Raw genomic sequence first — 92,507 nt, 5'->3', positions numbered from 1 at the left:
AAATGGTGATTTTGTGATAACAGTTCAATCAGTTTCATAATTGACCTGTTATTTTTATGTTCTATTTTCCTCAGCTGATCAACCCCAGCCTCTCCATCTGACGGGCATGCGTTTTCCCTGTGGAAATCAGGTAGATTCTTGTTGTCTCAATACTGCTGTGCCCCAGAACATCTGCAAGTTTTACGATATCTCTGCTCAGACTGTAGAAAGTCCTGGCGAACAAATGCCGTAAATTATGAGGAAACACTTTGGAGGAATTGACTCCCGCTTTTTCGCACAGCTTCTTCATCTCTCCCCAAATCTGCCGTCTGCACAGACTCTTTCCTGTCCTGGTCACAAATATTTCTCCGAATTTAATTTTCTTTTTTTTCGCATAATCTCTCAGTTTTTTACAGAGCTTCCCCGGAAGAAGGATGGTCCTGATCTTCCCTTTCAGGGAGATATCCGCCCGCTTTTTCCTGACGGCCTCCACTGTGATGTATTTCACTTCGGACACACGGATTCCCGTGCCGCAGATGGTCTCCAGCAGAAGCGCAAGCCGGGGATTGTCCATCTTCCCGGCACTTTGCAGCAGGCGTCCGTATTCGGCTCTGGACAGTTCCCTGTCCTGGTCCCGAAAAGTCCGCCGCTGTATCTTCAGAAATTTCACTTTGCATTCTTCCCAGCCCAGAAAACCGAAAAAGCCGTTCAATGACGAAAGCATTGCATTGACGGTAACAGGAGCATAGCCCGCTTCCACCAGTTCGGCCTTCCATCCGGCTGCCGCTTCCTTATCTACCTCAACGTTTCCGGCGAACATAGTGTGTTCTCCACTTTCACACTCTGCTTTCCATGCGGCAAAGGACCGAATATCCCGAAGGTACTTCTGTATAGTGCCCTCCGTATACTCCTCCCGGCGCATGTATTCCCGGTAATCATCCATCATTTTACTGTCAATTCGATGTGCCATGTACATTTTCTCCTTTGTATTTGCGTTTTCTATGAGGCAAAAAGCTCTGACTCAGCCGAATCAGAGCTTGCTCAAATCATACAACCGCTTCAATCAGTATTTTTCCATCATATACTGCTCTCCTCCGTAATCTACAATCACGTCTGTCCGACGCAAGTCCCTGGTCTGGGCCTCAACATAATAGTTCCCCACCCCGTTGATAATGGGACGCAGATAAAGCAGGAAAAGGCGCCTGCCGGCAATTTCTATCCCTCTGGGAAACTTTATAAATATCCGTCTTCTGCATTTCTGCCGCCGAGCGCCTTCTTCTACCAGCTTCCTGATCTCTTCCAGGCGGCTGCTTATATCAACCATGTAATGTCTGTCCGGAACACAGAGTCCCGTAATATTAAATCGTCTCTTCATAGGCTGTTCCCCTGCCCTTCCATGATTGTAATCAGTTTACCATGATTTTCGAATCATAACAACTGTATATCTGTTCCACCTTCCGTATCTCATCCGGAATCCGGATTTTCGCAGGACACATGGCAAGGCAGGGCATATCGGCGCAGGTTCTGCAGTGTCCGGCGCTCTCCTCAATGCCCAGTCCCAGCTTGCGCAGCGCCCAGTATTCTTTCCCGAGAAAATAATACTGGTACTGTCTGAAAATGGTATGAATCTCCGTGCCGTAAGGACACACACATCTCTGACATCGGTTGCAGGGAATGGGAGTGTATACTTTCTCCAGAGCAGCCAGTACCCGCTCAAAGGGAAGGATCCCTCCCTCTGTCTGCCCACAGGAATTGCTTTCCGCCTGTTTCCTCCAGCCAAATGCCGCCTCAGCCTGGGCGATGGTGCCGATTCCAATCAGCGCGCTGGAAACCGGGTAGGAAAGCACCCCGCCCACCAGAATCTCAACCGGGAACAGCGCAGGCAGAAGCCCCGCCGCATATACCTTGTTCACCAGAAATCCCTTCTCCCGGAAAAGCGGTTCTTTCTGCATCCGCTCCAGCATTCCCCTCTCCAGGATATTGCCGCTTCCCTGCAGCACATCCACGCGGGTATCCCCCGCCCCTCTCAGCAGAATGTCATAATAATGAGACGCAATGCCTGTAAATCTTATTTTTCTCTCCTGCTTCAGTTCCGAAAGCGCATCCAGCGCGCCTCCTTTCCGAAATACTTCTTCCTCGTGGTCTCCGTCCACCTGATGGACAAAATAGATATCTGGACAGGTACCCAGTGTTTCGCAGGATGTCATAACCGCCCGATACATTTCGTTTCCGTCAAAAAACCGGGCCTTATCCGAAATCACAATCCGGTCTCTCCCCACAGATTCCGCAAATCTGCCCAGCTTTCTCTCCGCATCCCCGTACTCCGGCACAATGGCGGTATCGTACAGATTACAGCCCAGGCGGAAAGCATGCTGCAGCACTGCAAGCGCTTCCTCATCATCCAGATTGTAATATTCCGGCAGCACCGGCACGCTTCCCTGCAGAATCGGAATTGTCCCGAAGCTTACTTCCGATACATTAAGTCCCGTATGGCCCAGTTTACGATACTTCATCACTTTCCACCCGATTTCCTCATATTCTCTTCGGGGCTATTCCATCGCTGACACAAAATCCGGGGTCCGGGCCGTCCCCTGGCCCGGCCTTTCCGGGACTACCCGGATTCTTCACCCCTTCCGGAACTTCCCCGCAGAAAGCAAAGGCCTCTCTGCCCACCCGTGTGAGCCCCGCCGGAAGGTTTATCTTCCTTAATCTGTGACAGCGGTAAAAGGCCCTGTCCGGAATCTCCTCCATCTCATCGGACACCAGAATCTCCCGCAGAGAGGTACAGTTTTCGAAAGCGCCCGTTCCCATCCGGCAGAAACGTTCTGAGAAATCCACCTTCTCCAGGGCGCCACAGCCGGAGAAAGCTCTGTCGCCCACCTCACGCACCTTTCCTGCGCCCCGGACTTCCCGCAGCCATTTGCAGCCTGCAAAAGCCCGCTTTTCAATGGTCTCCACCGTATCGGGAAGTATGATTTCCGTCAGCAGATTCCCGTCCTGAAAAGCGCCTTCTCCGATAGCGGTAATTCCCTCCGCCACCCGCAACCGGGAAATGTTGCCGGTACATTCCACAAGCCGCCCTTTCTCATCTGTCTTAAAGCAGTTCATGCTGTCCATCACAGCCTGCCTGGCCAGAGCCGGAAGCTCCCTGTCACGGTCCCCGATCCCGTTGATCCGGACCCGCGTACCGTCAGCCAGGGTCAGCTCCTCCAGCCAGATACAGTTGCGGAAGGCATATTCCTCCACCCGGACCCTTTCGGAGAGAAACCGAATCCCACGTATCTCCATACCATTGGCGAAGGCCCAGCCGCAGACCATCCTGATGTCCTCCGGCACCACAACCTCCCCCACACATCCCGAGCCGTCCAGAAGCATATGGTTTACTGTCACCATGGGCGACTCCTGTCTGCGCTTCTCCATCCACGCCGTGCCGTGAAACGCTCTTGCCCCGATATAATCCACGCTGTCCGGAATCTCGATCTCTTCCAGCATCAGCACATCCCGGAACACTTCCGCCTCTATTCTCCGGATCCCCCCGGGAATCTTCACCTTCCGGCCTGCGCCCCTGTATCCGGTGAGATTTTCTTCTCTTTCCACTGTAAAGCAGCTTAAGGCACTCTGAAAAAGCAGACGGGCCATTTCCGGAATCTGTTCCGCCAGTAAATCATTATAATGAAGCAACTGCCACGCCTGCCCCCGGATAATCACCCGGCGCAACCCGGTACAACCGGATAAGGCATACTCCCGCAGCAGAATCCTGCCCTGCTCTCCCGAAAGGAATATCTCCTCCAGATTTCCGCAGTCTTCAAACCCGTGGGCGTTCACACAGGCCTCATCCCGGAACACCGCCCGCTTCAGACTTTCACAGCCGGAAAAAGCATACTCTCTCACCACATAAATGCGGCTGAAGTCAAAAATCCGCAGACTGCGGCAGCCTCTGAAAGCATTGGCCTTCACTGCCCTTACGCCTTCACAGATGCATTCTTCCAGCTCCCTGCACTCTTCGAAAAGTCGCTCCGCAATAAGGGAAACGCCCTCTACCTCTGCCCTCACAAGGGAAAAGCAGCAGGCAAATGCCGCGGCGCCCAGCTGTGTCACATGCACATCCACCTCCTGCAGTGCAGTACATTTCTCAAAAGCACGGGCATGCACCCGGCAGGCTCTCTGCGGAAACACTACCTCTGCCAGTCTGCCGCAGCCCCAGAAAGCCCCTTCTCCGATTCGCTCCAGACTCTCCGGCAGCACCACTTTCGTGATCTCACGATTTCTCTCAAAGGCAAACGGCGCAATTCCCGTAATCCCTTCCGGAAGCCGCACTTCCCCGCCGCAGCTTCCGCCGGAGACCACCAGGGTACCGATGACGACAGGCGCCTGTTCCCCGCAGGCTTCGAACGCCGTTTCCGCAAAGCTTCGTTCCCCCACCCACAGGCGCTTCTCCCGAAGCTTTACCTTCTCCGGCCTGAGACTCACACAGCCTGCAAAGGCCTCTTTTCCGATATCCGAAGTCTGCTCCAGACAGATATCGCTCAGGCTCCCGCAGTGATAGAAGGCCCGCTCTCCCACCTGATGCCACTCAGCCCCTTCCACTGCCTCCAGTTCCCTGCAGCCGGAGAAAACTTCCGCCTCCACCGCTTTCACCCCGACAGGCCAGCAGACACGATGCAATGTGGTACAACCCTTAAACGCAGCCGGCCCAATCCATTTTACAGTCTCCGGAAGATGGATTTCTCTCAGACGTTCATTCCCATAAAAGGCTCCTCCCGCCACGATTCTGACCCGCTCCGAAAGCCAGATCTCTCCATCCAGATTCCTTCCGTCCCATATAATTTCTTCCTCCGTCACCTGCCCCTTCTCCAGCCAGTGCTCCAGGAACAAGGTCCCATCCCACACATTTCTCCCGGCGGACTGCAGGGAATCCGGCAGAACCACCCGCCTCAGAGAATTACAGCCATATGCCAGTTTATCCGCCATATGGCAGACTCCCTCCTTCAGCACCAGCTCCCGCAGCCGGCTGCATCCGGAAAAAATACCTGTGCCGTAATCTTTCCCATTGCCGGCCATCCATACTCTTTTTACACCGCTCTGTGCAAAAGCCAGACTGCCCGCATAGGTTATCCCGGACAGAAGGCGTATCTCTTTCAGCGCCCGACAGCGGTAAAAGGCCATCTCCCCCACAAAAGTCAGGCTGTCCGGAAGGCGCACTTCCCCCAGAGAGACACAGCCGTTGAAAGCCTGCTCTCCGATTTTCCAGACTTTTTGATTCCATTCAATCTCCTTCAGCGCCCGGCAGTGTCGAAAAGTTCTCTCCTCCACAGTAAGAAGCCCTGGCGGAAAGCTGACTCGAAGGAGCTTTACACAGTTTTCAAAGGCACCGGCGCCAATCCGCTCCAGCTTATCCGGAAATGAAATCGACTGCAGCAGCAGACAGTCCCGGAAGGCACCGGCACCGATCTCCAGAAGGCTCTCCGGCAGAATCACCCGGTCAATGGCTTCATTTCCGGCAAACGCTTCCTGCGCAATGACGGTAATTCCCTTCGGCACCGCCACTCTCGACTCTGTGCCCAGGTACTTCAGCAAAATGGTTCCGCTGATTCTGAAATTCCCCAGCACCTGCCTGTAAATCGTCCGCACCAGTTCGGAAGCATTCTCTCCCTCCTGCATGTAAAGCCCCTCTATCTCATGCAGCGCACCGTCCCCTGTCCGTACTTTTTTCAGCGAACTGCAGTTTTTAAAAGCGTCTTCGTGGATGACAATGTCCTCCCGTGCAAAGTCGACCGCTTCCAGGTTAATGCAGTTGCGGAATGCACGGCTGTCAATCTCTTCCAGGGATGAGGGAAGCTTTACGGAGAGAATGCCTCTTTTATCATAAAAACAGCTCTTACCGATCTTCCGGATGCCCTCCGGAATCTCCACATGCTTCAGATTCGTCCGGAAGGTAACCAGGCATCTGCCGTCCAGCTCCATCATCCGCAGCACGTCCACTGCTACAGTCTTCACCAGCTCCGGCAGCGGCAGATCTCCGGCCACCGCTTCCACCACATTGGGGAATCTGTACCTGCTGCCTCCTGCAAATGAAACCTCCTCCAATGCCCCGCAGCCGGTGAACACGTCGCAGATACAGTCCTGTTCCAGCTCCTGTGATATCTCAAGTCGTTCCAGCAGCACATCATTTACGAACACCTGACTCCCCAGCCGCCGCACCCCCGGTATCCTGGCTTCCTTCAGACTGTCGCAATAGAGAAACACACAGTCACCCAGCTCTTCCACGGAAGTCGGCAGACTGATTCTCTTCAGGGCATGACACCGATGGAAAGCATATTCCCCAATATAACTCACACCGGTTGGAATCTCCGCCACTTCCAGCTTTCGGCAGCCCTTAAAGGCCTCCGCCTGAATCCTGCGCAGGCCGGACGGCAGCACTACCTTTTTCATGGAGACGCAGGCCTTGAACGCCCCTTCCCCAATGGTGTGAATTCCGTCCGGCACTGTCACCAGCTCTTCTCTCCCTGTATATAATTCCAGAATTCCGTCCCCAATCCAAAAGTCTTCCGTCATTGTTCCGCCCTTTCCCATGCTTTTATCCGGCTGTCCGGCCTTCTTTTTTCTGGTTCGCCCTGTGTCTTCGCCGGCTTTCTCTTTTGCTGGTTCGCCCCGTGGCTTCGCCGGCCTTTCTCTTTTGCTGGTTCGCCCTGTGGCTTCGCCGGCCTTCCTTTTTGCTGGTTCGCCCTGTGGCTTCGCCGGCCTTCCTTTTTGCTGGTTCGCCCTGTGGCTTCGCCGGCCTTCCCTTTTTGCTGGTTCGCCCTGTGGCTTCGCCGGCTTTCTCTTTTGCTGGTTCGCCAAGTGGCTTCACCGACCTTCTTTTTCGTCTCCCTTGACACAGGTTTCCGCCGGCGCCGTCTCTCCCCTCACCCGGGAAAAATCAATTCCACCACTTCCCTGAGCGCCTCCAGACTGCCGCTCCGATACAGCCGCTCCTTATATTTCTTCGTCCCCTTTCGCTTCTTCATGCCGTAAGATGCCAGCTTCCGAATATAGGCAAGGGTATAAGTCTCGTCATAGTACCTGCGGGTCAGCTCCATCTGTTCCAGAATCACCTGCCTGGCGTTCTTCCCGGAAGGCCTCCCCGTCAGCTCGGCAAATATAAAAGGATTCTCCAGCGCATAACGGGCAATCATAATCCCGTCTGCTCCCGTTCGTTCCATCATGCGCTCCCCATCCTCCGCGGAATAGATTCCGCCGTTGGCAATCACCGGAATGGAGACCGCCGCCTTCGCCCGGGCAATCTCTTCGTAAGAGGGTTCCCCGTCGTACATCATGCTTCGGGAACGGCCGTGAATGGTAATCATATCCGCCCCGGAGTCCTCACACATCCTGGCAAATTCCGCCGCAAACAGATCGTCCGCCCGGATACCGGTACGACATTTTACCGTCACAATCTTCCCGCTTTTCCTGCATCCCCGGATAATGGCGGAAGCCCTCTTCCAGTCCAGCATCAGCGCGCTGCCCTCTCCGCTTTTGAACACATTTGGCACCGGACAGCCCATGTTAATGTCGATAATGTCAAAGTCCCGCAACAGCTCGCTGCAGGCCATCCTCTCCATCACCGCGGGATTCCCGCCCAACAGCTGAACCGCCCTGATTTTCTCCTGCTTTGTGGTAAACAACAGCTTCCTTGTGGCCATATCCTGATATTTCAGCCCGTTGGCGCTGACCATTTCCGTAAAGCACAGACCAGCCCCCATCTCACAGGCCAGCATTCGGAACGGATAGCAGGTATAACCGGCCAGGGGCGCCATCAGCACATTGGAGGGCAGCAGCAATCCGCCCACACGTAATTTCCTGATCTCCATATCTGTTCCCGCACACCTCTTATTTCAGCCCAAAAATTCTCTCCGTATTCTTCCGCGCGTTTTCGGCCAGCTCTTCCTCGGATACTTTCATATATTTCGCCAGCTCTCTCACCACATACCTGACATTCTGCGGCACGTTGGTCCTGTCCAGGCCCAGCACATTCTTCGGTGTCAGATAAGGCGCATCCGTCTCCACCAGGATCCGATTCAGCGGAATCATCCGCACCGCCTCCCGCAGTTCCCTGCCCCGCCTGTCATCACAGATCCACCCGGTGATTCCAATGGAGAATCCCATGGAGAGATACTGTTCCAGTGTCTTCCCGTCACCCGTAAAGCAGTGTACCACAGACCTGCCGCAGATATCCTGATGCTTCTTAAATCTCCTGATAAAGTCTCCCGATGCGCTGCGCTCATGAAGAAAAAGAGGCCTGCCCAGCTTCTCCGCCAGCACAATATGCTTTTCCAGACATCTGATCTGGTTCTCTTTGGTGGAAAACATCCTGTCATAATCCAGCCCGCACTCACCCACCGCAACGATTTTCTCATTATGGGTCAGAATCTGCTCCATCAGCGCAAAATCCTCCTGCCTGGCACGGTCCGCATTATGGGGATGAATTCCGGCTGTCCCGAATACATTGTGATTTCTCACAAATCCGTCGATTTTCGCATTTTCACTTCCATCCGTTCCGGTAAGGATGCAGCACACGCCATTCTCCTCCGCTTCCCGAATCACTTTTTCCGGGTCCGGAAATTGCCTGCAGAATAAATTTAATCCAATGTCATAGTATTTGACTTCCATATTCCTGTTCCTTCCGTTGGTTTTCTTCCTGATTTTAATCCAAGGTCCATTATACACATTACTGACGCAATACTCAACCTTTGGCTGGAAGTCCTTTCAATCTGTGCCTCCAGCCCTCACTGTTGTCGTCCTAAGGGGCGTAAGTGTACACCTGACCTGGAAAATTTTATGAGAAATTCAGTTTTCAAAAGGCATTGCCTGATATATAATGAAAACAGTGAAAGAAGGAAGGAGGATATGAATCAATGAGCAATGCAATAGAAGTCATCCAAAAGAGAAGTTCCACAAGGGGATACACAGATGAGCCGCTGACGGATTCGGAGCTGAATACCCTGCTTCACGCGGGCCTTCAGGCGCCTACTGCCGCAAACAGGCAGGAAATCCATTTTACGGTACTGAAAGGTGACAATCCTGTTCTGACAGAACTGGAAGAGGAGAAAAATCGTCTCCGCAATCTTGTGAATCCGCCTCACAACTTTTATTACGAGGCTCCCACAGTAGTTATCTTAAGTGCAGACAGCACTTTTCACTGGAGCGAGCTGGACGCCGGGATTGCCGTGGAAAATATGGCGCTTGCGGCGGAAGAGCTGGGCCTGGGCAGCCTGATTATCGGCTGCATTCGGGACGCGATGCAGGGAGAAAAAAAGTCCTGCTTTTCAAATGCTCTGAAGTTTCCTGAAAATTATGAGTATAAAATCGCCATCGCTTTCGGACATAAAGCGGTTACGAAGGAGCCGCATACCTATGATGCGGATGCACAGGTTACTTATCTGTGAGGAAGGGATACATAAACTCCCCCCAGTACGGGTTACTCAATCAGCCGTACTGCGGGGAGTTTCTTCTTATTTAAATTGAAACTGAGCATATATCCTTTCTTCCGGCGGAAATAATCCAGGTACGCCGCAAGCTGGCTTTCTCCTCTCTCATTGTACTCGTTCCCACGCCAGATCTTCATCTCCACAACGAACTGCTCGCCACGGTAGTCTACCACCACATCCGTCCGGCCCGCATCCCGGGTCTGAGCCTCCAGGTAATAATTCCCTGTGCCGTTGATAATGGGATTCAATAAAACTGGTTCCTGTCACTCTGTCCCTGTTTGAATACATCACTTCGGATTGATTCCTCAGACATAAACAGATTCAATAGATACATCTCAAAGATACGGTTTGCAACGACTATCTGTCCGTCTTCTTCTTTCAGAAATCCAAACATAGTCCCCAAACTGACAGATTTAATCCCAAGACTAAACGATAACCTCTGCCCTTCATACAGGATTTGTTCCAGAACATCCTTCAGATCCGGGTACAGATCCAACTGACGTGTCATGCTGTCAAATAAAGGAATTCTTGTCTTCAAAATGATTGATACTGCTTCTCCAATTCCTTCTTTCGACCAAACGCTCCCCTGATCTGCATACTCCTCCTTTTCAGGCAGACGTTCATCCAATATCTTACAGATTGCAGACACCAGATAGGGGTAGCCCGATGTATATTGGTAAATCTCTTCGGCCACTGCGGCTGTATCCATTCCTGTCCGGTGATCCGACTCATATTCCTCAAGCATATCCCTGATCTGAGCGGAGGAAAGGTCCATTTCAACATTGAATTCCGCCGCGATGTTCCAGGGACTGTTGTATTGATGCTCATCATCCGGGCGTATTTTCAGCTTCAAATTTTTAATGTCATACACACCTGCCAGTATCACCGATTGAAAAGCAGGACTGAAATCCCTGTCAAGATAGTAACGCCGCAGCTGTGCCAGAAAGTCAATAAATACCTGGTTATTTGATGCGCTGTCCACTTCGTCTATTATCAGGACCATGGGCTTTTCCGCCGTCCGGCACATCCCGCTGAGACACCGGAACAGCTTGTCAATTCCAAGCCTTTTCTGATCTCTCAGCGCAATCAGATTCCGGTAAGCTTCCTCGCTCACCGCATCCCGCAGTTCCTCTCTTCCGGAGAAGATTTCTTCCAGATAATCGATAAAAGAAAGTACAAAGGCGGATCCGTCCACAAAGCAATCCGACCCAAGGGCCTGGAAGTCCATAGGCAGAACCGCATAGTCATTCTTCAGATATTCCGCCAGCGCTCTGAGCGTTGTGGTTTTCCCATACTGTCTTCCCCGATTGATGACAAAGTATTTCCCCCGGTCCACATACAATCGCTTTATCGCATCCAATCTGTCATCAAGCCGTACCATATAATGAATCCCCGGTCTGCAGCATCCTTCTGTGTTGAAATAACGCTCCATTCGCTTCTTCCTTCCTGTCCGCCATGCTCTCTGCCATTCATTTCATTTTAGCATGATGTACAGAATCTGTAAACACACGAATAATGGCTCTGTGAACGAAGATTCCCGTCATAAGGGTTATCAATAAGCCATCATGAGCACTGTGGGGGGAATTTATACTGAAAAAACTTATCCTTGACTCTCTTCATGCTTCTCCATATCCTTCAACTGCGTCGTGCTGATTCCTTCCGTATAAGGAAAAAATATCAGATCCGATCCATGCCTTCGCAGAAAGTCCCTTTTCGCCTGCCATTTCGGCTCATTCTCATAGTCGCTCCCCGAAAACTGCGCATCAAAGTGATATCTGCGGTATGCCTCATCTGTGTCTCCTTTTTCCACCGGTATCTCCACTGCCTCATCCACATACCGGCACGCACGCACAATGGCAATTCGCTCTGCAAAAGGAATCCGGGGCGTCGATTTCTTATGCCTTATCACCCCCTCATCTGTCACAACCCCGACAATCAGATAATTGCACTGTTCTTTGGCACGCCTCAGCAGATTAAGATGCCCTATATGAAAAAGGTCGAACACCCCCGCCACATATCCGATATTATATTTTTTACTTCCCGGCACCTGGACAGGTGAAGCTTGTTCCCGGTTCTGCCCATTATCGTTTCCCTGCTCCTGCACAGAACTACCTGAATCACGATAAAATGTATTAGGATCATACACGCTGAAATTTGAGATACCTTCTTTTTTCAGCTGTTTTACCACCGGCATATAATTTCTGATACAGATCATTACCTTGTACTCCGCAGGATTCATCTCTTTCAGAGCAACAGGGGCAAGCACCGGCAGACCGTCAATCTCCATTCCCCAGCGTCTTTCGTCATTGTCCAGATACCCGCTTACAGGATAGACCCCATCATATTTCTCTCTGAACCGCTTTGCATATCTCCCGGAACCGAACAGGTACAATCTGCGCCCTTTTGTGTGGTGGAAAATATCCTTAAAAATCATGGGATATTCTTCTTCGGAATAATTCATCCGCCGACGATTCTCCATCACAATGCCGGACTCTCGCCTGCCCTCCTTAAAATAATCCGATAGTCCATCGTCATCCCGCAGAATATTCAAAAATCTGCTGATAAATTTCTGAAATAATTCCATATGCTTTAGCAGTCCATATCGCTCAAAAAGCTCCTCTCTGGGCAAAATTGCGTCAAGCTGGTCATTAAACTTATAGATAAATTCAATGGTTCGAACCAGAATCGCCTTCATCGGAACATTTTCAAGGAATAACTCCTGATCATAAAATATAAACTCATTCTCATAATAAAAACAATTCAAAGACACCAGATCAAGGTATCCTCTCTTCAGAATTACACCCAGCTCCTCCCGTTCCTCCCGAGATCCAAAAGCAATCTTCTTCCACTTATCTCTGTTGGGATCATCCTTCCTGCGCTTCTCCCATCCCGGCTCAAACTGCTCCCAGTTTACCTCATGGGCAGCCACAGGTTCCGACGAATGTAGAAGGATATCCCGAAAATTGTCCATCTGCTTTAGAAATGCCGCTTTGTCATGTTTTAACAGTTCCCTGAAGTAATCATTGGCAGGAATCCCCGTTACATACGGCATAACAAAAGCCGCCTCGCGAAGCTCTGCGGGAATCATCCTGACGCCGCAGGAAGACAGATATTCATTATTGTCAGAAAGCTGCTGTAATTTCATTTTTCCGGGCTGATACAGCGCACGTTTCTCCACAAAGCCATCTCTGTGCAGGATAGTAGCCATGGCATTTTCTACTCCCCGTTCTCCGGAAAGCGTAACCTGATTCACAGGTGACAAAGAACCCTCAGGCACACACTCGATAAAGAATCCGTTTGCCATGCCGTGAAGCAGACCATTTGCAAGCAGGGACGGATACAGTTCCTCTTCAAAAAGGAATACAGTGTCCGGATTGTTGTATTCCGGGAAAATCCTGATATCGAGGGACTCATTCGGCATATAATCCTCTGCAAGAAGCAGCTGAGGATTGGATATCCTGGGAAAAACAGAAAAGACACGGCGCTGTCTGAATCCTGCTTCCTCCAGAAATTCCATCAGCTCTGCTTTCGCATAAGCCCTGCCTTTCATCTCCTCCCGCTCCTGGGGATATAAATGTACATAATTCTCCACGCTGTCATAAATTTTGCCGCTGAAGGCATCCTGATCTCCGCAAAAATACCGGATTCCCAGGCGATTATCTGCCGCCAGCAGGAATCTGCCATCCGGCTTCAGCAAATTGTGGATGTGTTTCAGGACCGTTGCCGGATTATGGGCATACTCAATGATGTCTACCGCAATGATGATGTCGTAACCATCTCGTATCCCCTTTTGCAAAGCAGTACCTGCGGCTTTCCCGTCCAGCAGCTTTGACATCACTGGCATATCCAGCCTCTCCAGCTTCAGCCGCTCCACGCACATTCCTTCTTCCAGCGCCTCCGCTGTCAGCCTGCTGCTCCCATGTTCACATACCACGCATGCCACTTTGCTTTCCCGTTTTATGTCATACCATTTTATTATGGCTCCGGGTAAATTTCTTCGCCTCTGCTCTGCTGTCATCCCGCTCATTCCTCACCTATATAAAAGATCAAATTTTGCCAACTCTAAAATCAAAGCCCTCTCATAAATAGATTCGTGCTTCCGAACGCATTCAGAGGAAGCCTGTATATGGATATATTTTCTTTCCTGATTCCTCTCTCTGTCAGCTGTTCCAGTATTTTCTCCGGACATGCCCTGTTTGCCACCAGATAATGCGCCTCGGGATAGCGCCTGACTGCTTCCTCCGGCGGCAAAATTTCATGTCCCAGATAACTGCCGCCCCATTTTTCCCTGGCATTATCACAGACGGCTACTATATTCTCCAGACCGTTCATCCTGAGAAGGCATAATGCAAATCTGGCTGCCTTTCCGGTACAGAACAGGACAAGCTGCTTTTTGCCGGCCATCTCCCGGACAAAAATATCATAAATATCGTAGTCGGCCTTCGCTTTAATGGCAATATAGGCCTCATAGGCCTCCGGCTGCTCTGTGAACAGACGCATCTCTATCCAATGCTGGGGAACCATTTCTTCCTGTTTCAGCAGCCCTCTTTCCCGATCCCCGATCATAATTTCCCGGAATTCATCAAGCACTGACAATATCGCTTCATCCGGCTGGCTGTGTTCCCGGAATGTGGTATAGGGAGAAAGCGCCATCATCACAGTCTCACGAGCCATAAAAGCCTGCCTGGCCCTGTCTGTTATACCATATTCCGCCATCCTTTCCCGCACATATCTGCACTCCGCCAGATTGAACCTGGCAAAATTGGAATTATATGTAGAAGAATTGGCGTTATCCCTTCTGTATCGGTAACATAGATTGTCTAAAAACATTCCCCGCCGAAGATTCATATCTGTCAGATAGCGAAAACCACAGTCCTGAAATGCTGCTCCCGGACTTTCATTCAGCCGGATTCGAAATTCCCGCAAAAAAGATACTTTATAGATGCCGTTCCATATATAGATATCCGGGGATAATCCTTTTTCCTCAAAATATTGAGATGAAATAATTCGTCCCGTATCGCCCAAGGGCTGTTCCAAAAGATGCCTTTCCCCTTCATAAGGCGTGACCAGCGTATAAAAACCTGCTTTCGCATAATCAAGGTGGTTCTCAACCGCAGCCTTATACAGCACCTCATACATGTCGGTGCTGATGCAGTCATCCGTCTCCACAATTCCCAGATACTCACCTCTGGCCAGGCTGATACCCAGATTGATCTGATAGCCATAGCTTTTTTTATCAGAATGAATCAATTGGATACGGCTGTCTCTGTCGGCATATTCCCTGATAATCTCACAGGTTCCGTCTGTGGATCCTGCATCAATGCATAAGATTTCCAGATCCGTCATTGTCTGTCCTATCACACTCTCAAGGCATTCCCTGATATAAGCTGCCACGTTGAGAGATGGCAGAATCACTGTTATTTTGGGCATGATGTACCTCCATTAGCCTTTTATACAATTCCCGCCGGCAGCTTCTCTATCACCCGGCTTTCTTCGATTCCAAGTGCTATAAGCTGGTTCCGCACCTGGTCCCTGCCTTCCTTCATGGATAATAGCACCACCTGGTTCCTGTCACCTGCCATCTGTGCCAGTTCCATGGGAGAGATAACAGGAATACCAAATTTTTTCTTTCCATGCAGCTCTTCCTTATTATCGCAAAAAGCATCCATGCGTATCTGATTTCGGTCACAGAAAAGCATAAGCCTCTCCCCTCGTATACCGCATCCAAATATCACCACCGGGCGATTTGCTATCATGCAAAGACAATCCTGCACAGCTTTTTTCATCGCGTTCTCTCTGTCCGCAAATCTCCTGGCATAAGCCTCCCGCGCTCCAAGCAGAAGTCTCAATCTCTCCCACGTTTCTCTCCCATACATGCTTTCCTTCAGAAGGCCCTCATCTACAGCATCAGAGATCTGCCTTTGAAACCATTCACAGGGTTCCTCCAGCCTGTCATCCTTCCATTCTCCATGAAAATTCGACAAAATCTGTTCATATTTTGTCAGAAAAGCAATACTCATCGTAAAGTAATAATAGTTACGATGCGCACCTTTTAAGCTGCCGATAAAGTTCTGCTGTTCATTCAGCCAGCGGAATTCTCCTTCATAATACCGAAGCCCTTCCGCACATCCCGAGGAAGCCTCTTCCCGTCCCTGCCTGTACCGGTAAAAGCTTTTGTCAATATATGCTGCCCTTTTTGCATAGGATTTCACCTGCTGCAGGAACCCCATGTCCTGGAATGCCGCTCCCGGCGACTCATGCAGCCGTATTCCATTTTGATTCAGGAATTCTCTGTTATAGATCCCTTTCCAAAGCACATAGTCTGTGGATCTGAGCACAGCAATCCTGTCCGGCCCCAACACCTGCCCATACCAGTCATGGACCGGAGTCGGAAATATGTCGCTCTCTTCCTGCCCCATATCCCTCCACGCTACATCTGAAAAAATATGCTGTCGCGTAAAATAATTACATCCATTCTGAAGTCTGATAAAGGTATCAAAATCCGTAGCCACATAATCAAGCCTGTCCTCTTCCGCTTTTGTATACAGGCATTGGTACATGTCTTTCTCTATCCAGTCATCCGTCTCCAGAATAGCCACATATTTTCCCCCTGCATGGTCCAGCCCCATGTTGACCTGCCGGCCATAGCTTTTTATCTTGCTGTGAAGCAGAATAATTCTGGAATCCCTGTCGGCGTACTCCTTCAGAATATCCGCCGTACCGTCTGTGGACCCTGCATCTATGCAGATAATCTCCAGTTCCTGCAGCGACTGGTTCATAACGCTGTCCAGGCATTCCCTTAAGTATGCTGCCACGTTCAATGATGGCAGGATAACTGATACTTTTGCAGCCATTTCCACAAGACCTCCCAAACTCACAGGGCATACATCACTGTCTCATACTTTGTGTCGGAATACTGCCGCACATAAATCCTGTACTCCGGATTCATTTCTTTCACCATCACCGGAATCCCGAATAAATCATCGGGTTTATGGTACAGACAGATGGCCAGTTTCGGTCTGTAATCCCTGATAATCTTACGGCACCCTTTCAGAGCTTCCTGTTCGGCGCCTTCTATATCCATCTTAATGAAGGTAGGCGCATAGTCATACACAACCTCATCCAATGCAACTACCGGCACCTGGCAGTTTCCTTCTCCCTCTGCCACATGGGAACCATCCGTCCCTTTCGCCTCAAACTGCAGGGTTGTATTTTTGCTCCATACACCGCACATATGCAATTCACAGGAATTTTTCCCGAGATTTTTCTCTATCGCTTCCTTCTTACACAGTTCAGGTTCAAATATAACGATTCTGTCATATTTTCCTCCACATCGCTCGATAAACTGCAAAGAAGTATCCCCGTCAAAACCTCCACAGTCAATAAAAACTTCCTTGTCTGTCAGTTCCACTTTTTCATCAAAATAGGATTCCTCATGAGGCCTGACTACATCTGCCATGCTGCGCATCAGGAACATCTTCCGCATCCTTGCCAGGTACACCCTCCTGGAAAAGTCATCCGCCAACAGCTGATAAGCCTTTTTGTATTCCTCTAAATGTGACTCCAGCCATTCCACGGTCAGCCTGTCATAATATTCCCGCATCACAAGAATCTGCTTTCCGGCAAATCCCTGTGCTCGTAACTGCCTGCAAATGGAGTCACGATCCTCATCTTCCACAACACTCACAAGTACTACTACATTTTCATCTGTATTATCCAGGAATTCCGGCTTCACGACTCTGACCCCTGTGACCATGTCCTTATCTGTCTGGCCGCGATTATCACAGAAACAAGACACCTCAATCCCGACTCGATGCAGCATATCATATACTTTATGTCCGCAGTCTCCTGCTCCAAAGATTATCAACTGCTTCCCCTGACTATCCACCATTTCTCTGAATGTCTCCAGATCAACCTGATTCCTGATCATCTCGACTGTCCTGTAAAATTCTTCCATCTGCTATTCTCCTTTTGCTTCTTACGCTTCAATATGCTGACAGCCACAGGTTATCCACACAGTTTCCCTTCACTTCCAGTCTAACTGTCTGATTCGGCCTCATGCCGCATCTTCTAAATATGACGTTATTTCTTCACTATTATTACCTGACCTGGATCATGGCTTCTCTGATCTCTCACTTTTCCAGACTTCTCTCAATAGCTTCTCCCAAAATGCTGCCTGGTTCATATGTACCTGCCGTTCATATATTGTACGATGCGCATTCTGTCCCATTTGCTTTAACATGTCACGGTTATGGTACAATCGGCATATTCTGTCAGCAAGGCTATCCACATCTCCTATATCTACAATGTATCCGTTATATCCATCTGTAACGTCATCTGCCGCCCCCGATACATCAGTGATTACCGGTACCGCCCCTGCTGCCATGGCCTCTGACTGAGAAATGCTGTGGCCCTCCCTTTCCGAGCAGCTGACCATGATATCCTGTCTTTTCCAGAAAGTCGGAATATCGCTTCTGTCAATATAACCTTCCAGCCTGATACACCCCTGCAAGCCTTCCGCTTTTATACTTTCCTGCAGAGTCTCACTATAATCTCCTGCCCCTGCAATATTCATCTGGAAACAGATGCCTCTTTCCCTCAGCTTTATTGCCAATACCGGTAACAGATCCGCTCGTTTCGATGTAACTGTCACTCTGCCTGCATATCCGAGCTGTAAGCATGTATTATCTACACTCCATTCTCGTTTTACCGTTTTTCCGAGTGTAACTTTCCATTCCAAATGTTCAATTTTACTCTTCTCCATTCCCAATGACAATAATTTCTCTTCTATCCGGGAGCTGATTACCAGGCATTTGTCAATGTACTCCTGCCACAGACTGTAAGTCTCATAATAGAGTTGATCATCGCTATGCTGTACAGCCACTATCCTGACCTGACCGGGAAACAGCTTTTTGGCAATACATGCAGCCCAGAAGATATTCTGCGGAAAATTACATATCATTGTACATGGAAGATTTTTTATAATTTCTCTCAGACACAGCTCTACTTTATCCTTTTCCCCAAAAAGCTCACTGTACTCCAATATCCTGACCGGAAAAGTTTCGTCTACAGCTCTGGGCCCTGCCTCATCTGCAGCCAGATAAAGTCCCTGATACTCTTTTCCTTTCAAATCCTTTGCCAGACTGTACACCCATGACTCCACACCGCCTAAAACCATACCGTTACGCAAGTCAAATAATATCTTCTTTTTTTCTGAAAGCTTCTTCGATACTACTATGTTTGAAGAAATGACTTGATAAGAAAATACATTATAGTCCATCGTATAACTACAGACTGCATAATATAAGCAATAATCTAATATTTTATGGCTGCCGGCTATGATCTTATCCTTCTCCACTCCAAGCGACAAAATCTGCCGATAGATTTCCTCTTCCCTGCCACAAGTAATAAAAATGTACTCAAAAGATAACATCTGCAGATTATCCGGATGATAAATTAGAATGCCTTCATAGAGACTTCCACTTAATGTTTTATCGTTATCCAGCATTCCCCTGGGCAGAATTCCAAAATCTCTGCAGCATTCCAGCCAATACCGTCCTATTTTTCCTGCACCAAAAAACAGAACTTCTATAGTTCTATATACTTTGTTATCCATAATATATCTTCTCTGCCTCAATCCCCATTTCCTGCAGCTTGTCCCATACCTCCTGCCTTACCGCATCCTGGTGTATGGCAATGATAATTCTGTCAAAAGTATGTGCTCTGATCTCTTCCGGGGATGTTACCTGGAGTCCTTCTGCCTGTAGTCTCTCATAATCCTGGTCAACCCAAAGCAGACTGCTGCACCTGGCATATCTCTGCCTGGCCTGCTCTACATAGGCCTGTCCTACTTTTCCGGCTCCGTAAATGACAATGCTGCCCTGTAAAAGCTCCCATGGGCAGAAATAGGCGATTCCGGGTTTCAAATGAGTGTGCAGATAGCGGTTCCAGCCTGTGAGCCACTTTCCTATCCCTTTCTTCCTGTATTTCTGACACTTTTCTTTGTAATGCATTGCCTTTTCTGATACTGCCAGGGCATAGTCCAGAGAATTCCCCTGATAGACCTCCCGCACATTGCTCCCATCGCCCCAGAAATAAATCTGGCGGAGCTGCTTTGGGGAAACAGGAGGGGCAAACTCGACAATACCTTTTTTTCTTCCACTGGACGAAAAAGGCATATGGCAGAAATATTCCGCAATCCTTCCGGGCGGATTACAGGTAATGACGTCCAGATATTCTTTGGCAATATCAATTCTTACATTATATTTCAATTGATTCTGAAGAATTGCCTGTTCCATATAGCGCACGTATTCCAGTACGGCATCCCGATATTGTAATAAATGATAAGCCTTAATCTGTTCCCCTTCCACCTGGTCCAGAACAGGCAGAATTCTGCCGTTCTCCTCCCTGTAACCTTCTGTCTGGCCATGAGGCGCCCTACATAAAAGCTCCAGCATATAACTTCGTTCCATGTTACTCGGATAAAAATTCAGGAAACTGCACTGTCCCTTTTCCTGGATACTGTCCAATTTAAAATAAAAATTTCTGATTTCACCTGTATAAAAGCTGCCAATCAAAAGGGCAAGACATTTCTGTGTCAAACCTGTACCCGCCAGTTCAACAAATGCAAAACTGCTGTCGGATGTATCTATTTCCTGCTGTAAATATCTAATAACCAGATCCCGCTTTTCTACTTGACTTTCAACCAGATATTCTCTGAACTCTCTATTGTACATGAGATGCTTACAAATATTGTCTCTTTGGAATCCTGATATCTGCAAGTTCTCTCCGCCTTTTTGAAATTTCTCCGGCAAAAAAGATCTTAACTCATCCATTTCTAATTGAAAAACCATTGCCAAATCTTCCAGACTAATAGTCTCATCTAAATTAGACCATTTGAGAATTCTGTTAAAATCTTCCACAGAGCCTTCATAAGCAGGTAATCTCCATACTTTTCTCGAGCCATATATGTAGAATGTCTGAATAGAATACTGCCTTTCCTGTATGATGATATCCGCAATCTGCTTCAGAATCCATCCATCACGAGCCACAAAGTAAAGCCTGTCAATCCCCAGTCTCCCGCTCTCTTGTAATACCCAACTGACATAAGGATATAATACAGGCCCTGCTAAAGAACACCCTGCTTCAAAAGCAGCATCTCCCTTCTCAAAGCTTCTAATATATTTTGATACACCAATTGACATCTGATGGAATACATTTTTACTGCTTTTTTCATATTCCTTGATACTCTCTGGCAAAATATGTATTGTTCTTATGCCCAGTTTGGAAGCTGCTTCAATATCTGCATGTATATTATCTCCATAGTGCTCCCAATGTGAAAACTCTACGTTTTCACATTTTTTCACTATCTGATATAAACCTGTGCTTTTTGTCCTTCCGTATTCTGATGATACATAAATGGGAATGTCCTGAAAGACAGTATCCACTTTACATAACATATGCCGTATAATATCTTTACTGAGGTACATATCTGAAATTAGAACAACTTGCTCACCTCTGGCTTTTAATTTCTTTAGCAGGTTGATATTTTCAAAGAGCCCAAACACGCTATTATATTCCGTTTCCACTTCCAGCTTTTTTAACTGGTTCTGTTGTATTTCCGGGATACATGCCGTAGTCGCCAAGGCATGATAAATATCGTCTAATCTAATCTCATATCTTCCAACTTCACTGGCATGCCTCCTTGCCAGTCCTTCCGCACCCACACGCAATTCATAAAAGTTCTCTGCAAGATAAGGAATATATTCACCCGTTTTCTGTATTCTCTCCTGCATCAGCACAAAAATACCTTTCGGCTCTGTAGTACAGCGTGTTATTAAAGTATCAAAGATGTCAAAAGAATACATGTATCAGCTCCTTTTTTAATCATCTCATCTATTTCTATGCTTTTACAAATTTTACTTTGCACACTTATAACATTTGTGCATGTAACAGATCTGTATCTACCCCCAAAGTATATTCTGTAATCTGTCCATCCTGCATTCCCAAAGCCTTTAACTGTTCCCGCATTTCTCCGGCATGAAACTTACTGGCAATGATATATTGTGCATTTGGATATTTTCTGACTGCCTGTCCTAATTCCAAGACCTCTATTCCCTGTATCCTCGTCTCCTGGTTACCTATATTACTGCTGCAATAAGCTAAAACCATTCCCGATACTCTGCTCTCCAGCAGTATATGACAGAACTTTCCCCATCTCCCACATCCAAAAATAACTACTTTCCGGGACTTTCCTTCTTCAAGCAATTTCCGCAATATATTATCTTTTGTGGTAAAAGATTCTATATACACATCATACAGTTTCTTTGGATCCTCTAAAAAACAAGTCAGTTCATCCCATTCTCCTACATCAAATACAGATTTTTTTAATATATCTTCTTTGACAGCCCCTTTTAACTTTTCTGCCAAAGCGTTAACATCCGGAATCACTTCTTTCCAAAACTCTCCTGAACGCGCCATCATATGAATACGCTCTCTTGTCTGTCGAAACATTTTATAATAACAGACCGAGTACCACTCCACATTCTTCTCCTGTAGCAATTGATCTACATATTCATATTCCTGAACTAAATATCGAAAAGCATTTTTGTTAAAGCAGGAGGATGTCGCATTATCGGTTCTATAACGATATACAAGCCGATCTATATATACTGCCCAGTCAGCCTTGAAATGTGCTTGTAGCATAAATCCAATGTCCTGATACGCCGCGCCAGCGGATTCATTCAAGCGAATATTCTTCATAAATTCTTTTCTGTATATTCCACTCCACAAATAAAAATCATTCAATACCAATTCGGGACTTTTTGAAGGAATCATTTCAACTGCTCCGTCGCAAGCGTCATATTTCTCCTGAGGAAATACTTTTATAAAATGACAAATATTCTCCCCTCTTTGCGTTTCTATAAATGCTTCCGCCACACCTTTCACATAATCCGCTTTTGTACTTTTGGCCGCCCCATATAATATCTCATACATATCCGGCAAAATTATGTCATCGGTCTCTACAATCCCTACATATTCCCCACGGGCAAGCGATATCCCCAGATTTACCTGATAACCGTAGCTTTTCCTGTCAGATTGCATCATGTTAATTCGTTTGTCTAATGCCGCATATTCCTGCAATATTTCCCAGGTCCCGTCTTCCGAACCCGCATCAATTACAAGAATTTCCATATCCTGCATTGTCTGTGCAAGAACACTTTCCATGCATGGCCTTATATATCCGGCAACATTCAGCGACGGCATAATGACAGTGATTTTGGGCATATCCAAGCTCCTTTATTATATAAGCAAAATATGAATCTTACCGATAAAGTTCTCATTCAAAGTCCTGTACATTTCTCTGACATACTTTCCTGCAATCAAAAACTCTGTACCCGAGTACTGTGCAATTGCATCATTTACCCAACAAACAGGTATTCCTTCGATATATTGTCCACTCTTTACAATATTAGAATCACAAAAGCATACTATATTTCTCTTTACCCCGTTCAAATCCATAAAATTCAAAATTCTGTGTCCATAAATTCCAGTACCAAAAATAATGAACCGCCTACTCGTATCCAGTAATTTTTTATCATACAAAATATTCCCTACATACTCCATATTTTCTCCCTGCTTTAAAATCTACTATTTCTTTTTAAGTACAATTGATATAATCAACGGATAGTCCTTGTCCATTTCCCTGAAGTCTTCTTCCCGCAAATCCTCAGCACACAATCCATAAAGCATTGCTATCACTGTTTTCACATTTCCATAAGTTTGTATTTCAATGTTCTCAGCCCCAAACACCGGTTCAAAAAGTGCCTGCATCGCATCTTCATGAAAATTGTAATAACTCCCCCATAAATCTGCGTCATACCTTGAAATCTGTGAAATTCCAGAGACGGTTACCAGCGCACATCCACCCTTTTTCAGCATCTTATAAATATTCTCAGCAGCACTTTTAATATCGTAAATAAACATTAAGGTCTGTGTAATTATCGCACAATCATATCTGCCTTCCTTTATTCCTTCTCCTGTTTCAAGATTACCTTTTACGGCATTATTACCCCAGCCTTCTACATGCAGTATATATGATCTTTCTATTCTGTCCTTTCCATATTGCATCGTGTATGTATTTTCAGCTATCTCAAGACAGTCACCATATATAAGATAACTATTTTCTTCCAAAAATTTTTCTATATAATATCGGTCAATTGCCTTCCCTCTCTCGGTTCCAAATTTTCTGCTGACTGGCTTTGTTTTCATCTGTGCAATAGTATTAATATAAGGATCGTTTCTTTTATACTTTTCCCTTAACAGTTTCCATGCCATCTCCTGAAGATGATCATGATTTTCAATGACCAACTTTTCTCCCGATCCGGCATAATAAATAATCTGATCCGCTTCAGTCCCTAAATACCCATTCCCGTCAAGCATCACTTCCTGGATTTCCGTATAGGGAGGAAACATAATTCCAAACAGTATCTTTCTTCCATCAACGCCAAGTTCATACAACTGTTTCCACATGGAAACATATTGATAGGACATTAAAATAATCCACACATCCTGCCTTAGATATTGCTTTATGTCTTTGGGAGAATAAATTGGTATACCCGTATCTCCGTATATCATTGCTTCCCCGGAAACCTTATTGTCTATAAATCCAACGATATAAAAATGCTCCCTTATATAGTTTGCTTTGTCTTGATATAATTTTCCAGTTCCAAATATAAAAACTTTCTTCATCCTGTTCCTGCCTGCTCATTCCAATAGTCCCTGATTTTTTGTTCAAACTCAACTGGTCCCCAATCTCTGACCACCTTTCGGGGAATTCTGTACAGATCTGTCGATGCACTCCATAAGGCATTTTCTGTAGATGCAGCTTTTCGAATACCATATTTACGACAAATTTTTTCGGTATCCTGATCAAAATCAGCTTCCGGATTACCAAACGGATAGGAAAATACTGTGATTTTCTGGTCCACAATCTGTGCTATGGTATCTATGGATGCTTTTATTTCAAATTCCTGACTTTCCCTGCTTAAACCCGCAAGTGAAGGATGAGATATTGTATGTGCACCTACCGTAATCATCCTGGACCTTGCCAATTCTTTGCAGTCTCTACTGGAAAGAGTCAGATAATGTTTCCTTACTGTTCTCTTCAATCCTCTCCACTTCCATAGTTGCATTAGCCAGTTCTCTCTTTTTTCAAAACTAATATAACTTTTCATCAAATGATGAATACCCATATAGCAGTTTTTCCTATATTCCAATGTGCTCGTATCCCACCGACAGCTAAACTGATCATCAAAAAGTTCAAAATATAAAGGAAACTCATTTCCTTCCAGTAAAAGGGCCTCCAGTTCATCCCACCATAATTCCATGTCCTGTCCCATAGTCCCAGTACTGACAAATATCGTTGCCGGCACTTCCAGTTCCTCCAGAACAGGCAATGCATATTCCAGATTGTCAAGATACCCGTCATCAAAAGTAATTGCCACAGCATTTGAATCTAACATAGACCAGTCATCCTCGAATCGCACAATCCGGTAGTTATGTTTCAAATATAACATCTGCTGACGAAATTTGGTCGGTGATACACACAACTGATTAAAGTCTGATTCTAAAATATTTACTCTGTGATAATATAATGTGAGTACTCTGTGATTTTTCATTTCCCACTGCCCTGGCCTTCCAACAATCCCATAACAAATTTTGCAGCACGTTCACTGGCATGTCCATCCTCGTGAACACCATATTTTTCCATAAAATAATTTAAATTTTCTATATACTTCTCTATATCAAAATCTCTGATTAACCTGTGCAACTGTTCATTCGATTCTGCAACAGGAAACGGCAATGTATCATAATCTATCAGAAGGTCTCGTTCTCTACTGATATACGTTTTTTTATCAGGTGCATACAAGAAAACCGGCTTTTTTCTGTATGCTTCTTCAAACATAATGCTGGAATAATCTGTAATCATTATATCTGAAGCTGCCACCAGTTCTTGGCTGTCCTGGTAGTCTCCCACATTGATTATATTGTTGCTCTCTGGTAGGATATTCTCTCCAAAAGCCAGACTGGGATGAAGACGCACAAGCAGATACCACTCCTCTTCCCATTTTTTCTTCAACACCTGTAGTAGTCTTTCCATGTCCAGCATAATTTCCATACTATTGGTCCGTTCTAGTTCACCTAAGCGATATGTAGGAACATACAGGCAAATTCCAGCATCTTCCCCGATACCTAAGCGTTTCTTTACCATATTTTGTATGTCTTTATCAAAAAGAATGTCTGACCGCGCAGACCCCAGGCGTATCGCCTTCCCTCGAAACATAAAGCCGCTTCTACAGGATTCCTCATCAAATTTACTGCCCGAAAAAAGATAATCCATCCTTGCCCCATCATATCTTATTGCTTCTTCTACTTCTGCTGTCAGAACAGGAGATTTATCATCGAGATAAAACTTTTTCAGCGTAATACTTGACCAATGCTTTACCTGAATATATATCTGTTCGTCCCTTTTTTTAATCTGGGGAGATATAATATCATCATAAATCCATATCTTCGCTGTCTCCATTTCATAGGCATATCTTTCCCAATTTCTGCCGTATACCAGTCTGACCCCCTCCGGCTTGTCCATGTGCATATTCTCTACAACCCAAACAATGTCTAAGTCCATCCTTTCCTTCAGCAGTGCTCTGGTAATCTGCCGTGCATGTCCCCCATATACGCCAATCATCATAACCAATTTTTTCTCTTCCAATGCCTGACTACAGCACCAGCTAATATAGCGACGGCGTATTTCGTCCAAATCTTCCATCGCTCTGCCCGGATCATAATTTCGCCTGTCTGCCTCCATCATCAACAGCACATAGACATGCCTGATTCCCATGTCCCGCACCTGCCTTTCGATGACCTGATAATAATTTGTGCTAGTTATAAGAACCACAATATCCGTCTCTGAAAATTTTTTTAAAACGCAAGGAGAATTTATTATCAAGTTCTCATATCCCGTCTGCCGCGCTGCTTCACAGCACACTTCCAATATTTCTCCCTGTATACCTGCGTTATTGTCAAGCACTCCTGAAATATGTACCTGACTTCCATAATTCCTCAGAAAATAGTTCATTCCCTCCCCGACGCCAAAGAGGAAAAGCTGTCTCCCCCTGACTCTTTCCACAAAAAGTTCCCATTTCTGCGTTCCGGCATCAATCCATTCACATATCTGAAGATTATTTTTCATGGCTTTTGATATGATATCCATTTTCTCTCCAATTCACTAATACTTCTCCATTACATCCTGCATATCCAAAAGGCTGTCCAACGAATATATGTTTGAAACTCTTGACCCCATTTGAACGTTTATCTCATCCAAATCGTATCCTGGGATTACAACCAAGGCCAGGTTTCCTGTTGCTTCAGGCAGTTCTTCCCCGCAGTCATAAACTGGATATTCCATGAAAGTATCCTTTATCTTATTTGTCACAATAAAATACTCAAGCTCTACTTTCCCGCACATATCATCTGCCAACAACTTCCCAAGCTTCCCTGTTCCATATATGGCAATACTTTTTATATCATGATCCAACAGGATATCTCCAATAGTCCTCCCGCTTTGCTTTAATTCCAGCCATTTTTCCAGACAATTCCTGTAATACTTATGTCTTTCTGCAGCCGAACTTCTCCCATAAACACTTTGATAAAATCTCCCGAATTCCTTTTCCGCCCATGGTTCAACCATGATATCCTCCGGCAGTTCCCCGCCGTTTCCTGTGGTCTGGCCAATTGGCACTACCCACAATGATTCACCTGATGTATGGGTTCCCGGATTTTCAAATCCTATATTATATACTTTGTTGTCCGTCGGTCTTACCGAAATCCCTCCCTTGAGCAGCACATAAATGCTCCACCACAAATCCCAAGTCCCCAGCATCCAATATTCTGTTAAAACTTTTTTAATCGGATATCCGCAGCTGCAAAACATCGGATTATTTTTCATAGCATCACCGATCTGCCTGATGAGAGAAAATTTATCCTGAAATTCCTCCCAGCGTTCCTTCCAGGTTCCCCATACCTGCCCCGCCGGTATCCCTGCTGCCACTATTGGCAAGGAATATCCTTCCGGTATCCTGATGGGTTCCAGATAGGCTCCCACTTCAATTACCTTTCTGTTATCCTCGTACTGGATGAGACACTTTTCCATAAATTGGATGCAGTCATCACTGATAATGCAGTCATCTTCAATCACGATGACTGCATCCTTTTGCTGCAATACCTTGTTGATACCATAAATAATCTGTCTGTCAAGGCTGTCGGCCTTTTGCTTATTTTGCTCGTATACAACATCACACCAGTCAATCTGCTTGACCAGAGTTTCATTTTGCTCCCATGCCCTTCTGTCTGTTTTTTCCCAAAGTCCATCCTGGAACACATAAAGCTGCTCAATATGGTTTCTCTTCAGCGCTTCTAATGCCCTGTTTGTACATTGCGGCCTGTCATATATGAACATTATAATTCCACAATCCATTGCATTTCACCTTTCATTATCCGTTCAGCATATATCCCTTCCCACATCTGCATAGCCCTGATGTCCATATCTCCTTCAGGCCATGATAAAGATATTCTTCAAAACCTCCATGCCTCTGCCATACAGATAATTGACGGCTTCCTCATGTCCTTGTACAAAGCCAAGAAATACGGCGGTATCCCTCCGAATATCCATTTCTTCTTTTCTGATAACAGGAATCCCCTCGACAATTCCTTCCCGATTATTATCCACAAAGGCAATAATCTGTATTTCCGCAAGGAAATATTGAATTAACTTCTTCGTTATCCTGCCCCATTTCCCTGCTCCCCATATATAACATTTCTTGGCGATAATACATTTTCTGATCTGCCGCAGATACAGCAGCCTGCTGAATATGTTCTCCTGTTCCTCCTGATCCAATCCAGCTTCTGTCACATTTTCTGCCATTTGAGTTACCTGTTCTTCCAATACATTCCAGTCGTCCAAGTCACCCTTTATCTCAAAGCTGTCCGCTGCATCGGCATATAAATCTTCCAGCTGAGCCTTCACTGATTCTCCGGAAAAGAATTTTTCATACGTCCGTTTTTCCTTGTCAAGTATATCCCACAATTTGGCGTTTTCATAATCATGATAAAACCTCCTGATGGCCTCCCCCAACGCGGATGCGGCAAAGTCCTCCGCAAGATAGGCATTTACTCCATCCTTCAGTATTTCCGGCACGCCCGCCACAGGTGTTGAAATAATGGGAATATTCAAGGACATGGCCTCCACAATAGAAGCCGGAAAAGATTCCCTCCTGCTGCCACAGACAAGGACATCTATCTTTCCCAGGAAACTTGTCATATCGTCCAAAAAGCCAAGCATATGAATCCTGTCCTGAAGTCCATGTTCCACAATATAATTTCTACACTCCTCCCCATATGGGGAATTATTTTCCCCTGCCACCATAAGCTGCAGGTCGGCGCCCTTGTCTATTTCGTGCTCAACTGCCTTTATTACTTCCAACTGATTTTTATACCGGCAGACAATTCCTGCAGTCCCTATCACTATAGATTTTCTTTCCCTTACAGGTTTCCTGCATACTTTCATATCACCAAATACTCTGACACATTTGCCTTTACAGCCCAGATACTTTTTCCACTTTTGCAGGAAAAAGTCCGAATCACAGGATATATATTGGGGAAAAATATTTTGACAGGGAACAAGCCAGTCCCATTCCTCCAATGAATAAATATTCATAACATGCGGTATTCCAAGTTTTCTGGAAACATATTCGACTGCAGGGTTAATCTGAACACTATGTAAAATATCAATTTTTTCTTCCAGAACAAAACACTCTACCTCTGACGCATTCCCGCCACACCCTACCAAGTTAATTGCATACAGATTATATGCTGTACAATAAGGCATTATCTTATAACGCATTTTATGGCTTTTACATTTCTGAATGAATTTACTGTTAGATTCCCCGTTAAGTCCACAGGGAAGAACCACTGTCACGTTGTGGAAAGAACGCATAAGTAATGCCTGCATAAACAGAGTCTGATCCGCTCCCCCCAAACAACTTTTTTTCTCGCTCAAAAAATAGGCTATATTTTTCTTCTTCATACTTTTATGATTGACATTGCAAATATATCAGAGTCTTCCTTGGGATTTCGCCTCCCATCACATCAAAAAAGCCCCTTACATATTCTCAGATTTCATATCAATCTCGCTCCTGATATTCTCACTATTTTCACCACTAAATAGCAATCCATTCCGGCGGACACCAATCGCCCGCCTCCCACCGATTTCTCCACCTCTTCGGTCCGATTACAATTTTATCCGGGTTCTGGTTCAGCCAGGCCCCCCACCAGCCAAATGTACTGTTCGGTATAATGTTGTGCCTGCATATGCTCATCAAATACATGTCATACCAGTCATGATATGTTGTGAACATATGTTTTTCTATATACAATGCGTTCTTTTCTTCTATATTATCCTTTACCCAATCCATATCATTAGAAAAGAAGCAAAAAAAGGCATTGGGACATTTTCCCTTTATATAAGCGATTGCTTTTAAATAGTATTCATCTGTACATAGCCCCCCTATTTCCCGCTGGTATTTGGCCGCCAAGAAATCGCCGCGTCTTATATGAACTGCCACGGTTTCTTTCAATTCCAACAGAGATTTTATTTTACATAGTTCACTATTATTTTTTATAGAAAATCTAAAATCATCTAAAAGCTCCCGTCGAATTAATCCTGCATATTTATAGGAACAATGGAAACCCTCTATATAACCTGTTTTCATTTCCAGCAAACCTCTATTGAAGGTCTCTTTTTCCTTTCCCCGCGGCGGTTCTTCTACATACACCCTTCCCTCTTTTAGATAATACTCCTTTTCATTTGGATTGCAGTACTCAAAGCTTATTTGAGGAAACACCTTTGGCAATTCAAACGGCATCATATCAGGTTTTATATATGCTGATAAGTCTGCTTTGACCTTTTTCCCCTGTTTTAAAAAGTTCCTGTATAACGCATATTGAAACATCTGATTTCCCAGTCCATTACTGAACGCGATAATTATCTCATCCTTTTTTACCTGATAATTATCTTCTGGGCATAATTCCTGCATCTTCTCTTCAATGCGAAAAACAATTACCCCTCGGATATTATAATCATGAAATAATTGCTTTTTTATTTCTGTTTCATATCTCTTGTTTGCGATTATTACTGTATATTCTCGATTTCTCAAAATTTCAGGCGGACGTACCGGAATCCCATTATGCTGCGTGCCCCATATGCTTTTGTCATTATCGATATAACATGCAATTTCGATATCCTCTCTATAGTAGTAATATGCGGCTTTCCCCCATTCTCCCGCTCCAAATATCACTGCCTTTCTCTTCATCAATATCCGGCCCTCTCAAATCTGAAAATATAATTATTTTTTACAATCAACCGCATATAACACGGTATCTCCATTTGCAGCTCCGTAATACCTCATATAAAAAGCATACTCCCTGTTATATTCCAACAGTAATTCTGGGATTCTCCATATGTCAGATTTTTTATGATACATGGAGACTGCCATTACCGGATGCTGATTTCTGATAATTTTCTCTGCCCCCTTTAAAACCTTTACTTCGTGTCCTTCCACATCTATCTTTATATATCCAACAGGACGATTTTGAAGAACATTATCCAGTATCTGGGTTCGTATCTTTTCATTTCCGCCTTCTCCCAGATAAGACATTTCTCCGCTGCCCATAACGCTGACATCCTGCTCCATATCCGATAACGCAACATTAAAAAGCTCTATATTAGGATACGCCTTTAACTTCTCACGGCATACTTTATAATTCGTCATATCCGGCTCAAACGCATATATTTTTGCCTTATCATTATCCATCCATCTCATATAGTCCAATGAATCTTTTCCATCATAACAGCCAATATCAACAAATGACTTCTCTTTTTCTATGACAGCGCGGATGCAGTCCGTGGGAAAATACATGCCTTTCGCGCTCTCAGCGTCAAAATCATTGAGCACATATATATCTTCCGGAAAAACACCCTTTTCCAGTAAATTGTCCTTGATATCCTGTGCACCTTGCATATTAGACACAATAATGGTCATTCCCTGTGTATATATGCTTAAAAACTGATTCAAATCTAATATTTTAATATTATTATAAAATTCCCCATTTCTATTAATATCAATAAATCCACCCCAATTATTATCTGGAAATAGTTCTGCCAGCCGTTTTCCCCTTATTCCTGCACCATATATATACTTCAAGCTGCCATCTTTACACAGTACCTCATTCAGCCTTTTCCCGCCGGGCGTATGTATCAATACGCTCCGCATATATGAATAATCTCCGGTCAAGCTGACCAATAAGCGTCCGGCAAATATTCTCTGTGATTTTTCATCCAGCATCCTTCCATATACCTGCGTTATACCATTAAGGAATTCCGGTATATTCTGTGCATCATCCTGATATGGAAAACAAATTCTTTCATCCACTGCCTTTCACTCCTTCACTTTAATTTCATATCAATTTCTTGTTTTAACGCTATACTATACTCCTCCATACATTGTCACACAGCCACTTTCCCATGGCGCTACCATATATATTCCTTTACATATTCACGCCAGTCCATCTTTGTTTCAGTAAGCACAAAGGATGCTGTATTCTCCATTCTTTCTCTTAAGAAAGAATTACTCCATTGAATTCCTAAAGCATCCTTGAGGCAATCATACACGGGAACCTATCTCTTTTAACAAGACATTAGTAGGATGTGCAACATCATAAAACAATTGTTGCCGATAATATTCTGTACTCTCTCCCTGTTCCCCACAACAAACATCTCATCATACTTTTTACTGCTCCTATTTTACTGATAGCTTTAATATTCTATGTCTTTCTGCTGCGAGGCCACCTCTACCTTTTCCGCATTTCCCGGAGTAAACCCTCTGCATTTTCTACAGAAATTAGTATATCCCTTTGTCGTATATCCCAAGCGAAATTCCACAAGCTCTTTCTTTTTTTCCGGTCCAAACTGAGTCAGCTCATACGCCTCTTCCAAATCCTGCTCCCCAGCAATCCCCGCCACTGTGGCATAAGCCGCATAATTACAGCTGTACAGCTTTCCATCACGCAATTCCTGCCAGGACTGATTGCATGAACTTCTATACGCCTCCATTTGCGCCTCCGTCATTCGGGAATTATCTGTTCTCTCCGGTGCCAAATCAATCCAATTATCCACTTTATTAACATAGTACTTAATGTGATATTCTTCCAATTTACAAATCAATTTATCAAAATTCTCTTTATAACAAGGAACTGCTTCGCGATAATCATCAACCACAATCTCAACATTACATTCGGATATTTTTTTCAACACTTCATCCCCAGGTATTATTGTCCCATTCGTTACCGTGCGCAAAGTATCTATCCTGTCCCCATACTTCTTATCAATATACTCTATCAAATCCGCTGTATGTTTATATAACATGGGTTCGCCGCCACTTACATGAAACAGCATAATATGATCTACACAGGAAAAAAACAAATCCAGATCCCTTACCAGCTCCCCCCATTCCCTCACATAAAACTTTTCTGCAAAAGGATTAAAATTAAGGCAGTGTCTGCACTTTAGATTACATACTGTACTCGGCAAAAATGATATGGCAGAAAAATACACCTTATCATACTTGTACACATGATATACGGATACAAATTCTTCAATATCAAAAAAATGTTCATTCCTTATATATCCTCTTTGTCTCAGCTGTTCAGTCGGCATTACTCTGGCATACTGGGACATTGTAATAATAATTCCCTCGTCATTATTCAGTGTGACTTCTTCCAGGGAATAACATCTCATCCCATTAATAATCTGTCCCTGCTTGGAAGAATCATTATCAATATAGCCTTTTATCTGAATTTCAGAAGAAAAAATCTCAATAAACTGCCTTCCATAATCACCTGCTCCAAACAAATAAAAGCTTTTCTTTTCTGCCATCCTTTCATATGCCTGGTCATATTCATGACCTCTATTTATCCATCTCATAACTCTCTCCATTTGCACTGTATCAGTCTATTGTTTTAATAAATTCTTATACCTTTGTATCCGCTCCGGATACTGCATATTAAGCGCTACATATTCTTGCTCATATTTCTCCATAAATGTTTGAAACTCTTCTATTGCACTTCTATGCCCCTGTGCAATCGCAATCTCTGCGGCATTGCTGCTATGATATGCCAAGAACCGTTTTACATAATTAATAATCCTTGGATTAATATGTTCTTCTTCAAATCTTTGGATTACCATTTCATATGCCTTTAAACTGTCTCGTAATTTCCGGACATCCTTTGTATGACATCCTGAGCTTTCCCTTTGAAGATAATGATAGAAAGCTCTATCTACATATTTTGCCTTTTTTGTATTCAAAGCGGCTTCTGCCAGATAAAGTACATCTCCCCCAAGTTGTAGTTTCTCGTTAAATAAAAACAAATTACCCTGCCTGTCACTTAGAACCTCCCTTGTATACAGCTTATCCCACATATAGGCAAATCCCCGATAGGAATCGCGCATATACAAGTATGTTAATAATTCTTCTTTCCCGAAAACCATTTCACTTACAGGCAGTTTATTTACAATTTCCTGGCTGAGAGATGCCGATTCCTTATACCAGCTGCCAGCTGCCAAATCAACATTTTCTTTTTCCAATGTTTCCGCAAGGACTTCATACATTTCCCGGTCAATCCAATCATCACAGTCACAAAAAGCAATATATTGGCCCTCGGCCATTTTTAATCCGGCATTTCTTGCACTGCTTTCACCCTCGTTTGCTTTATGCAACACTTTAATCCGCTTATCCCGATCAGCAAACGCATCTACAATCTCACCTGAACCGTCCGTAGAGCCATCATCTATACAAATAATTTCTATATTCGGATATGTCTGATTGATAATACTTACAAGACAACGCGGAAGCTCATTTTTAGTGTTATAAACTGGCACAATGACCGATATTTTCTTCACCGAAATACACCTCTTTAACCTTATAATAACTCTTTCGCCAAATATATCCCATTACTTCTACTGGATGCAAAATGGACATATCCCTTTTCTTCTAATACCGTACCTATTAAATCAGTTCCACATACGAAAGTCTCCACACAAATTATCTTTATCCTATATTTCTCCGTATCCAAGGCATGAATCAAACTCAAATCCATTCCTTCCGTATCTAAATCCAATATATCCACCCTGCCACCGCAATATGTTTCGATAATATGGTTTATGTTATCAACAGGAATATCTAAATGCTCTATAAAACCCAGCCTTTCAGCTTCCACTTCACTGAATGTATTATGTCCTACAAACGAGGGATTAGGTGATATATAATATTTTAGATACTGGCTTTCATCTGCACATACTCCCATGTTCAATAAAATATTTTCCGGTCTATAATTCTTGATAAGTTTACACATGTCCGGATTCGGCTCCACCAGAACACCCTTTTTGTATCCATGCTCGTAAAGCATATATGTATTATTTCTAATAACTGGATGACAAACTCCAATATCAAGATAAGTGGGATTTTTTAAACTCAGGCGATTGAGCATCTGCATAAACAGCAGATCTTCTCCACTTTCGGAATAGAAGTCTCTACCCCCCCAAGTAATGCTGCTACTACTATATCAAAATTTTTTACATGCTTTGATGCCTCTTGCTCTACAGCCTGCTCAATGTTTGGAAACACGATAAAACATATATATTTATCTCTTATTCTATCCAGAATGTCTACATTTGAGATTTTCATCCCACATATGGTTTTCCCTTCCAATCTCCTGTCGATATCAATCATATAATCCAGCGAGAACAAATATGGATTGTATTTCAAAAGATATTCATTTCTACCGACACCCCAGCCAACCAACACATCATACTTTTCCCGCAATTCCTCTATTGGAATACGTTTCGTGATTGTCATAGTCATATCCTCTCTTTCATTCTTTCGTTCCAACTATGTCATTACCGCTAATTCCAAATCATGCTTCTATTATGAATAATAAGTAATAATAACCTTCCGTTCCCTTGCCGGATCAAATTCAATCAAAAACACATCCTGCCACTGCCCCAGCTGCATCCTGCCGTCCTGACAGGGAATATTTGCATCACTGCTAAAAAAAAGCTGTCTCATATGGGAGAAACCATTTATCCTTTCATTGATCGGTACATTCCTGATTCCGATCATATCATGCCGATAGCCTCCGTCTTTAGGCCATGTTTTTGCCAGGTAGTCCTGCACATCACTTAAAAGCAGTATTTCTCCTTCCATCACTTTGATCGCACAGGTTGTATGAGCCACAAAGACATTTACTATGCCCATTCCCATTTCATCTTTTATCAATTCATTAATTTCCGATTTCAGGCTAATAAACTGTTTTTCTGTTTTTACGACAATTTCTTTTTTAAGCATTTAGCAAATCTCCCACATTCTGCAGATTAACGTTTATATGCTCACCCGACGCATATTTCCCCTCAACGGCATATAAAACAATCGTCGCAAAATCATCCGGTCTCAATAATGTCATTTTATCTTCATCGGGATACAGCCCCCTTCTCATTTTCGTATCAGTTCGGCCGGGTGATACACAGACCGCATAAACGCCATCTTCAGCCCAACATTTAGTTGCCATGACAACTGCAGCCTTTGACGCACAATATGAGCTCCATGTGCCGTGAATTTTAGTTGCTGCCGAGGAACCTATGTTAATGATTCTCGCTTCCTTATTCATTTTCAGAACAGCCGCCGTACAATTAAATAATCCAAATAAATTTATATCAAATGCCTTTTTCTCTTTTTCCATATCGCAATTCTTAATGGATTGTGGAAAGACATATCCGGCATTGTTGATTAAAATATCGGGCACAAAATTTTCTACATATTTCGTTACCACATCTATTTCGGTAACATCCATTACGTCCTTTCCGGGGGCTTTAACTTCATATCCACCATGGGCAAGCAACCTACTTGCAATAGCCTGCGCTATATCCCCCTGACCACCGGTAATTAATACTTTTTTCATGCCATTTACTCCTCTATATCAAAAATTTCCATTAAACTCTCAATAATAGGCAAATCTCTCTTATATGTTACTTTGAACAAATTTTCCGTTGTTTCTATCAGATGTGGCTTGATTCCATAGAATTCAAACATTACCCTTGTTTCATCCGTCATATTCTTGAACTTGCCAGAATAAAGCGCCCGACAAATCAACTGGTAATCGAAAGCCTGAGGTGTTAGTAATTCGTACATTTCTTCACGATTTATATAGATTCCTTCTCTTTTAATGATCGTATTGACCAGGGGCATTACAAACGAAACAGAAGGTGCATTATCATAAAGAATTTCTTCTATTTGTCGCTTCGTCACCAATGGCCTTGCCGCCTCGGCAATAATCACCCTCTCAGTGTTGGGAGACAATTGATGCAGCCCCTTAACGACTGATTCCGTCCTTGTTTCTCCTCCCGGTATATCAACCCCTACTACTACAATGTTATCGCTTTGGGTCACGGCATAAATTTTATCATAGACATGCCGCCATAATGTTTTCCCTTTTAGCTCGCAGAACTGTTTTTCCCCTTGAAATCGCTCACCTTTTCCACCTGCCAGCACAACGGCTCCTATATACTTTTCAAAATTCATCCGTATATTCATTCCTCACTTATTTATTCATATAGCTCTGCACCCTGTCAGCCACTCTTCTACTTGCATTTCCATCAAACACCAGTTTAACTGAACTTTCAAATTGCTTCATCATTGATATATATTTGCTTTCCTGAAAGTTCAAAATATTTTCTTCTAACTCATCATTATTCTGTGCAATCGAATACGGCAACACCACATCTATCTTCGGTGTCATTTCTTTATTATTCGTAACAGGCATTTTAGAATCTGTAGACATATTCCACAACATGCTGCCTCGCTCATTCATATACTTTTCAATATCATCTGCGTAAATAAAAACCGGGATATGTGCATAGCTGGCATCCATCGCCGCGCTTGAATAATCTGTAACAAAGGCATCCATTGCTGCCAATATCTCATACAGATCGTCTGCCCAACTTACGTCAATTACTTTTTCCTGCAGGAGTCTCTCTCTATGTTGTTTGATTTCTGGAGCTACTTGCGGGTGTAGTCGCAGGCAAAGATACCAGTCTCCCTCAAATCGAAGTTTTAAATTACGCAATAGCTGTTCGAAATCCAGTGTCCACTCCTCTGAAAACACAGTTCTTTTTCCGTTGGTTGCACTTTCCCGAAAGGTAGGAGCAAACATAACTACCTTAGCCTCTTTACTTATTCCAAATTGTTTTCTGAATGCTTCTTTATATTGGGAACGATTCCCATACAAAACATCGCATCTGGGTGCCCCTGTTCGTAAGCATTCGCCATTATATACCAATCCTTTCGGCCATACCTCTTCACACCATTCTGAATCTATTATTGCATCATCAATCATATCAGAATCATTTTTGCTAACAAGATATGCCATATTGGAAAAGGCTTCGCCTCTCCACAATCCCATACTTTTAAATCCAATCGTTCCATGCCATGTGTTAAGATAATATTGTCCTTTTCGCTTGCATGTTCCATAAGGCTTGCGATAATTATCTATCCATACTTTTGATGTGGAAAGCCAGTATGCCCTGCTCCATAATGTATTAGGGACTTTTTTAACATATGAAGGAAATTCCTTTTGCATATTATTTACAAACCATATAAATTCATAATCTTCACTTCTTCTATGTAATTCCTGCACTATATATTTAGGGTTACAACCAAATCCCCCTTTTCCCTCAAATGTACATATGCTGACTCTATTCCGTTTAATAGGAAATACTCTGCAAAATATAAAAAACAATTTATTTGCAAATGCTATTAATTTACGATGGCATATATACATTCTCTCATTCATTACTGTGACTGCCTGCCCAATTCTAATTTTTACTTATAATTCATTCAAAAAACTGTTTTTTCTTCACAGGTCCATCCCCTTCAAGATGAATACGGAGTATCTGCCCCATAGCTGTCGTCCCTGCCTTCAAAAAATGTTTTATCTGAAATTTTCCTCTTACTGCACTATGGCTTTGGAAATTCATTAAAAAATCTGATGTAAAAGTAACAATTCCATACTTTACATCAGATTCACTCATAATTCTCTATTCTATTTTTACACATTTCCTGCCAGTAATAACACTTTATTCAAAATGCACATCGGAAAAGGCCTCTATCACACCACCGCCTCCACGATTTCCTTCTCCCCAACCGCGATGCTCTTCACACCAATCTCCTTCTTCTTGTTAAAATTGAAGCTAAGCATATACCCCTTCTTCTGCCGGAAGTACTCCAGGTAGTCCACAAGCTGCTTTTCCCCTCTCTCATTGTACTCGTTCCCATGCCAGATCTTCATCTCCACCACGAACTGCTCGCCCCGGTAATCCACCACCACATCCGTCCGCCCCGCATCCCGGGTCTGGGCTTCCAGATAATAATTCCCTGTGCCGTTGATAATGGGCTTCAAGTACAGCAGAAAAAATTTCCGCCCGTACTTTTCGATAAATTTCTCATCATTGTCGCCATATACTTCATGAAAATATTCCACAAATTTCTCAAGCACACGCTCCATATCAAGCCTGCCATCCCGGATAAATTGATTTACGTCACTCAGTCCCTGTTTAAATGCATCACTTCCGACTGATTCCTCTGTTATAAACAGATTCATCAAACGCATTTCAAAGATACGATTAGAAACAGCCACATGTCCATCCTTTTCTTTCAGAAATCCAAATACGAGCCCCATATTAATTGGTTTTGTATCCGGACTGTATGATAGTTTCTGCCCTTCATACAGGATTTGTTTCAGCACATCCTTCAGATCCGGATACAAATCCAGCTGTCGTACCATGCTGTCAAATAAAGGAATTCTTGCCTTCAAAATCTCTGCTACCGCTTCCCTGATTCCTTCTCCCGACCAGATACTCCCCTGATCCACATACCCCTCATATTCAGGCAGACGTTCATCCAATATCTTACAGATAGCGGACACCAGATACGGATAGCCAGATGTATATTGATAAATCTCCTCCGCAACTGCAGCCGTATCCATTCCTGTCCGCTGATCCAACTCATATTCCTCAAGCATATTCCTGATCTGAGCGGAGGAAAGTTCCATTTCAACATTGAATTCCGCCGCGATATTCCATGGACTGTTATATTGATGCTCTTCCTCTGGGCGAATTTTTAATTTCAGATTCTTAATGTCATATACCCCCGCAAGGATAACCGAATGAAATGCAGGCTTCTTCCCTCGTTTCAGGTAATAGCCTCGAAGCTGAGCCAGAAAATCCAGGAACACCTGATAGTTTCCCCCATGATCTACCTCATCCGCCATCAGCACCACTGGCCTGGAGACTTCTCCGCAAAACCGGCTCAATAGACCAAACATCTCGCCCAGCGTCATCTGCCTGTCTTCCCCAGCACCAGTGACAGCCTGTTCCAGCCCGTCTATATCTACGCCCTTTCCCTGCAAAGCCTCTGTGAACAGTCTCAGAAATGCCCGCGTGAAGGTAAATTCATCCCGATATTCCGCCGTACTGATTTCCTGGAAATCCACGGAAACGACGATATAGCTGTCCTGCAGATACTCTTCCAATGCATACAATGTAGTCGTCTTCCCATACTGCCTGCCTCTGTTAATCACGAAGTATTTCCCAGGGTCTACAAAGCGCCGTTTTATCTCGCCCACTCTGTCATCCAGCCGCACCATATAGTGCATCATCGGATTACATTGTCCCTCTGTATTAAAATAGCGATTCATCCTTACCGTCCTCCGTTCCAAAACGATGCTGTACAGCTTTCATGGAGACATTGTACCATGACCTGTAACCTCTGTAAACAGGAGGCCTCCAAATCTCCAAATCTAATGTAAAGTATGAAATTGTCAAGGTGCCGTCATCATGTGATCATAAATAAAAATCCTGGTATAAGCCACAGATCACATCTTCCATGCTTATATCAGGATTTTATATCCAGATTATTTACTTATTACTATTACTGATTCTGTCACTACAGTCACAACAACTTGGACGCGACATATTTCCTTAAACGTCACCCCTACATCCTGCCATCAATAAATAAAGATATCCTCCAGCGTCATCGTAATCGGAAAAGCGCGGAGTGTTATCTCCTGTCCAAGATTATAATGCTCGCTTTCCTTGTCATCATCCACAACATAGGATTCCTGCAGCCGATATTTGCCATCCACCAGATAATAGATTTCCACGGCCCTCTCGACAGGGGAGAGAATCCAGTATTCCTCCACTCCGCAGGATTCATAGATATCTTTCTTGATTCCCCTGTCCCGCTTTACTGTGGATGGGCTTATGGCCTCCGCCACAAATTTGGGCGTACCATAATAGGAATTTCCCCTGATAGCGCTTCTGTCACAGCAGATGATGAGGTCCGGTTCGAGATAATCATCGTTGTCCCTGGAATACTTATAGTCAATATTCTCCATGAACACCAGGCACATGCTGCCTTTCAGTCCATTCTTGATCTTCGCGAAAATCTGTCCTATTACCTGGCTGTGTTGATACGCAGGCGCCGGAGACATATCATAGATAACACCGTTGATTTTTTCATCCCGGACTCTCTCTGGCTTTCTCTCTTGCGACATGACGATCCTCCCATCTTGTGGCTTTTTATCTGCCTTTCCTGCCAACATAGTCCCATATGCATAGCCCGCACATGGTATTATAGATGTTCATTCGGCCATTTTCTTCCTCGAATAAGGTTATTCTACCATGATTATAGTTCAATCATGGTATGGATGGCCATTCGGCCGTTTCATGCCGGGCATATGTGCATATTCTACCATGATTATAGTTCAATCATGGTATGGATGGCCATTCGGCCGTTTCATGCCGGGCATATGTGCATATTCTACCATGATTATAGTTCAATCATGGTATGGATGGCCATTCGGCCGTTTTCTACCAAGAATATGGTCACATTATACCATGTGCGCAGAAAATCAAGCGGCTCCGAAGGAGGCATTTGATTTTCCAGCCATGGATTACCAAGTATAATGCATCACAGCGTGATGACAAGTCAGCTTATGCTGACTTGGATTCTGCGAATGCAGAATCATTATACCATAGACACGGAAAATCCGCAAGCGGGAGCCAACTGGCGTTATGCATACACCGGCGGTTCGTTTCCTGATATAAGTATGAAATTGTCAAGGTACTGCAATTCAAATTCCCAGGTATCTTACAGTTCAGTGTCCTGTCCAAACTGTTTCGTACAGATACCCTGCAAGACAGGATGCGCTGCCTTGCAGGACACCCGTACAATGGCATCACTGACGAGTACCGTTCTGCTTAAGTCTCCTGTTCATCCATCCCTTCATAGCCGCCCTTCCGCCTTCAGGAATTCCTCCAACATCCCGGCCAGCGCAACTGATTCCCCTCGGGTCAGCTTAAACCCGTTGTCATCCTTTCCGTTGATCATAGACAGAAAGTCGCTGATTTCATAGCGCAGTCCGTCTCCCAAAAAACGCTCGGAATACTTTTCTACCTGTTCGGAATCCTCGTAATGCACCTCAAAGTAAGTAGTCTTCCACCATGGCGGCTCCGCCACGATATAGCCCTTTGTCCCGGCTATCAGGAGTCTGCCCTCCGACTTGACTCCCAGCCCGCAGGTGACTGTGGCGATTCCCCCGGGATACCGAAGAGATACCCTGGTAAAAATGTCAAGCCCGTTCTCCCCAGTTATCGTATCGAAATGAATCCTCTCGTAATCTTTCCCAAAAAGCTTTAAGACCGGCAGCATACAATAGCTGCCCAGCTCTGTGAAACTGCCGCCATACCTGCGGTCTGTCAGCTCTCTCGTTCCGGGAGCCTCCAGCTTCGTGAAGCAGGCCTCCACGTTACAGATATTTCCGATGATGCCGCTGCAGGCAATACCCAAAAGCTTTGTGAAGCCCGGGCAGTATGCGGTCTTAATCCCTTCAAACAAAATCAGCCCCTGCTCCTTCGCATACCCAAATAATTCCTCCGCCTGCGCCCGCTGCAGTACCATAGGCTTTTCACACAGGACGTGTTTTCCATGCTCCAAAGCTTCCTTGATATACCTATAATGCGTTTCATGGGGGGAAGCGATATACACCACATCCACTGCTTCAAAGAAATCCTCTCTGTCAGAATAGGCATCTACTCCCCACTTCTCAGCAAAGTTTACCGAACTCTCCGTATGAGGATTATAGACTCCCTGCACATTGACTCCGCTGACAAGCTTCGCTTCTACAAGAAATCGGCCTGCGATTCTGCCGGTCCCTATCATCCCTATCCTTTGGATCTGCTGCTTCTGCTCCCGCAGCATGGTACTGGAAATATTCTTTGTCCGCTCCAGGTAGACCACTTTACAATAATCCTTCAGGTAATCAAAATTACCTGTCCAGTCGGAGCCTACCGTAAAAATGTCGATATCATACTTTTTGACATCGTTAAACTTCTGCCCCTGTGTCTCCTCAATGATGATTTCATCCGCAAAGCCGGTCTTTCTCACATTCTCAATCCGTGTGGCCAGAGAATCCACCACATTCAGCTTTCCTCTGGTTCTGTCATACGTCTCTGTAGTGACACCCACAATCAAGTAATCTCCCAGGCACTTCGCTCTCTGAAGCAATCGGTAATGTCCCTGGTGAAAGAGGTCAAATGTTCCATAGGTAATTACTTTAACAGGCTTTTTTTGTTCTGTGGAATTGGGGGATTCCACGGAAGTTTTCTGTTCCATTGTTATCTCCCTTCCCGGAATTTTTCTTTCTTTTCACTTTCACAGTCCCTCATGCATAAAGCCTATAGAGCAGGCTTTATGCATGTTTCATAGTAAATATCATGATCAGCCTCTCACCGCCTGGATGACTTCACAAACCTATGTACCCGCTCCCCGCACCGCCCCTCAGTATCCGCATTGATTTTTGAAAACGCCCTCAGCTGTCTCTCTCTGTCAAACTGATTGCCGGTTATGGCACCATCCAGAAAATCTATCAGTGAATTAAACGCATTTTCATTCAGACAATACTGCAGCCACTCCGATTCCTCCATGAATCCCGGCTCATGTTCCTTCAAATCCTCATAGTCAAACTCAATCGGAACCTCCCGACATTCCCTGGTATCAAGATTAATATCATAAAGCCTTCGTTCCGGCGCATACCATATCCGGCACTCCGCCTTCCCAAATTGCGGAATTGTGATGACAAATCCACCCATGCCTCCCGCCACAAAATATCCGTTCTTTCCCCGGTTTTTAAAAGGGATTGGCGGTTTCCATTCCTCCATTTTCCCTGTCTCCCTGTCAAGGGTCAGATACATATTTCCCCAGGACGGTGATATCACAATATTTTCCTTCTCATTTCCTTCGGAAGATTTCTCCTTGAAAAGTGCTATCATTCCAAAAGGCCGCTCCTCACATTCCAGTTCATGCGGCCACTTTATGGATTTGAAATTCTGTGGCAGGTCTCCGTACTCCCGGACTTCCTCTGTCTTCGGATTCCAGCAGGTAATCGTCATGCCATTCAATGGCATAAGCCATAAGTTATCCCCCTCCGGCACCATTCCCTGAGTCCCCAGATTACATTCTGAATGGCTGCTGAGTATCCTTGAATTTAAAGTATCTATATCAAGGAACAGAAAGTTGTTATCCTCCGGAGAAGCAAACACCAGCTCATTTCCGTAGATTTGAATGCCTCCTGTCCGCCATTCTCCCTCCACATCTCTCACATTGAATTGCCTCACACCATCAACATACCGAATTTCTTCTGTTTCTATATTGAAACGAATCAACAGGGGATATTGGTTCGGAAGCAGGAAAATGTATTTCTCATTGTACCAGTAGTTCCAAAAGGCTCCTACCTGCGTAATCTGTATCTCAAAGTCAATTTTTCTGATCTTTTTGTCCTTTATAATCAGAAGATTCTGGGCATTGCCAGGCAGCACATAGATTGTATCCTTAATTTCCAACGCCCTTATGTAATACCCGCCTGCGGAATAACCGATTCCCAAATCCATATAAAAATGATAATGATAATCATTATTTTCCGAAACCCAGAGCTGGTTATTCCTGGTCACATGGTATCTGTCATTCCCCCACATATCAAACGTCAGATTTACGACTTCCCCACGCCAGTCATCCTCTCGGGGCAATGTGTGGATATTATTATTCAGGATGAAAATCGGTTTCCCAGCAACGCCAAACAGCGATGTGACGCTGGTTCCCGCATCCCCGATATAGGCATCAGAATGTGCTATGGCACATTCGATATCCGGGGTATCGTCATATATTCCCGTATCTTCACTTATAAATGCTTTTCGCAGAGCATTATACAACGGTTTATACATAGGTCGCAGGGAATCGAAGGTGGACTCCATCAATGGGTGGGGTCTCCACAGCAGACAGACATCCTCTCTTTCCTGAAAGCATTTGAACACATACTCCATCTTCTGCAGAAATCCTGCGGTATTTCCCAGCATTCCCTGAATGCTTGTATTATAAAAGTAAACCTTTTTGCCTGCCATTTTTTCTTTCCAGCCGACAGGCGGTTCCGGCGGATTGGCACACATGTGGATGACCTTGTCAAACTTTGGAGAACCCAGCGGAACCAGCTTTTTCCGGTCCACCATCGGGTCAAAAAATTTCCTGTATTTTTCTGCCTGTATGATGATATAATCCACATTTAAATAGGCCGAACACAGGGACTGGCCTTCCGCCATTCCTCCGGAGGTGGCATAGTAGGGAATATAGACCAGACATTCCGTATTCTTCTTCAATTCATCGGAGTAGAATCTCGGCTCCACACTTGTAACATAATTGGCATAATCATAGGGATTATGAATATAAACTACATCCGGTTTCCTGTCCTCAAAGGAATAAGCATCATAATGCACCACAGGCACATAATGCGGTAGGTCGTATCCTTCATAATGGTATGTTCCCAGAGAACCATCCGCCTTCTTATCATAATAAGGAATGGGAATCACATAAGCATCACAGTCCGGATCCGCATCTGCTGCCTTCCAGACACTCTCCAGAGAGTCCCACATAGATGCCTTATAAGGAAGAAACACCACTTCCAGCCGCGTCTTAATCTCATTCCTGATACTGCTTTTTATCTTCAGGATCCACTGACGGAGATTCTTATATACCTTATTCGCTCCCATGGGATTTCCCTGTGCAAGCTCCTCATGAATCCGGTACAGCTCTTCACAGTATCTCTCCAGTAGCGGAATAGTCGCTGCATCTTCTCCTTCCGTCTTCTCAATCAGCTCCCCCAGAGACATGGCCCCTTCCTGGCAGTCTGCCAGCAGGCGCAGCACAGTCGGAATATTTTTCTTTTCAATTTCTTTCCGGATTTCGTCGTGAGCCTGCCCCAGCAGTTCTACGAAATCTTCCGCCTGTTTTTTCTGTGCCTTTCTCATAGCCGTCCGCTTCCTGTCAGAATCATTCTTTCCTGTATCTTCTTTTGGGACAACGGAAGTTGTTCTCCCCTGTTCTCCCTTCTCATGCCCTATTCTATAGTCCAAAGTAATATTCACTGCAAATTAATGTTCACAGTAAAAATTGGCTGCTCGTTCTCAAAAAGCAATGGGTTTTCATCAGCCTTATATTTCACTTTAGCAGACCCAAAAGACTTTTTAATAAGGCACATTTGGACATTCTTACGAATGTTGCGGATATCAATTCTCCTGGCATACAGACATACTGTCAATATGCTGTCAGCACGTCATCAACTTCAGAACTTCTTCCACCCGCTTCGCTCCCGGTACATCTTTCACACAGCTTCCTATCTCCTCTGCCCGAAAGTTCCCATGGGTCCTGGCATACCCAATCCCCGGCTCTTCCGAGCCGGCTTCCAATGCCGTTGTTGTTTTCTATCAAAAGAAATTTCCCCCGTTCCTACTCCCTTACGGTTTTGGTCAAATGCAACCCTGCGGCACATTCATCCGTGAGTCCTTCCATTATGAACTATTTCTGCTTAGATTTTCTTTTCGCTTTTTTCACTTTTCCCACGCTTCAGCACATTCCTTGCGGTATTCTCCCGCTCCGGCAGCTCCAGCCCACACGCCTTACAGTGAAAAGTCCCTTCCACCTTCTCGCCTTCCGCCCCGCATCCGCTGCACTCGCTGCCAATGCCCTTTCCAAACACCTCTGTCAGCTCTATGGAGCGTTCTCTGCATTTCTGTGTCAGCCTGCTCTTCATATAACCCTTCTGCCACATACTGGCGGAGGCATTGTATCTCCTGTTCACTCCGGCCTTCGATGTCCCCGGCAGCTTCGGAAAGTAAAGCATTTTTGGCTTTTCCGTGTCCAGCATCCGGTTAATCTCTCCATTGATGTAAGTGTGTAATGCCGCTTCCAGTCTGGCTTTCCCGGCCGTATATTTTTTTCTGCCCGGATTGTTTGCGGCATTTCTGCGGTGCCTGGGCACCCTTTCCCGCACATAGTCTGTCAGCGCAGCCTGGTACTCCAGAAATTTCTCCCCGTAACGGTTCCCTGTACTGGTTACGAACATGCAGCGCATCCCCACTGCCAGCCCTACCTCGTTACAATATCCTTCCCGATGTTTCGCCTTTACTTCCAGCGGCACACCAATGGTGATATTTCCCTCCTCCGGATGCAGGCGGATGTAAATCTGTCTGGTATAGCGATTGTTATCCGTCAATGGAATGAACAGCCGCTGCCTTTTTTCCTTCATGGCAAGATAGATTCCATGGTCCGCATACCGATAGGCCTTTGCGGAAACAGAAAACCCTTCCGCCGCATCCGTGTGCGACTGTGTCAGATGCCTGCGTATCTGTCTGCGCAGATACTGGTTCAGACGGTGTTCGTCCATGCCGGCACGAATTTCGTCAAAGGTTCTCTTCCAATCCCCTGTCAGAGAAATCTCCGCTCCTGTCAGAATCGACTCAAAACACTGGCTCTGCTTCATGACAAACCGCAGATAATGTCTCTCCTCCTGGGTCAGATTCGGATTGCTGCGGATATTTTTCTCCACTCTCGCTTTCACATGGGCCCAGCGGCTTTTAATATCTCCCAGCGCATCGAAGATAGCCAGATAGAAATAGACTGACGGAAGTCCCAATTTCTCCCGCAGGCCGCTGCGGGTCATTTCGTTCTGCACGGTGTAACCCGGATAAATCTTTGCCAGTCCGTTGATTTTGCTGTATTTACAATAGACGTAATTTTTTACGCTGTTGTAATCCTTTGCTATCTCCAGAAGCTTTTCCATATCCAATTTCGATACAGGCTCTTTGTTGTACTGATATACAGTTTTGAATATGGTTTCCCGGGACATTTCCTGTTCCTTTACCTGCCGCCACCGACCTGAATGGCTTCTTCCTCCGCCTGCGTTAAAAGCCGTTTTCACAGCTTTCCCGGAGTTCTGTTATGTCATGGAAATTTTCGTAGAAAGTTAAATTCTACGAAAAATTTCTATTTAGAGACACTATGCCAATTATATAGACTGACCGGTTTTTTGTCAATGGTTTTTGATGATTTTGAAATGATGGTAAATAAAGTCAAACCGAAAAAGGTATTGTAACATAATATTGGTAATAAGATGTTCTTTCTGCTCTCTATATCGGCTGTTTTTTCCGAGTCCTTAACCGAACAAAGCAATTCAGAGACTGAAAGAAATCTATTTGCCGTCAAAATTTCAGTCAAAGCAAGGAGGTACAAAAGATGTCGAGAACAGGTGAGAACATTTACAAGAGACGGGACGGCCGATGGGAGGGCCGCTATATCAGAACGCGTATCGGCGGAAAAGCAAAATATGTTTCCGTTTATGGCAGGTCTTATCGGGAAGTTAAAAAGAAGCTGGAAGATGCGAAGACAAAACAGGAGAAATGTAACACAAAAGCGGAAAAAGCCGGAAAGATGGCAGATATCGGAAACAGCTGGCTCTCAGAAGCAGCATTATTCCTGAAAAAATCTTCCATCAATAAATATGAAGATATTCTGCGTTGCTACATCCTGCCGGAATTCGGGGAAAATGAGTTGTCGGAAATTACAAATCAGCGGCTGATCAGTTTTGCAAACGCTCTGCTTACCAACGGAGGTGCCAGGAAACAGGGCCTGACAGCGACAACCGTGGCAGAGATTATGTCAGCCATGAATGGCATTCGAATTTATGCATTGAGAAAAGAGTATGAGGTGGGCTTTTCACCGGAATGTGTCAATCTGAAGAAAGAGCAGGGAGATATCCGGGTATTCAGTCTGGAAGAAGAGGAAAAGCTTCTCGATTATCTGCAGAAAAATATGGATCTTCCGGCCCTGGGAATTCTTCTCTGCCTTTATACCGGAATCCGGGTGGGAGAACTGTGTGCGTTGAAATGGGATGATATTAACCTTTTGGAGAAGAAAATGTCCGTCAGCAAATCCATGCAGCGCCTTCGCATCAATGCAGTATCAGGCAGTAAAACAGAAGTAAAAATTCTGGAGCCGAAAAGCGCCTGTTCTGTCCGTACAATTCCCCTGCCGGATACAATTATAGAATTGCTGGAAGAATTCCATACACCTGGTGCATTTCTTCTGACAGGAAAAAGCAGCCGTTTTGTGGAGCCCAGGACCATGCAGAACCGGTTTAAGAAAGCCATTCTCTCCTGCGGTATTCAGGATGCAAATTTTCATGCCACCCGTCATACTTTTGCTACCCGTTGTATTGAGCTGGGATTTGATGTGAAAACCTTAAGCGAAATTCTGGGACATGCCAGTGTGACTATCACCATGAACCGATACGTACATCCCTCGATGGCCCATAAAAGAGAGCATATGAATCGCTTTTCCAATCTGTTCGCCGTCAGATAAATGGTCATGACAAATCGACTGCCGGATAAATAAAGGGACTATACGGAAATTTCGTAGAATTTAACTTTCTACGAAAATGACTCCCATAAAATTACAGCACATTAAATAACAGTTCAGATATTTTTCTGAACTGTTATTATATTTTTGCCAGGATAATTTTACTGAAATAAAGCATATTTTTGTCTAACAGGTTGACAAACCGGCAAAAGTATATTACACTTTTCTTATCAACCTAAATCTGTGAAAAGTGTATTCCGCACATTCAGGCAGTTTCTGCCGAAATTTTCACATTCGCCGGCAGAGACACAGATACCCTGATAAGCATTTTGGAAATTCTGAAAATACATGTTCTCTGCCTGACAGCTTCAGAAAGAGAGGATATGCTTATGATTCCCAAAATGCAGTTTGTTTCACCCAAAAGGCGTAATATGCGGCGTCTGCTGAGGTATTTCTTTGCTAATCGAGAGGTGAAGGACCGACTCTTCTGCTACATTTTTGAGCGTGACCCAAAGGCACTGCTTCAACTATATAACGCGCTGAACGGTACGGATTATTCTGATGAAAATGCTTTAAAGATTGTTACACTGGACAATGTGTTGTATCTGTCCATGAACAACGATGTGGCATTTATGCTGATGGGAACCCTGAACCTCTATGAACATCAGAGTACGATTTGTCCCAATCTGCCGTTGCGTTTTCTTCTCTATACGGCAGCAGAATATGAAGCCTATGTGGGAATAAATCCTGATCGAATTTACGGCAGCAGCCTGATCAGGCTTCCTGCGCCCAGATGTGTCGTGTTCTACAATGGGGATGAGAAAATGGAAGAAGAGCGTATCCTGCGCCTGACAGATGCATTTATGGAGAATCCGGACGAGGCGTCGAAATCCTGCCTGGAACTTACGGTTCGCATGCTCAATATTAACCATGGACATAATCGGAAGCTGATGATTGGATGCAGACGGTTGGAAGAATATTCCGTTTTTGTAGCAAAACTGAAAGAATTCCAGGAGTGGAGCGGTTCTGCGGAAGAAGCAGTGGACAATGCGGTATCATATTGTATGGAACATGGACTTATGACAGACATTCTAATCCCATTGAGAGCGGAGGTAAAGAAAATGTTGCTTACAGAGTACAATGAAAAAAGAGTAATGGCATTTCTGAAAAAAGAAGCGCAGGAATTAGGCCGAAAAGAAGGCAGGGAAAAGGGCAGATTAGAGGGCCTATCTGAGGGCAGGACAGAGGGCAGGTTAGAAGGACGATTAGAAGGACGATTAGAAGGCCGCTTAGAAGGACAGGCTGCTTTGATAAAGGCAATGAGAAAAAATGGGATTTCTGTAGAGCAAATCTCGAAAATGACAGATTTACCTGTCAGTGAGATCCTGGCAGCAGGAAAAAGCAGGCGCAGGCGAAGTAAATAAAACACTGTTCATTGATTATAGTCCGGCCGGAGACATCCCTCTCCTGCCGGACCATAATTATCCTGCCTGTCTGCTCCTGCCCATCTCATTATATCAGGCAGACCTTTTCTTCCTTATATTTCTCACTGTAAATCCATATCCGTCTCCAGCCACCAGCGCAGCACATCCTGAATTTTCGCATCCCAGTATTTCCACTGATGGTCTCCGGAGGATTCTTCACAGGTCAAATCATACCCCAGTTTTTTTACATAATCCCATGCCCTGAGATTACCCTGATACAGGAAGTCCTCCGTACCGCACCACGCGTACAGACGGGGCAATGCTTTCTGCTCTGCTTTCCGTCGCTCTGCCAGAGTCATCAGGTCATTCTCCGAACCCTCCAGCTGCTCCGCAGAACCGAAAATGCCCTGGAAAATCAGATTTCCTGCCGGATTTGCCTCTTCGTTTCTCTTATAATCTTCTACTATGTCCAATGCTCCGGACAGAGACGCCGCCGCACCGAAGGTATCTCCTGCCCCCAGCCCCAGCTTCCAGGCCCCATACCCGCCCATGGACAGCCCGGCTGCCAGCGTATCTTCCCGTTTCGTCGACATCTGGGGGAAAAATTCCCGGCAGATTTTCGGCAGCTCCTGAGAAATAAATGTCCAGTATTTCATCCCATAAGTAGTATCCGTATAAAATGCCAGGTGTGTGGTAGGCATTACCACGGCAATTCCCAGTTTGCTCACATAGCGCTCAATGGAAGTCCTTCTCTGCCAGATGGTCTGATCATCGCTCATGCCGTGGAGAAGATACATCGTTTTGTACTTTCCCTCCGCGCCTCTCCCCTCCATGCCGATTTGCCCCTTCGTCTGCTGAGGCAATATCACATCCATATTCACGCTCATTCCCAGTACATCTGAAAAAAAGTCCACATGCATTAAAGCCATTTTTGTTCCTCCTTCCGCTGTTCTTTTCTAATATACATTCCCACAGCCTTTTATAATGCCTCCACCTTACAGGAATGTTCCTTCGTTTTCCTGTCATAGCTGATTCCCACCGCCAGGATTCTCCCGGTGTACTTCGCCGGCTCTCCCATTTTTCCTCTGAAACGCAGCGCATAGTTCCTGTTCCTGATCTGGCGGATCGCCTCCTCCGGCGTACCGTTCACCTTCAGTTCCAGAAGCAATGCATCCGCCCCTTTCCGCTCCGGATAGAAAATGAAATCTACATATCCCTCTCCCGCCTTGTCTTCCCGTTCCACTCGATACTTATCCCGGGCAGCAAGGTATACCAGATTCACCACGGCAGACAGTTCGATCTCACTGTTATAGGAAAAAATGGGAGCCTCTGTGTCATGTGCCAGCTTCAAAATCTCCGCCATTGTCCTGGTATCGCCCGCAAGAGTGGCTTTCAACATCCTTCCGGACTCCTTTGCCAGGCGATAGACATACCCCAGACTCTCTTTTTCCAATAACAGTTCGTTAAATTTATCCATCAGCTCCCTGTTGGGAATCAGCACAGCCCCATCCGCATATGTCAACAGACCATATACTACCATGGCTGAATAGACCTGATTCTTCGTATGCAATTCTGTGGAAGTGGCCGCATATCCCTGCAGTTTCATTTCAATATGCTCCCCGGAAACCATCAACACCAAATCATCACGAATCTCCTCTATATGATTACGAATATAATAAAATATTTCATCATAAGGACCTGAACTGGTCCAGTAGCTGTTGATCTGATTATCTGTCAATGCCCCGATAACTGAACGGGGATTATACAATCTACGGCCTGAGGCTGTGTGGTATCCGTCATACCATTCTGCCAGATCCTCTCTCGTAATTTTCGCATTGGGAGTAGTGCGTTGATAAATGTCAAACAAGGCGTCTACCTCACCATCCAGAAATCCAAAATATTCACTGAATTTCTCAGTTGCCACCATATCATATTCTTTAAACATATTGATTTCCGATCCACTTGAATATTTTGCAATCGGCAAAACCCCTGTCATATATGCAAATTCCACATAAGCCTGTCCTTTCAGCAGGTCTCTGAGGAATTCAAGATAATTCTTCTTGTCCTTCTCCGTGACAAAATCCTTGTGAAAAACAGCATCCCATTCATCCATCACAAAGATAAATCTGACATGCTCCTGCTCGAATACAGTCTGCAGATTATCCCAGATACTTCTATCTGCCCTCAGTTTACTCTCAGGGTAGGCTTTCAGTAGATCACAGTTTATTCCATCCTGAATACGTTCCTTATACTGTTCATAGCTTTTACAGTCTCTTGGCAACCTGCTAAAATCAATATAAATTACTTCATGACTGTTCAAATATTCCGGATAATACCTGCATTCCGCAACCTTCAGATGGCCAAATATCTGTTCTCCGCATTCCGCCCTGCCAAAAAAGGCACCGAGCATATTGGCCATGATGCTTTTGCCGAACCGCCGCGGCCTGGTGATACAGAAATACCTTTGCCCATCCTCCACAACCGCCGTGAGAATTTCCCTGATAATATCGGTCTTATCCACGAAAAATCTGGTTTTCGCAAGTCGTTTATATTCCTCAAAAGGTGCGATACTGTTTAAAAACATTCCCATGTGCATCTTCTCCCACATCCAACGCCAAAAGCAGTACTGTTGAAACAAAGGCCGCCGGAATCCACATCCGACGGCCTGCAGTAAATACCTCGAAACGCCATGCCGATATCTGGTATTTTCAGCTATAACCTTTTGTACCTTATCTCTGCTTCCTATCTCTGCACCCGTCCGGAAGCATCGCCGCCGGCCAGCGTCTCCACTTCTTTCCTGGACACCAGGTTGAAGTCCCCGGGAATGGTGTGCTTCAGCGCGGAAGCAGCCACACCAAATTCCAGCGCAGCCTTAAAGTCCTTCCCATCCAGCATACCGCAGATCACGCCGCCGGCAAAGGAATCGCCGCCGCCTACACGGTCCACGATTGGATGAATGCTGTACTCTTTGGAGTGATAGAACTCTTTCGTATCTCTGGAATAAATGCAGGCAGACCAGCCGTTGTCGGAGGCCGAATGGCTTACTCTCAGGGAAGATACGCAATACTCAAAATTATAATCGGCTACCATCTGCTCGAAGATGGACTTGTATCCGGCCAGCTCCAGGTCACCGCTGGTGACATCTGTCTTCCCGGGCTTATAGCCCAGAACCAGCTCCGCATCCTCTTCATTGCCGATACATACATCCACATACTGCATCAGATTCTTCATCACCTTCTGTGCCTTCTCAGAAGACCACAGTTTCTTACGGAAGTTCAGGTCCACAGACACCTTTACGCCATGCTTTTTCGCTGCTTTCAGGGCTTCCTCCGTCAATACGGCGGCAGCGTCAGACACAGCGGGCGTAATGCCTGTAAAGTGGAACCAGTCTGCTCCTTCAAAAATGGCGTCAAAATCAAAATCCGCTGCCGTAGCTGTGGAAATAGAGGAATGGGCTCTGTCATAGACAACTTTGGAAGGTCTCATGGAAGAACCGCTCTCCAGAAAGTAAATGCCCAGTCTCTCCCCGCATTTTGCAATATGTTTTGTTCCCACATTGTACTTTCTCAACGCCGCTACAGCACACTCACCGATCTCATTGTTGGGAACCGCCGTAACAAACTCCGCATCATGCCCATAATTGGCCAGAGAGACAGCCACATTGGCTTCTCCGCCTCCATAGTTAATATCAAATTCATCCGCCTGAATAAATTTCTCAAAATCGGGTGTGGACAGCCTCAGCATAATCTCACCCATTGTAATCACTTTTGCCATTATCTTTGTCCCTTCTGATTTATAGTCCCGTATCAACTCTTCCAGGCACTTTTCCAACAGATGAACTCCCGGATAAATGCCTCCGGAATTTCATCTGTGTGCCTGTTCTGTGTTGATTCTGTTTATAGTTCCGTAATAAACCTCCTGTACCACTCCTCAAGAAGAATTCCCGGTCGCAGGTTATGCGACCGTTAATTCTTCTGGGTACTGTTCGGTTTATTACTGTTTATAGTCCCGTAATAAACCTCCTGCACCCCATCCTTTATTTCTGCAGCAGGTGAATCGCAAAGCCGCCGATTTCTTCCTTCATGTAGATGGCGTTGATCCTGTCATTCTTCATGATGGGCTCATAGAACTCCACACCCAGGACGGTGCTCATATAATTGATTGCCCGCTCGATATAATTTGTTCTGATGGCGATATGGCCGTTTGCACCTCTGCCCTTGCTGTTCAGCACTTCCACAATCGTACCGGCAAAGCTTCCGCTGTTGCCGAATTTGACAGGAAGGCCGAAAAGGAAAGCCAGGCGTTTCACCGCTTTGTCCGCCTCCTCTTTGCTATCCGAATTAATACCCACATGAGCAAGCTCAAAGCCCAACATGGTCTGGACTGCCTCTCTGGTCAGCTGTTCGATTTTGTCCCATGCACCTTCGTTAATCAGATCACCGGGAACCATCCAGGAGCCGCCGCAGGCGATAATCTTGTTAAAGTCCAGATATGTGGTCAGATTCTTTGCGTTGACACCGCCGGTAGGCATAAATTTCATGTTCACATAGGGTGCCGCCATGGCCTTGATCTTCGCCAGTCCGCCGGACTGTTCCGCCGGGAAGAACTTCACCACATCCAATCCCAGCTCGATAGCCTGTTCAATATCGGAAGGGCTGGAGGTGCCGGGGGTAATCGGCACGTTTTTCTCAATACAGTATTTCACGGTTCTGGGATTTAAGCCGGGGCTGACAATGAATTTCGCCCCTGCTGCCACCGCCGCATCCACCTGCTCTGCATTCAGAACGGTACCCGCTCCAACACACATATCCGGAAAATTTGCAGTCATAATCCGGATAGCTTCCGCCGCTGCATCCGTACGGAAAGTCACTTCCGCACAGGGAAGTCCGCCTGCACACAGTGCTTTCGCCAGGGGAAGGGCATCCTCCGCCCTGTCAATTTTTACCACAGGTACGATACCAATTTTGCTGATCTGTTCCAAAACTGCGTTCATTTTTCCTCTTTTCCGCATGTCTTCACATGCTCTTTATTTACATTTCCACCCACATTCCCACAGGATCTGTCAGTTCACACTTCCCCTTATACCGCTTCAACGGCGCATACAGCCAAAAAAGCTCTTCCCTTCACACTTTTACGCCAGAACTTCCTTCACTGCCGCCGCAATCTTATCGCACTTACAGTTGTCAGAGAAATATTCCGCAAATTTCGAACCTGCCAGAGCGCCTTTTACCAGATCTCTGTCCAGATTCTGCAGAATGGTCACCATATCCGTATGGGTCACTTCTTTTACTTTATCCAGAATTTTCTTATTCCGCTGCTCAGGCTCTACTCTCTCAGGCGGATATCCGCCTCCTCCGGGAGCACAGAAAAGCTTCTCGAAGATATACTGAAGATTCAGCTCTCCGCCCCAGCCGAAATTCTCCGCAAAGGGAAGCGCCACACAGTTGCCGTCATTTACCTGCGAGAACAGATAGGCGTCCAGCGGGGACTCAATATGCCCGCAGAGTACCTTCGGGAAAGAATTGCAGGCCAGCATGGCACCCTCGCCGGTACCACAGCCCGTAATCACATAATCTGCAGCACCGGAATTTAAAAGCACTGCAGCCAGGATTCCGTTCTGTACATAGGTCAGAGAATTGGGATCTTCGGCCCCGCACATTCCGTAGTTGAACACTTCATGTCCCATGGGCTCCACTACCTTTTTCAGGGTGGCACAGATTAAATCGTTTTTGGCGGCCTGGCTGTTTTCATTGATTACAGCTATTTTCATAAGATATTACCTCCGTTTCCCGCCGGCTGTCCGGCGGCGCGTTACTTTTTATTATTGTATTGCTGCTGTTTACTCCGGCTGCTTGCCGATATAGGCCAGAATACCGCCGTCCACATACAGAATGTGACCGTTCACCGCATTGGAAGCTTCGGAAGCCAGGAACACCGCGGGACCTGTCAGCTCTTCGGGCTTTAACCATCTGTTGGCAGGTGTCTTCGCACAGATAAACTGGTCAAAAGGATGTCTGCTGCCATCCGGCTGAATCTCACGCAGAGGCGCCGTCTGAGGAGTCTCGATATAGCCCGGCCCCAGGCCGTTGCACTGAATATTATACTGTCCGTATTCGGAGCAGATATTCCTGGTCAGCATCTTCAGTCCGCCCTTCGCCGAGGCATAAGCGGATACTGTCTCTCTGCCCAGCTCGGACATCATGGAACAGATGTTGATAATCTTGCCGTGGCCTTTCTTAATCATGGAAGGAATGACCGCTTTTGATACGATAAAAGGTCCGTTCAAATCAATATCGATCACCTGCCTGAACTGTGCCGCAGTCATCTCGGTCATGGGAATTCTCTTGATGATTCCGGCATTGTTCACCAGAATATCAATCACGCCCACTTCCTTCTCAATCTGTGCTACCAGTGCATTCACCGCGTCCTCATTGGTGACGTCACACACATAGCCATGGGCTTTGATTCCCTTTTCTTCATAGGCAGCCACCCCCTTGTCCACCAGCTCCTGATTAATATCATTGAAGCAGATGGTCGCACCGCATTCCGCATAGGCGGAAGCAATGGCAAAACCGATACCATAAGACGCCCCCGTTACAAGAGCTACTTTTCCCTCCAGTGAAAAGTTCGTGAATTCTGACATGTTCTCTTTCTCCTTTTTATTTTTTGCATTTTCGGTTCTTTTTACTTCATATTTTTTGCTTTTGATTCTTTTGCTTTCAAAAAGGGTTCCCCTTTTCCGCAAAATTTTACTGCATATTCGTCCTGTATCAAACTTTTACACCCGGATCAGCTTACATCAGATCCTTCATGGCCACGCCGTCCATATCATCGAAATCCTGGTTCTCTCCCACCATGCCCCAGATAAAAGTATATGCTCTGGAACCACATCCCGAGTGGATAGACCAGCTGGGAGATATCACCGCCTCCTCATTTCTCATGACAATATGGCGGGTTTCATCGGGTTCCCCCATGTAGTGCATGACAAAGGCATCCTCCGGCATCTCAAAATACAGATACACTTCCATACGTCTGTCATGGGTATGACAGGGCATGGTATTCCACACACTTCCGGGCTCCAGTCTGGTCATGCCCATCTCCAGCTGACAGCTCTCCACCTGCCCGGGAAGAATGTATTTACAGATGACACGATGATTGGCGTCCTCCAGCGACCCCAGCTCCACCTTATTCTCATCCTTTACAATCACCACGCCCTCTTCCGGCGTCCCTTCCGGCTTAATCAGTACAGTAGGACAGGTTCTGTGAGCCGGCGCAGAATTCAGATAGAACTTCGCAGGACAGGCAGCTTCGTCACTGGCAAAGACAATGTCTCTGGATCCCATCCCGATATACATAGCCTCCTTAAATCCAACCTTGTACACCCTTCCATCCACGGTAATGCTGCCCGCACCTCCGATGTTGATAACCCCCAGCTCTCTTCTCTGACAGAAAAATTCCGCCCGAAGTTCCTCCCCTGCAGTCAGGGGAATGGGTTCCACAGGCATCGCCGCACCTGTGATAATTCTGTCAATGTGGCTGTATACCAGTTTGATTTCACCAGGCACAAAAAGATTCTGAATCAGAAACTCTTCTCTCAGGCGCTGTGTGGTATAGTGCTTCACATCTCTTGGGGATACTGCTGTTCTCAGTTCCATCCTGGCACCTCTCCTTCTCCTTGAAATATATCTCATTCTATACTCTGCATAACTTTTTTCCGCCAAATCCTGCCGCAGACAGCCGGCAGTCTTTCTGTTATGTAAGCCCTTACATTGTATCACATTCCAAAAAGCTTTTCCACATTATTTTCCAGAAATTTTCTCATTTCTGCATCTCCCTGTCAACGCTTTCTTCACAGGAGCGCATGGCCAGAATGGTTTTCTCCAGAAGCTCGTCAAGCTCCCAGCCCAGCATTTCCGCTCCGGTGTTTATGACATCTCTGGAGCAGCCTGCAGCAAATCTTTTGTCCTTATATTTTTTCCTGAGGCTGGACAGCTCCATGTCCATCACGCTTTTGGACGGCCGCATCCTGGCCGCGGCCCCGATCAGTCCGGTGAGTTCGTCGCAGGCGAACAGTATTTTCTCCATCTGATGCTTTGGCTCCAGGTCGCTGCAGATTCCATATCCATGACTGCAGATAGAGTAAATCATCTCCTCCGACACTCCCGCTTCCCGCAGCAGCTCCGGCGCCTTCACACAGTGCTGCTCCGGATACAGTTCAAAGTCAATGTCATGAAGCAGTCCCACAATGCCCCAGTACGCTTCCTCTCCGTTCCCCGTCTCTCCGGCAAAATACCGCATCACACCCTCCACAGTCAGCGCATGCTGAATATGAAAAGGTTCCTTATTATACTTCCGCAGAAGCGCCAACGCTTCCTGCCTTGTTATATTACAATTCATCTGTTCTCCTTTTTTACATTTCCTTCAGATATATTTCCACTCTGTCCTTCGGCCACAGGACTGTCCGTTCCAGCAGCCTGCCTTCACTCCTTTTTGTGCCAATTCCGCCGGCCCCGGTCACTTCCTTCAGCGAATATGCTCCTGGGGATTGTCATCCTCAAATTCAAACACACATCTCTCGTAAGCATTGATAACATGTGTATCCATATATTTGTCATAGCGCTTATGCTGTCTTCCATAGCTCATATGCACATGCCCGTGCAGGAAATATTTCGGACGGTACTTTTCCATCAACGTTCTGAACACGCGAAACCCCTGGTGAGGCAAATCTCTGCCGTCATTCAGCTGATAGGCCGGCGCATGTGCCACCAGAATGTCAAATCCTCTCTTCCGGAAAAGCTGAAACTTCAGCTTCCGGACTCTTTTTTCCATCTGTTTTTCCGTATACTGATGTTCCCCCGGCTTATATCGCATGGAGCCGCCCAGTCCCAGAATCCGTACTCCCTCATGGACATAAATCTGATCCTCGATACAGGTACATCCCTCCGGCGGCACCTGTTCATATTTTTTATCATGATTTCCATGCACATACAGCACCGGCGCCGTCGAAAATGTCACCAGAAAAGAAAGGTATCGCGGATCCAGATCTCCACAGGAGATTATCAGGTCGATTCCTTCCAGTTTGCTCCTTTCGAAAAAGTCCCATAAGTACTTCGACTCTTCATCCGCAATTGCCAGTATCCTCATCTCAAAACCTTTCTATCGCTGCCGTATCCTGAATTTCCTCATCGGCTTAATTCTTTATTCCCTGCTGTTTGACCACCGGTTCCGCCTGTGCCTTCAGCTCTTCCTTCTTCGGTATGGAACCGATTACATTCTCCGCCAGCCAGTCCATGGTCATAATATCCTCGGGAAGCATACTGCAGGCAGGGTCTTCCTGTATCAGGCCCGTCTGGGAATAAAGAATCCCAGAAAACGGATTAAACGCTTCCGAACTGATAGTCGCTTTCAGCAATTCCACAAGTCTCCTTGTTCCAATAGGCAGACGGCGGGACCAGACCACGTCGATTACCCCCGCGGACATTCCCCACCAGTAATTAATCGCCTTTGTGGTGGCAGAATCGTCATCATACTTCCAGGTACCGTCCATAATGGTTCGAATCAGCTGCTCATAAAATTTCCCCCAATGGTACAGCGGCATGGCCAGATTCCTGGAATGCCCTCCTTCCATATGATAAATTCCGAAGAACCGGGATCCCTCCTCAGGAATCACCATATCCCTTCCCGAGATACAGGAGGCGCCGGTCTCCCTGATTTTCTCCTCCAGATCCACTTCTTTCATGGTGGACCATTCCAGATATACCTTAGCCCTGGGATTAATCATTTTCGCTCCCAGCGCAAAGGCATTGATATTGGCAATGGAGCCGAAAATGGGATAATCTGCAATGTAAGTCAGCTTATTGTTCTCCGCCATCGCCCCCGCAATGGCACCCATCAGGAATTTCGCTTCGTGCATACGTGAATAGTATGTACGAATATACCGATGAGATGTATTCAGCGAACAATTTAATATCCGCACATCCGGATTCGAAATAGCGGCTTTCACACTGGCCTGCACAAAGGGAGGCGTGGTTGTGAAAATGATATTACAGCCTGATTTTATCGCATCATTGATTAGTTCCTCCACATTCTCCTCTGTCCCGTTCTCATAGGCAACCGTACTCAGTTCCTCCGGGAATGTCTGCTCCAGGTAAAGTCTGCCCAGCTCATGGGCATAGGCCCATGCGGAGGTACCCGGCGTCTTCTCATAGATAAACGCCGCCTTCAGCTTCGGCGAGCTTAAGGGAAGCAGGATGCTGAACAGAGGTTTCTTCTCATTGCTGGGCTTCATCTTCAGCTCTATTTCCTCATCCTCCTGAAGCAGTTCAAATTCTTCCCAGCTCTTACTCATCAGCGCCCGCAGCTCATTGGTGGTTTTCTCATCCACCGCATCATACCCGTGCAGAGAGACAAATGCAAGAAAAGCGTCTCCCGGCGTAATCTCCAGCTTGTTGCCTCCTTTGGCCTCGTATTCGGCACAAAATCTGGTGTAAAGCGCGCTGAATTTCAGCAGCTCGTCCTCCGTCCATACTTCTCCCGGCTTCTTTCCCACGATTTCCTGCAGCTTTGCAAAGCTCCCCTCCTGCGTAAACCAGATATAATTGATAGGCGCCGCCTGATAAAATTCCATAAACTCATAGTATATTTTGTTCTCTTTCTCTTCGCTGCGCTTCGGCACAATCCGAATCACATTTCCCGGAATGGAGACAGCCCCGTAATATTTCATGACGCTGACCCGTTTATTCCCCTCCTCCACATAAAATTTATTCATATACTCATAAACCTTAATCGGGTCACGAATGCCTTCATCCCTCTGGCTGTTGCTGAGATTAATCCATTTCATGGCAAATTCTGTGTCTTCCCTGAGTATCGGCATAAAGTTACCGGCGAAAGAGCTGCTTCTTCCCACAGTCTTCGTACCTACAATCTGCGCTATCGGTACCTGTACCATCCCCAGAGGCGCTTCATGATAACAGCCCTTCTCCGGCATAAAGTCATCCAGAACCAATAGCGTTGGCTTCTCTCCCCGCAGCATTCTCGCCTGATAATCCCTTTTTCCTGACTTATAAGCTTTCAGATAATCTTCTTTTCCCATTCTGTCCTCCTGTTTTCATTTCGCCTGCCGTATCGCAAAAACCCAAATTCCCGGCAGCTATTGTTTCATTATCGCAGCAATCCGCTCTCCATACCCTGCTTTTCCATAATCTGTCCCATCCCGTCAGGACCGCCTCCCCGGAGTCATTGCTGCGCTGTAAAAACTCCTCATTCATTTCTTCATTATACGCCGCAACCTGCATTTCATCCGGTTTTCTCCGATACTTCACAGTATCCGCGGCCTTATCTAAAGTCTATTATATGTAAGGAGAGCTGGAAATGCAAGAAAAAAAGGAAAACAGCCCCTTCGGACCGTTTTCCCTTATCTGTATTTTCATTTATTTCAGACTACCTGATGCTTCCCGATATAGACGGGGAAGGTCCCTGTTCCCTTCATTTCCTTGCCTGCCGTAATGGTAACATTCTTATCCATGACAAGATATTCTATATCCGCGCCGGCTTCCACTACGGAATCCTGCATCAGAATACAGTTCTTGACCTTCGCGCCTCTGGCCACTTTCACTCCACGGAAGAGAATGCTGTCTTCCACCTCTCCTTCGATGATACAGCCGTCAGCCACCATCACATTCTGTACCTTCGCTCCCTCGATATACCTGGTAGGATTGTCATCTCGAATCTTCGTGTAGATAGAAGGTCCTGAGAAAAGCGCATCCAGATTGTAGTCATCCAGAAGCTTCATATTCTCGTCAAAATAGCTCTTCATATCACAAATCCGGGCGATATATCCCTCGTGCTTATAGGCATGTACGTTCAGCTTGCTCAGCTGGGGCAGCAGCACATCCCTCTCAAAATATTCCTGTCCCCGGACAAAAGCCGTGTTGATCAGATCGATAAGCTTTTCTCTCTCCACCACGAAAATGTTCATGGAGAAATTCTGAACTCCCTTATCCTTGGCATTTACATAGATTTTGGTAATTCTGCCATTGTCAATGCCAAAGGTATAATAGTAGCCCAAATCGTTTGACTGAGACTTCATGAAGCTCTCCGGGAGCTCCTGCTGATTATAGGCAATGGTCACATCCGCACCGCTCTCAATATGGGACCGGATCATGGCCTTAAAATCAAAATTAACCACGATATTCGTATCCGTAATCACCACATATTTTTCTTTTTCATCCCGCAGGAAATCCAGAATATTTGCCAGCGCACCCACGCGACCCGTATAAGGCTTCGCACTCTTCTCCATAAAAGGAGGGAATATATGTAATCCGCCGTTCTTGCGCACCAGGTCCCATTCACGGCCGGAATCCAGGTGATCCATCAGAGAGTGATAGTTATTATTAACCATGACGGAGATATTGTTGATATCACAGTGTGTCATGCTGGATAGTATAAAATCAATCAGGCGATATCGACTGGCAAAAGGGATGGAAGCCATCAGACGCACATTCACCAGCTCCGGAACCAACGCGTCATAACTGTTGGGAAAAATAATACCCAGTGCACTTGTCTTTGAGTTTACCATTCTTCTTCACCGCCTTCTACGTTTTTATTCACCATGGCTTTGGGGCCGACCTTCGCATTGTCACCGATGGTCACACCTGCACCCACGGTTGCCACACCGTTCTCACTGTCTGTGGGCATGGCACCTACCACCGCATTCTCGCCGATTGTCACATTTTCTGCCACAATACAGTGCTTCACTGTGGCTCCCGCCTTAATCACCGTGCCGCCCATCACCACGGCGTCTTCGATTACGGCTCCTTTTTCCACCTTCACGCCTGAGAACAGAATGGAATGCTTCACCGTACCCTTAATCCTGCAGCCGTCGGTAATCATGGAATTCTCCACCACACCGCCTGCACTGATTTTATGCCCTGTCATTCCGCTGTTGCGGCTGTAAATCTTCCAGTCCTCATCAAACAGGTTGATTCCGCTGTGCTCGGGATCCAGAATCTCCATATTGGCCTCCCACAGCGAGGCAATGGTCCCCACATCCTTCCAGTATCCGTCAAAATGATAGGCATACATTCTGCGATTGTCTCTCAGCAGATTCGGAATGATATTATTGCCGAAGTCATTGGCAGACTTTGGATCCGCTTCGTCCTCCTCCAGATATTTCTTCAGGATATCCCAGTTGAAGATATAGATACCCATGGACGCCAGATTAGACTTCGGATTCTTCGGCTTCTCCTGGAACTCTGTAATCCTGTCGTCCTTATCCGCCACCATCAGCCCGAAGCGGGAAGCCTCCTCCCAGGGAACTTCCATGACCGCCACGCTGAATTCTGCATTCTTCTCTTTGTGGAATTTCAGGAAATCGCTGTAATCCTGCTTACAGATCTGATCGCCGGACAGAATAATCACATATTGGGGATCATACCTCTCAATAAAGGAAATATTCTGATAAATAGCGTTCGCAGTTCCCTTGTACCAGTCCGATCCACTTGCCTTCTGATAAGGCGGCAGAACATGGACCCCGCCGTAAAGCCGATCCAAATCCCACGGCTGGCCGTTTCCGATATACTCATTCAATACCAGCGGCTGATACTGCGTCAGAATTCCCACCGTGTCTATTCCCGAATTGACACAGTTCGACAGCGGGAAATCAATGATACGATATTTCCCGCCAAACGGGACTGCCGGTTTCGCAAGCTTCTCAGTCAACGCATACAGACGGGACCCCTGTCCCCCGGCAAGAAGCATTGCTATCATTTCTTTTGCCATAAATTACACACCATACCTTTCTGTAATCTGCGGACTTTATGTGCCCTTTCACAATACGCAGATACAATATTTGCGGCCCGAACAAGTTTGGTTGTTCTTCTTATGTATTATACAACAAACTGGAAATAATTAACAGGCTTTTTGGTAACTTTGTAAAAAACGTTGCAATTTATGTAAAATTTATAGACATTTTGCCAGTTGACATATTTTCAGTGTCAGGCGCCGCCTCCGATTTCATATTTTACCACATCCATATTCACAGTTCCGTCCGCGATGAAAGAAATCCCATCCGCTTCCTGTTCTGTATACAGGACTGCGGACAATACCTGTTCTCCGTCATTTACGAAAGCTTCCACGCTGAACCGGTCCAGAATAATCCGCAGCTTCAGCGCCCCGCCCTTCCGGCAGACTTTACTGCGTCTCTGATGAATGATGGCCCTTCTGGAGCCGGAGAACTTTCTGTCTATCTTCAGCACAGATTCTCCCGGCCGGAAGCTGATAGAAGTGTGGTATTGCCCGTTCTGAGCAAGGCGGACCGCAAACTTTCTGTACAGATCACAGCCATCCTCCGGCCGGATGGTCAGCTCCATATCAATCCGACGCCCTCTGATTCCCTCCAGCCTCACCGTACCTGACACCGTGACATTCTCATAGGAGATCTTGTTCCTCCGCATGGCTTCCAGCTCTCTCACCGGCTTCTGTAACAGCTTTCCGTCCCTTATGGACAGTTCCCTGGGCAGGCTCATCTGGCCGAACCAGGGCTCTTCATGTACTCTTCTGTGATTGCATGTGTCCCAGTTCTGCATCCATCCGATCATCACCCGGCGTCCGTCCGGGGTGAGCACAGTCTGAGGTGCATAGAAGTCAATACCATAGTCAACAGACTGATTCCCCTCTTCCGTAAATTCCTCCGTCGTTTTCTCATAACTTCCAATCAGGCAGAGGGTTCCGTTTCCGTTGTGATATTCAAATCCGGAAGGAAGCATATCCTGAGGACTGGTCAGCAGCACCCACTTTCCGTCCAGCGGAAAGAAATCGGGGCACTCCCACATTTTTCCAAATCGGTTGTGGTTTGCAGCCAGCACTTTTTTGTAACGCCAGTCAAACCCATCCGGGCTTTCAAAAAGCAGAATCTGCCCGCTGCCGTCCCCAGACCGATTCCCTATGGCACAGCGATATGTGCCATCCTCTTCCTGCCACAGTTTCGGGTCCCGGAAATCAAATCTGCTGCTTCCCCAGGGAATATCCTGCTCATTCAAAACCGGATTCCCGTCATATTTTACATAATCTGCCCCGTCTCCCACAGCCAGACACTGGGTCTGTACTTCATTGCAGCTGCCGTCAGCCTGACGTTCCTTCACTACACCTGTATACATCAGAAGCTGTCTGCCGTCAGGCAGTGTAAGCGCGCTCCCTGAAAAGCATCCGTCTCTGTCATAGATTTCATCCGGCGCAAGCGCCGCAGGCAGATATTCCCAGTGCAGCAGATCATCGCTCACCGCATGTCCCCAGTGCATGGGACCCCAGTGCGAATCATAGGGATGATATTGATAAAATAAATGATATTTTCCCCCGTAACAGCTGAACCCGTTAGGATCGTTCATCCATCCGGTGCGGGGAGACAGGTGAAAGTCAGGTCTCTCTTCCTTTTGAATCTTCTTCCCGAAAGCTTCCTCATATTTACGGGCTTCCCACAATATCTGACTTGTCATGATAAATTCTCTGCTCCTTTTCCCTTACTCTCTATTAATTTATCATCTTGTCTCTGTTAACGCAACAGTGTATTACCGGCCCTGTTATTCGGCCGTCGTCTTTCCCGAGTATCGGTCATAAGCCTCCTGATATACCTTCAGAAGCTTATCCATACCGCATTTGTCTCTCAGATAGCTGATATAGCTCTCCCATTCTTCATCCGTGGGTCCGCCGTTTTTAATCCACAGACCTTCCTGCTCCGATACGGCGCTTTCAAAATCCGCTCTGTACCAGTCAATATCATCCAGCTCTCTGCCGGTGAACACACAGTCTACAGGATAGACGGAAGTGTCCTCCACAAAAGGCATCCAATATTCATATAAATCAGTCAGTCGTTCAATGGCACGGTCCTCCATTCTGAATGTGGTGAGATAATAATCGCTTAAAATGAGCTTCGGTCCAAATACTTCGCATTCCCCCTTCAGCTCTCCCGAGCTCTTGCCATATTTCTCCCGACTGGCTTCGTCCGAAATGCTCAGCCAGATACCGTCTTCGTCCTGCTCAGTAAAGTAGGTTCCTATTGGACCATACTGCAGCTGCATGACAATTTCCGGGTCATACCACTGATCAAAGAATTTCAGAAGATTTGCAGGACTTTTGCATTTCTTCGTGATATTCAGCTGTCCGCTGTTGATTCCTCCTCCGGTGCGGATGGTTACATTGTGGGTGCCGTCCGGTCCGTCCAAAACGGGCAGGAACACATAATCTTTTGCATAATCCCCCATCAGTTCTTCAATATACCACCATGCGGAAACCCCCACATAACCCTGTGAGCATTTTGCAATCAGCTGTGTGGAGTCCTGGCTGAACATCTCCACATCCATCAGCCCTTCCGCATACCAGTCATGAAAATAGCTGACTGCATCCCTGTATTGATCGGTGACGCACAGGAACTCCACGGTTCCGTCACCGCGCAGCACCAAATCATTGCACACATCATTGGGCCAGTTTGTGAAGCCGAAACCCGCATAAAAAATATTCTGTCCCCAGCACCACTCGTCAAACCCTGTGCTCATGGGAATAGTACTTCCCGGCGCATTTCCGTAGTATCGTGCACTCATATCATTGTCTTTAAAGGCTTTCAGAGCTGTATGAAGTTCTTCCAGCGTTGCGGGCACCTCCAGTCCCAGCTCATCCAGCCATGCCTTGTTGATCATTGAGAATTGCGGGACCGAATAAATGCTGTAATCCTCCGGCGCCCCCACACCTGCCGTTCCCATGCGTTCCCCGGCAGGCAGACCGTAAATATATCCGTCATCCATGGTGATGGCACTGCGGATATCCGGGTTCTCCTCCAGAATCTTCGTCAGATTCGGCATATACTCTTCCGTCAGATAAGGTGTCAGGTCAATAAAGGTGCCGTCATCCCCATAACGGGAGATATCATAATTGCTGAATCCCACTCCCATGAAAGCGTCCGGAAGCTCATCTCCTGCAATGCGGATATTTACCTGTTCTCCAAGCGACTCGCTCATGGTAGTCCATTCAATGCTGATCCCTGCATCCGCCTGCAGCTGATTCAATACTGTGTTATCAGTATATCCGGGACTCAGCGCACTCTGCCCCCCCATAATGGCGAATGCGGTCTGGGTGGTATCCGGATTCGCCACCCCCTTCTCATGATGGCCGTAATCTTTGTTCCCGCAAGCTGTCACCGACAGTACAAGCACGACCCCAAGCCCACAGAATACAGCCCTTTTTCCATTGCTCCATTTTATATCATTTTTACACATGATTTTATGCGACCTCCTGTTCCGGTTCTGCAGCCTGTTCCGGGCTGCGTTGTATCAATTCTCGCCATCGGCTTTCCGACGCCCTGTAATCCGGGGCTATTCCATGCAGAACTTCCACCCGCCAGGCCGTTCTGCCCTTCCAGAGCGCGCTTATCCCTTCACCGCACCGGCCATAAATCCTTTTTCAAAATACTTCTGAACAAAGGGATACACTGCCAGCATGGGCGCTGCCGCTATGATAATGGAAGAAAATTTGATCATCTCCGTCATTCTGTTCAGCTCGGCAAAACCACCGGATATGGTGCTGGCCTGACTTGCACTGGCCGAGCTCTTAATCAGAATATTGCGCAGCACCAGAGGCAGCGGCGCTCTGTCGGGAGAGGGCAGATAAATCATTGCCGTAAACCAGTCGTTCCAGTAAGCCACCATACTGAATACCACCATAACCGCCATAATGGAACGGCTCAGAGGCACTACTATTTTGATAAAAGTAATCCACTTGGAGGCACCGTCCATGTCTGCCGCTTCCACCATCTCCCCGGGAATATTATTCTCGAAGAAATTCCTTACGATAATCATATTGCCTACACTCACACCGCCGGGAAGAAACAGCGCCCAGATATTATTAATCAATCCGGTCTGTTTTACCACCAGATAGGTGGGAACCATCCCGCCGCCAAAGTACATGGTAATAATGAAAAAAATACTGATCCATTTTCTCCCCGGCAGATTTTTCACACTCAGCGGATATGCCGCAAGATATAGCACAACCACTGAGAATATTGTACCGATAATCGTATACTTCAAACTGTTGAGCAGACCTGTCAGAATACTGATGTCCGCGAATACCGCCTTATATCCCTCCAGTGTAAACTGGCTGGGTAACAGAAAAGTCTTGCCCGCATATACGTCGTATGGGTTTGACACAGAAGCAATCAATATATAGTACAGAGGATATGCCACCAAAAACAGGAAGATGGAGCAGAGAACCACCAGAACCATATCGCTGCTTCTTTCGGAAAGTCCTGTCAGCTTTCCGGATTTTGTATTTGCTTTCATACCGCACCTCCGTTTTTCTTCTTATATAAAGCTTGTGTCTTCAGATATCCTGCCGGCAACCTTATTCACCACAATCAACAGGATGATATTGATCACAGTGTTAAAGAGGCCAACCGCCGTAGAGTAGCTGTATTTTGCATTTTCGATCCCCTGCTGATACACATACACGGCAATCACATCGCTGGTGGCTTTATTCAGATTTGTCTGCAGCAGCCACACCTTTTCAAAACCGACATTCATCAGGCCCCCTGCACTCATAATCAGATTCAGCACCATAACTGATTTCAGTGCCGGCACGTCGATATTCAGAATTCTCTGGAACAGAGAAGCGCCGTCCACCTTTGCGGCTTCATAGAGAGACGTGTCCACATTGGACAGAGTGGCCATATAGACAATGATTCCCCAACCTGCATCCTGCCAGATACCGGAGGCAATATAAATGGTACGGAAAGCGGATGACTCTGTCAGAAAATCAATGGAGGTTCCTGCAATCAGATTCAGCAGACCCCCGGAAGGACTTAAAAATATCTTAATCATACCACAGACCACCATGATGGAAATGAAATGAGGCGCATAAAGCACAGTCTGGGTAATTCTCTTAAAGCGCTGGAATCTTACCTGATTCAGCATCAGCGCCAGAATAATGGGAATCGGAAAACTCCACAGCAGACTGAAGAGGCTCAGCAGTATGGTATTCTTCATCATACGGCCAAAGGCAGGTGCGCTGAAGAAACGCTGAAACCACTCAAATCCAACCCATTCGCTCCCTGTAAATCCACGGCTTGCCTTATAATCCCGGAAGGCAATCTGTATACCATACATAGGTATGTACTTGTAAACAACCGTCAATAAAATGGGAATTGCCAGCATTGCGTATAACTGCCAGTTATCCAGCAGGCGTTTCTTTAATGGTCTCTGCACTGCCATGGCCGGACGGGCGGCAGCTGACTTGTTCTTACTCATATTACTCTCCTTTCCTTCCAGACGGATTTTTTCAGATGCAAATTCCGCCTGACTTTCCGTCTCACATTGGGCGCCGTTGGTGAAACGTTATTTTATTGTTTTTATAAAAGTATCACTCTTTTTATTTTTAGTCAATGCTTTATTTATATTTTAGTATGATTCACCGGTATTTTCATTAATTTTTACCAGTTTTCGCTCTTTATTTTTGTTTATTTATTCTATATATTTGCGCCATCAGCTTATGTATAACGTTTCATATCATTTTATTCCTTTTCATCTTTACAAATCAAATTATCTATATTATAATAGAAAAACAGACGAAAGAGGGAAGAATATTCCTTTTATTTCCTCTGAAGTCTGTCATTTTTGTTATTATTTCATTTGTTTTCACGAAACGTTATTCCGGAGGTTTCATGAAGAAAGTAAATTCCAGTCCCACTATGAAAGATGTGGCCGCCGAGGCCGGCGTGGCGCTTGGCACAGTATCTAAAGTTGTAAACGGTCTGCCTGTGGGCGAGGACTATCGCATCCGGGTCGAAGACGCTATCCGAAAGCTGAACTATCAGGTCAACAGTTACGCCCAGGGCCTTAAACTGAATAAAACCCGCACGGTTGCTCTCCTGATTCCGAACACCGTAAATCCGTTTTACGGCGCTCTGGTTTATCATATCAATATTGCTCTGTTGAAGCGCAGCTACCGGATGTTCCTCTGTTCCACCGACTCCGACTCGGGTCTGGAGCAGGAATATATCAAGATGGCACAGCAAAACAAAGTAGACGGAATCATTGGTCTGACCTACAATCCCGATCTCATTATTGAGAAGGGAACTCCTTTCGTGGCAATCGACCGTTCCATGGGGCCTGAAATTCCATGTGTCGCCAGTGACAATTTCGCCGGAGGACAGCTGGCCGCCGAGAAGCTGGCCGATTTCGGCTGCAAAAATGTGGCTTTCCTGCGTTCAGGTTCCTCTCTCACCAACGAACCTAACAAACGAAAAGCAGGCTTTGAAAACGGTTGTCTCTCCCGTAATCTTTCCTATGAAATGAAAATACTGGAAGATGGGGATTCATACGAAGAATTTGATGAATTTCTCACAGAACATATGAGAAACGGAAAGCTGACCTTTGACGGCATCTTCTGCGTCACGGACGGTCTGGCCTATTATATTCTTAAGATACTGCAGAAAATGAATCAGAGAATACCCGAAGACGTACAGCTGATTGGATTTGACGGCACAAGGCATATGGGTGTTCAGGACTACATCTGCTCTACCATTGTGCAGCCAGTTGCTGAGATTGCCGAAATGTGTGTGGAGCTTCTCCTTCAGGAAAATATGTCGGTCAAGCCTCCGCTTGTCTGTCTGCCGGTGACCTACGCTTACGGAGGCACTACATCCGAGTATCCGAAAGAGGAGTAAAACAGGCAGTCATGCGAACTGATTTTGATCCCATCCTTCCTCCGCTTTAACCCTGCAGCCCTCTGGCCTGCCTGTCCATATCCTCCACCACGATATCATGGATTTCCCCCAGGGATGCGCAGTACTCCAGCACCTTCCATGGCTCGTTGGTGTGAAAATGGATTTTAATCAGTTCATCGTCGCCTACCGCCAGAAGGCAGTCGCCTTTGAAATTTTCCGTAAAATACTCGCTGATCACATCTTCATCCAGATTCTTTCCTTCAATTAATAATTGTGTGTCATATTTAAATTCCAACATATCTGTCCCTTTTCCTTTCTCTCCTTTTTATAAATAACAGACTCTCTGAATCTCTTGATCAACAAGGAATACACTCCCCTATCAGCACTTCCTTTCCCCGGAAAGCAAAACCATACTTCCGGATTCTCTCCACCGGGATTCCTCTCGCCTCCAGGGATGCCGCATATCGCATGCGTTCAATCTGCTCCAACGCAGCCGCCACAGTATCCGCAGGATTCTTCTCATCCGAATCCTGCACTTTAAATTCAATAATAATTGCATCCCTGTCCGCCAGTTCCACCATCCTTTGATAAAACCGGTTTTGTCTATATGAAAGATGTCTTTTGTGATGACTGTCTCGAAGTCCTGATGTTCGATGCCGACTGTCCGTGGAATGCTTTTCTTCCATGCCATAAGCTCCCTCCCGGCATAATGATTTCCCGTATGTAAAAATCCTAACATATTTTCCTGGCATCGTCTATGAAATTATGCAGAGTGCTGCGCTGTATTTTTCTGCTGGAAGAGCTTGATAACTTTATGTAATTCCATATGCCGGAACAATAAGGAGGACTGCAAATACTTTCATTTTAAGTCCGGTTTGTGCAGCTCAAACAGATTTTTCTCCCAATCCTTCACAAAATATCTGATATTTGTTCTGCCCTTAGTGATAATAGTATGCCCCTCGGCTTCCAGCTGCTTTTTCTGAGATTCCGCCCCTCCGGGATATTTTTCATTTAATTCTCCGTCTGCCTTCAGTGTCCTCCAATAAGGTGTCTCATCCTCAGTGCGCTGATGAGACGCCCAGGCAGCAATGGACACAAAAATTCCTGCCGTAATCGGCTCTGTAAAATCCGCTCCGGATAATTCTGCAAAATATTCCCGAATTTTTCCCACTGTGATTACCTTTCCACGGGGAACCGTCCTCATCACCCTGTCATAATCCACAGGCGGAGCGAAATACATTCGATCTCCTCCGTATTTTTCAATACTTTTTTCATCTGTAATGATTTGAATCTTCGGCATATCCTTGCTGTCATGCAGCATGGCATTAAAATCTTTTTTTTCCTCATTTGCCATGTATTCTACCTCCTGCCAGACTAAGCTGCTGTTTACTCCATTTACAGCTGTCATTATAGTACTCCTTTTTCTCCTGTGCAATGAGACTGTTTTATTTTATTTTTAAAATCTGAAATTCTCCAAAAGTTTCCAACATATTTTCTTTTTCCAGGGTCATACTAAGACCAAGATAAGTTGCAGCAAACACTTAAACTGAATCTTCAGGATAGGTGCATGCGGCACTTATCTTGAAGATAGATGTAAATGAGACATTAATGGAGGTGAGAAAAAATGTCCGGAAACAGAAGTAATAAAGTTGAAGTACCTGAAGCAAAGGCAGCAATGGATCGTTTTAAGACCGAGGTTGCATCCGAGCTGGGTGTAAACCTGAAGGAAGGCTACAATGGTGACCTGACTTCCCGCGAAGCCGGTTCTATCGGCGGCGAGATGGTACGTCGTATGATCAAGAAGCAGGAAGAGCAGATGAAATAAGGCTCCCCCGAGCAAAAAAAAGGGCCAGGGATCATTCCCTGGCCCTTTTTGTCCGGCTGTATCTCCCGGCTATTCACCGAAAACGGCTCTGTAGTCAGCCTGGAACTTTGCAATCCCGGCATCAGTCAGCGGATGCTTTACCATCTGTTCAATGACTGCATAAGGCACTGTTGCAATATCCGCACCGGCCAGAGCACAATCAGTCACATGAACAGGATTACGCACACTTGCCGCAATAATCTGGGTATCCAGATCGGTTACGGCAAAAATATCGGAAATCTCACGGATCAAATCCACGCCTCTCTGACTGATGTCATCCAGACGTCCCAGGAAAGGAGATACAAAGGCGGCGCCTGCACGAGCTGCCAGGAGAGCCTGATTGGCCGTGAATATCAAAGTCACATTTACCTTGATGCCTTCCGCGGAAAGGGCCTTGCAGGCTTTTAAACCTTCCACCGTCATGGGAATCTTCACTACCATATTAGGGTGAATTGCCGCAATCTCTCTGCCCTCGCGAATCATTCCTTCCGCATCTGTGGTGGTAGCCTTCACTTCTCCGCTGATAGGCCCGTCCACAATAGAAGCAATCTCTGCGATTACTTCCTCAAACACTCTGCCTTCCTTGGCAATCAGGGACGGATTCGTGGTAACGCCACAAATGACGCCCATGTCATTTGCCTTCCTGATATCCTCTACCTTTGCGGTGTCAATAAAAAAGCGCATACTTAAATCTCCTCTCTTTGTCTGTGTAGTATCTGTATTACGGCCATTCTCAGGGCGGAAGAGTCAGAAGGCCTTCTCCCCCGATTGGTCCGTAATCATGGTTCCATAGATTCATTATAGCTTTTTTATGTATGTTCTTCAACCGAAAACTGCAAATTTGTCTCAATAAAATTACTCTCTTTTCGGAAAAGTGCTGTCGACTCCCGACCCATTTTTCTCCCAGGCCAACATGGCCTATGTGAAGAAATCTGTTCAAGAGCTGAAAGCCGGAAAAGGCACCACCCATGAACTGATTGTGGTGGACGATGAGTGAAAAAATATGGTCAGACGATGCCTGGGAAGATTACCTCTGCCGGCAGACGCAGGATAAAAAAACCAAAGCGGAAGACCGGCTCGTCTACCATATGGAAAGCGGGCGGCTATATCGCTCATTGCAGAGGCCATTATGGAGATAAATAACCTGGGCCTTACTTCAGAGCTCTGAGTACCGCTGACACATCCCGCATCCCGGAAATCCGTTCCGAAGCCTCCTCCTTTGTGCAGGCATCCAGAATTTTCTCCAGTCTTTTCCTGTTTCTTCTCCTGCCTCCAGCCAAAAAACGTTTCTCCGGTCCCAGCATGGCTCTCAGGGTCTGTCCCAGGCCATACACATCACAGGCCGTGGTCAGCCGCCGCTCTCTGCCCGTTTCCTTTTCTCTCCGGAGCTGTTCCGGCGCGGCAAATCCCTTTGTGCCCGCCCGGGAAGTTATTCTTTCCTTTGCGGAGCATATACATCCCAGATCAATCAGTTTCACCCTGCCTTCCCGGCAGATAATCACATTGGCAGGTTTCATATCTCGAAACAGATAACATTCCGGCTGCTCATGGAGATATAATAGTCCGGCTGCCAGCTCCAGCCCTGTGCATATGGTCTGTTCCACAGAAAAACAGTGTTCCTGTCTCAGCAGCTCCTCCAGACAAATCCCGGCAATGTATTCCCGCAGCAGAAATCCCAGCCCGGCTTCCTGCCAGAAGGCCACATATTCCGGAAACAGAGGGTGCCGCAGCATGGACATAATCTCTGCTTCCCTTTTTAAAAGCAGCATATTTTCGCTGATTTTGCAGGCATACAGATGGCTGTCTGTCCTGCCGCAAACACAAAATACTGTGGAAAATGCCCCCTGTCCCAGCAATTCCAGGCAGTTGTATCCCCTGCTTTCAAGGATGACTTTTCCCAGGTTTTGTTCTTTTTTCCGCGTCTCTGTTCCGCAATTGCTCATCTTTATGCTCCTTTCTCCGCAATACACAGGGACTGTTTTATTGCTCTTCGCGATTATTTCACAGGGACTGGATTCCTGCAAGGACTGACAGGGGGCCTTTCGCCAGAACCCGGGATTCCTGCAATGCTTTACAGAGGCCTTGGCGCCTGAGTCCCGGTTACTGCAGCAGGGCCAATTTAAAGCAAGGGGACGGCAGAGGAGGCCTGTTTCTCAGCAGGTTACGCTGGCCTTGATAGATATGTACTAAGCGGCGTTGTCCGTGAAGTTCCAGTGCCTGATGTCGATATAGACTAAACTTCCTGGTATGTTTTGTAAAGTTCCAGTCCCCTGCAGCCATAAATCGGTCTGCGCGATTCCCCCACGAAACCATGCGGAAAGACAGGCGGAGAAGGGGTGGGAGGCTCTTTCCGACAGCGCCAAAGGGGTGCCCTTAGCAGAGATGAAATCCACTGCCTACTGAAACTTTGGAGCGGTACTTTCGCTCCTTAGTTTCTGTTGGCAGTTAGTTCATCGGCGCGTTACCCCTGCCGAGGAAAGAACCTCCCACCCCTTCTCCGCCGTCCCTTTGCCTTAGGAGAAAGATTTTTGTCGGTCCTTGCAGGAATTCAGTCCCCTGCGCAACACAGGCCGGCCGCCCCCCAAAGGGGGCCGCCGTATTAACATGATATATGATAACGGAATAATCTCTGATTTATTTCATGAAGATATTAGACAGATCATTAAAGAAGACAAAAACCATCAGAACCATAAAGAACATCAGACCCACAAAATGAACCATCCCCTCTTTTTCCGGTGGAACCGGTTTGCCGCGGATGACCTCAATCAGCAGGAAAACGAGTCTGCCGCCGTCCAGCGCCGGCACGGGAAGCAGATTCAGTATCCCCAGATTCACCGACAGCATCAGCGTAATATTCAGCATATTCAGAAGAACATTCTGCCAGCCGTAATCCTTGGCGGCGTCATAGGTTTTGCCAACCACATTTACTGCAATTCCCACCGGCCCGGCCACATCTTCCCTGCTTACCCTGCCTCTGAACAGCATTCCCAGACTCTTATAGGTAGCTTTTACAGAATACCGCATTTCGTACCAGGCATATTTAAATGTTTCGAATCCCTTCGGCTCCACAAAATCGGCATTCAGCAGACCCAGCAGATAACTTCCCACCGCCGCGTCATATTGGGGCGTCAGCGTGGTGGTATTACGGACACCGTCCCGCTCGTACACCACTTCCACATCGCCTCCCTGATAGCTGGTCTGCATATACAGCGAGATTTCCTGATACAGATAGAACTTTTCTCCATTGACGGATATAATTCTGTCCCCATCCTGCAGACCTGCCGCTTCCGCTCCGCTGCCCGGCTCCACCTGGGTGGCTATCGGGTCACGGATCGCCGCCATATTTACAATGATAAAAGCAATGATAAAGGCCAGAATAAAATTGAAAATCGGCCCCGCCACCACCGTGGAAATTCTGCCCCACACCGAGGCATTGAGAAAGGAGCCCTCTGTCACTTCGCCTTCTTTCGTCAGCAGGCCGTCCTCCCCTTCGAACATGCAGGCGCCGCCGATGGGAAATATTTTCAGGGAATATTTGGTGCCTCCCTTTTTAACAGAACAGATATTGGGCCCCATTCCCACGGAGAATTCCACCACATGGATTCCATTGGCCTTCGCCAGCAGAAAATGTCCGAATTCATGGGCGATTACCACCACCCCGAATATCAGGATAAACCAGATTAACGTCATCATTTATTGCTCAATCCTTCCTGCATCATAATATATTCATAAGTTTCCCGCTCCGCTTCCAGAATGTCCTCCAGGCCGGGAGCCGCCGTCACTTTATGATGTTCCATGGCCATCTCAATCAGCTCCGCAATTCCCAGATAAGGTATTCTGTTCTCCAGGAACAGCTGCACTGCCTTCTCGTTGGCGGCATTGTATACAGTGGGCATGCTCCCTCCCGCACGCGCCGCCCGGTAAGCAAGGGCAAGGCCGGGAAATGTATCCGTATCCGGGGCTTCAAAGGTAAGCTGTCCCAGTGCAAAAAGGTCAACCCGTCTACCTTCCATAGGCCTTCTGTCCGGATAAAAAAGGGCATATTGAATAGGAAGCTTCATATCAGGCACCCCCAGCTGGGCAATGATCGCTCCGTCTGCGAACTGCACCGCCGAATGCACAATGCTCTGAGGGTGAACCACCACCTGAATCCGGTCCAGCTCTACCCCGAACAGCCATTTTGCCTCCATCACTTCCAGTCCCTTGTTGACCAGAGTGGAAGAATCAATGGTAACCTTCCGGCCCATATTCCAGTTGGGGTGTTTCAGCGCATCCTCCGGTCGAATCCCTTCCAGCTGCTGCCTCGTCCTGCCGCGGAAAGGGCCGCCGGAAGCTGTCAGGAGAATTTTTTCGATTTGTTTCCCCTCATAAATCACATGATGCTGCAGTTCTCTTCCCGCCAGCTCACCATTCAGCGACTGAAAAACAGCGCTGTGTTCACTGTCCACCGGCAAAATGGCCACATTTTTCTTCCTGGCCAGCGGCATGATAATATGACCGGCCGTCACCAGGGTCTCTTTGTTGGCCAGGGCAATGTCTTTTCCTGCCTCTATGGCCGCGATGGTGGGCCGGATGCCAATCATCCCCACAATGGCTGTCACCAGAATCTGGCTGTCGGGAATAACCGCCGTTTCCAGCAGGCCCTCCATACCGGACCAGATTTTCACATCCAGATCCGCCACTCTCACCCGAAGATCCGCCGCTGCTTCTTCGGTCCACATGCATGCCGCCAGAGGCCGGAATTCCCTGATCTGTTCTTCCATTTTCTCCACATTGGTTCCCGCCGCCAGCGCGACAACCTGCAGGTCAGGATTGCTCCGCACAATTTCCAGTGTCTGCGTCCCTATGGAACCTGTGGAACCTAAAATCGCTATCTTCTTCATGCATTATCTCCAAAATATGTATCCCTTATTACCGGAAAGCAGTGTTCTCACACAAATCGGCACTCTGTCTGAATGTCGTATGAATTCACTTCCCCAAAACAGTCCCTCGATTACAGCAGCATCAGCACCGTCAGAAAGTAGGTCATGGGTGCGGTTATAATCATGCTGTCAAATCTGTCCATAATCCCGCCATGCCCGGGAATTAATTTTCCGTAATCTTTTATATCTACGTTGCGTTTAATTGCCGATGCGGCCAGGTCACCCACCATGCTCATTACCGCGCCCACTCCGCAGATAACAGCAATTACCCAGGCAATTCTCTGGTCGGGAAAGGCTTTCTCCACAAAAAAGTAACCGTATAACCCGCCGATGAGCGCAGCGCCCGCCACGCCGCCAATACAGCCCTCCAACGACTTCTTCGGACTCAGCACCGGAAAAATTTTCTTCCTTCCCAAAAGCTTTCCCACCGCATAGGCGCAGGTGTCACATCCCCAGGAGCTGATGAGTACCATCCACACCATATAAATGCCCCGGGGACACATTCTGGTCAGATAGACAAAGGACAAAAGCACTGGTGCATACACATATGAAAAAACGGCTGCCATCACCTGGCCAGCATTGAATTTCGGAAAGGCAAGAACATAGGCAAACAAAAAAGCCAGAAAGGTTCCCACAATGCACATCGTAAGCCATATATGCTCCCCGGAAAAATACAGCAGCAGATAATAACCTGTAATTCCCAGAAATCCTATGATTTCCAGACAGTTTATCCCCTTCTCCCCAACCCGCAGCGCCCTTATCAGCTCCCGGAATGCTCCAAGGGAAGCGGCCCACAGAAGCAATGCCAGCGGAATTCCCCCCAGACCCATAGCGCCTGCCGCAATCGCCAAAAGTACCACACCGCTTGCCAATCTGGTCCAAAACATAGGATTATTCCTCCTTTAAGCCTCCGAGCTTCCTGTCTCTATGATTATATGCTTCCACAGCTTTTACCAATTCTTCCCTGGTAAAATCAGGCCAGGGCACCGGGGTGAAATAGAATTCCGTATAGGCCAGCTGCCAGAGCAGGAAGTTGGAAATTCTCTGCTCATTGCAGGTACGAATCAGCAAATCCGGCTCCGGTATCCCCGCCGTGTCCAGCAAATTACTTATCCGATCTTCTGTGATATCCTCCGGGCGAAGTCTTCCGGCGTTCACTTCCTCAGCCATTTTCTTCGCCGCCCGGACAATCTCGTCCCGACCGCCGTAATTAATGGCAATCTGAAAATGAAGACCATCGTTATTTCGGGTGGCTTCCTCCAATTGCAGAATTCTGCTTCGGATATCCTCGTCAAGCCGGGATTTATCTCCCAGTACCCTGACGCACATATGATTCTTCTCCGCTGTCTTCAGACAGGTTTTCATGTAATTGCGCAGAAGCTTCATCAATGCATCCACTTCATCCTGAGGCCGGGACCAGTTCTCCGTGGAAAAAGCATATACGGTCAGATACGGAATTCCCATTTTCCACGCCGTCTCGCAGATATTTTCCACCGTCTTCGCCCCCTGTACATGACCGTAATTGCGGGGCATCCCTTTCGCCTTCGCCCACCTGCCGTTACCGTCCAGTATGATGGCCACATGCCGGGGCATTTTCAGTTCTTCACTCATCCTTCTATCCACGCCTTTCCTGGTCCGATTTCTCCTGCTGCGGAGATACCCGGCCCCTCCATTCCCATCCATCCGGCACCAACGAGTCAGATATCGGATGTAACCGTTACCGCCAAACAGGGGAGCGGACAATCCGTTTCTCCACTCCCCCGTAACGCTTTGCTTTTCACATTCTGCCGTCTGGCTTCTGTTCTATACGGTCATAATCTCCTTCGATTTCCTGTCCATCAAAGAGTCCACTTCCTTAATAAATTTGTCAGTGGCCTTCTGCAGCTGCTCTTCCAGCTGCTTGATTTCATCCTCGGAAACGTCTGTCTTCCCAAGCTTTTTCAGGGCGTCATTGCCGTCCCGGCGGATATTTCTGATAGCTACTTTGCTGTCTTCAGCCTTTTTCCTGACTTCCTTCACCAGATCCTTTCTGCGCTCCTCTGTCAGTTCCGGGAAAACCAGGCGGATTACGCTGCCGTCATTGGAAGGATGGATGCCCAGCTCAGAAGTCATAATTGCCTTCTCAATAGCCTTGAGCAGAGATTTCTCCCAGGGTGCAATCTGAATAATTCTCGCCTCCGGCACCGTGATATTACCCACCTGCTGAATCGGCGTGGGTGTTCCGTAATAATCCACCCGGATCTTATCCAGAACATGGGGATTTGCCCTCCCTGCGCGAATGGTATTGTAATCTCCTTCCAGGAAATCGATGGCCTTTCTCATTTTGTCTTCATACTGCTGTAGTCTGGCGTCCATAATACTATCCTCTCCTTTTCAATTAAATCGTAACTTTTGTGCCGTTAAATTCGCCTTTCACTGTGTTTACAATGCTGTTCTCCTCATTCAGCCCAAACACCCACATGGGCATCTTATTATCTCTGGCCAGAATCGAAGCAGTCATATCCACCACCTGAAGGTTCTTCGCAATCACCTCGTCAATGCTCACCTGATGATATTTTTGGGCCTCCGGGTTCCTGCTGGGATCGTCGTCATATACACCGTCAATGGATTTGGCCAGCAGGATAACCTCCGCCTCCACTTCGATGGCCCGAAGCACCACGCCTGTATCCGTGGAAAAATATGGATGGCCTGTCCCTCCTGCGAAAAATACCACCTGTCCCTCCGACAGATACCCTACCGCTCTGTCCTTGGAGAAAAGCTCTGTAAAAGAACCGCATGCAAAAGGCGTCAGAATACTGGTCCGCATTCCCACCGACCGGAAGATTTCCGACACATAGATGCAGTTCATCACTGTGGCCAGCATGCCGATCTGGTCCGCCTTGACCCGGTCAATGTTCTCACTGGTTCTTCCCCTCCAGAAATTGCCGCCGCCGATGACAATGCCCACCTGCACACCGTCATCTGTCAGCTCCTTTACCTGCAGGGCAACTTTCCTCACTGTCTCCTCGTCAAAGCCGGTCTTCTTCTCACCGGCCAGGGCCTCTCCGCTCAATTTCAATAATATTCTGCGCGTTGCCACCACATCCTTTCTATATAAATTGTCTTTCTTATCCTTCGTTTTCCTGCCACTTAATATGCTGCACCGGTGACGTCTCCGCCGTGATGGGCAGAATCACCGTATCCTCCATGGCCTGGATGGTCTCGATGATCGTCGGCAGCGCCTCCAGCGTCGTGCTCTTGCTGGCGGAATCATGCATCAGAATAACGGATGTGCTGTATTTGCTGACATTCTTCGTACAGTTCTCAATCAGGGTCTCCGCCGGGAACAGATAGCTGCCACCGTCACCTGATGAAATATTCCAGTCAAAAAAGCACACTCCCTGCCCGTCCAGATACCGGGCAAATTCTTTCATGTCAACTTCGCTGATGGTATTGGAGCTTCCTCCCGGGAAACGATACACCAGGCTCTTCACGCCTGTGACTTCCTCGAGATAATTCTGCATCTTCGTAAAATCCTCCGCGAAACTTTCCACGGAAGCATATAATTCCGAATATTTATGACTGTATGAATGCATTCCCAGAGTGTGTCCGGCCTCCACAATCTTCTTCAGCATCTCTTCTTCCTGCTCCGCCTGATTGCCCACCACGAAAAATGTCGCCTTGACACCATATCTGTCCAGAATTTCAAGCACTTCCTCCGTGTTGTCACTGGGACCATCGTCAAAAGTCAGATACACTTTATGTGCGGCAGTAATGCCGGGCGTACTGGCTTCCACACTCTTCTCTCCGGCCTGTCCATCCTTCTTCCCGGCCGCTTCCTTTCCTCCGTCGCTCAGCTTTTCTTCCAGAGCCGCACTCAGCTCCTCCGTCAGGGTCCTCAGCAGCTCCAGCTCTTCCTGCTGCTGTGCGGCGACTCCCGTAAGTCTTGCAATCTGAGAAGCCATGTTCCCGATTGTACCGTTCAGATCCTGTATTCTGACCAGCAGAACCGCACATAATGCCATCAATATGGCAACGGATGCAATCAACATCCGGATGTTATACCTTCTCAGTCGGCGCTGCATCTTCCCTCCTCCGACCCTGGAAATTTTATCTTCTGATATGTCATGTTCCGGCGCGTGGCTCAAATGCGCCGTGTCTTCCGGTGTAGTCTCCTCTGACCTTTTCTTTCCTGACATATTCTCTCCTATATTCATTCTCAAAATACCCCGCCTGTACGGGGCGTATCTTCCCATCCGCTTCCTCACGGCAGTTCAGCCGAAAGCAGAGACGCTGCATTTCCGCAGCTGTTTTTGATACGCAGTCTTAGTATAGCATATTCCTCTTTTTGGGGAAAGACCCAAATGAAAAAATCATAAAACTATGCGGATGTCAAGTAACAGTTCAGACTCCTCCTACCGCAAAGTCAAAGTAACAGTTCAGACCGTCACAGACAAATAACAGTTCACTGACCGGCTGCCCTGACAATTATGGTTGCAGCGGCTCCCCTCTCCCTGACAACCTCCAGAAGCCACCCTCTCAGAGGAACCCGCAGCCGGAAATCTTCAATCTGCTTCGGCAGCCGGGGACAAAAGCGATACCCTGAAAGTGCATTCGGGTCCGGATGAATCCCGGCCAGCTCCTCTATCATCAGCGGAATCGCCCCGCTGCCCCAGGGATGGCACAGGCTGGTATTCCATTTCTGGTCCTTTCCCCAGGCCTCGAAGCAGGTGGTTGCCCCTTCTCTGAGCATGTTTCGCCAGCCTCCGTCGTCCTCTCTTGTCAGCAGTCGGTACAACGTTTCATAACGCCCCATCCGCGCCAGCCCCCGCAGGGCAAAATACATGGGAAAAATGCCGCAGCGTCTTCCCGGCGTCAGCATCAGTGCTTCATAGGCGTCTTCCGCCTGCTTTGGCATCAGTCCAAAGCAGGCCGCATAAAGGTTGGCATGCAGCGAACAGTGGCCGCTCACCTCACTGTCGGCAAAAAGCTTCTGCTCCGGCCGGTAAAATGCTTTCTGAAATGCTTCCTTCACAGGACCCGAAGTCTTCTCACAGGACAGTTCCAGGATATCTTCGGCCTTTTCTTTCATAATCAGTGCCCCATACCACAATGCATTTACTACATTGTGACATCCCTTCCCCACCACCGGGCGGGTCAGGGCAAAGTCATAGTCATCCCGCAGATTTTCCGGCCAGTCCACCAGATTCCAGGCATGTGCCACATTTTCCAGAAGGCCGTCCGCTCTCCGGTACTGCCCGTAAAAATCCGTCATCCCGGCAAGTGTCGGATAGCATTTCCCCAGGAAGTCCTTATCTTTGGTGAAATCATAATCGGTCAGCACCAATGCGCCGAAAAGCAGCGAAAAATCAGCAATTTCCTGCATAAAGGAACCGGGGGCCACCGCCAGAAGCCCCGGCGTCACCCTGGAGGATTCTATGAAATCCAGAATGCACTTGCGCAGCATATCGGTCTTCCCTGTGAGCCAGACCTGCGCCCGGGCTGTGATAATGGCATCTCCCAGGTACTGCCCCTTTTCCCTGCCGGGGCAATCCAGAAAGGCCTCCTGGGTACCGCAGCGCACCGTATTCTTACACATCTCAAATATACGTCCAAGCTCATCGGTCTCACAGGCCAGACTGCACAGTCCCTCCTCCATGGGGTAATATCGCTCCATCACATGGCAGTCAGTCAGAATATCCTCCGGACACTCCTCACTTTCTCCCAGGACCTCCACATAGCGAAATGCCTTGTATTCCCAGGGATGCAGCACATTGCTTCCCTCTCTCAGCGTCCATTGCTCCTCATAGCGGCAGTTGCAGCGCATCTCGAAACGGACTCGTCCCGCTGCATCCAGCTCCTCTCCGTAATGAAGTATCAGGTGCTGCCCATCCCGGCCTCTGGCCACAGCATGAAAACAGCCTGTCCTTTCTCTGCCGAAATCATACAGTATGCCTCCCGGTACCGGCCGACAGCTTACCGGTTCCGCCCGGCGCCTCTCCAGAGGCTGCGTCTCCTGACGTACCAGATGGTAATCCGCCCATTTAGCCTCTGTCAGACACTCCCAGTCACTGTCGTCATACCCTGGCTCCTTCCATTCCTCCTCCCACAGACGAGAGTCAAAATTTTCCAGAAACTGGGTGTCATATCCCACAGTCTCTCCACTGTAGGCACTGCTGATCCGATATCTCCAGCTTTCATCACAGGCCGCTGTCACCTGTCTCCCCCGACAGAAAACTGCCCACAGACCGAAACGCCCGTCCCCTCCGCTACAGGACCGGGTAATTTTTCCCTGATAGTACAGATGCAGGGCCAGCGTCACAGTCCGCCCTCCGGCAATCTCGTATTCCTGGTACGGATACCTGCCTGTGTAGGCCGGCGCAGGCCCCTGTCCCAGCCACGTTCCGTCCAGCCAGGCCTGATAGCTGTCATCTGCCGTAAGCCGCAGAATGCAGGGACCGGCAGGCAGGCTCACACGTCCTCTCACCAGCACATGCAGGTTACAGGGTGCATTGGTATCCGGCAGCGGCTCCGTATGCTGTTCCCTGTGAAGCACATGAATCTGCCGGACAGACTGCCACTGCCGGATTGTCATCCAGGGTATCTCTTCCCAGTCTGCTCCCCCATTTCCTTCTGAATCTGATGTCTTTACCACTTTGTCTGACATACTGCTTTCATCCACCTCTTTATCCCCACGCTTTGTTTTGATTCCCTTTGTACAATTATTATTACTTTACCATAAGCAGCCATAATATTCCATGACTTTTTGCTTCCTGTGCTTACACCCTTGCGCAGCTCTGCCCCTTATGTTAAACTCAACATAAAGAAACAGGGTTACGGAACTCAAATCAGCCGGTACACTTCCATTCCCGGAACAATTTTCGGACGCATTCCTTTGTGGACGCAAATTGTTCCAGATATATGGGAATGGATGGGTACCGGCAACTCAAATCAGGAGGAACAAAATCATGGAACCAATCTCACGCAGGGACGTCCCGGTTGAACTCACCTGGGATCTGTCCTCCATCTATGCCACTGAAGAAGAAATGTTCGCGGACATGGAAAAGCTGAAAAATCTCGGCGACCGGATAGTCCGGGATTACAAGGGAAAGCTGAACACACCCCAGACCATCAATGCCTGCCTGGATGACCTCAGAGAAGTGTATCGTCTGAATATCCTCACCGGCAGTTACTGTAATCTGGCTGTGTCTGTGGACTATTACGACAGCTACAATCAGGAACGCGACGAAAAGCATTCCCGTCAGTCCGCGGAAATCTTCAGCAGTTTAAGCTTCATCGACAGTGAAATCATTGAGCAGGAAGAATCGGTACTGCAGGAGGCCATTGCCCTGGCCACGGACAACAAGCTTTATCTGCAGGACATTCTCCGAAATAAACCTCATCAGCTCCACCCGGAGACCGAGCGGGCCCTGGCAGCGTTGTCCCAGTCTCTGCATGCACCCTATCAGATCTATAATATGGCAAAGCTGGCAGATATGAAGTTTGATTCCTTTACTGTGGGAGAAAAGGAATATCCGCTGGGCTACTCTCTGTTCGAAGACGATTACGAATATGAAAAAGACACAGACGTCCGCCGAACCGCTTTTGCCGCCTTTTCCAGAAAGATCAGCCAATATGAAAACGTGACCGCTGCCGCCTACAACACCCAGGTGCAGACGGAGAAAACCATGGCAACTCTGCGGGGCTTTGATTCCGTGTTCGACAGCCTGCTCTTCGGCCAGAAGGTAACCCGGGAAATGTACGACCGTCAGATCGACCTGATCACGGAAAAGCTCTCTCCTCATATGCGAAGATACGCCCGTCTGCTGAAGCGCATTCACGGACTGGACAAAATGACCTTCGCCGACCTGAAAATTGCAGTGGACCCGGAATACGACCCGAAAGTTACCATTGAAGAATCCAGAAATTACATCGAAAAGGGACTCTCCATTCTGGGAGAAGAATATGTGGAGATGGTCAGAATCGCTTACCGTGACCGCTGGGTTGATTTTGCCCAGAATGCCGGCAAATCCACCGGCGGCTTCTGCGCCAGCCCTTACGGAACGAATTCCTTCATTCTGCTGACCTGGAACAACCGCATGGCGGATGTGTTTACACTGGCACACGAGCTGGGGCACGCAGGACATTTCAAGGCCTGCAACAAAGCCCAGTCTCTCTTCGACACCAATGTGTCCACTTATTTCGTGGAAGCGCCCTCTACCATCAATGAGCTGCTGATGGCCCATTACCTGCTGAAGACCAATCCCGACCCCCGCTTCCGCCGCTGGGTGCTTTCCTGTATGATCAGCAATACTTATTATCACAATTTCGTGACACATTTGATGGAGGCAGCCTATCAGCGGGAAGTTTACAGGATTGTGGACGCAGGCGGCAGCGTGAACGCCGAGACTCTGAACCGTCTGATGAAAGAAACGCTGCAGAAGTTCTGGGGCGAGGATGTGGAAATCTCCGACGATGCCGCTCACACCTGGATGCGGCAGCCCCACTACTATATGGGTCTGTATTCCTACACTTACAGCGCCGGCCTGACTGTGGCCACGGAAGTGTGCAGACGCATTGAGACAGAAGGTCAGCCCGCCGTGGACGACTGGAAGAAGGTCCTGGCCGCAGGCGGTACCCTGGATCCCATGGGACTGGCCGCCCTGGCCGGAATCGACATTTCCACCGATCAGCCGCTGTTGAATACCATTGCGACCATCGGCGAAATGATTGAGGAAATTGAAACGCTGACGGATGAACTGGAGGAGTAAGGCCTCTCTGCGCCCACCATGCCGTCCAATTATCCTCTGAACGAAAAACTCCCACAGGAATCCATGTTTTACCGACATTGTATTCCTGTGGGACATTTTTACAGAGCGGTCATTCAGCCAATCAACACCGTCTTCCCTTCAAATGCAAAGCCATAGCAACGGATACGTTCCGCGGGAATCCCCCGCTCCACAAGCTGCGCCGCATACTGCTTTTCCTCAATTTGCCCCTGGGCAGCCTGCCCTGTATCCTCCAGGCTGTTTTCCCTTCTCTGATTCCGCACCTTAAACTCTAACTGCCAGCCAGTAAAAGTATTTTGGTCAAGAAATCCACTCCAGCCGTTTCCTCTGCTGGCTGCTGATTTGATCGAAATGCCCGCACTCCCATATTCGTCCCTGTTCCATTATCAGTATTTCATCATATTGTTTTAATAAATCCAGATTCATTTTGTGGGTAATTGTAATCAGGGTCAGACCTTCTTTTTTTAATAATAATGAGTCAACCTGCCCGGCCGTCCGGCTGTCCAGGCTGGAAGTGCCTTCATCCATCATAAGTACTTCTGCCTGCCGAATAAATGCACGCGCAATGGCGATACACTGCCGTTCCCCTCCCGACAGATTTTTCCCGTCTTCTTCCACCAGAGAATCCAGGCCTCCTCCCATCCGGTCTACAACCGTTGTAAGCCCCGCCTCCTCAATTGCTTTCCACACTGCCGTATCCGGGTAGTCCCCATACATTGTGATATTATTCCGCAGCGTATCCTCAAACAGAATCACCTTCTGATGAATCATGCTCATCTGCTGGTACAGGCTTTTCCTGTCTGCCTCCTTCTGATCGCAGTCGCCATAATGGATCTCTCCTTGATAAAAATCATAATATCCCATCAGCAGACGTATCAATGTAGACTTGCCGGAGCCGCTGTTTCCAATAACTGCATATTTCTTCCCTTTTTCGAACCGAAAGCTTATATTATGCAAAACTTCTTTTCCTTCTTCATATCCGAATGACAGGCCTTCCACCACAATAGGTACAGCGGACACAACAGGCTTTAAATCCATTTCAGAAGCATCTGACAATTCATGCTCCGTCTTCCCGTCCAATGTAGCCATAACACGGGCAATGACAGGCTTCACGGTCTTATATTCCAGATACAACTCTCCTATTGACTGCATCGGCATACTCACATAATTAGAAATCTGCATCACTCCCAAAAGGATACCCATGCTGATTTCTCCCTGCATAATCAGGTACACTGAAAATACCATTCGCAATACACTGGCAAGGTAAGCCAGCGCTCTGCTGACTGCCATGGAACGGCCTTGTTCTTTGCGCATCCTGAAAGCGTTGCCTTCCACGCATTCCGCTATTTTGAAATAATCTGCTCCCACCTTATCCTCGATTCCGAAGCTTTTTACCACCTCAAAGCCGGAGAAAATATCCTTGATCTTCACATTCATACTGTCCAGAGAAGCCATGTATTTCTCCTGTTCTCTGGACGCCCTGTCTCCAAACAGCTTCGGAGGAATCAGCTGCAGCACATTTAAGATCACTACCATTACAGCCAGTACCGGATGAAAAAGAAGCATAGTAATAATAGCTGTTACTGCCAGTATCATCTGTGCCCAGATATCTGGTAAAATCCGGAACACTTTCCGGTCAATCAACGGAAGATCGTTATTCAGCAGAGAGATATATCCCGCACTGTTTTTCGCCCCGAAAGCATGTATATCATAATCAATAATCCTGTCAAATATCTGATTCTTCAATCCGTAGTTAGCCGCCTGCAGAAACCGGGCACGTCCGATCAGACGGCCGTACTCCGCCGCCAGATCAAATGCCAGGAACCCTATTCCAAACAAGGCGAAACTCCCCAGCCCTTTCATTCCCTCTCCCCCCAGAGCAGTGTCGGACATATCCTTCATGAAATACGACCAGTATACCATAGCCAGCGCATAAGCCAGTTCAAAAAACATCCATAATATCAGTTTCTTATTATACTGTCTGAAAAAATGCTTCATGCTATTTCCCCTTCATCTCACTCTCAACCCGCAGGAATGACAGAGTAAGAACCCCTTTATTATCATCAATTATCATCTGATGCCCCCTGGCAATTCCATGCCAACAGTTGTTTACTCTGTTCACTCAGTTCATCATAGAGACCATGCTCCAGAATCCGTCCCTGCTCCAGAACCAGAATTTCATCATAACGCTGCAGCAGCTCTTTCTCTGTCTTATGGGTAACACTGAGCAAAGTCAATCCCTCTTTATCCAGAAGCAGAGAATCTATCAGACCGGCGGTCTGATAGTCCAGACTGGCGGTGCCTTCATCCATAAGCAGCACCTGCGCCTTACGGATAAAAGCTCTGGCTATGGCAAATCGCTGCTGCTCTCCTCCGGACAGATTCCTACCCTCCTCCTGAATCCTGGAATCCAGTCCGTCTCCCATACGTCGGATCACCTCCATAAGTCCCGCGTCCTCTGCTGCTTTCCAGACCTCTTCATCGGAATATCTGCCATACATCGTAATATTATTCCGAATGGTATCATCAAACAGAAAAACTCTCTGATGGACCATACTTATCCGCCTGTACAGACTCTGTCCGGATATCTCTGTCTGCCTTTTGCCCCCGCAGTAAACTTCTCCTTCATACTGCGCATAATATCCCATTAACAGTCGCAGCAGCGTAGACTTGCCGGAACCGCTGCTGCCGACGATGGCATATTTCTTCCCGGAATCAAATCGAAAATCCAGCTCATGGAGAATCCTCCTGCCATCTTCATAAGCAAAGGACAGCTTATGGAGACAGAGCGGTGTAACTCTATCGACTTCTATCCCTAATGTCTTGCCCTGTGCTTCCTCTGTGCCGTCCAATACGGCGGAAATCCTGGCAAGCACCGGTTTAATTGTCAGATACTCCAGATATAATTCTGAAATCTCTCTTACCGGATTGTTGACATAATTGCTTATCTGCATGGTCCCAAGCAGGATACCCATAGTGATTTCACCATTCATGACCAGATATACGGAAAATACCGTCTGCAGTACAAATGCCATATAGAGTGACGCCGAACTGAGTGCAAGGGATTTTGCCTGTTGTTTGCGCATGACAAACCCATTTTTCTCCACTTCATCTACAATTTTCCGGTATCTCTCCTTTATCTTTTCCTCTATTCCGAAGCTTTTCACCGCCTCGAACCCGGTAAAGATATCCTTTACCTCTGCATTCCACACGTCCAGAGAATCCATGTATTCTTTCTGCTTTGCTGATGCACTCTTACCAAATCTCCTCGGCAAAAGGATCTGTGGAATGCACAAAAGCACCTGCAGCGCCGCCAGAAGGGGATGATAAAGGCACATTACAATAAATGCCACCAGAAATGTATTTATATTGCTGTAAATCAGCGGAATTACCTGAAAATAGCTTTCATCTATCAGACGCAGATCATTATTTAACAGCGAAATATAGCTTCCATTATTCTTCTCCTGAAACAGATTGATATCACAATGAATAATTCTGTCGAATATCTTCCGTTTCAGAGAAAGATTACATTCCTTCAGAAATTTTGCTCTGCAGTAATGTCCCAGATATTCCACTGCCAGACAGACAACAACAAGCACCAGTCCCAGCAACAATAGTCCTTGTATCCCTTCCAGTCCACCCTCTCCATAAGCAGTGTCCGCCACCTGCTTCATGAACAGGGACATTCCTGTCACCATCACCGCTCCCATGAATTCTGCAATAAGCCAGACTGCCAGCAGTCGAAGGTGACCTTTCAAATATTGATTCATTCCGAATACCTCGATTTCTCTCAGAGAAAAGGAATGTCACACTAAGGATCCTACTGTATAATGATCACTTAATGCAACACTCCCTTTAAAGCTCATCAACCCATGGTTTCTGGATTAACAGAGCTCGTGCTTTGTGCCGCAGGAACCTTTTCCTTCAACAATTCCACAAGTGCCAAGAACAAATTCTGCATCCGCCAACAGATTTTCATCTTCTCATTACCATATCACAGCTTCGTCGTCACCGCAAGGGACAGAGTTGTCAAAAAACCTGCCCTGCTTTTTGACAACTCTGTCCCTTGCAAAAATCCTCATTGCTTCTTATACTTTTTACCAGAAGCTTTTCAGCAAATCTAATACCAAAGCAAAAGAGAATTCTTATGAAAAAGAAAACAATCTTCCAAAAAACAGCTGCCGCACTTGTCATCACCCTGTCTCTTCTGCCAGTATTAAGCGGAACTCTGCCGCCTGCATGTGATGGGCCGGATACCACTGGTAGAGGAGAGAACGTGGAAGGGGAGCCGGAACCGGGGATACAGCCTTTAAATGACAACGATCCGGCGGAGCATAAAAAGGCATAATATCATTCCTTTCGGAATTGCAGTTTTCTCCTGTAGAATTCCACATCATGCTCCTCCATCCCGAGTTCACTGAATATAATACAATGCCTTAAATCCTTCTCCGAATTCTGTTGCTGTCGAATGGGAATGCCTTCCTTCTGCCGCTGTTCATTATTCCACATTATATTATAGATTCCTCCATGAACCCCAAAAGTACGGCGCTGGTAAAGGCATTCTCTTATAATAGTCCAGCTGATTGCATTTGAACGGTCATATTCCCCCATATTTCCCAGCTCGCTTGCCACACCTCCCATTACGATCTCATACATGTTAATAAAGCAGAAAATCAGTTTCTCCCTTTCGTAGGCTCTATACTGTTCCTCCAATGTAGCAATCTGCCTCTTCTTTTTCTCTTCCATTCCTTTCTTCCGACATGTCATGTTCAGAATACAGCTGATCTCCTCATTGGTCAGATATTTCTCTCCTGGCCTTACGGCTGCTTCCCAAGGCAATGTACATTCCAACGCTTCCCTGACTCTTTCAACACACTCTTCTCCTGTAATAGTTCCCTTATGAACCTCATTTACAGCCTGAAATCGCATCCAGGCCTGCCTATTGGAAGGATCCTCCATAGATATCTGCCCCCGCAGCTTCTCCAGAGACTGAGTCGCCTGTTCATTATCTCTGTTTCGCATCTGAATCCACACTCTGCTCATTATCTCCACCGCCTCCGGGTCAGAGGTAACCAGTTCGGTTCTGCAGGATTCCGTCGACAGGCGCAGCCGTCCCAGCAACTCCCGCAATATTCCCTTCTGAATTTTCTTTCCCCCGTCTTCCAGGCGCCTTAAGGTTTTCTCCGAGCAGAGAATGCCGTCGTCACAGAGCTGCTTTCTGGTAATCCCCAGCATCTCCCTCCGGATTCGGACCACATCATTGATACAGTAGACCTCCTTCTCCACATAATAACTTCTCGGAATCTTCAGCCCTTATTTCATGGTGCTTTCAGAACCTATTTTTCAAAAATCACCCACTTTTTTCTCAAAAACACTTGACAAACCAGTCAAAAAATGCGGCGCTTCGCGCCCTT

Annotated in this window: 79 protein-coding genes and 1 pseudogene; 9 read left to right on the top strand and 71 right to left on the bottom strand. The window is 46.6% G+C overall.

Annotated elements, in window-relative coordinates; all coding sequences use genetic code 11:
* Positions 1 to 70 precede the first annotated feature (70 nt).
* The 6 genes from NSB25_RS19350 to NSB25_RS19325 all read right to left on the bottom strand — a co-directional run bounded on the left by NSB25_RS19350 (position 71) and on the right by NSB25_RS19325 (position 8,628).
* Positions 71 to 949 carry a tyrosine-type recombinase/integrase gene (locus tag NSB25_RS19350; protein WP_103239009.1) on the bottom strand — a complete coding sequence of 293 codons (879 nt, stop codon included), beginning with the start codon at positions 947 to 949 and terminating at the stop codon, positions 71 to 73.
* Between the two features lie 93 nt (positions 950 to 1,042).
* Positions 1,043 to 1,354 carry a hypothetical protein gene (locus NSB25_RS19345; RefSeq protein ID WP_103239010.1) on the bottom strand — a complete coding sequence of 104 codons (312 nt, stop codon included), beginning with the start codon at positions 1,352 to 1,354 and terminating at the stop codon, positions 1,043 to 1,045.
* Between the two features lie 31 nt (positions 1,355 to 1,385).
* A complete protein-coding gene (locus NSB25_RS19340; RefSeq protein WP_103239011.1) occupies positions 1,386 to 2,492 on the bottom strand; it encodes an aldo/keto reductase in 1,107 nt (368 codons plus the stop codon).
* Between the two features lie 19 nt (positions 2,493 to 2,511).
* The gene (locus NSB25_RS19335) at positions 2,512 to 6,819 is read right to left on the bottom strand and encodes a leucine-rich repeat domain-containing protein (RefSeq protein WP_103239012.1); all 4,308 of its coding nucleotides are present in this window, start codon (positions 6,817 to 6,819) and stop codon (positions 2,512 to 2,514) included.
* A 65-nt stretch (positions 6,820 to 6,884) separates the two neighbouring features.
* Positions 6,885 to 7,829: a tRNA dihydrouridine synthase gene (locus NSB25_RS19330; RefSeq protein ID WP_103239013.1), complete on the bottom strand. Its 945-nt coding sequence runs from the start codon at positions 7,827 to 7,829 to the stop codon at positions 6,885 to 6,887.
* A gap of 19 nt (positions 7,830 to 7,848) precedes the next feature.
* Entirely contained in the window at positions 7,849 to 8,628 is a 780-nt protein-coding gene (locus tag NSB25_RS19325) for a TatD family hydrolase (protein WP_103239131.1), read from the bottom strand.
* Positions 8,629 to 8,873: 245 nt separating this feature from the next.
* On the opposite strand from NSB25_RS19325, the gene NSB25_RS19320 reads away from it, so the two are divergent.
* The gene (locus tag NSB25_RS19320; RefSeq protein WP_103239014.1) at positions 8,874 to 9,404 is read left to right on the top strand and encodes a nitroreductase family protein; all 531 of its coding nucleotides are present in this window, start codon (positions 8,874 to 8,876) and stop codon (positions 9,402 to 9,404) included.
* A gap of 32 nt (positions 9,405 to 9,436) precedes the next feature.
* On the opposite strand, the gene NSB25_RS29280 is transcribed toward NSB25_RS19320, so the two are convergent.
* The 31 genes from NSB25_RS29280 to NSB25_RS19170 all read right to left on the bottom strand — a co-directional run bounded on the left by NSB25_RS29280 (position 9,437) and on the right by NSB25_RS19170 (position 47,975).
* Entirely contained in the window at positions 9,437 to 9,694 is a 258-nt protein-coding gene (locus NSB25_RS29280; protein ID WP_306817659.1) for a GxxExxY protein, read from the bottom strand.
* Entirely contained in the window at positions 9,691 to 10,878 is a 1,188-nt protein-coding gene (locus NSB25_RS19315; protein ID WP_306817658.1) for an ATP-binding protein, read from the bottom strand. The genes NSB25_RS29280 and NSB25_RS19315 overlap by 4 nt, the downstream gene beginning before the upstream one ends.
* 168 nt (positions 10,879 to 11,046) lie before the next feature.
* A complete protein-coding gene (locus NSB25_RS19310; protein ID WP_103239015.1) occupies positions 11,047 to 13,473 on the bottom strand; it encodes an adenylyltransferase/cytidyltransferase family protein in 2,427 nt (808 codons plus the stop codon).
* 41 nt (positions 13,474 to 13,514) lie between these two features.
* Positions 13,515 to 14,876, bottom strand: a complete 1,362-nt coding sequence (locus tag NSB25_RS19305; RefSeq protein WP_103239016.1) for a glycosyltransferase — start codon at positions 14,874 to 14,876, stop codon at positions 13,515 to 13,517.
* A gap of 20 nt (positions 14,877 to 14,896) precedes the next feature.
* Positions 14,897 to 16,300: a glycosyltransferase gene (locus NSB25_RS19300; protein ID WP_103239017.1), complete on the bottom strand. Its 1,404-nt coding sequence runs from the start codon at positions 16,298 to 16,300 to the stop codon at positions 14,897 to 14,899.
* Positions 16,301 to 16,320: 20 nt separating this feature from the next.
* Positions 16,321 to 17,403, bottom strand: a complete 1,083-nt coding sequence (locus NSB25_RS19295) for an FkbM family methyltransferase (protein ID WP_103239018.1) — start codon at positions 17,401 to 17,403, stop codon at positions 16,321 to 16,323.
* A gap of 156 nt (positions 17,404 to 17,559) precedes the next feature.
* Positions 17,560 to 19,062: a glycosyltransferase family 4 protein gene (locus NSB25_RS19290; RefSeq protein ID WP_103239019.1), complete on the bottom strand. Its 1,503-nt coding sequence runs from the start codon at positions 19,060 to 19,062 to the stop codon at positions 17,560 to 17,562.
* Positions 19,055 to 21,313, bottom strand: coding sequence for an HAD family hydrolase (locus NSB25_RS19285; protein WP_103239020.1), 2,259 nt, complete (start codon positions 21,311 to 21,313; stop codon positions 19,055 to 19,057). The genes NSB25_RS19290 and NSB25_RS19285 overlap by 8 nt, the downstream gene beginning before the upstream one ends.
* Before the next feature lie 64 nt (positions 21,314 to 21,377).
* Complete coding sequence (locus tag NSB25_RS19280) at positions 21,378 to 22,733, bottom strand: glycosyltransferase family 2 protein (protein ID WP_103239021.1); 1,356 nt, start codon at positions 22,731 to 22,733, stop codon at positions 21,378 to 21,380.
* 15 nt (positions 22,734 to 22,748) lie between these two features.
* Positions 22,749 to 23,072, bottom strand: coding sequence for a hypothetical protein (locus tag NSB25_RS19275; RefSeq protein WP_103239022.1), 324 nt, complete (start codon positions 23,070 to 23,072; stop codon positions 22,749 to 22,751).
* Positions 23,073 to 23,096: 24 nt separating this feature from the next.
* Entirely contained in the window at positions 23,097 to 24,197 is a 1,101-nt protein-coding gene (locus NSB25_RS19270; protein WP_103239023.1) for a class I SAM-dependent methyltransferase, read from the bottom strand.
* A complete protein-coding gene (locus tag NSB25_RS19265; protein ID WP_172455028.1) occupies positions 24,194 to 24,970 on the bottom strand; it encodes a polysaccharide deacetylase family protein in 777 nt (258 codons plus the stop codon). The genes NSB25_RS19270 and NSB25_RS19265 overlap by 4 nt, the downstream gene beginning before the upstream one ends.
* A 152-nt stretch (positions 24,971 to 25,122) precedes the next feature.
* Positions 25,123 to 26,721 (bottom strand): CDP-glycerol glycerophosphotransferase family protein, encoded by a 1,599-nt coding sequence (locus NSB25_RS19260; protein WP_103239025.1) that lies wholly within the window; start codon positions 26,719 to 26,721, stop codon positions 25,123 to 25,125.
* 15 nt (positions 26,722 to 26,736) lie between these two features.
* On the bottom strand, positions 26,737 to 27,984 hold the full coding sequence (locus NSB25_RS19255) for a hypothetical protein (RefSeq protein ID WP_146040001.1): 1,248 nt from the start codon (positions 27,982 to 27,984) through the stop codon (positions 26,737 to 26,739).
* A 75-nt stretch (positions 27,985 to 28,059) separates the two neighbouring features.
* Entirely contained in the window at positions 28,060 to 29,073 is a 1,014-nt protein-coding gene (locus NSB25_RS19250) for a glycosyltransferase (protein ID WP_257479298.1), read from the bottom strand.
* Positions 29,074 to 29,725: 652 nt separating this feature from the next.
* The gene (locus NSB25_RS19245) at positions 29,726 to 30,877 is read right to left on the bottom strand and encodes an alpha-1,2-fucosyltransferase (RefSeq protein ID WP_103239028.1); all 1,152 of its coding nucleotides are present in this window, start codon (positions 30,875 to 30,877) and stop codon (positions 29,726 to 29,728) included.
* Positions 30,878 to 30,910: 33 nt separating this feature from the next.
* Positions 30,911 to 31,996 (bottom strand): FkbM family methyltransferase, encoded by a 1,086-nt coding sequence (locus NSB25_RS29475; protein ID WP_103239029.1) that lies wholly within the window; start codon positions 31,994 to 31,996, stop codon positions 30,911 to 30,913.
* 383 nt (positions 31,997 to 32,379) lie between these two features.
* The gene (locus NSB25_RS19235) at positions 32,380 to 33,546 is read right to left on the bottom strand and encodes a radical SAM protein (RefSeq protein ID WP_103239030.1); all 1,167 of its coding nucleotides are present in this window, start codon (positions 33,544 to 33,546) and stop codon (positions 32,380 to 32,382) included.
* A 27-nt stretch (positions 33,547 to 33,573) separates the two neighbouring features.
* Complete coding sequence (locus tag NSB25_RS19230) at positions 33,574 to 34,521, bottom strand: glycosyltransferase (protein ID WP_172455030.1); 948 nt, start codon at positions 34,519 to 34,521, stop codon at positions 33,574 to 33,576.
* Positions 34,522 to 34,541: 20 nt separating this feature from the next.
* Positions 34,542 to 35,114 (bottom strand): FkbM family methyltransferase, encoded by a 573-nt coding sequence (locus NSB25_RS19225; protein WP_103239032.1) that lies wholly within the window; start codon positions 35,112 to 35,114, stop codon positions 34,542 to 34,544.
* A complete protein-coding gene (locus NSB25_RS19220) occupies positions 35,093 to 35,476 on the bottom strand; it encodes a hypothetical protein (protein ID WP_103239033.1) in 384 nt (127 codons plus the stop codon). The genes NSB25_RS19225 and NSB25_RS19220 overlap by 22 nt, the downstream gene beginning before the upstream one ends.
* 69 nt (positions 35,477 to 35,545) lie before the next feature.
* A complete protein-coding gene (locus NSB25_RS19215; RefSeq protein WP_103239034.1) occupies positions 35,546 to 35,965 on the bottom strand; it encodes a secondary thiamine-phosphate synthase enzyme YjbQ in 420 nt (139 codons plus the stop codon).
* Complete coding sequence (locus NSB25_RS19210; RefSeq protein ID WP_103239035.1) at positions 35,958 to 36,575, bottom strand: SDR family NAD(P)-dependent oxidoreductase; 618 nt, start codon at positions 36,573 to 36,575, stop codon at positions 35,958 to 35,960. Before NSB25_RS19210 ends, NSB25_RS19215 begins: the two co-directional genes overlap by 8 nt.
* Before the next feature lie 5 nt (positions 36,576 to 36,580).
* Positions 36,581 to 37,195, bottom strand: a complete 615-nt coding sequence (locus NSB25_RS19205; protein WP_172455031.1) for an IspD/TarI family cytidylyltransferase — start codon at positions 37,193 to 37,195, stop codon at positions 36,581 to 36,583.
* Between the two features lie 19 nt (positions 37,196 to 37,214).
* Positions 37,215 to 38,465: a CDP-glycerol glycerophosphotransferase family protein gene (locus NSB25_RS19200; RefSeq protein ID WP_103239037.1), complete on the bottom strand. Its 1,251-nt coding sequence runs from the start codon at positions 38,463 to 38,465 to the stop codon at positions 37,215 to 37,217.
* Positions 38,466 to 38,505: 40 nt separating this feature from the next.
* Positions 38,506 to 38,703, bottom strand: coding sequence for a hypothetical protein (locus NSB25_RS19195; RefSeq protein ID WP_103239038.1), 198 nt, complete (start codon positions 38,701 to 38,703; stop codon positions 38,506 to 38,508).
* Between the two features lie 77 nt (positions 38,704 to 38,780).
* The gene (locus NSB25_RS19190) at positions 38,781 to 40,367 is read right to left on the bottom strand and encodes an AAA-like domain-containing protein (protein WP_103239039.1); all 1,587 of its coding nucleotides are present in this window, start codon (positions 40,365 to 40,367) and stop codon (positions 38,781 to 38,783) included.
* A gap of 309 nt (positions 40,368 to 40,676) precedes the next feature.
* Positions 40,677 to 41,225, bottom strand: coding sequence for a Uma2 family endonuclease (locus NSB25_RS19185; protein ID WP_103239040.1), 549 nt, complete (start codon positions 41,223 to 41,225; stop codon positions 40,677 to 40,679).
* A 731-nt stretch (positions 41,226 to 41,956) separates the two neighbouring features.
* Positions 41,957 to 43,345, bottom strand: coding sequence for a Gfo/Idh/MocA family oxidoreductase (locus NSB25_RS19180; RefSeq protein ID WP_103239042.1), 1,389 nt, complete (start codon positions 43,343 to 43,345; stop codon positions 41,957 to 41,959).
* 113 nt (positions 43,346 to 43,458) lie between these two features.
* The gene (locus NSB25_RS19175) at positions 43,459 to 46,026 is read right to left on the bottom strand and encodes a hypothetical protein (RefSeq protein WP_103239043.1); all 2,568 of its coding nucleotides are present in this window, start codon (positions 46,024 to 46,026) and stop codon (positions 43,459 to 43,461) included.
* Positions 46,027 to 46,583: 557 nt separating this feature from the next.
* A complete protein-coding gene (locus NSB25_RS19170) occupies positions 46,584 to 47,975 on the bottom strand; it encodes a transposase (protein WP_242982364.1) in 1,392 nt (463 codons plus the stop codon).
* A gap of 314 nt (positions 47,976 to 48,289) precedes the next feature.
* Between NSB25_RS19170 and NSB25_RS19165 the strand changes: the two genes are divergently transcribed.
* Both NSB25_RS19165 and NSB25_RS19160 read left to right on the top strand, forming a co-directional pair.
* Positions 48,290 to 49,414 carry a tyrosine-type recombinase/integrase gene (locus tag NSB25_RS19165; RefSeq protein WP_103239045.1) on the top strand — a complete coding sequence of 375 codons (1,125 nt, stop codon included), beginning with the start codon at positions 48,290 to 48,292 and terminating at the stop codon, positions 49,412 to 49,414.
* 386 nt (positions 49,415 to 49,800) lie between these two features.
* Positions 49,801 to 50,835: an RpnC/YadD family protein gene (locus NSB25_RS19160; RefSeq protein WP_103239046.1), complete on the top strand. Its 1,035-nt coding sequence runs from the start codon at positions 49,801 to 49,803 to the stop codon at positions 50,833 to 50,835.
* 122 nt (positions 50,836 to 50,957) lie between these two features.
* On the opposite strand, the gene NSB25_RS19155 is transcribed toward NSB25_RS19160, so the two are convergent.
* The 17 genes from NSB25_RS19155 to NSB25_RS19075 form a co-directional block, all read right to left on the bottom strand.
* Positions 50,958 to 51,764 (bottom strand): alpha/beta hydrolase, encoded by an 807-nt coding sequence (locus tag NSB25_RS19155; protein WP_103239047.1) that lies wholly within the window; start codon positions 51,762 to 51,764, stop codon positions 50,958 to 50,960.
* 50 nt (positions 51,765 to 51,814) lie between these two features.
* Positions 51,815 to 53,425 carry an AAA family ATPase gene (locus NSB25_RS19150; RefSeq protein WP_103239048.1) on the bottom strand — a complete coding sequence of 537 codons (1,611 nt, stop codon included), beginning with the start codon at positions 53,423 to 53,425 and terminating at the stop codon, positions 51,815 to 51,817.
* Between the two features lie 152 nt (positions 53,426 to 53,577).
* Positions 53,578 to 54,609: a sugar kinase gene (locus NSB25_RS19145; protein ID WP_103239134.1), complete on the bottom strand. Its 1,032-nt coding sequence runs from the start codon at positions 54,607 to 54,609 to the stop codon at positions 53,578 to 53,580.
* A gap of 262 nt (positions 54,610 to 54,871) precedes the next feature.
* On the bottom strand, positions 54,872 to 55,828 hold the full coding sequence (locus tag NSB25_RS19140; RefSeq protein ID WP_103239049.1) for a bifunctional 4-hydroxy-2-oxoglutarate aldolase/2-dehydro-3-deoxy-phosphogluconate aldolase: 957 nt from the start codon (positions 55,826 to 55,828) through the stop codon (positions 54,872 to 54,874).
* 138 nt (positions 55,829 to 55,966) lie between these two features.
* Complete coding sequence (locus NSB25_RS19135) at positions 55,967 to 56,605, bottom strand: RpiB/LacA/LacB family sugar-phosphate isomerase (protein WP_103239050.1); 639 nt, start codon at positions 56,603 to 56,605, stop codon at positions 55,967 to 55,969.
* 69 nt (positions 56,606 to 56,674) lie between these two features.
* A complete protein-coding gene (locus tag NSB25_RS19130) occupies positions 56,675 to 57,478 on the bottom strand; it encodes a gluconate 5-dehydrogenase (RefSeq protein ID WP_103239136.1) in 804 nt (267 codons plus the stop codon).
* Between the two features lie 151 nt (positions 57,479 to 57,629).
* The gene (gene kduI / locus NSB25_RS19125; protein ID WP_103239137.1) at positions 57,630 to 58,490 is read right to left on the bottom strand and encodes a 5-dehydro-4-deoxy-D-glucuronate isomerase; all 861 of its coding nucleotides are present in this window, start codon (positions 58,488 to 58,490) and stop codon (positions 57,630 to 57,632) included.
* 163 nt (positions 58,491 to 58,653) lie between these two features.
* A complete protein-coding gene (locus tag NSB25_RS19120) occupies positions 58,654 to 59,232 on the bottom strand; it encodes a hydrolase (RefSeq protein WP_103239051.1) in 579 nt (192 codons plus the stop codon).
* A gap of 126 nt (positions 59,233 to 59,358) precedes the next feature.
* Positions 59,359 to 59,979, bottom strand: coding sequence for a metallophosphoesterase family protein (locus tag NSB25_RS19115; protein ID WP_103239052.1), 621 nt, complete (start codon positions 59,977 to 59,979; stop codon positions 59,359 to 59,361).
* Between the two features lie 46 nt (positions 59,980 to 60,025).
* Positions 60,026 to 61,927, bottom strand: coding sequence for a BMP family ABC transporter substrate-binding protein (locus NSB25_RS19110; protein ID WP_103239053.1), 1,902 nt, complete (start codon positions 61,925 to 61,927; stop codon positions 60,026 to 60,028).
* Entirely contained in the window at positions 61,896 to 62,156 is a 261-nt protein-coding gene (locus NSB25_RS19105; protein WP_146040003.1) for a hypothetical protein, read from the bottom strand. The genes NSB25_RS19110 and NSB25_RS19105 overlap by 32 nt, the downstream gene beginning before the upstream one ends.
* A 113-nt stretch (positions 62,157 to 62,269) precedes the next feature.
* Positions 62,270 to 63,412, bottom strand: a complete 1,143-nt coding sequence (gene glgD / locus NSB25_RS19100) for a glucose-1-phosphate adenylyltransferase subunit GlgD (RefSeq protein WP_103239055.1) — start codon at positions 63,410 to 63,412, stop codon at positions 62,270 to 62,272.
* Entirely contained in the window at positions 63,406 to 64,614 is a 1,209-nt protein-coding gene (locus NSB25_RS19095; RefSeq protein WP_103239056.1) for a glucose-1-phosphate adenylyltransferase, read from the bottom strand. The genes glgD and NSB25_RS19095 overlap by 7 nt, the downstream gene beginning before the upstream one ends.
* Positions 64,615 to 64,829: 215 nt before the next feature.
* Positions 64,830 to 66,326, bottom strand: a complete 1,497-nt coding sequence (locus tag NSB25_RS19090) for a glycoside hydrolase family 32 protein (RefSeq protein ID WP_103239057.1) — start codon at positions 66,324 to 66,326, stop codon at positions 64,830 to 64,832.
* Positions 66,327 to 66,410: 84 nt separating this feature from the next.
* The gene (locus NSB25_RS19085; protein WP_103239058.1) at positions 66,411 to 68,099 is read right to left on the bottom strand and encodes a type 2 periplasmic-binding domain-containing protein; all 1,689 of its coding nucleotides are present in this window, start codon (positions 68,097 to 68,099) and stop codon (positions 66,411 to 66,413) included.
* A 150-nt stretch (positions 68,100 to 68,249) separates the two neighbouring features.
* Positions 68,250 to 69,158 carry a carbohydrate ABC transporter permease gene (locus NSB25_RS19080; protein ID WP_103239059.1) on the bottom strand — a complete coding sequence of 303 codons (909 nt, stop codon included), beginning with the start codon at positions 69,156 to 69,158 and terminating at the stop codon, positions 68,250 to 68,252.
* A gap of 21 nt (positions 69,159 to 69,179) precedes the next feature.
* A complete protein-coding gene (locus NSB25_RS19075) occupies positions 69,180 to 70,121 on the bottom strand; it encodes an ABC transporter permease (protein ID WP_103239060.1) in 942 nt (313 codons plus the stop codon).
* A gap of 413 nt (positions 70,122 to 70,534) precedes the next feature.
* Here NSB25_RS19075 and NSB25_RS19070 point away from each other — a divergent pair, with 413 nt between their 5' ends.
* On the top strand, positions 70,535 to 71,539 hold the full coding sequence (locus NSB25_RS19070; protein ID WP_103239061.1) for a LacI family DNA-binding transcriptional regulator: 1,005 nt from the start codon (positions 70,535 to 70,537) through the stop codon (positions 71,537 to 71,539).
* 46 nt (positions 71,540 to 71,585) lie between these two features.
* Here NSB25_RS19070 and NSB25_RS19065 read toward each other — a convergent pair whose 3' ends face one another.
* From NSB25_RS19065 to NSB25_RS19055, 3 genes and pseudogenes are all read right to left on the bottom strand, one after another.
* Positions 71,586 to 71,837 carry a kinase to dihydroxyacetone kinase gene (locus tag NSB25_RS19065; RefSeq protein ID WP_103239062.1) on the bottom strand — a complete coding sequence of 84 codons (252 nt, stop codon included), beginning with the start codon at positions 71,835 to 71,837 and terminating at the stop codon, positions 71,586 to 71,588.
* A gap of 58 nt (positions 71,838 to 71,895) precedes the next feature.
* Positions 71,896 to 72,099, bottom strand: a pseudogene (locus NSB25_RS29750) (PD-(D/E)XK nuclease domain-containing protein); the annotation flags it as partial.
* Positions 72,100 to 72,398: 299 nt separating this feature from the next.
* Complete coding sequence (locus NSB25_RS19055) at positions 72,399 to 72,893, bottom strand: MGMT family protein (RefSeq protein WP_103239140.1); 495 nt, start codon at positions 72,891 to 72,893, stop codon at positions 72,399 to 72,401.
* Positions 72,894 to 73,163: 270 nt separating this feature from the next.
* Between NSB25_RS19055 and NSB25_RS19050 the strand changes: the two genes are divergently transcribed.
* Positions 73,164 to 73,364 (top strand): alpha/beta-type small acid-soluble spore protein, encoded by a 201-nt coding sequence (locus NSB25_RS19050; protein WP_103239065.1) that lies wholly within the window; start codon positions 73,164 to 73,166, stop codon positions 73,362 to 73,364.
* A gap of 69 nt (positions 73,365 to 73,433) precedes the next feature.
* On the opposite strand, the gene fsa is transcribed toward NSB25_RS19050, so the two are convergent.
* A complete protein-coding gene (gene fsa / locus NSB25_RS19045) occupies positions 73,434 to 74,087 on the bottom strand; it encodes a fructose-6-phosphate aldolase (RefSeq protein ID WP_103239068.1) in 654 nt (217 codons plus the stop codon).
* Positions 74,088 to 74,277: 190 nt separating this feature from the next.
* On the opposite strand from fsa, the gene NSB25_RS19040 reads away from it, so the two are divergent.
* Complete coding sequence (locus NSB25_RS19040; protein WP_257479297.1) at positions 74,278 to 74,400, top strand: hypothetical protein; 123 nt, start codon at positions 74,278 to 74,280, stop codon at positions 74,398 to 74,400.
* The gene (locus NSB25_RS19035; protein ID WP_172455015.1) at positions 74,397 to 74,546 is read left to right on the top strand and encodes a hypothetical protein; all 150 of its coding nucleotides are present in this window, start codon (positions 74,397 to 74,399) and stop codon (positions 74,544 to 74,546) included. Before NSB25_RS19040 ends, NSB25_RS19035 begins: the two co-directional genes overlap by 4 nt.
* Positions 74,547 to 74,554: 8 nt before the next feature.
* On the opposite strand, the gene NSB25_RS19030 is transcribed toward NSB25_RS19035, so the two are convergent.
* The 9 genes from NSB25_RS19030 to NSB25_RS18990 all read right to left on the bottom strand — a co-directional run bounded on the left by NSB25_RS19030 (position 74,555) and on the right by NSB25_RS18990 (position 84,971).
* Entirely contained in the window at positions 74,555 to 75,346 is a 792-nt protein-coding gene (locus NSB25_RS19030) for a serine/threonine protein kinase (protein ID WP_103239070.1), read from the bottom strand.
* Positions 75,347 to 76,037: 691 nt separating this feature from the next.
* The gene (gene rseP, locus NSB25_RS19025; RefSeq protein WP_306817657.1) at positions 76,038 to 77,096 is read right to left on the bottom strand and encodes an RIP metalloprotease RseP; all 1,059 of its coding nucleotides are present in this window, start codon (positions 77,094 to 77,096) and stop codon (positions 76,038 to 76,040) included.
* Positions 77,093 to 78,286 (bottom strand): 1-deoxy-D-xylulose-5-phosphate reductoisomerase, encoded by a 1,194-nt coding sequence (locus tag NSB25_RS19020; RefSeq protein ID WP_103239072.1) that lies wholly within the window; start codon positions 78,284 to 78,286, stop codon positions 77,093 to 77,095. Before NSB25_RS19020 ends, rseP begins: the two co-directional genes overlap by 4 nt.
* 110 nt (positions 78,287 to 78,396) lie before the next feature.
* Positions 78,397 to 79,212: a phosphatidate cytidylyltransferase gene (locus tag NSB25_RS19015; RefSeq protein WP_103239074.1), complete on the bottom strand. Its 816-nt coding sequence runs from the start codon at positions 79,210 to 79,212 to the stop codon at positions 78,397 to 78,399.
* Positions 79,213 to 79,216: 4 nt separating this feature from the next.
* The gene (locus NSB25_RS19010; protein ID WP_242982371.1) at positions 79,217 to 79,924 is read right to left on the bottom strand and encodes an isoprenyl transferase; all 708 of its coding nucleotides are present in this window, start codon (positions 79,922 to 79,924) and stop codon (positions 79,217 to 79,219) included.
* A gap of 204 nt (positions 79,925 to 80,128) precedes the next feature.
* The gene (gene frr, locus NSB25_RS19005; RefSeq protein ID WP_103239077.1) at positions 80,129 to 80,680 is read right to left on the bottom strand and encodes a ribosome recycling factor; all 552 of its coding nucleotides are present in this window, start codon (positions 80,678 to 80,680) and stop codon (positions 80,129 to 80,131) included.
* Positions 80,681 to 80,702: 22 nt separating this feature from the next.
* A complete protein-coding gene (pyrH, locus tag NSB25_RS19000; protein ID WP_103239148.1) occupies positions 80,703 to 81,404 on the bottom strand; it encodes a UMP kinase in 702 nt (233 codons plus the stop codon).
* Positions 81,405 to 81,432: 28 nt separating this feature from the next.
* Positions 81,433 to 82,503, bottom strand: coding sequence for a polysaccharide deacetylase family protein (locus tag NSB25_RS18995; RefSeq protein WP_172455032.1), 1,071 nt, complete (start codon positions 82,501 to 82,503; stop codon positions 81,433 to 81,435).
* 266 nt (positions 82,504 to 82,769) lie between these two features.
* Complete coding sequence (locus NSB25_RS18990; protein WP_103239081.1) at positions 82,770 to 84,971, bottom strand: family 78 glycoside hydrolase catalytic domain; 2,202 nt, start codon at positions 84,969 to 84,971, stop codon at positions 82,770 to 82,772.
* Between the two features lie 301 nt (positions 84,972 to 85,272).
* Between NSB25_RS18990 and pepF the strand changes: the two genes are divergently transcribed.
* Entirely contained in the window at positions 85,273 to 87,075 is a 1,803-nt protein-coding gene (gene pepF, locus NSB25_RS18985) for an oligoendopeptidase F (protein WP_103239083.1), read from the top strand.
* Between the two features lie 113 nt (positions 87,076 to 87,188).
* On the opposite strand, the gene NSB25_RS18980 is transcribed toward pepF, so the two are convergent.
* The 3 genes from NSB25_RS18980 to NSB25_RS18970 all read right to left on the bottom strand — a co-directional run bounded on the left by NSB25_RS18980 (position 87,189) and on the right by NSB25_RS18970 (position 90,863).
* Positions 87,189 to 87,440: a PD-(D/E)XK nuclease domain-containing protein gene (locus tag NSB25_RS18980; RefSeq protein ID WP_330671177.1), complete on the bottom strand. Its 252-nt coding sequence runs from the start codon at positions 87,438 to 87,440 to the stop codon at positions 87,189 to 87,191.
* Complete coding sequence (locus tag NSB25_RS18975) at positions 87,394 to 89,091, bottom strand: ABC transporter ATP-binding protein (RefSeq protein WP_103239089.1); 1,698 nt, start codon at positions 89,089 to 89,091, stop codon at positions 87,394 to 87,396. Before NSB25_RS18975 ends, NSB25_RS18980 begins: the two co-directional genes overlap by 47 nt.
* Positions 89,092 to 89,156: 65 nt before the next feature.
* Complete coding sequence (locus NSB25_RS18970) at positions 89,157 to 90,863, bottom strand: ABC transporter ATP-binding protein (RefSeq protein ID WP_103239092.1); 1,707 nt, start codon at positions 90,861 to 90,863, stop codon at positions 89,157 to 89,159.
* 377 nt (positions 90,864 to 91,240) lie between these two features.
* Between NSB25_RS18970 and NSB25_RS18965 the strand changes: the two genes are divergently transcribed.
* On the top strand, positions 91,241 to 91,441 hold the full coding sequence (locus tag NSB25_RS18965; RefSeq protein WP_103239093.1) for a hypothetical protein: 201 nt from the start codon (positions 91,241 to 91,243) through the stop codon (positions 91,439 to 91,441).
* Positions 91,442 to 91,443: 2 nt separating this feature from the next.
* Here NSB25_RS18965 and NSB25_RS18960 read toward each other — a convergent pair whose 3' ends face one another.
* Positions 91,444 to 92,379 (bottom strand): hypothetical protein, encoded by a 936-nt coding sequence (locus NSB25_RS18960; protein ID WP_103239095.1) that lies wholly within the window; start codon positions 92,377 to 92,379, stop codon positions 91,444 to 91,446.
* Between the last annotated feature and the right edge of the window lie 128 nt (positions 92,380 to 92,507).

It is taken from the genome of Acetatifactor muris, from assembly GCF_024623325.1.
Lineage (GTDB): Bacteria > Bacillota > Clostridia > Lachnospirales > Lachnospiraceae > Acetatifactor > Acetatifactor muris.
Note: the sequence above shows the minus strand (reverse complement) of the source record. Positions and strands in the feature narration are given on the sequence as shown.

Excerpts from the sequence above, each read along its gene's own strand:
- NSB25_RS19255 (WP_146040001.1), bottom strand. The coding sequence starts at position 27,984 with ATGGATTGTGGAATTATAATGTTCATATATGACAGGCCGCAATGTACA.
- NSB25_RS19155 (WP_103239047.1), bottom strand. The coding sequence starts at position 51,764 with ATGGCTTTAATGCATGTGGACTTTTTTTCAGATGTACTGGGAATGAGC.
- NSB25_RS19130 (WP_103239136.1), bottom strand. The coding sequence starts at position 57,478 with ATGTCAGAATTCACGAACTTTTCACTGGAGGGAAAAGTAGCTCTTGTA.
- NSB25_RS19185 (WP_103239040.1), bottom strand. The coding sequence starts at position 41,225 with ATGTCGCAAGAGAGAAAGCCAGAGAGAGTCCGGGATGAAAAAATCAAC.
- NSB25_RS19175 (WP_103239043.1), bottom strand. The coding sequence starts at position 46,026 with ATGAGAAAGGCACAGAAAAAACAGGCGGAAGATTTCGTAGAACTGCTG.
- NSB25_RS19080 (WP_103239059.1), bottom strand. The coding sequence starts at position 69,158 with ATGAAAGCAAATACAAAATCCGGAAAGCTGACAGGACTTTCCGAAAGA.
- NSB25_RS19200 (WP_103239037.1), bottom strand. The coding sequence starts at position 38,465 with ATGAATGAGAGAATGTATATATGCCATCGTAAATTAATAGCATTTGCA.
- NSB25_RS19270 (WP_103239023.1), bottom strand. The coding sequence starts at position 24,197 with ATGAAGAAAGTTTTTATATTTGGAACTGGAAAATTATATCAAGACAAA.
- NSB25_RS19165 (WP_103239045.1), top strand. The coding sequence starts at position 48,290 with ATGTCGAGAACAGGTGAGAACATTTACAAGAGACGGGACGGCCGATGG.
- NSB25_RS18995 (WP_172455032.1), bottom strand. The coding sequence starts at position 82,503 with ATGTCAGGAAAGAAAAGGTCAGAGGAGACTACACCGGAAGACACGGCG.
- NSB25_RS18970 (WP_103239092.1), bottom strand. The coding sequence starts at position 90,863 with ATGAATCAATATTTGAAAGGTCACCTTCGACTGCTGGCAGTCTGGCTT.
- NSB25_RS19315 (WP_306817658.1), bottom strand. The coding sequence starts at position 10,878 with ATGGAGCGTTATTTCAACACAGAAGGATGCTGCAGACCGGGGATTCAT.
- NSB25_RS19180 (WP_103239042.1), bottom strand. The coding sequence starts at position 43,345 with ATGGAACAGAAAACTTCCGTGGAATCCCCCAATTCCACAGAACAAAAA.
- NSB25_RS19120 (WP_103239051.1), bottom strand. The coding sequence starts at position 59,232 with ATGAATTGTAATATAACAAGGCAGGAAGCGTTGGCGCTTCTGCGGAAG.
- NSB25_RS19150 (WP_103239048.1), bottom strand. The coding sequence starts at position 53,425 with ATGGGAATGTTTTTAAACAGTATCGCACCTTTTGAGGAATATAAACGA.
- NSB25_RS19280 (WP_103239021.1), bottom strand. The coding sequence starts at position 22,733 with ATGCCCAAAATCACTGTCATTATGCCGTCGCTGAATGTTGCCGGATAT.
- NSB25_RS19110 (WP_103239053.1), bottom strand. The coding sequence starts at position 61,927 with ATGGGAAAAGAAGATTATCTGAAAGCTTATAAGTCAGGAAAAAGGGAT.
- NSB25_RS19215 (WP_103239034.1), bottom strand. The coding sequence starts at position 35,965 with ATGCTTAAAAAAGAAATTGTCGTAAAAACAGAAAAACAGTTTATTAGC.
- NSB25_RS19115 (WP_103239052.1), bottom strand. The coding sequence starts at position 59,979 with ATGAGGATACTGGCAATTGCGGATGAAGAGTCGAAGTACTTATGGGAC.
- NSB25_RS19225 (WP_103239032.1), bottom strand. The coding sequence starts at position 35,114 with ATGCAGATGCTCAATCGCCTGAGTTTAAAAAATCCCACTTATCTTGAT.
- NSB25_RS19245 (WP_103239028.1), bottom strand. The coding sequence starts at position 30,877 with ATGAAGAGAAAGGCAGTGATATTTGGAGCGGGAGAATGGGGGAAAGCC.
- NSB25_RS19140 (WP_103239049.1), bottom strand. The coding sequence starts at position 55,828 with ATGAACGCAGTTTTGGAACAGATCAGCAAAATTGGTATCGTACCTGTG.
- NSB25_RS19235 (WP_103239030.1), bottom strand. The coding sequence starts at position 33,546 with ATGAGATGGATAAATAGAGGTCATGAATATGACCAGGCATATGAAAGG.
- NSB25_RS19350 (WP_103239009.1), bottom strand. The coding sequence starts at position 949 with ATGGCACATCGAATTGACAGTAAAATGATGGATGATTACCGGGAATAC.
- NSB25_RS19160 (WP_103239046.1), top strand. The coding sequence starts at position 49,801 with ATGATTCCCAAAATGCAGTTTGTTTCACCCAAAAGGCGTAATATGCGG.
- NSB25_RS18965 (WP_103239093.1), top strand. The coding sequence starts at position 91,241 with ATGAAAAAGAAAACAATCTTCCAAAAAACAGCTGCCGCACTTGTCATC.
- NSB25_RS19345 (WP_103239010.1), bottom strand. The coding sequence starts at position 1,354 with ATGAAGAGACGATTTAATATTACGGGACTCTGTGTTCCGGACAGACAT.
- NSB25_RS19095 (WP_103239056.1), bottom strand. The coding sequence starts at position 64,614 with ATGGCAAAAGAAATGATAGCAATGCTTCTTGCCGGGGGACAGGGGTCC.
- NSB25_RS19325 (WP_103239131.1), bottom strand. The coding sequence starts at position 8,628 with ATGGAAGTCAAATACTATGACATTGGATTAAATTTATTCTGCAGGCAA.
- NSB25_RS19330 (WP_103239013.1), bottom strand. The coding sequence starts at position 7,829 with ATGGAGATCAGGAAATTACGTGTGGGCGGATTGCTGCTGCCCTCCAAT.
- NSB25_RS19305 (WP_103239016.1), bottom strand. The coding sequence starts at position 14,876 with ATGCCCAAAATAACAGTGATTCTGCCATCTCTCAACGTGGCAGCTTAT.
- NSB25_RS19290 (WP_103239019.1), bottom strand. The coding sequence starts at position 19,062 with ATGGATAACAAAGTATATAGAACTATAGAAGTTCTGTTTTTTGGTGCA.
- NSB25_RS19135 (WP_103239050.1), bottom strand. The coding sequence starts at position 56,605 with ATGAAAATAGCTGTAATCAATGAAAACAGCCAGGCCGCCAAAAACGAT.
- NSB25_RS19075 (WP_103239060.1), bottom strand. The coding sequence starts at position 70,121 with ATGAGTAAGAACAAGTCAGCTGCCGCCCGTCCGGCCATGGCAGTGCAG.
- kduI (WP_103239137.1), bottom strand. The coding sequence starts at position 58,490 with ATGGAACTGAGAACAGCAGTATCCCCAAGAGATGTGAAGCACTATACC.
- NSB25_RS19275 (WP_103239022.1), bottom strand. The coding sequence starts at position 23,072 with ATGGAGTATGTAGGGAATATTTTGTATGATAAAAAATTACTGGATACG.
- NSB25_RS19220 (WP_103239033.1), bottom strand. The coding sequence starts at position 35,476 with ATGACAATCACGAAACGTATTCCAATAGAGGAATTGCGGGAAAAGTAT.
- NSB25_RS19020 (WP_103239072.1), bottom strand. The coding sequence starts at position 78,286 with ATGAAGAAGATAGCGATTTTAGGTTCCACAGGTTCCATAGGGACGCAG.
- NSB25_RS19265 (WP_172455028.1), bottom strand. The coding sequence starts at position 24,970 with ATGTTAGATTCAAATGCTGTGGCAATTACTTTTGATGACGGGTATCTT.
- NSB25_RS19030 (WP_103239070.1), bottom strand. The coding sequence starts at position 75,346 with ATGAGCAATTGCGGAACAGAGACGCGGAAAAAAGAACAAAACCTGGGA.
- NSB25_RS19090 (WP_103239057.1), bottom strand. The coding sequence starts at position 66,326 with ATGACAAGTCAGATATTGTGGGAAGCCCGTAAATATGAGGAAGCTTTC.
- frr (WP_103239077.1), bottom strand. The coding sequence starts at position 80,680 with ATGGACGCCAGACTACAGCAGTATGAAGACAAAATGAGAAAGGCCATC.
- NSB25_RS19070 (WP_103239061.1), top strand. The coding sequence starts at position 70,535 with ATGAAGAAAGTAAATTCCAGTCCCACTATGAAAGATGTGGCCGCCGAG.
- NSB25_RS19300 (WP_103239017.1), bottom strand. The coding sequence starts at position 16,300 with ATGGCTGCAAAAGTATCAGTTATCCTGCCATCATTGAACGTGGCAGCA.
- NSB25_RS18990 (WP_103239081.1), bottom strand. The coding sequence starts at position 84,971 with ATGTCAGACAAAGTGGTAAAGACATCAGATTCAGAAGGAAATGGGGGA.
- fsa (WP_103239068.1), bottom strand. The coding sequence starts at position 74,087 with ATGCGCTTTTTTATTGACACCGCAAAGGTAGAGGATATCAGGAAGGCA.
- NSB25_RS19205 (WP_172455031.1), bottom strand. The coding sequence starts at position 37,195 with ATGAATTTTGAAAAGTATATAGGAGCCGTTGTGCTGGCAGGTGGAAAA.
- NSB25_RS19285 (WP_103239020.1), bottom strand. The coding sequence starts at position 21,313 with ATGTATTCTTTTGACATCTTTGATACTTTAATAACACGCTGTACTACA.
- rseP (WP_306817657.1), bottom strand. The coding sequence starts at position 77,096 with ATGATGACGTTAATCTGGTTTATCCTGATATTCGGGGTGGTGGTAATC.
- glgD (WP_103239055.1), bottom strand. The coding sequence starts at position 63,412 with ATGGTAAACTCAAAGACAAGTGCACTGGGTATTATTTTTCCCAACAGT.
- NSB25_RS19195 (WP_103239038.1), bottom strand. The coding sequence starts at position 38,703 with ATGAGTGAATCTGATGTAAAGTATGGAATTGTTACTTTTACATCAGAT.
- NSB25_RS19260 (WP_103239025.1), bottom strand. The coding sequence starts at position 26,721 with ATGGATATCATATCAAAAGCCATGAAAAATAATCTTCAGATATGTGAA.
- NSB25_RS19190 (WP_103239039.1), bottom strand. The coding sequence starts at position 40,367 with ATGAATCGCTATTTTAATACAGAGGGACAATGTAATCCGATGATGCAC.
- NSB25_RS19055 (WP_103239140.1), bottom strand. The coding sequence starts at position 72,893 with ATGGCAAATGAGGAAAAAAAAGATTTTAATGCCATGCTGCATGACAGC.
- NSB25_RS19250 (WP_257479298.1), bottom strand. The coding sequence starts at position 29,073 with ATGAAAGTATGCAGGAAACCTGTAAGGGAAAGAAAATCTATAGTGATA.
- NSB25_RS19015 (WP_103239074.1), bottom strand. The coding sequence starts at position 79,212 with ATGTTTTGGACCAGATTGGCAAGCGGTGTGGTACTTTTGGCGATTGCG.
- NSB25_RS19065 (WP_103239062.1), bottom strand. The coding sequence starts at position 71,837 with ATGTTGGAATTTAAATATGACACACAATTATTAATTGAAGGAAAGAAT.
- NSB25_RS19310 (WP_103239015.1), bottom strand. The coding sequence starts at position 13,473 with ATGAGCGGGATGACAGCAGAGCAGAGGCGAAGAAATTTACCCGGAGCC.
- NSB25_RS19050 (WP_103239065.1), top strand. The coding sequence starts at position 73,164 with ATGTCCGGAAACAGAAGTAATAAAGTTGAAGTACCTGAAGCAAAGGCA.
- NSB25_RS19320 (WP_103239014.1), top strand. The coding sequence starts at position 8,874 with ATGAGCAATGCAATAGAAGTCATCCAAAAGAGAAGTTCCACAAGGGGA.
- NSB25_RS19145 (WP_103239134.1), bottom strand. The coding sequence starts at position 54,609 with ATGGCAAAAGTGATTACAATGGGTGAGATTATGCTGAGGCTGTCCACA.
- NSB25_RS19210 (WP_103239035.1), bottom strand. The coding sequence starts at position 36,575 with ATGAAAAAAGTATTAATTACCGGTGGTCAGGGGGATATAGCGCAGGCT.
- NSB25_RS19085 (WP_103239058.1), bottom strand. The coding sequence starts at position 68,099 with ATGTGTAAAAATGATATAAAATGGAGCAATGGAAAAAGGGCTGTATTC.
- NSB25_RS19295 (WP_103239018.1), bottom strand. The coding sequence starts at position 17,403 with ATGGAAGAATTTTACAGGACAGTCGAGATGATCAGGAATCAGGTTGAT.
- pepF (WP_103239083.1), top strand. The coding sequence starts at position 85,273 with ATGGAACCAATCTCACGCAGGGACGTCCCGGTTGAACTCACCTGGGAT.
- NSB25_RS19340 (WP_103239011.1), bottom strand. The coding sequence starts at position 2,492 with ATGAAGTATCGTAAACTGGGCCATACGGGACTTAATGTATCGGAAGTA.
- NSB25_RS18975 (WP_103239089.1), bottom strand. The coding sequence starts at position 89,091 with ATGAAGCATTTTTTCAGACAGTATAATAAGAAACTGATATTATGGATG.